Origin of the sequence: Oceanobacillus jordanicus (genome assembly GCF_022095695.1) — a bacterium.
GTDB lineage: Bacteria > Bacillota > Bacilli > Bacillales > Amphibacillaceae > Oceanobacillus_B > Oceanobacillus_B jordanicus.
Window position 1 is genome coordinate 57,672 of sequence record NZ_JAIFZM010000010.1, and the last position, 109,177, is coordinate 166,848.

Sequence of the window (109,177 nt, forward strand, 5' to 3'; positions counted from 1 at the left end):
CTTCAGTTAGTGATTACTATATCACTTTAAATAAGACATGTATCTGTCATATTTAAAATGATTAGTCCCACCTTTTGTAAAAATATAAAGGCTCGGGGAATCAAACACCATAAACTCACCGTATCTTCCTTTTATTATTTTGTTATAGAATACGCATATAAAAAGTAACTCGCAAAGCATAGTTTGCGAGCTACTCGTATATACATACTCGATATTTACCCTTGGCTGATTAAGTCCAACGGAAGGTCAATTTTGTTAATAAGAAAATCGCGACGCTGATGATGAGTAAGACGATAACATTTCCATAAATCGGCAAAGCAGCGTCAAGATCAAGTAAGACTTGGTGAAAGAGCTCTGTTAAGTATGTGAATGGAATATAATAAGAAATTGTCTTAAACACGTCTGGAAGGATGTGCAGTGGTAACATGGCACCACTAAGCATGATAAGTGGCATCATTCCAAAACTTAACACTCCTGATGCTAGTTCTGTCTTATTGAATATTCCTCCTAAAAGGAATCCAAATGTTAGAATCATAACCAATCCTATTAGGCCAATCAATATGAACGGAATGATGTTTCCTAAACTAATCAGTCCCATAAAAAAACCTAAAATAGTAAAAATAAAGATCTGCATAAACCCTAAAATTAACCGAACTATAATTTGCGAAAAGATAAAAGTAATCTCGTTAAGCGGGGTTGTTCGTAGTGTTTTTAATATCCCTTTCTGTCTCATTTCAATTAAAGGAACTGAAGTACCCAAAAACCCAACAGACAAAAGAGCAAAAATTAAAATGCCTGGAAATAAGTATTCTATAAAAGACAATCCTAACTCTTCAGAGGGGTCTATTACCGTACTCATACCACCGAACATGGCTAAAAAGAAAAACGGGAACAATAAGGTGAAAAAGAAGATTTTTGGTTCCCGAAAGATCTCTTTAAGTCCAGTTATAACTAAGTATTTCAAGGCTATTTTATCAATCACCATATTAATCAATCTCCCCTCGTAATGACGAGCCGGTTAGATGAAGGAATACATCCTCTAAAGTGTCGTTCATTATTTTTCTATTATTCATGATAATTTCTTTTGGCGTACCTGAAGCGACTATCTTTTTATTATGTAGGATAGAAACCCGGTCGCAGATTTTCTCTGCTTCTTCCATGTTATGTGTCGATAATAATATTGCATTATGATCTGTCTTCTCTTTTTGTAACACCTTCCAAATTAATTGTTTTACTTGCGGGTCTATCCCTGTTGTTGGTTCATCTAAAATGATAAAGGAAGGATCCCCAATTAAGGAAAGCGCCACTAATAATCTTTGTTTTTGCCCTGTAGATAAGCTCTTCACCCGCTTATTCTTAATTCTTTCTAAATCTAATACATTCATAATCTCACTATAAGCTAAAGGGTCTCCATAAAAGCTAGAAAATAACTGCATGGTTTCTTCAATTGATAACCTAGGGAATAAGTTAGCTTCTTGTGGTTGTATCCCTACTTGTCTCATTATCTCGTCTCTATTACTTAAAATATCAAGTCCTCCAACTTTGATGGTTCCTTGATTAAAAGGTCTTAATCCGACCACACATTCAATTAGAGTTGTTTTCCCAATGCCATTTCTCCCTAAGATACCGTGAATCTCCCCTGGATTGACGGTGAGGGATAACTGATCTAAGACAATATTATCTGCATAATTCTTTGTTAAATTATCCACAATCAAGGAGGGTTCACTCGGCAAAACTTCTTCTTTTGAAACAATACTCATATTTATAATCCTCCAACATTATTATATTTCGGGAATACCATACGATCTCAATCCCTAAACAACCCTCCCCCTGATTGTTTAGTTTATACGTGTAATAATATTAAAAACTTGGAAGCATTCTCAAAGGTTGGTAGGATGTTCTAAGTTGAATAAAAGTGGAAGTTTGGTAGACATGAAGCAATAAAGTAGTACATAACAAATAGTTAATATTTTAACGTAACTACAAGTTCAATACCGCTATTATATTGTAAATTTTCAAACGTTTAAACCCTATAGTTTATTTTAATTACAAGAAGCTCTTCTTTCTCTCGATCAAAACGTGTATTAGTATTTAATATATGTACGTTTTGACAGTATGATAATTAAAGTTAATATATAATTAAAAAGGAGATCATTTATGGGCTACATAATGGAATTAAGAAAGTTAGTGGGAAGTCGTCCTCTTATAATGGTTGGGGCGTGTGTCATATTACTCAATAATGAAAAAGAAATACTTTTACAACTTCGAAATGATAATAAGTGCTGGGGATTAGCAGGTGGCTCAATAGAGTTAGGCGAAACTTTAGAACAAGTTGCCAAGAGGGAATTATTTGAAGAGACAGGATTGGTTGCAAAAAGATTAGAGTTATTCCAGGTGTACTCAGGAGAAGAATTCTACTATAAGTACCCTCATGGTGATGAGGTATATAATGTCGTATCTGTCTATATATGCAGTGAGTTTGAAGGTGAATTAAGGCGTGGAGTAAATGAAGTTCAAGCATTAAAGTTTTTTAAGTTAGAACGAACTTCCTTAAAATATTAGCCCACCTGATGTGCCTATAATAAATGAATATATTAGTAGTGCCTATTAAGCTAATGAGTGTTGGAGATAAAATGATGATACTGAACTTAATGGGGGAATTATGATTTTAATTATATTTGGACTCTTACTATCTTTTCTTACCGTTATATTGCTATTGATTTTATGTACAAGAATAATCGTTTCTTTAATTAAAAAGAAACCTTTTCCTAAAAGATTACTGATTGCAACGTTGTCTGGGATTGTTCTGGTTACTTCAATCTATCTATATGAAACGTACTTTTTTACATTCAGTGATATTGATAGAGAATCGACTCAAAAAGGTCCTGGACCATTACTATCACCCACTGGCGCATACACGGCTAATGCTTATTATGATTTATATGGTGGTGCAGCAGGCGGTGTTAATCTAATGGTGAAAATTACAAACAACAATGAGAAAAATAAAATGCAAACTGTTTATTATAGTGATGCAAAAAGCAATATTTCTATAGAATGGCTTGATGAAGATACACTGAACATACTAAATGACAACCCTAATTATCCAAATTCAAATAGAAGTATCGAATTAGAAATCGGTAAAGAAATTTATCATGATAATGGTTTAGCTTGTAAAAGTTTGTTAATGAAAGACGAATATGAGACCTGCTACCAAAACGAATAACTTATTGAACAAACGTGGCTGGGACATAACATCCCAGCCTTTTTAAAACACGAACGATAATAAACTAACTGCTTAATTACCGCTTCGGAAAATACTCCACTTTAAGTGGGCACGGCCTTAGTCTCGGGCCAACAGGATGTTGGTCACGAAGGCGTTGCCACAGGACGTGGCGATCTTAGCCTTTGATCCTTCTCTATCTTGCGGGGTCTTCGGACTCGTGCTGTTCCCACTAGAGTCTCCGCATTTTTCCTTCGCTAAAGTGTAATCCAGATACCAAACAATAAGGGGGGGATCCGTGGGTATTCGAATATTTTCTGTAATACGCCGTTTGAACGTCCATTTTTTTCTTGTTTAATTTTCTTATGTCCCATCCTCTTCGTAATGTGCTATTAAGATCTCGCAAGTTTATTCTTTCGAGTTCAGTTTCTTTCTGTTTACTATAATTGGTGGTTGCTCCATCCAACTATTGTCAATCATAAGGTTCGCTCCATCTTCTACATATAATGAAACGTCCATTAAACATTTTGCGTATAGTACCCCAATATCTTTTCTTCCGTTTAATGATAAACCATTAGCATACTCTCTTATCTTCATCGAAAACATGTCAATTTTATGAGCGACCATTAGCTTATCAGAAAATGGAGGTATGGTAGATGCTGTTACCATGTGGTCTAGGTAAGTAGGTGAAGGTAAGTTATCATCATGAAGTTTCTTTGATAGTAATTCAACATGTTTTTTATTAATAGTTTTTCCACGATCCAAATATTTTTTCACTCTTTTATCTTGCGCGCCTTGGCTAAATCCAATAATAAGTGCTTTACTTGTGATGTCATTGTTAATGTTGTCAAATAAATGTGCAACTTCTAGCCCATGAAGTGGCCTTATATCTCCTATATAACCATTTAGAAAGCTTTGGTCATGAAGAAACTCAGCCTCTTTCGGGTTCGGTACTTTAGGTGCATTCATTAGCTTCCCTTTTGATTGCAAAATATCATTTGTTTTACTCATCAATTTAACCGTGTCACTTAGGCTTTCAACAAAAAAGTCTTTTATATCCTTTCTAGTTACAATAGCAATCGCAGCAGTATAAATGCTCATCCCGGCTTTTCCGGTATACTGTAAATAATACAGGTAGAATTCATCACTAAAAAGTCTCGGTGCCTTTAAGTTTACGTCTTCTTCAGAAAAACCTACTGGTACAGGAAAACCCTCTTTTTTAAAGAGGCCTTCTATTTTTTTTACAAACATTTCAGCTAAGCTGAATGCATATTCTAATACCTTTTTAACTTCCTTATCTTCTACATTCTTCAAATAAAAACGAAGCACACATTTTGCCATTGTATTCCCAGTATATGTCGCCCAAAGTTTTCCCATTTCTGCTGAAGTTAAATTTGAGATACCTGTATTCATAACAAAAATTCTCCAATCAATATATCCTTTTCATATATTGTGAGCTATTTAGTAAATAACATGTACTACCAAGAAAAAACTCTTTTGAAAGAATTAATGATGATGGAGGTTTGCACATCTATTAAGGTTCTGCTAGTCATGACAAAAAAATCAGCTTTCTCTACAGCAAATTATAAAAACCATACTTAAATCATGTTTTAGTCCTTCTTGCGTTTTAATATGATTTCAAAGAAGGAAGCTATGCCATAACCTTTTGTACCTGGAGCGAAAATTTGGACTAACTCCCATCCTTCCTTTTCGTGCTCGTGGATAATTGTATGATAGTCTTCTTTGGGTTCTAGTTTAAAGCTAGATAGATCAACTTTGATAAATTTGTGTTCGTACATAATAGCGGCCTCCAAAAGTTTGTTATAAATACTAATTAAACATAGTAGGCGATTTCCCTTCTTAATTGTTAAGAGAAATAATTAGAGTTCTTATAACACTTCTAGCCATTCCATTGAAATACCACTTAATTATCCGTCAATAAGACAATATCCTTTATTATGTCATCTTTCTTCACAGGTTTATCAAAGATCGCCATATCATAAAGCGCTCGTATCTTGTTTTTTTCATCAAGTAAATACATGGTGGTGGAATGATATAGTACCGTATCATCCTCTATCTCATATTGCATTTGAAACTCATTCGCAATTTGCTTTGTTTTTTCTGGAGTTCCTCTCAACCACTTCCACCCCTTCGTATCTGCCTGAAACCCTGTCGCATAGTCGGTGATTACTTCCGGAAGGTCATTATCTGGATCTAGCGTAATACTGACAAGCTCCACTTCACTGCCAAATAACTCTTCTTCTTTTAACATTGTTTGTAATTCTCGAAAATCCACCATCGTTAATGGGCAAATGTCTGGGCAATCCGTAAAGAAAAAAGCTACTAATTTCACTTTCCCATTCGTTGATTCAAAAATATCCCCATGCACGTCATCTAATTCAAAAGCGTTTACTTGATCAAGGATAGGCAATCCATCATTATTTGGCCATAACCAGTAAACGAGGAAAAAACCAGCTATAACGAAACAAAGGAGGAGAAGTTTACCTTTTTTCTTCATATTTCATCACCTTCCAAACACCCCTTACTGGCGAGGTCATACAGCCAGTAAGGGCGAGACTAATGGCTACGTGACAATGATCATATTTCATTTTTGCTCTTATTTCTCAACTCGAGGAGATGGTCTTTTAAAGAACTGTGAACGCGAATAATTCCCCACATTCCTTGTTCGATATCCCAGCGAATGTTACCAGAGCGATACATGTAATCTCCTGGATAGTTATATAAACTACCAGCACCATAATGCAGAGGTAAGTCCACTGCATGCCCTGTAACAATCTCCCCTTCGATGGATCTTACCTCGGAAGAAATATCTTTATCATCATTATTCCAATAGTGTCCATGAATATGGAATGTATGGGAACGTCGGCGTTCGGATGGGTTTACTAATCGTATTGTTATTGGATCACCTGGATACGCTTCAAACAACGGGGTAGAAGGATCGCCAAACACCTTTGAACTGAATAAATCCTTAAGCTCCGCATGCTTTTGTAATCGGTTGATTAATCGTTCTGTACGATAATTGAATCCTCTTGAACCATTATCATACGTGTCTATCAATTCCTCAATTTCTTCTGCATCTACTCCACCTAATATGCCATCTACTGGGTCAATAATTAGGTTTCCTTTTCGATTAACCAGTCGTGCTCCATCATACATAACAAGGACAAACTCCCTTGTATCTGGTAAAAAAGGATTTCTTAAGACAACATTAGCACCCGTTTCTACTTCTTCTCCTGTAAAAGGATCTAGATAGATCGTTCCTTTCGGCTCCGCTATAAAGGCACCGAACGTACCAAGGGAGCGGTGATTTCGAATATCCGCCATATCCCATAATCCACATGCACCAACCGCGTTGTTTACATACCATTTGTAGGTGATGACATCGCCAGGTGCTACTGTTTGATCAGGATTGAAGCCAACTGTCTCTCCTGCTGAAGTTTTTACATCATAATCAAGAAGCTGAGCATGTAACGAGATTCGGAGAGATGGCGGATAAAATGCCTGCTCTTTAACAGGTGGGTATTTCCAAATCCCGTTTGGATACGGAAATTTATCTCGCTCCAGTCGAGACGTTAGATTTATTTCTACCACATCACCTTGGTTGGCACGAATAATAAGCGGCTCTGGATTTTTACCATTTAAAATTTCTTCTACATCCTCTTCAAGGGCAAATACAATCCCAAAAGGATCTCGCTCACCCCAGTTACTATAAATAATTGGGGTATGAAAGGCGACGATATTAAAGGTTTTTACCGGAGCATCTACAGGACCTGGAGAAGTAACGACCTCAGCCTTTGCTGGAGGCTTTCCTGTCGGTTCCGGAAGGGCCTTCGTGCGTTTGGGCGGAGGATTCTGATCTGGCAATGGAATAAGAAAATCCACTTCTTCATCAAATGCCCGTATTAATCCCCATAAGCCGTTCCATAAATCTTCTTCCGTTTCAAATGTCCACAGGTAGTCTCCCGCCCGTGGCACATACATTTGTAATGTAAAGGATTCAGAAATACTAATGTGCTGCTGGTCTCTTACCTTTGTTTCAGAATCAGGATATTCTGCCTTCCAGCGTAATCCATGTATGTTAAAACTATGTGATTCCTCTTGAGATCCTTGTAATAGCCTTATCCGAATAGGATCCCCCTCATAACTTTGTAAAATAGGAGTAATCGGATCACCATTTACAAACGAACTAAAGGAATAGGCTGGATCATTGTCCTTTCCTAAGCGGAATTGGAGCGGTTCGTTTTTATAATTGACCCCAAACAAACCTGGATCATCCTGGGAACTAGGAAATTCTGGTGGTTGAAGAGGACAGCCATCTTTATCAAAAAGCAAGGAGAAATCGTGTACCATCAAGGTCATATCACGGTAATCCGGAATAAGCGGTTGCGTAACCGTAATTTGCGCACCATGATCCACTACTTCCCCTGTCTTGGAATCCAAGAAAGAGCTAAACCGTGGATGCACAACCCCTGTACCAAAGACACCATGCTGTTGATGAAAATTGGCAAATAAATGATCATGAAAAAACCAAGCTTTTAACTCCACATCGGCGAAATATTCGTATCGGATTGTTTCCCCTGATAGAACGCTAGAATCATAGTTCCAGCCTACATTTGACCCATCTGATACAAGCACATCAAATTTCACAAAATGCACATGAAAGGATGCTTCATATGCTCTTGTTACAAGCTGGAATGCGTTTCCAGCTGCCACTTCAGGAAGACAATTCGTAAAGTTAATCCGCACACAGCTGTTTGCTGTCATATGAAGGACTAGTGGTTCCGGTTCCTTTTTCCCGCTTAAAACATCTCCCCTATCCTCATCTAATACATATATCCTCCCAATTGGATCATTCCATCCTTGACGATTATAGACAATAGGTAGTTGAATAAGGGAAACATTAAACTCCTGCACGACTGGGTTCTCCGCAACGGCACAGGCGTCTGCAAACACCGCACCAGGTCGTGGTTTTCCCACCGCTGCATTTCTTTCCAACTGTGTCATATCACGTCCGCCGACAATCCCAAGCGGTGGCCGCGGTGCTTTACAGCCAAGCTTTCCAGGAATAAAGTTAGGAAAACCAGGTTTCTCTTTTGTTGGCTTAGGTGGGCATGGACGGTCTGGCAATGGCTGTAATTGCGCGATCGGTTCCCCATTTGGATAACATTGGCTTCCATCCTGAAGTGTATCAAAAATGCGGTTCAATCCCCACATCCCTACACCGAAGTGAGGATAGAGGTGACAGTGAATGATGACATCCCCAAACGCACCTTGAAGAGAGCCTAATCCATAATGGGGTTGGATGGTATACCAGGATTGAGGACTTACCGCTTGTGCATCCAATATTTCTGATTCTGTATTTTTCGGGTCTTTTGGCCATTGATGAACATGATAATGAAAGGCATGCGTTTCTTTGACACCTGCATGAACAAGCCTGATTTTAACAGGGTCTCCACGATATCCTCGCAAAATTGGTGTGGCAGGATCACCAAACACCCAAGAATCATGGTGAACCTCCTCCCCTTCACAATCAGGGCAAACCACTCCTTCTTCCAATAAGCGAGCTCGGTTTTCCATCGGCTCATAGCGATAGTTTATCGCATGCGTTGATTCCCGCTCTTGGTTAGTCATGGGATCTAACGGCCGATTCCCTGTGACATCCTTCGTGGGCATTTCATCATGAAAAATAAAAGCGTACTCTCGGACTGATGGCAAAAATGGATGATGTACATCTGCATACACACCACTATTTAAAGGGCCACCTGTCACTGGATCGGTCCACCAAGACCCACGTGGTTGAACAAATAAGCACCCAAACATCCCATTAATATTGGTTCCCTCATCACTACTATCTGGATCACCTAAATCGGAAAACATATAAACACCTTCGTGATTGACGTTTAGTGAATAAAGAATCTTCTCTCCTGTTTCTGCCAGAGAACTTGGGTTTAAGCCAACATTGGCACCATCGGAATTGAGAACATTATAATCCGCTTCTTGAAAATGCATCCCTGTTGCATAGTGGATTTGATTTTCAAATAAAACCTCTACCTCATCCCCGACATTCGCTCTAATACAAAGGGGTTCCACCAAGCTGACTGGGGTGAATGGATTTTTTCGTACTAATTCCTTCACTTTCTCTTCGTTTTCTTTTAAGACATACATTATCCCATCACGGTTGTAATCACCAAAATTATTTAGGACAATTCGAATCGATATCGCAACAACATGATAATGGCGCTTCATATCTTCCCCCCTTGGTGACTTAGAAATCATCCCTTAATTCAGGAATTCTTGGTTGCCCCTTTTGTTGGATATAGAAGACTTCGATCTGATGGATGTGAATATACCACTGCCGATTTTCTAGTTCCGAAATGGTCGTGACTTTCACATCAACCACAGCCTGGTCCTCAATAACCTCCACTAGTTTTCCAATAAAGATATAGGGAAAAGATGGCGTCATAATGAATATGTTTTTACCAATTCCCTCTATAAACTCCTCGATAAGAGCTTGATCATGAATGATATTGACAGTAGGGTACTCCCACTCTGTATTAGCCTTTTCTTGACTCATTACTATCCCCCCTTTTACGAAAGTGGAAGCCTTGCATTACAATCAAAGTCAGGTGTGAAATGCGCAATTTTTTCTAAAGGAATACTTAATGGGGTAGGAAAATTAAAGAATGGGGCATTCACCATTTTTATATTTACTGGGAAAAGTGTAAGCTGCCCTTGCTGAACATCCGTAATTTCGCCACAAAACACAGGGCGAAAGGTTTGACCAAATAAATTTAACTGATCTGATTCTGTCACAAGCAGAATACTTTCTCCTTTTAGGGCTAATAATTCTCTAAAAAAACGATCATCTACTTCTATTTCTTCTTCCATAACTGGCTTCTTTTCCTTTACCATGAAACTCCCCTCCTTTTACGTTGCATCCCTTTTATTATTGTAAAAGTGCTTAAAACCATTTGTAACCAGGCTCAACAAACGAATTGTTTCAATGTATTTTATTTCTTGAAAATCAATTTTCTCTTTTTTCCCCAGCAGTGTGATCGTTAATTTTTCTTCCGATCTGGAAATCTTCCCAAGTCTTTTTACATTCTCATCAAACCAAATATTCACCCACGTGTCTTTCCACGTATCTAAATTTGTCTGTAACGTCTCTTCAAAAAATTGCTGTTTCAAATTATCCCGTTTTGAAACGGTCTCCCCAAATTGCCGTAAGAGCTTTGTACGCAAATTATTGTCATAGAGATAATGCTGATGTGCATTCGAATAAGTAGGAATCCCGTAGACAATGTTAGCTGATTCGATAACTGAATAAGGAATCCACACACGCTCTTTTAAATTGGTGATCATGACAAAATCCCGCCCAACCGTACTCACCTTTCCCTCCTTGTAATGGGATTCCGTACCAACCGTAAAATAAACCTCTACCTGTTGATTCCGTTTGGATTTAAAAAACTTTCGGAGCGTTAACAGCTTTCCTCGTTTTTTATTGTGCTGTGTTAGATGGAGTGTGTTCGCTCTGTCCATATATTCCATTAGTAAGCGTGTCTCTTCTGTCGTCGTAAATGTAGTAGGTGAAGTGAGTCCCTCCCCCCTCCGTTGATTCAGTTCATTAATCGAATCTTTCTTTCTAGCTTCCTGTTTTCTTTGTTCAAGTAAGTTCTCTGTATATTCGTTTAAGTGGATTTTCCTTTTTATAAGCTTCTTATCCTGGTGGTTTTCGATTCCGTTCCCCTCCTTTCAACGCCTCTCATTCATACTCGTAAGGAGTAAAATAACAAACCAAACGTGGAAATAACCAAGCCTGTGCCAAATAAACTAAACAGCATCATGTGCTGCTCCACATCAATAAAATAGGCAGCCGGTAACCCACATAATGCCGGATTCTCCACCACAGCCCCAAACATTGTTCCCATAATCGCCCCAAGGCTGCCTTGAGAGAAGCCCGCTAATAATGACTGAAATCGGGTGAGTGCTCCATATAGGATCCCGATACCGCCACCAACCATTGTAGAAATTATAGCTAACGTACCGAGATTGAAAGGAAACATAAAAAAAAGCATCATAGCAAGATTGAAGGAGAGAATGCCACTACCAACCATCGCCATGACCATCCCGAATCTGTCCGTAAACAATTTCCTTTTTTTATACATCACGACATAAAAGAGAAGGCCAATCACACCATTTAAACAAAACAGGACGAAAAGGAATTGGGATATATTCACAAGTGCGTCTCCTTTCTTATGTATTTTTAGCGGAAAGGAAAACGAGTACAAGAGAAAACAGGAAAACGACCTCAATGAATAGTAGAAAGAGGACACTGTTATTGGCCGCTGCTCCCACCATCGGTGCCATCATCCCCATCATTAAACCATTGATATATCCTGTTAAAAGCGTTTGGTAGTCAAATAACGCACCAAAAATAGCCCCAATAAGCATTCCTATAACGGCGGTAATCATGGTAACGATGACGAATTTTAAGGGAAATTGATAAATGAGTAGGACACCTGTGGCAATGGCACCAAATCCTCCTACCAACATGGAGATATTCATCCCTAGTTGAAAGCCGATGATTTTCCGGATTTTATAAAGGTATAAATAAAGTATTACGATCAGGACAAGGTTCCCATATAATAAAAATCCTAAATTCCCCATTATCACTGGTTTTCTCCCCCAAACTTCCCATTTATCCCGGAATAACTGTCCGTAAGACTCCCACTTAAATCATGAAGTGAAACCGTGATGTTTAGGTGAGAGTAAACGGACGCTAACACCCCGATTTGTTCAACTAACAATCAGTGTGAAGAACAAAGCCCCCACCAAATGAAGTGTCACTTTATAATTGCTATGTTTTTAGAGGCTTGGTCTATTACCAGCAATCAAATCTTTACAATGAATCAATTTAGACTTCTGCCCAACAACAAAATCAACTAATACCCATACACTAGGTGTATGCACAGAAGTAAAGGGGGTTGGTGACAATTCCAACTTATAATAAGGTACATCCTACTGCTAAAGATATGAAGGACCATAAAGTTTGGGATGATGTAGAATGCTTAGAATCCGAATTCTTCCATGAAAAAAAAGCCTTTAACTGTCCAGAAGTCGTTCCTGCAGGAGTGGAGGAAGACTTTTGTTTGCCAAAAGACTGCCCAGAACGGCTTCCACAAAAGAAATATCCATCAGCCAATACTGCTTTTCCTCCTAAAGAATTTGAGGAGATTAGGGAGTGCATTGAAAGGGCGAATGAACTTCTTCTCGCACTTGCTGTGGGGGGAGATGAGGAAGAGGCTGGTGAGGAGGCCGATGAACCGAATGCAAGAGCGCTCCAACAAAGCCTTCGCACGTTACGTGAGCTCTTTGTAACCGTACATTTCAGCTATAAAGGGAAGACGGAAAAGATATCAGGTTGTTTTATTGATGCTGGATTAGATTTTATTATTATCGAAAATGCGGATACAGGAAACATTTCCATTATTCCTACCACAAGGATTCTATCTATTCAGTACGAGAAGCAAGAAGATGCTACTGTTCATGAGCAAGAGCTACTTACAATTAATCCTTGTTTAAGACGAAACTTGACGTTTCATTTCGGAGAAACGGTTACGAAGAGCCCTTTTTTAATCAATTTATTTTTTGGTTTAAATTTGAGCATGTTCTTGGAAAGTTATATGGGGTATTACTGTTATGTAAAAACGGATATTGATAAATATGAATTGGATGGAACGTTAGAGATGGTGAAGGAAAACTTTATGTCGATTAGTAAGTATGAGGAAAAGTTTGGGATAGATTTTGATGTTGTTTGTGTGATTGAGTTGGAGGAATAAATATTAATAAATAGTAAAAAAATAGTATGTTATATAATCACCGTTCCGGAAATACACTTGGCTACTGCTTATATACCGCTACGGAAAATACTGCACTTTCCGTGGGCACGGCCTCAGTCTCCTCATAAGCAAAGATCGCTTCTTCCGGGGCCTTCGGACTCGTGCTGTTCCCACTGGAGTCTTCGCATTTTCCTTCGCTAAAAGGTGTCTTAATATCAAAAACGGCAAAAAATGCCGGGTAAGTTCGAATTTTCATCCTAGATAATTCGCTCAATTGCCCGGCCTTTTTAATGTTACTATTCTTTTGTTGTCGCTCCACTTATATATTTGCTCAATTAGATTCTCCTGATAGTTCTAGAACTACTTTACATCCTTTGTGGCGGAATAATTTGTAAGGGAGTCCGTCGGTTAATCCTGCTAAGCGTAGATAAATTCGCCCATCGCAATATGGGATGACGGGGTCTTTGATGTTGTCTTTCTTGAGTCGGCAATGGCAATTTTGATGTTGCCGATGACAATCGGAGCAGCGTCGTTTGTGTTTTTTGTTATCGCATGTTTTCTCAAGGTCCACATTGTCTAGGCACTTGTTTCGACAATGTGGGTCTACCCACTTAATATTCGTAATCCATTTTGTTAACACTCTAATCGTTGTATTGTCACTTTGCAGCAAATCTACATAATCCGTGCCAATCCTAGAGATTATTCCTTCTTGTTCATAGACATAGATCGTAGTGTCATTATGCATCGTATTCATACTCGCCCTCCTTTACAGACTTAATGTAAAGTATGAAGAGCACGGGTTTCTTGTTCATTAGGATACTTTTCTAACGTAAAAGGATTGGAGTCATTAAAGTCTCTATCCTTAACTATTCCTGATTGTTTGTTATGTCCTAAAAGAGTCCGCCAATTATGTCGTAAAGTTTGATACAAGTTAGGACGGTAAATAATAATGCACTAAGCGAAAGAACAATATTTGAAAGTTTGCCACTTCTAAACGGTTTGTCAATTTGCCTAGAATTTAAGAGATAAATAAGTGTTATAGCTAAAAACGGCATAAATAGTGCACCTAGAAATCCATAAAGGATGATTAATGCAACAGGTTTACCGAAAAGATGTAATACTATCGGTGGGAAAGTTAACCAAAAAAGATAAAACTTATAGGACTTTGTTTTGCTAATATCATCTTGTTTCACTCCTGTATGTCGAGTGGTTCGGATGAAATCAGCAAACAAATAAGAAACACCATTCCACACCCCTAAAATCGATGTAAAGGAAGCAGCCCAAAAGCCAATTAGGAAGAAATATTGTGCGGTAGGACTTAGCACTTCCCCAAGCCTACTAGAAAAAACAACAAGTGCCTCTTCTCCACTAATGATATCTCCCGTGCCAAAAATAATTGCTGTTCCAAGAACCATAATTCCCAGAGCAAAGATACTTGTTATAATATACGCACTTAAGGAATCCCAGCGCATAATTTTGATATGGCGTTTCTCCGACCAATTTTTTTCTTTTAGCCAATAACCATAACTTGCCATGGTAATCGATCCACCAACACCTCCAATTAATCCTAGTGAATAGATGATGGTGTCATCATTCATGACTGGTACAATTGTATTTAAATGTGGAAGCAGATCAGGTAATACGAAAATCATGGAACCAATAACGGTGATAAACATGACCGCAACTAGTGCTGTAATGACCTTCTCAAAGAATCCATACTTTCCAGTAAGAACTAACGCATAACAAATGACACCATTAATAACAGCCCACCATGTTAAGCTAATTTGTGGAAAGAGAGCATATGCAGCTAATGCACAAGATGCTGTCCCTGCAGCTCCATAAACAAATCCCCAAATAACCGAATAAATGCCGAAGTACCCTGTAGTCCATTTCCCAATGCCTCGCCAGCCCTCGAGGATTGTATTCCCACTTGCTAGTGTGTAACGCCCCACACCTTCCCCAATGGCAAACTTCACGATAACCCCTAATACAATAGCCCATAAAAAGGCGAGACCATATTCCGCTCCAGATACCAATGCAGTCGCTAAATCACCAGCTCCTACACCAGTAGCAGCTACGATAAGGCCAGGACCAATGAACTTCCATTTTGTTGTATCTTGTTTATCAGAAAATGCTCCTACCTCTTTGCTTTCTACCTTTTCTTGCATAAAGTACCCCCCTGACTCTATCTAGCCTTTTTAAAGCTTTATTTATAATTTTCGTAATATTATATTATCACAGGGTATTTAAAGCTGTATACGGATTCTATAGTAATTAGGACAATGGGTTCAGATGCAAAAGCAAAGTCTAAAATAGTAGGGTCTTCTACCTCACAAACGATTGGTATATTGGCATGTTACAGCACCTATTCCACCGCATTTTCAAGTCTAATTGTGATGCTCATCCCGTTAGGCTTTGCGATATTGTGTTTGGGACAGTCTGTCTTATTGGACAGAAAGTAGGGAAACGAACATGACAACTATGATTGAAGATTTAGTGAAACGCTAACGCCTGCTCAGTCCCTGTTATTAATTGGCCGAATTTAGGTGTTCTATGGAGTTAAAAAAAAAGGGATTTATCTGGTTCAGTCGGAGCAGCTTAGCTCTCGGAGGGTGAGCATGCAGGTATTCAGGGTACGATTACGAGTGTGCAGTATCAGGGGAAAGAGATTCAAAATGCGGTAGAGGATGAGGAGGCAGAGTGGGCTTGTGTATACGGGTTATGGAGAGGTTTCGATTGGGAGAGGAGGTTATTGTGGAGGTAAAGGTTGGTGTTGGGGGTGGGAAGTTAGAGGCTGTTTATCTTTAATTATATTTTATACTTTAGGATGCTTGGAGTTTGACTTTGGTGGCGTCTTTTTGTTTTGAGAATCGTTCAATACCGCTTAGGACAAGAAATGATGAACCATATATACTCCACCGGTGAGAAACCACCTATATTAGAATAAAAAAGACAGGAAATTAAATAACCTGTCTTATGCAAGGGGAGATTCTTCTATTGAAAAACCGATGTTAGAAGTAGGATAGGCCTCGAAATCCCTAATAGGTGGTATCGAGGCTATATTAAAAACATTTATTCGGGAGTGTAAACTAAACTGTGTAAGTGAGAGAGCGTACGGCTCTTACTGCGCAGTTTAGTTTTTTATTGGTAAAATAAAAATATACGAATGGGAGGTTGTTCTATTGGCTAAATCAAAGCGAGATCAGAAATCAGTTGAATTAGCGAATCAAATTCTAGAAAACTACCAACCAGAGACTGTAGAAGACATGCAGAACGCACTTGATATATTTGGTCCCATGTTTGAATCGATGTTAAAGGGTGAAATGAATAACCATTTAAGTTATGACTCGAATGATAAAAAAGAAAAAAATACAGCGAACCGAAGAAATGGTTATGGGAAGAAAAACCTTAAGACAAGTTCCGGGGAAGTAGATATTCAGGTGCCACGTGATCGGGATGGGTCCTTCGAACCTAAGCTTATCCCTAAACGTAAAAAAGACGTCTCCGCAATAGAAAATAAAGTGATTTCTATGTATGCCAGAGGATTGTCTCAACGAGACATTTCGTCAACGATCGAAGATATTTATGGATTTTCTGTATCGCACGAAATGGTTTCTGATATTACGGAACAGGTTCTCCCCGAACTGGAAGAATGGCAGACTCGCCCACTAAGTAACTGTTATGCGTTTGTATTTGTGGACTGCATGTATACAACCATTCGCAATCAATATGAAGCAAAGAAATATGCTGTCTATACCATCTTAGGATACACCATCGAAGGTAGAAAAGAAGTACTCGGTCTATGGCTAAATGAGACAGAAAGCAAACACAAATGGATGCAGATCTTCGATGAAATCAAAGCAAGAGGGGTCGAAGACATTTTCTTTATTTCCATGGATGGTGTGAGTGGTCTAGAAGAAGGCTCACGAGCTATCTTCCCTGAGGTTGTCGTTCAACGATGCATTGTTCATTTATCCGTAATTCTATTAAATACGTTCCAAGCAAGAATTATAAAGACTTCACAAAAGCTTTAAGAAGGTCTATAGTGCACCAAGTCTTAAGGCATGTATTAGCGCCTTTGAATCCTTTCAACAACAGTGGGCAGCCTATCCAGGAGCTACGGATGTATGGGTAAGGAATTTTAGTCATGTCGATCAACTCTTTGACTACATAGTGCCATTCGTAAAGTTATGTACACAACAAATGCAGTAAAGAGTATACACTCAAGCTTCAGGAAAGTAACCAAAAAAGGAGCATTCCCCAACGAGAACGCTCTGTTAAAAGTGTTATATTTGCGCATAAAAGAACTCGAGACAAAGTGGGAAGGCGGCCATATCCAAAACTGGCCCCTCGTTATGAACCAACTCCTCCACGAAAATCTAAAAGAAAGGGCTCTAAAATACATAGAGTAAGTCTGTACTTACACACTTTATTTGACAAGCCCGGAGTGTTGGGGAATAGGTAATTATTTCCACAAATTACTCCTCATATTAATTGATCAACTCCACTTAATTCTTCTGGCCCCTTTACCGAACGAATACTGTTTACCAATTGGTTGAGGAAAATGATGTTCCACTCCCTTTCTAAATCACCTCATCCAGGTCATAATTTGTGATTTATTAGGTTTCCAAACTTCTACATGATCTGTCGATTTGTATAATCCTCTGATAACTTCATTTCAATTACATTTCGTTTCACTTCTTCTGAGTAAACATATTGCTTTTCTCCCATGAGAAAAGCACCTCCACTGTCGTTTTAATTTATATACGACGGAGGGGGGCTTTTTCCTCTGTCTTATTCAGTTAAATCTCTCCACTTTGCATTAATTATTTGTGGGTGTTTTACTTTTACTTTTACTTTTACTTTTATATAATATACATTCATGCTAATAAGTAAAGTAACCCTAGATATCTTTGTGTATTTTCACTTAGTTGTTTTGGTCACATTCTTTTTCCACTTTTTCATGTAATGGATTAGAATGCTGTTCAGTCTCCTTTATAAGGAGATCAACTTTGTTTGAGAGATCGCTTAAATCCTGCTTAAGATCTGCGAATCCACCATCCATCTTCTCTCTTAAATTTCTTATTGAATGTAAAATTTTTTCCGACATCTCTAACGCCCCTTACTTCCACCAAAAATAGATTTTAATTCTATATACGTTGTTCAACTTACACTGCTATTAAATTTATTTACTAAATACTCTCTTCAAAGAAATCAATATCTAATTTCTTCGTAACAAATACCTCTTCATTTGTTACCCCAACATCATACTTAAACATCAGATCAGTCAATTGTTGGCCATCAATTAAAATAACTCGTTTATCAATTAAACTGGCATACTCATAAGCGTGCTTAGAAAATTTTGCTGTGGTTATAAAGATACCTTTTGAGGCCTGTTTACCAACAAGACTACCAACAAATGTTTGAATATCAGGTCTTGAAACTGTAGAATCCTTTTTCCATCTTTTGGCTTGTAAATATATCATCTCTAAACCTAATACATCTTCTTTGATAATGCCATCAATGCCTTCATCCCCGGATTTCCCCATAGCTTCCCCTGCATCTTTTACAGAACCACCATAGCCCATAGCAACAATTAAACGAACAATTAACCGCTCGAAAAAGGCAGGTGTGCATTCTAAAATTTTATCTAGTAGATCATCCTGTAGGTCTTTTTTGAGAATGTCATAATTCTCAGCAATAAGTTCTAATGGTGTCTGCTGTTCCTCACTCGTATTAGTTGGTCGTTTTGTTGCTTTTTCACTTGTTTTATTAACGAATTGATTAAAACTATCATAGCGTGCTAAAAACTTCTTATTAATATAGCTTACACTCGGGTCTTTCAAGATATTTAACCCCTCATTAGTAATGGTAAATACCGCTCTTCTAACTACTTTTATAAGACCAGCCTTATTTAAATAAGTTCTTGTCCAGCCAATTCTATTCACCAACACAGTTTGTTTTCCGCTTGGTAGAGTTTCTTCAATTTCGTCATCCGTTAGTTGAAAATGATTCGCAAGTTCCTTATATAAATCCTGTAGCCGATGTTCTTTTCCATCTCCCAAAATTTGAAGAAATGGGTACATAAAATCTTGAAAACCTGGAACAGTCATATTACCAGTTCACTCCTATCTCGTTTGAGAAATTATATTATGTCTCGCCTTCTTTTATAAAGATCTATCATTTAACTATCCTCACCTTATCATCTACTCTTAAATACCTAATACAACTTTCATCCATAGGTGATAGACCAATACACTTAAAGACACCCACAAATCTGTATCGATTAAACCCTAGATTATCTTTGTATTTAGCAAAAACCGCTCTTTTACGATCTAATTTAATCTCTTCAGTATATGTACTTTTTCTATTTTCCACTATCCCAACATCTACATGCGATTCATCAATGTAGCTCCAATCTTCTGCCAGAAAGTTAAGCCAACCACCTGCTATTGATTTGGTATTTCCATTTTTAGTTATAGATAGTTTGGGGCACCACAGCCACATATTGTCTATCACTCTGAAAAAACTCCGTTGATATCTTTTAGAATTCTTACCAAAGACAGTATTTGCAATGTCTTTTATATCACTAAATGCAATACTGTCATAGACTGATAAATATTCTTCCTGTTTCAATTGTGATAATTCTTCTTCATATGTATTCCATTTTAATGGAGTATTTGAAGCCCTATCTTTAATAATGGAGACAACCTCATTAATTCTATCTTCAATTTCTTCAATAGATTTAGTCGCATCAATTCTAAGGCATAGAAAATCACTGATAGATTCCTCGCTTATAGCAGATATAATATCATCCATTCTCAGTTTATCTGCTTCCTGATTATCTTGATGGTATGCTTCATCTACTTCTACTTCAATATGTAATTGGGGAAAATACAGATCCATTAAAGCATGCTTTCCGTTCTTACGTTTAATGTACTGCTGACTAACAGGCTTGATGTTTAAATTGTTCAGTTTATGCCAGATTGCAGTTAAAATATAATTCTCGTAATCCTTTCTTTTTGTACGAGAAAAGGTTTTAACTAGATAATCACGTTTATTCATTACTTATCACCCTTAATTATTTTCCTAATTAAATTAGCCATAATATTTACGCCCTTTTGTTTATTTTAAACTTTGTATGGAACTTTGGCTTTCATTCTATCATAAATGCATTTTCAATCGTTTTCATTTAAATCCTATACATAATATTCAAAAGGGAATCTTTTTTGATAATCGCCTTCTTAAATCTTGGACCCTCTAATAATAATTCTCAACTAATTGGGCTGGGGGCATATCTAGGTCACCTTCTATTATTGCGTTCTACTTTCCTTTATTGAACATTTATAAACAGTATCTCCAAAAGACCGAATGTCTTTGAGATAATCGTATCCTTCCGTGGAACCATAACGGTTAAACATTCTTACCGCTACTACGTTTTCATCTGGGATGACGAGCAGAGCTACATTTGTGTAACCGAGTAATTGATAGGAACCTTTTGGAACTATATCGCCTATTTGGTTAAAGGTATGGTTTGTGTCCTTTACGAACCATAAAAATCCGTTTTTGTGAATAGGTAGGCTTGGGTCAGGAGTCTGTATAGATGTTGCCATTTGAATAATTTCTCTAGGAATAATCTGTTTTCCTCCCCATTTCCCTTCTGTTAAATGAAGGTAGCCCCACATGGCAAGCTCTTTTGCAGAGACATACATATTCATCCCGGAACCATCTACTACATCCGTCTCGGTCCAGAAGATGTTATCTGTATCTCTAATAGCGTTTGCAATTTTTGAATGAGGCTGGCTCATCTTAACCCATTCTGTCGATTGAAAACCGACCGGATCAATGACATGCTCTTTTACAATATCAGCAACAGACTGCCCCGTTGTTTTTTTGATAATACTTGTCAGCAACTCAATACTGGGACCTCTATATGCCCATGATTCTCCAGGTTTATATTCACTTACTAATTTACCATCAGCTATTATAAGTCCATGTGTGTGGGTTAATAAGTGACGAATGGTTACTCCTTCATATGCGGCTAAATAGGAGTCTTCTATCTGCTTTAACATCTCGAGCATGCTTAGCATTCGATTGTTTGCCAAAATATGATTCTGTTACAACTTTATCGTTATGAATGATAAATAGAGCCACGCCACTGGAACCCAACTTTTCAGCACTTTCTTTTACATGAGTATATACATCTTCAAACAAGTTTGAGACATCATCTTTTAGTAGCAATTTATTCACTCTCCTATAATATTTAAAAATGCCCCCAATATGATTGGAGGCACTGTGCAACATTACTGTTTTTAACCATTAAGGACACCAACACAAGTTATCTCACTTATGTCACCTGTTTAATTATTGAAAGTGTAGCACACCCTATAATTTCAGCAATATTTTGTTAATAAACCAAATACCACTTATAATCGCATGCTTTATTATTGCATCCGTTAGCTTAACATTGGTAAAACATTTATTACAGGTTCTTCATAAGGGTGAACCCTTTTAATTAACCCTTTAACTTCTACAATGTTACTCATTAAACACTTGAATTCCATTTTACATTCAGTCCCAAAGGAAATTTCACCTTTACTACCATTAAAAGGATTTGCTTCTTCTAAAGGTCTCCAGTATCCTTTTACCACAGAATATGAAACAACATTATCGTAAGCTCCCACAGTTAAAACGCCAATATCATTTAGCTGATTCCTTAACTCCACTATATATTCTTCTGGTAACAGCACTTCTACTTTTACAAATTCAAACTCCATTTAATCCCTCTATTTCGTTTTAATATTTCATTAAAGCATCCATTACTTTAACTAAAACATCCTAAATAATTCCTAATTCCTTTTGAATCTTATGCTTGTAATCAATATAACTCTGGTCAAAAGCTGGATTTTCAGTTTCACATTTGCTCATTTTATAATCCCATTGCTTTATTTCATAACTGAAGATACCATTTTTAACAGTAGGGTCATTGTCAGCAAATCTAATAACCTCTTCTTCCGTTTCTGCATCGATAACTATTGCTCCTCCAGTTGAACCACCAAATGGTCCAGCTAAAACTATATTTCCTTTATTATATTCAGTTTGAACATAAATAGCGTGTTCAGGCATGAACGGTTGATTATGTAACGCAACACCATCTCTCCACTTCTTTGATGGAGTTAACAATATTAGGTATCTCATATGTATTCCTCCTTTAATTAATTTATAGGTTTTTTTCTGAATTTATTACATTATACTGCTTTTTAAGGCCATTGCGTGTTTAATCATCTTAAACTAATGCACTCTTTTATTAAAAAACTAAAGTTAAAACCCTCACCGTCCTGTCTATTTTCATTCATCTACTGTTTTCTTTTCTAATTCAATGATTGGCTAGTAACTTCTCTCACTCATCAAATGATAATTTCTTATTAATATGTTTTAAATTATCAGGGACTTCAATGTAACACATCAGTTCTAAACTATTACCGTCTGGGTCAAGAAAATAAACTGACGCGTTTCCTTGGTTTGACCTTATAAATGGTTCCGTAGTAGTTCTGTTACCAAAAGGAACAGCCTCAATGTCTAAGGAATCAAGCCACTCTAGAGATATTTTTAAATTTTCATAAGAAACTCGAAAACCTATGTGCCTTAATGATGGATGATAAGGAGTTTGATACTCACTACCTTCCCACAATCCTAACCAACTTTTTCCTTCTTCCAACCTGAAAAACGCTGTTTTATCATCGCCTCAAACAAACTTTAATCCTAATTTCCGATAAAAAAACCTCATGAGAGTTATCTTATTGCAAAGTGATGAGAAAAAGTTAGGATAATGCTCCTACTCTGAAAATAAAACATAACTCCACCTACAACAAGCAATACACTGGCGATCATTAACAGATCATACGTATTGGTTAATATATTTGGTAATTCGTTATCTTCATCCTTTTCTTGATCATTGTCAGAGTCCTATACTGCTACCTGCTTATATGTTATTACTTCTTTTAGCAGACTCATACATAGCAAACTAACTGACGTATTGATAATTTACATCCGACTTCCTTCTCTCTACTTCTATTATACTACGAATAATAAGGTGTTAATAGACTACATTTTCCATGTTTCTTGATCTATACTGTTATATACAAATTCAAAAAAGGGGTGTATCAATATGAATGACAAAAAAGCTGTCTTAGATAATGGTCCTTTCTTTCATGGTACTAAAGCAGAACTAAATATTGGAGATCTATTGGAACCGCAATACGTATCAAATTATCAAGACAAAAAATCGAACTTTATTTATTTCACTGCTACATTAGATGCTGCTAAATGGGGAGCTGAATTAGCAACATCCAAGTCAAAAGAAAGAATTTACGTAGTAGAACCTTTAGGTGAATTTGAAAACGACCCAAACGTAACGGATAAAAGATTCCCGGGAAATCCAACACGTTCTTATAGATCTAAATCGCCTTTGAAAATAGTAGCTGAATTAGGTTCTTGGAATAGACATTCTGACGAAGAAGTAAATCATATGCTTACATCCTTAAAAAAATTACGAGAACAAGGCAAAGCTGTCATATTCGATTGATCCACTACCAAAGGCTATTATCTAAATGGAATAGTGTCTGGAAAATGCAATTTACAATGTTAAACCAATTACACATAGAAAAAACGGTCCCTTATAACAACGAGGAACCGTTTTTCAATTTGGTAATCTGTACAGCCCACTATTACCAAATAATCATCTGACTTTTAATTTATTCCTGACTTGAATGTGCCCATTTCCCTGTCCAACTACTCCCCCAAAGAACGAATCACAGAACAAGTACAAATTATCCCCTTGAAGAAATTATCTACATTAAGATTTTCATTTGGTGAATGGTTTGCTTCATCAGAATTTGCATATGGAACGATAACAGAAGGTACACCTAGTATTTGGGTCCAGACATAATCTGGTAAACTCCCACCTAGGCTAGGCTGTAAAACTGGTTCTTCATGGTAGGCTTCCTTGACTGCCTCCTTAACAACCTTTACGACTTCCAGATCCGGAGACGTCCGAGATGGTTTCATTGAACCATGACTTACCACTAATACTCCAGGTGCATGTTTATGAACATGTTTAATAAATTTTTCTAAAATATCATCTGGGTCTTGATCAATTACTAATCGCATATCCATTTTGACCATAGCAGTAGAAGGTATAATCGTTTTTGCGCCTTCTCCACCATAACCACTATGAAAACCTGCGATATTTAAAGTTGGTTCAAGGGTTAGTTTTCGGTAATATTCCTCACGTGTCATATCAAAACATTTATATCCGATTTGATTAGCGACTTGTTCAGCATCATAAGGTAACGTGGATATCAATTCTTCCTCGTTTGCAGTAGGTTTTTGCAAGTCATCATAAAAACCTTCTATTAATATATTCCCATCATCATCCTTCATAGTTCCTAGAAGATCAACAAGCTGCCAAGCTGGATTTGGTGCAATATTTCCTTTGTTACCAGAATGATTATCCCAATCTGAGCCTTTTGCATTTAGTTCTACATAGAGCATACCTCTAACACCGAGTAAAACAAATGGCGCCCCGCTTTCATGCATTGGTCCATCTGATGTATACACTAAATCTGCTTTTAATAAATCGCGATGCTCAGAGACAAATTTAGCTATATTCGGGCTCCCACTTTCTTCTTCTCCTTCAAATACGAATTTAATATTTATGGGAAGATCCCCTATAACTTCTTGGTAGCTTTTTACTGCCAGAATTTGCGCCATGAGCTGTCCTTTATTGTCCCCTACCCCACGGCAATATATCTTCCCGTTTCTTATCGTTGGTTCAAAGGGTGGTGAATTCCACTCATCAATCGGGTCAGCAGGTTGCACATCATAATGGCCGTATATGAGTAACGTAAAATCATTATCTTCCTTCATCATTTCACCATAAACGACCGGATGACCATCTGTCTCAATTAATCTACTATCCATTCCGATATCTTCTAACATTTTAAGTAGCATGGCACTTGTTTCTTCCATCCCAATATTCTGCGCACTGATACTTTTCTGACGTAACAAAGTAAATAATGTCTCCAAGTATTCCTCTTTATTTTTCTCCACAAATTCCTTTATCTGGTCTAAACTCATCATGTATCCTCCTCGACTAATTGTTTATAGCACCAAGAACTCCATTTGTTGAGGCCATGGCAATGATGACACATCCCCACATATGTTTATAGGCTGTGACCATGTCATCACATGTGAAACTAATACGAGTTGGTGTGAGCATTTGCACAGATGGTAATGTTGAAGTCATTTGTGCCTGTTGCGGGCCTTTAAATTCAATTTCAAACGTAATAGGGCCTTCTAAAACGAAAGGCTGGTAGTGTTCTATGTCTTCTACTGCGACTTGTACATTTCTTTCAATCTCTTGTTGCACGACATCAGGATGTATTAATTCAGCAGCTAATCTGTTTCTAGCATATTTGGTTACAACAGACTGTACTAGGGGTAAGGTTTCTTTTACTTCTTTTACATAAATATCATCCCCACTAATAAAAATAGAAGGAACTTGAAACTTCCCGGCAACCATTGCATTGAGTTCTGTTTCTCCAACAATTTTGCCATTTACATTAAATTCTTTTACACAAACTCCCGCTAACGTATGGGAAATAACTGCATTGGAATCACTCTCTCTACCATGATGTCCAACAAAAATAATTCCATCAAACGAATCGTCCAATCCTTCTAACTGGGCCATTACTCGATTGTTCCCAGACACCAATCGCGCTCTTGTGTCTAAATCTTCTATTATTATATTAGACATATTTCCATGCCCATCTGCTACGACTACTTCTGTTGCACCGCCATTAAAAGCTCCTCTTATAGCCGCATTTACTTCTTCAGTCATTAATATTCGAAAACGTTGATACTCTCCACTTGTTACAAGCTGTTGAATGGTAGCAACACCAGCAATTCCTTCAATATCGGCTGAAATAAATAGTTTCATTATATACATCCCTTTCTTATATTCAAAAGTATATGTAATAGCTTATAAAACTGCTCTCAAGAAATAAGTACTTGGCAAATAGCTAATTACCATTTACCAAGTACTATTATCTTCATTTAACATATAAGAGAGTTAAGATCTCTTGGGTAATACGTTAGCATTTCAATACCATTTTCAGTAATTAACACCGTATCAGAATGCCTAAAACCACCAAGTCCCTTCACATAAATACCAGGTTCAACAGTTACCACCATACCTGGTTCCATTACGGTATGATCACCTAGATCAAAGAAAGGTGCTTCATGACCAAGTAAACCAATATTATGCCCAGTATGATGTTGGGTTAAATGTGTAATACCTTCTTCTTTAAAGTACTGTTGCACTTTTTCTTCTACGGAAGAATATGTAGCCCCAGGTTTAATAGCAGAAAAGGCAACATCCTGTGCTTCATACATCTGGTTAAAGTATTTTTCTTGATCCTTAGAAACTTCTTCCACAAACATGGTTCTTTCTAATTCACTATGATAGCCAAACACATCTGCAGCAGCCCCTGTGACGAGCGTATCACCCTTAGACATAATCACGTTTTGTGTGACAGCGTGTGGAAATGCAGATTCAGGTCCAATCTGTCCGCGGAATATCGCATAAGCTGTTCGGCCATGCGGTTTATAGTTTGGTCCTAATGTTTCAATCATTGCCATTGTAGCCTCTGTGGAAGCTTTACTCGTAATCTCAATTTCACTTAAACCAGCTTTCGTATATTTTTGAAGAAGACGGTGTGCTAGATTCCCCCACCGACAAGATTCTTTAATTAGTTCGATTTCGTTGGCTGACTTAACAAAACGTAATTTCTCAATAATTCCTTTTAAAGATACAAACTCTTTAACCTCGAGAAATTGATCAACTGAAGGCCCACTATATCCCATAGGAGAACCATATCCTAATGAATCATAGCCAATTGTCTTTCCTTCAAACCCAAATTTCTGTAGTACCTCTTTTAAATATTCCATCGGATGTTTAATGCCAGGATACTCAGGATAAGAATGCACATGATCAATTACCGCATATTCCTCTGCATGGGTATGCTCCAATGCAGGAACAAATAGATGTACCTTATGGTCAGGATCTACTAATACTCCCATCGGGCGTTCCGTTGAATGAAAATGGAAACCTGTTAAATAAAAAATGTCCGTTACAGCAAATATAATCGCCCCATCACAGTTTTCCTCAGATAGTTTGTTGAAAAATTTCTGCTGTCTTTCCTTGAACTCGCTTTTAGGAATGGTTAATAGCATATTCTTTCTCCTCCTTATTTTCTGAATCTGTATATAAATGACAATTTGCCTTATGGCCATTCGAAAACTCTTTAGACACTGGCTCAACCTTACGACAAATATCCATCGCAAATGGACATCTTGTATGAAATGAGCATCCAGAAGGTGGGTTAGCTGGACTTGGTACATCACCAGTTAAAATGATCCGTTCCTTCTCTTCATCTGGATGAGAAATCGGCACAGCAGAGATTAACGCTTGCGTATAGGGATGCCTTGGATTTGCAAATAACTCTTCTGTATCAGCAACCTCAACAATTTTACCAAGATACATTACGGCAACCCGGTCTGTCATGTGTTCAATTACGCTTAAGTCATGTGAAATGAATAGATAAGTTAAACCAAACTCTTCCTGCAAATCTAGCATAAGGTTTATAACTTGAGATTGAACGGATACATCTAAGGCTGAAACAGGCTCATCGGCAATAATAAAATCAGGTTGCAAAATGACAGCACGAGCAATTCCAATACGTTGTCTCTGACCACCTGAAAACTCATGAGGGTAGCGGTCTAAATGCTCTTCCGACAGACCAACTATCTTTAACATGTTGTTTATTTTCTCAAGCCGCTCTTCTCTCGGAAACTTATTATGAACTCGTAATGGCTCCATTAAAATTTGACGGATGGTTTTCTTAGGATTTAATGAAGCATAAGGATCTTGAAACACCATTTGCATCCTATTTCGTAAAGCTCGCATTTGATTATATGGTAGTTTTTCGATGTTTTTACCCTTAAAGACTATTTGGCCATCTGTAGGATCAGTCAAGCGGAGGATTGTTCTTCCTGTTGTAGACTTTCCACAACCCGATTCACCAACAAGGGCAAACGTTTCTCCTTCTCTTACTGAAAAACTTATATCATCTACTGCACGCACATTGATTTTTTCTTTGAACATGCCTTGGGAAATTTCAAAGTATTTTTTTAGATTTTTGATTTCTAACAATGTTTTTGCTTCCATTTAAGACACCTCATCCTTGTTAGAATCTTGTAGCCAACATTTGCTCATATGATTCCCTGTATGCTGGACAGGTGGCGTCTCCTCAAAGCATTTTGAAAAAGCAAAAGGACATCGATTCGCAAAAATACATCCCTTCGTAATTTCGTTTGGTTTCGGTACTTGACCCTTAATGGAATACAATCGATTTTTACGTGTGTTTTTAGATGGTAACGATTCAATTAATCCTCGTGTATAAGGATGCAAAGGATTATCGAATAACTCTTTTACTTCTGCTACTTCTACTATTTCACCAGCATACATCACAACGACACGATCACACATTTCTGCAACCACGCCTAGGTCATGGGTAATAAGTAAAAGACTCATGTCATGTTGCTTTTTAATATCTTTCATCAGTTTTAAAATTTGGGCTTGAATGGTTACATCCAAAGCTGTCGTTGGTTCATCAGCTATCATTAATTTTGGTTGGCCTAAAAGAGCCAAAGAGATCATGACACGTTGCCTCATTCCACCTGAAAGCTGATGTGGGTACTCGTGAATAATTTGCTCTGCACGTGGGATCCCAACTTGAGTTAAAACAGCAATTATTGCAGTTTCTATCTCTTTCTTAGACATCTTTTTATGCTGTTTTAATGGCTCGCTTAGTTGTTCCCCAATTGTAAATACGGGATTTAGTGATGTCATCGGTTCTTGAAAAATCATTGAAATATCATTACCTCTAAGTTTGCGGAAATGCTTTTCTTTTAGATTCGTTAAATCCTTTCCATCAAATACGATCTCACCAGAGATAATTTCACTTGTTTTTTCTGGCAACAGTCCCATTACAGCCAAAGAAGTAACACTTTTTCCACTTCCAGATTCACCAACAACGCCCAATGTTTCCCCTTTTTTTATGGAAAAGTCAACACCACGGATTGGTTGAACTGTTTTCTTACCAGTCTTAAACTGTATTTTTAAATCTTTCACTTTAAGGATCGTATCGGACATATAAATCCCCTCCCATCATTCTCCTTTTAATTCAGGATCTAATGTATCGCGTAACCAGTCCCCAAATAAATTAACTCCAAGTGCCGTAATTACAATTGCTAATCCAGGAAAAGTGATTAACCACCAGGAACTAAAGATATAATCCTTTCCTTCATTCAGCATGTTCCCCCATGCTGGTGTAGGGGGGGCTACTCCAAAACCAAGGAAACTAATTGAAGCTTCTGCAATAATATAGGTACCAATCTGTAAGGAGGCAAGAATGATAATTGGCGTAAATAGATTAGGTACAATATGTTTAATAAGAATTTCAAACCGACTAACGCCAGTCGCAATACATGCGGTAATAAACTCTTTTTCCCGTAATGCAAGAACTTCACTTCGAATGACACGGGCGAAAATCACCCAGCCACCAACTGCTAATGAAATAATAATATTTCTCAAACCTGCTCCAATAATTGCATTGATTACAAGTACTAATAGGATAAATGGGAAACTTAACGTCACGTCAACAATCCGCATTAAAATGATATCAATCCATCCTCGAAAAAAACCTGCAATAATTCCAATTATGGTACCAATTAACCCTGCAATTAGAGCTGTTGCTAAACCAATAATGACGGATACCCTAGCCCCCAAGATAATTCGGGAGAAAATGTCTCTTCCAAGTTGATCGGTCCCTAATAAATGGCCTTCTGTCATTGGCGGAAGTAGTTTTTTACTAAACTCTGCAAAATAGGGATCAAAAGGTGTAATCCATTGCCCAATCAAACTTATTACAATCAAAGTCATTATAATGATAAAGCCAATTAACCCAGTCCAGCTTCTTGATAAATTTGAAAAAAAGGTTGCAATAGCCGATTTCCTCTTTGGTTTCACACGATTTTCTAAAGCTTGTTCGTTCTGTGGAAGGCTTGATGACATGTTTTTCACCTACTTCACTCGTATTTGCGGGTTTACATATGCGTATAGTACATCTGCAATGAAGTTAACCAATGCGTAGATTAAGGCAATAATAAATACCCCAGCAAGAACTATTGGAAAATCTCTGTTCATAAGAGATTGCATTAATAATCTACCTACACCTGGCCAAGAGAAGACTACCTCTGTAATAACAGCTCCGCCCAGTAACACACCTAAATCTAAAGCAACTAATGTAATGATTGGAATTAACGAGTTTCGTAAAGCGTATCTCATAATTAATCGAAATGTTGGAACACCGGAAGCTTTACTCGTTCGAATGTAATCTTTTCGTAGAACGTCTAGCATTGCAGATCTTGTAAATCGTGTGAATCTAGCAACACTGTATGCAGCCAATGTTAAAGTTGGAAGAATCAAATGGATCGCTGTTCCTCCACCTCCCGAAGGTAGTATTTTTAATTGGGCAGCAAAGAAATAGATTAGGATTAATCCCAACCAGAAACTTGGGATCGCCTGTCCCACTATAGTAAGTGCTACACCAACTTTATCGAAAACGGTATTTCTTTTATAGGCAGATAAGACACCTAATGGAATAGCGATAATTAAAGCGATTAATAACGCAGATATAGCCAGTTGGAAAGTTGCTGGTATTCTACTTAGTACAATTCCCAAAGCATCTTCTTGACTTCGCAGTGATTCTCCAAAATCTCCTTGAACGGCATGAAACATGAAGTCCCCATATTGCACAATAAGTGGTCGGTTATAACCCAGTAGTTCCTTATATTCTTCTATCTGGTCCTTTGGCGCATCTGGTGGGAGAAATAAAGTCGTTGGATCACCTGATATTCTAATTAAGAAGAAAACAACCGTTAGTGCCAACAAAACTACCACTATTACTTGGAAGAACCTTTTAATTATAAAGTCCAACATAGTGCAGCCCTCTCTCTGTGAAAAAGTTCCATTGTAAGAGGAGAGGTATACCCCCTCCTCTTACTTTTTATTTCCAGGACATTTCAAACACTTGCATTTTCTCATCAACTCTAGGTTCGAAATTTAAATCTTCTTTAATTGCATATAAGTCGGCTTGTTGCCAAAGTGGAACCCAAGCCGACTGTTCTACTAAATCATGCTGCAATTCAGCGTATCCTTCAAATCGATCTTCTTCATTAAAGATTGCATTTGTTTCTTGGATTTTAGCTTCAATTTTTTCATCATAGAAACTACTGTATGGAGCACCTTCTGTGAATAAGTTTTCAATTGTTGATTGTGGATCAAATGCAGGTCCCCAACCAAGGATATACATATCTCCCATTTCACGATTTTGTATTTTTTCTAAATGGTTTCCCCATTCATTTACTTTTACATCTACTTGAACCCCAATTTTTTGTAGCTGAGAAGCAATGCCTTGTGCTACTTGTGAATCCATTGGGTAACGTCCATTTGGTGTATCAAGTGTTAATGTTAACTCTTCTGGGTCATATCCAGCCTCTTCTAAAAGCTCAACCGCTTTATCAGGATCGTAGCCATAGTCATCTGTTTCTACATAACTACTATTGATAACCGCTAATGGACCAGTCATTTTCGTACCATAGCCATTTAAAATCGATTCCAATAATTCATCAACATTTACTGCATAATTTAATGCCTTTCTTACATTCACGTCTTGTAATGGACCATCATGGAAAGTATTCAAAGCTAAGTAATTAATACGCGCAGATGATACTTCTCCAATTTTAGCGTTATCTGTGTTTTTTATTTCAGCTACAGAGTCAACTGGAATATTTTTAAAGAAATCAATTTCTCCACCTAAGAATGCAGACATTCTAGAACTGAATTCTGGAATATAACGAAATTCCACTTCTTTAATTGCTGGCTCACCTTGCCAGTAATCTTCATTAGCTTCTAATTTCAAGAAGTTGTCCCTAGACCATTCAACAAATTTATAAGCACCAGTTCCAACTGGTTCCTTCGCTGCAACATCAGTACCAACTTCCTCTACATATCCGGGTTCCATAATAAGTAAATCCTCTGTTATACGCTGAACTAAACTAGGAAATGGAACAGAAGTCTTTATCTCTACTTCCGTTGGAGAAAGAACCTTGACCTCTTCCACGTTTGCCCATCTTGAACGATAGAATGACTGGTTAGCCTCATCTAAGATATAATCAATACTAAATTTTACTGACTCTGCATTAAAATCTGCACCGTTATGGAATTTCACCCCTTCTTTAAGCGTAAGTCGCCATGTTAACTCATCAACATTTTCCCAATCCGTTGCTAAACTTGGGATGTATTCACCCGTTTGTCCATCTCGCTCAATTAGAGAATCATAGATATTACGGATTTGTGTATCTGTAGTATAGTTTACATCTAAGTTTGCAATTAATGTTCCAGCATCTGCTTCAAACCCAATAACAAGACTATCCTTTGCTTTTTGGTCATTGTTCCCATCACTCGAAGGTTCATCCTGTCCACTTGTTCCTTCTGTACACCCTGCAAAAATGAAAAGCATGCTCATAGCAAAAAACATTATTAAAAATCTTTTCAAAATAACCACCCTTTTCTTTTAGTTTTGTGTAAGTATTTTTTCTATTTTATTCATAGATGAAATTAGTTCACTCAATTCCACTTCACTGATGTTTTTGACCATGTTTTCAACATTTAAATTAGCTTTTGACATTAACTCATCTAAATCTTCCTTTCCTGCTTGCGTAATTTCAAGATACTGCTTTCTACGATCTTCCTTAGAAGGCACCCTACTAATAACTTGGTTCTCCTCAAACTTTTTAATAATTCTACTGATATATCCTTTATCAAATAAAAAATACTCAGATAGATGGGAGGCTGTACAATCCGGAAATGAATGTATTTCAAATAATATCAATGCTTCTGTTGCTGAATACGAGCTTTCATCTGTATATAAATTAAAAAGACCCATCATTCGAATATAAAACCTATTAAATTTTTTAATTTCTCCAATATGCTTTTTCATATTTTCAGTAAATTCCCTCTCTTTATAATTTAAAATTAATTCTAATAATTTTTGTTGCTAAAGTCAACCTTTTTATTTAAAAAATATTCAGTTTAATTTATAATTATGTAAAAGTTGAATGCATACTATTTTTCTACTATTAGGAGGGATTCAAGTGGGGGTAACGAGAGACTTATTTATTCATTTATCTCAGAACAAATTGCTAAACACCAGTGCAAAACGTTGGGGATTAAAACTAGGGGCTAGATCAGTTGTCGCAGGTACTACTGTTAAGGAAATGATTAAGAGTGTATTAGATTTAAATGCATTAGGAATATCTTGTACCGTAGATAATCTGGGAGAGTTTGTTTATGAAAAAGAGGAAGCAATCGAGGCTAAAACTCAAATTTTAAAGGTAATTGAAGCAATTTACGAACATGATGCGAAAGCTCATATTTCTTTAAAACCTACACAAATTGGACTAGATATTGATTATGATTTTTGCTTAACAAACCTAACTGAAATCGTGGAAGCAGCAAGCAAGCACAATATTTTTATTAACGTAGATATGGAAGATCATGCCCACTTACAACAAACTTTTGATTTAATTAATACAGTAAAACAAAAATATAATAATATTGGTACCGTCATCCAAGCTTATCTCTTCCGCGCAGAAGATGATATTAAAGATTTTAAAGAATCTCGTTTAAGGATTGTGAAAGGTGCTTATAAAGAATCTGAAAAAGTTGCATTCCAGAATAAGAAAGAGATTGACCAAAACTACCTTCATTTAATAGAATATCATTTACTTCATGGAAGATTTACTTCTATAGCAACCCATAACCATCATGTTATTAACCATGTGAAACAATTTGTAAAAGAAAATAACATTGCAATGGATAAGTTTGAATTTCAAATGCTTTATGGGTTTAGAAAAGATATGCAACTTCAATTAGCAAAAGAAGGGTATAATTTTTGCACATATGTTCCTTTTGGAAGTGATTGGTATGGATACTTTATGAGACGACTTGCAGAGCGTCCGCAAAATCTAAATCTAGTAGCGAATCAAGTTTTTAACAAGAGAGTTAACACTATAATTGGGGTTTGTGTAGGTGCACTTCTTTTGGGAGGACTACTCAAGAAAACAAAAGGGTAATGTTCGCAAAAAAAAGATTCCAACTATCGTTAATGATAACTGGAATCTTTTTAATTTTATTCAGGTGTCAGGTTTATACCCATATTACATATGCGAACTTATAAGAAGAATTGAAAAAAAGAGAGGTACATATACTGTCCTTTGTCTCATTACGCCTTCTTAATATATATACGGAATGAACTTCTTCGTCGTCTGCTCATACTTTTCAAAATCACTGCCGTATTTCCCCCTTAAGTATCGATCATGCTCCGGAATATTAAAGAAAATAAACATGAAGAATAGAAAGATGGGTATCAGTCCTGCCCATGCATTTCTTGTCAGCAATGCAAAACCGCATACCCACACGAAATCCCCGAAATAATTGATATGGATGGCATACCTGAATAATCCCCCGGTATAGAGTTTTCCTTTATTCTGGCTATCCCTTTTCCAGTGATTTCTTAACACCTCAGACAATGTATTAATTACTGAACCGGCAAGAAATATAAATACAGCAATTCCGTCTATCCAATCCAAGGGCTGGTCATTAGTTCCTCCTAAAAGGGAAAAACCAATATAATAGAGAGCGAAGGCAAAAGAGACACTTACTGTTTCTCGCCATGTAATCCCTCGTTTCAACAAATAAACAACCATAAAACTCATCCTTAAAAAGACGACCAGACAAAAACCGTACAGTAGCACTCTTCTCTGAAAATCACCTTCGGGTAAATGCAAGAATTCATTACCGGCTAAAAAGAGAAACCAGTAGACAAGGACAAGGAAAACACACTCATATGCAATAATCACTAATCGCTGTGGCCAAGATTTGTTCGCTGAACCGTACATGGCAAACCACCCCTTTTCTAAATCAATTAGACGCAGATAAACTATGTCCCAGTCCGACTGTTTGGTCAATTTTATAGCGGATACTACCACTTTTTACCTTATTATCTCCTTCTGAATTTCCGAACCAACAACAATAGGTGAAAATATAAATTAGATGCAGCAAATCCGAATAATGAGAAGTAACTAACTTCAACTAGATATATACTATCGGAAAATATTATAAGATAAATAAATCCGACTAGTATTCCAGCCAAAGAGTACAAACCTAACTGAATAAAGTAAAGTTTCCATTTTGAATTTCTGTCAACATTACCGACTAACTTATCAATTAATATCGAAACAAGTATTCCTACAAGAAAATAAACTGGAGCCGTGTAAATAATTACAAAAATACTTGTTTCAAAAAAGCCAAAATAATAAACATTTGGTTCCCGTTGTGAACTAGGAACATAGAACGTCCAAGAATAAATTATAGAGAACAAAATAGTAGATAGTAATGCTGTTAGGACTCTTCTCATTGTCATACCCCCTTACTTATTAGTTGGTAGCAAGAGTAATTACTATTTTACTATTCACTTACTAAAGCACCGATAGCTGTATTAAGATAATCTACCTATTAAGTTATAAGGATTTACCTCCCAAGTTTCATAAGGTATGAAACTTGTAGCATTTAAACAATCGATTGTGCGGGATTTCATATGTGGACGAGTTATGTATTGGTCTATATTTTCCTCTGTAAGCTTTATAAATCTAGCCTCTTTAATTTCTTCAGGTTGAACTTTTATGTCTCCCGTAACATATTTTGCTTTAAACACAACAGACAATAGATGTTTTGTGGCATTGTAATACAAACCTGTTACTCCCAAAAGCGAGATAACTATTCCCGTTTCTTCTAATATTTCTCTACATACTGCTTTATCAAGAGGTTCTCCTTCTTCAACCTGTCCTCCTGGAGCTTCCCAAGTATCAGACCGTAAATGTGTCTTAACTAAGAGAATTTCTCCTTTTTCGTTAGTAACATTAGCAGAAACCGCAATTATATGTTTTGGTGCAGTATCCATTACATATCCTCCTTGAACGTGTTCATATGAAAATTTACTATCATCACTTAAGCTTTAGATCTTTTTATATTTGAGTAACTTTATTCCATTAGCGCATCCCCCAATAAACCCCGTAATAATGAATAGATATGCTATAAATAAAGGAGTTGAAGAAAGCGACTCAGAGAATAATCGATATAGCCCCACTACAGTAATAAAAGCACTTCCTATTAGCCCAAAAACTGTTTTACTGTTCATGTTGAATTCCTCCTTACAATACAATTAATCCATTTTGCTAATCAATTATACATTCTGCAGTTAAATCATGCTGATCATAGTCGCCAGTCTTCCTAACATCCAGTAAACGGTATTAGTTCTGTAAAAGATCCTTAAATCCCTTTATTCACTAACCTGCAGTTTAATTAAGTAAATATATTTAGTTCAATACTAACATAATATTCCAAAATCACTTTTAAATTTTTCATAAGAAAAGGAGATCAATAAATGATCCCCTGTTTAAAAATCAAGCGCTATACAGTTGCTTGTTCACCCAATGATTATGCGTTCCCACAAATATATAAAGAAAACGCCTATATGTATACAGACGTTTTCCCTTTTTGAAGCCTTTATTTAGACCTTATCTCAATAGATATTCTCCGCTTCTTCTCCATTCAACACTAGACGGAATGAAATGTCAGCTTTTAGTGAATCTGAAACAGCACAATACTTCTGCTTCCCTAAATTAATAGCTCTCCATACCTTTTTAGCATCAATATCACCGTCAACCGTAAAGGTGACAGCAATGGCAGTAAATCCTTTAGGTAAGTCTTCTTTTCGAGTTCCATCTGTTTCGATCTCGATATTTGTAATTGCATCAAGATGCGGTTTTAGTATCATGGTTACATCAATGCCGATGCAGCCTGCAACGGATGCGAGCAACATTTCAGTAGGCGTTACACCTTTTCCTTCGCCACCATACAATTCCGTAGCGTCCATGTTGAGTTCATATCCAGAATCGCCTACTGCTGTAAAAGCTCGTTGACCATTCCATTTTGTTTGTATCTTCATTGCTGAACATTCCCTTCTTGGATTAAATAATCGGCCTACATTTTATTTAAAAACTTTCTCGCTCTCTCTGTTTTGGGTTGGTTGAAAAATGAATCCGGAGTACCTTGTTCCACAACCACTCCTTCATCCATAAAAATGACACGATCAGCCACCTCACGCGCAAATTCCATTTCATGCGTCACGATAACCATCGTCATTCCCTCTTTAGCAAGTTCCTTTATAACTGCTAACACCTCGCCAACCAATTCAGGGTCTAATGCAGATGTAGGTTCATCAAACAACATCACTTCTGGTTCAACGGCTAATGCACGCGCAATCGCCACCCGCTGCTGTTGACCCCCAGATAATCGCGATGGATATACATCTCTTTTTTCAGACAGGCCGACTCTTTCTAGTAAGGCTTCACCCTTTTTAGTGGCTTTTTCCTTTGACCATTTCCTAACCGTTAGCAAGGCTTCAATCACATTCCCCAATACGGTTTTATGTGGATATAGGTTGAACTGCTGAAAAACCATCCCACTATGCAAACGGATCTGACGGTATGCATTTAATTGCTTTTTCTTACTATCTTCCGTGTTCACGGTAGATCCAGCTACTTCAATCTCACCACTTGCCATGTCTTCTAATCCGTTCAAACATCTTAAAAGGGTACTTTTCCCTGAACCACTTGGACCTAGAATCGTGATAACTTCGCCGTTTTCCACTTCTAAATTAATGTCCTTTAGTACTTCTAGTTTTTCAAAACGCTTCGATAAATGTTTTATTGTTATCATATATACAACCCCAACTTATACATAAATGGATAGCTTCTTTTCCCATCTTTCTAATAAGAAAGAAAAGCCTGTACTCATGATCCAATACATGAGTGCAATCGAAAGATAAAACGGCATGTAAACATAGTACTGCGCAATTAAGAGTTGTGCAGATCGCAATAATTCCGTAACGGTAATGACAGAAACGAGAGATGTTTCCTTTAACATGCCAATGAACGTATTACCCGCCGGTGGAATTGCGATTCGTATTGCTTGTGGAAAGATAATACGTCGCATCGTTTGTACCGGCGTTAGGCCAGACGCATAGGCAGCTTCCATCTGTCCTTTTGGAATAGATTGCAGTGCACCACGTAAGGTTTCTGAAAGGTATGCCCCAATGCTTATACTAAGGGCAATAATTGCTGCCGGTAATGGCTGCAGCCTAATTCCAAAATCCACAAGGCCATAATAAACAATAATAATCTGAACCAAGGTCGGGGTCCCCCGAATAATGGATACATACGCTCTAGCAATCCACCTAATTGGAGGAGCCCCTTTTAGTCTTGCAACCGCAACGATCGCAGCTATTATGGAGCCAAATAACATGGAAATAACTGTGATTAGAAGTGTATAGTATGCTCCTTGGAACAAAAATGGCAAATGATCAATGACAATATCCATTTTTAAAATTCCTTTCTCTTACGCTTGAGGCTCTTCCCCAAACCATTTTACAAAGATTTCATTATACGTTCCATCTTCTTTCATCTCGGCTAAAATACGATTTAATTCCTCTATAAGCTCTTCATTCCCTTTACGCGTCGCAATTCCAGCTTGGTCTGATTTAATTGGCTCCCCGACAGCTTTAATTTTAAAACCGTTTTGCTCTACAACTGGAGTTATAGCGTAAATATTATTTATTGTCGCATCAATACGCCCTGTATCAAGATCCTTTAGTGTTGTAACCACATCATCATAGGTCATAATAGTAAAGTCTCCAACCTCAGGCATAAGTTCTGTTCTTAAATAGGTTTCATCGTTTGTCCCTAAGCCAACTCCGATGTTTTTCCCCTTGAAATCTTCCACTGACGTAATGGAATCATTATCTTCTTTCACAATAACTTTAACTTGATTGGTGATATAAGGATCTGAGAAGTCCATTTGTTCTTTTCTTTCATCTGTAATGGTCATTTGACTAATAACCACATCAAATTTTTCAGATTGTAACCCTGCAATCATTCCGGAAAATTCTTGTGCAACAAATTCAACGTCTACACCTAAACGATTGGCAACCTCTTTGGCAATATCCGCATCGAATCCGTCCATTTCCTGGTCTTCATTAATGAAGTTATAAGGCTTATAGGTACCCATCAAACCTACTTTTATTTGGCCCTCTTCTTTAATTTGATCTAGTAATGATGATCCTTCAGTACTCGACCCTTGTGACTCTTCACCCTCTTGTTTATCTGAATCTGATCCACAAGCCGTTAGCATAACAGCAAACACTGCAAGCAATATACCTAGTAAAATCGATTTTTTCTTCATCATAATTAACCACCCTTTTTAAAATTAAATTCCTAGTAACCCAAAAAATTCAAATTGAACGACATCCTTGGCTAGTTGGTTTGCACTTTGACTTTGTAATTTAGAATAACCTTGTTGTGGGTTAAATAACCATCTCTCCAACATTCCTTCTAAAAGACTTACCAAAAGTGCAGACTGTACCATTGGATCCTTTTGTGGCAGAATACCTAGTTCAGCTGCTCTTTCAATATTTTTTTGAAAAGCGACCTCAAGCTTTAGCCTTGTTTCAAGGATGGCAGATTGGACAGAATCCTCTGTTTCCATCCCTTTTAAAAGAAGCCGCATGAAATATTTATTTTGTTGAGAAAAAACAAAGAAGTCCTCAAATAATGTTTCTGATGCTTGTACCACTTCTTGGACCGTTACTTTCGAGTCCCTATATCCTTGTGAAACGACGGCAATCAAATCGGCTTCCTTATTATGTATGATTTCTAAAGCTATCGCCTCTTTACTTTTAAAGTACCAATAGAAAGTACCTTGTGCGACACCAGCAGCTTTCACAATATCCGATACTTTTGTCTTATGATAGCCATAATCAGAAAACTGTTTTAAGGCAACCTCTAAGATTTGCTCTCTTCTTTCAAAACCTTGATCTTGTGTAGTAATATAATCCACCTCCTCTTGATTGATCAGTCAGTCGAGTAGTGTTATTTTAGCTATGATTCTTTTTTAAGTCAATAAATTTGATCAGAATAGTCGGGTTTGATTTTAGAGGGTTTTTGGGGGGATATTTGGCTGTGAATAAGCGGGCTAACTCAAATAATCTTAAACGCTACTGCTGTCTTCAATAACTATTAAGACATCTCTTTTTTAGTAATCTGATTTATAATTTGTACGATACTTGGATTTGAATCGGGCAAAGAAAGGAAATAAAAGCGATGGAACGCCAATTAAAAATAAAGCAGCCAAAGAATAATAACCAAATGACGTATATGATAACTTATCAATTAAAAATATAATGAAGATAAATATTGGCAGTTCTAATATCAACAATACGGTTTTTGAAGAAGTTTCTAAAACATGTTCTGTGTTACATTCTTTGCATATGACAGGTTGCTTTTTGATATGGGCTTTGAAAATTTGTTTCCATTTAAAACTCGTAAAACATCTCTCACACTTTTGCACATCAGACTCCCTCTCTTATTTAATCCTTCCTTGATAAAAAACCGTTAGTCTACGTTACAATTCTGACATCGTTAAAAGATTAAATTCATTAGAGATATTGAGCCATATATGATAGCCCCACAAGCGATGATAAATAATCCAACCATTACAAACCCATAAGCAAATCCTTTCCCCATAGAAAACAAATCTAAAAACATATTTTTGAAAGTATCAAGAACCTTAGACATAACTCTCCCCTCCCCTATCTAAATAAATAATTTCAATTTATTGAAGAAAACTGCTCCGTTACTTCAATATCTGTTAACTAAATACTAACATAATATTCCAAGTATGAAATCTAGAAAGAAAAGAAAAAAGTACGAATAATATTTTGAAATTTCTTAATCTATAGTTTGGTTTGTGCTATACTTTTCTATAAACGAACAGGGAGGTTCTTGTCCAATGGTAAAAAAGGAATCAGAGAAAATCTTAAATTATTTTAATAACTTTTAGAATAAACATGTAGATTTTCTCTTTCATGGGTATGAAAAAATAGAAAAGAGGAAAATAACATGTTAAATAAATTAAGTGATACGATTTATTATTTATCTAATCAAGATGATAAAGAACGACCAACATTAGGACTGGTATGTGGTGATCAATTTAGCCTTATAATAGATGCTGGTAATTCTCCTCAGCATGCTCAGGATTTTTTACTAGAAATCGAGACTCTAAACGTACCACCAGTTAAATATGTTGTTATTACCCATGCACATTGGGATCACTTCCTAGGAATGAATGAATTTAACGCTACTGTTATCGTTAATAGGAAAACGAACGAATTGATAAAAGAATGGCAAGGTTTTTCCTATGACGATCGTTCATTACAAAAGTATGTGACTGTTAATCAGATGAGTCCTATATGTATGGAGATTTTACAAACTGATATGCCAAACAGGGAACGTTTCAAGTTAAAATCACCAGATGTAATATTTGAAAACACATTAACGATTGATTTAGGTAATAAAGTTTGCATACTTGAAAGAATCAAAAGTACTCATACAGATGACGCTACAATCATTTATATTCCGGATGAAAAGGTTGTTTTTTTAGGGGATTGTGCATATGGTACAACCACTAACTCTTTATTTCATTACAAGCAATCACTGTTATCTCCTATGATCAAAGACATTCAAAAATATGATGCGGAAATGTTCATACTTGGTCATGAGTCCATCTGTGATTTAAATGAAATGAATGTATATTGGGAAGAGTTAACAGCAGCAAGTCAAGCAGTAAAGTCCACTTCAGTAGAAAAAGCGATGGAGTCCTTTAAGGAAGAAAATAATAGGGAACCTAATGATAATGAACTTTTTTTCATAAAAGCTTTTGTTAATGACCATATTATTCAGTCAGACTAATTCTATAGAATACAGCAATCAAATATGAACAATAGCCACCTCGTTAAGAATAAATTGAGGTGGCTTTTAATTAGTATACTTTGAATGTTTTTGAGTACAGAATAAATTCTCCCTGCTTCTTTTTATATGCCCTAACGCCGTTTTTAGGTCACTTTCTTTTATCGTTTAAACTACTAATCAAATAATGACTTCATAAGTTAATCTCGATTCACTGAACTAAAGCACTCTTAGTTAAAAATAGTCATTTCCCAATCTTCTAGAGGTCCCCAAGTAATTGATGGCTTTCCATTTAAAGATTTCATCGAGCCTACATATACGTTTTCCGTAAATCCCCTAAAATCAATGTAATGTTTAACTATTTCCTTTGTGGTGGCTGAAACATTTTGATTTACAATTTCTTTAAATTTAACCCATTTTAAAGAACCTTCATCACTTTCGATTAAAGTAGAATTTTTCGATACAGTTCCAAAGAACACATATTGTATTCGTATTTCTTGATTCTCTTTTGTTCTAAGTACAACATAATAAAACTATAAAAGCTAAACTCATTTTAATAATTAATTCTACTATTTATTATCAATTTCCTTCTTTTACTAAACTGCTGTTAAAAAAGAACACAACTTCTTAATCAAAGATATTTACAATGCATCCCTTTAATTTCACGTAAAATTGACTCGAAATATTTGTCCTTTTTTTAAATATAATGAAGGGACATTTCTCTTATTTGATAAGCATAAGAACTTCGCCATTTTTTACTAGTGTTTTAAATTAACATTCGTGCTATAATAATTAAGCGATGAGCTGATTTGTGTAAGACGAGGAATGCAATACATGTGAATGTGAACACATAATTCTTCGCCACAAATATACGTAGAAGACGCCTGTATTTTATACAGGCGTTTTTTCTTTTGGAAATAGCGATACGGTTCTTTAAAGTGAGCATAAGAAAGCTCATCTGGCAGATGAATTGAACCATGTGTGAGAAGGGATAGAGTACTGTACAGTCGACCAGATTACTTTTTCAAGCAATCTCTGTCCACAGTACTCAATATTTATAGCAGTGCGTCAGCTATTTTCTGATCCAAGACGGGTTTAAAACCTACTTTTTACAAAGTCTTTCGACAGTAGTTTTACCTTTAACTGTGACATAGATTCACCCTCATGGGTATTGCCCTACAAGATCTTACTTAAAAAAGATTGGGTTCTAGGATTTTGAGGATTATCAAAAATCTGTGTTGGCTCTCCCTCTTCCATAATAATTCCTTCATCCATGAATAACACACGATCTCCAACTTCCTTAGCAAAGCCCATTTCATGAGTGACAACGACCATTGTCATGCCTTCTTCAGCTAAATCCTTCATTACTTCGAGAACATCCCCTACTAATTCAGGGTCAAGAGCAGAGGTAGGCTCATCAAACAGCATAACTTTCGGATTCATCGCAAGCGACCTTGCAATAGCCACGCGTTGTTTCTGCCCACCGGAAAGACTGTCCGGATAATCATCCGCTTTATCAGATAATCCTACTTTTTCAAGTAGTTTAAGGCCAACATCTTTGGCTTCATTTACAGAAAGACCTTTTACCTTAATTGGGCCGAGTGTAATATTATCTAAAACTGTTTTATGTGGGAACAGATTAAAGTGCTGGAACACCATTCCAACCTGGGAACGAACATCATTAATATTGACTGATGGATCAGTTAACTTGTCACCATTGATCCTAACTTCACCTGCGGTTATTTCTTCCAGTAGATTGAGGCATCTGAGAAACGTACTTTTACCAGATCCAGATGGCCCAATCACGCATACCACTTCACTCTCATCAACTGTTGCATCAATTCCTTTTAATACCTCTAAATCACCAAACGATTTGTGCAAGTCTTTTACTGTAATCATTTATACATCCAACTTCCTTTCTAATCTGTTCAAATACAGTGCGGTTGGAATAGTGATACATAAGTAAAGTAAACAAACCATGACTAATGTTTCAAATATTTCGAACGTCGTGTTGTAATACTCTTTTGCCATAAACACCACATCGTGTACAACAATTACAGAAAACACGGACGTGTCTTTTAAGCTAATAATAAATTGGTTTCCAAGAGGTGGAATCATTCGTTTAAATGCCTGTGGCCAAATAATGTATCGCATGGTCTGCTTTTCGGTTAATCCCATAGATCGTCCTGCTTCATGCTGACCTTTATCAATGGAATAAACGGCTCCACGAACAATTTCTGCAATATATGCCCCGGCGTTAACTGCAATTGCAATAACACCTGCAGTAAAAGAACTTATATTTAAGCCAATTAAATCTTCGGAAACACCGTAGTAAAGAAATAAAGCTTGCGCTAGAATTGGCGTACCACGTACAACTTCTACGTACACCGACCAGAACCCTCGGATGAATTTGTTTTTAGAGAGTTTTCCCAAACCTGCTAATGATCCTATAATCATTCCTAAAAATAGACCTATAACTGTAATACTTAGTGTTATTTTCAAACCATCTATTAAGAAAGGCAAACTTTTAATATATGCTGTATCCATAATCGTATAGATCATTCTATTATCTCTCTCCTTAATAAAATGGCGTAACAAGTAACTACTTGTTACGCCTCATTTGTATTCTGCTTCGTTGCTATTCGGTTTCAGGTGGCTGTGTACCAAACCACTTCTCATAAATCTCTGCATATGTTCCATTTTCCTTAATTGCTGCTAAACCTTCATTTACTGGATCAACTAGATCTGATCCTTTAGGTAATGCTATACCATATGGTTGACCTTCCATAACGTCTCCCACTGTTTTTAATTTATCAGAAGCATTTTCACTGATATAGTATTGGACGTTTGGCAGATCATATAAAACTGCATCAAGACGTCCTCTTTCCAAATCCATGTAGGCAGTAACAATCTCAGGGTATGCTTCAACCTCAGCATCTGTATTATCTTTTAAGTAGTCATTACTGGTAGAACCTTGACGTGCCCCAACTGTTAAACCATTCACATCATCAATGGATTCAATATCTGAATCAACAGGTACTGCAAGAATTAAACCGGAATCATAGTATTTATCCGAGAAATCGATGAATTCTTTGCGTTCTTCCGTAATAGAGATACCAGCGATACCAATATCATTTTTGGAAGTTCTCATGGAAGCTAGCAATCCATCAAATTCCATTGTTTCAAATTCAACATTAAAGCCGGATTCTTCAGCGATAGCTTCGATTAACTCAATGTCAAAGCCTTCCATTTCACCTGTATCAGGGTTTTTATACTCAAATGGCTGGAAGTTGGAATCTGTTGCGACAGTGTACGTCTCTCCGTCTCCATCACCGCTGGCTTCATCTGTTCCGCAAGCCGCAATCAATCCAATAAAAATTATTGCAGTAAATAATAGTATTAGTTTATTTTTCAATTAATGTCTCCCCCTTTTCCATATATTCAATCTTCTCACATTATTCTAACTTTTTGAATTTTCGTTTAAATGCATTTTCAGCTTTAAGTCATCATTTACTTACCTCTCCTGTATTTAACAGGCTATTTTTAAAAATATCTGATAAATACCCTCTAATACTTCCAAATGCACGAAATTTGGAAGCTTTTTTTGATTTATGTAAAGGATTATTACATAAAAAGACCGACAATTATCACAGACCAATAGTCTCACTTTTAGGGTAGATACGGATTTATCAGATGAACTACTTACTATCCATTTTTTATCATAACTGCAATAGACGCAGCTGTAACCCACCATTAGGGGTAGCGTCAGGAAAATGCGGATTTACAACGCTAAGCCCATTTTCAAGACGATTCCCCCAGTTTTAACAACGTTAAGAAAGTTTCAATGGTCTTAAAGAATCTAACGAGACCATTTTCTCCGAATTAAAATGGTATTCTCCAAGTAAATTAATATGTTCCCAACCTAGAGGTGACATATGGTGCAATAATTCTTCATTAAACCTACCTGACCGTTTTTGATATTCAACTGCCTTTGATAGATGTAAAGTATTCCAGATACTGATGGCATTGATAATTATGTTTAAGGCACTGGCCCTTTGCAATTGATGCTGTATGGTTCGTTCCCTAAGCTCGCCTTGTTTTCCGAAGAAAATAGCTCTTGCCAGTCCATTCATGGCTTCTCCTTTATTCAATCCTTTTTGTATTTTTCTTCTTAATGATTCATCCGAAATATAATTCAAAATAAAGATCGTTTTTTCTATTCGGCCCATCTCACGTAAGGCTGTAGCCAAGCTGTTTTGTCTTGAATAAGAACCTAATTTCCCCATAATAAGGGATGCTGAAACTGTTCCTTCCCTTATAGAATGAGCTAATCGCAAAACATCCTCATAATTCTCTTTAATGACCTTTGTATTTATTTGTCCACGTAAAATGACTTCTAATTTTGGATACTCACTTGCCTTATCTATTGTAAATAATTTCGAGTCTGATAAATCTCGTATTCTTGGAGCAAATTTAAATCCTAATAAATGGGTCAGTCCGAATATTTGGTCTGTGTAACCAGCCGTGTCTGTATAATGCTCTACTATATTTAGATCCGTCTCATGGTGCAACAAACCATCCAAAACATGAATCGCATCCCTTGAATTAGTATGAATAATCTTTGTGTAATTAAGAAGAAAATTGATCACTTGTAAAACGATAGATGGTGGCTCCTTTTCCAGTTCCATAATGTGGGTTTGCATCTGCATGTAGCGATGAAACGCCTATCTGCATTCTCATACCATCGGACGAGGATGTTGTACCGTTTCCCCAATAGGAGGACAATTGCAATTTGTGATGAAAATTTACTAATACGGCTTGGGCTTTATTCATTGCATCTTCATACATGCGCCATTGTGATACATTGGCCAATTGCTTATATGTAAGTCCGGGTGTTGCTTCAGCCATTTTGCTTAAACCAATATTCATTCCCATTCCTAAAAGAGCAGCCATAATAATAATTGTTTCTTCTTTATCCGGTTTTCGATTATTGGAAGCATGAATAAATTGCTCATGAAATCCTGTTATATAAGCAATATCCATCAGTAAATCGGTTAATTTTATTCTTGGTAGCATCTGATACAGGCTTGCACTAAATTTTTTTGCTTCTTCTGGAACATCTTTTTCTAAGCGTGCAATTGACAGCTTTCCTTTTTCAAGAGAAACCCCGTCTAACTTGTTGGAATTGGTATCTAACCACTTTAACCTTTTGTTAAGGCTGCTGGTTCTCTCCGTCATATAATCCTCGAATGATAAACTAACTGATAATCTTGTATTCTCCTTCGTTTGATTCCATGTATCTTCTGAAAACAAATATTCTTCAAAGTCTCTATATTGTCTGCTGCCAACAATGGAAACATCTCCTGCCCTAACATGCTCCCGAAGTTCTATTAAAACAGCCATTTCATAGTAATGACGATTGATTGTTGTACCATCATCCTCGTATAAATGCTTTTTCCAACGTTTTGAAATAAAATCCACAGGTGAGTCATCAGGCACTTTTCGCTTTCCGGATTCGTTCATTCCACGAATAATCTCAACAGCTTGTAAAAGTGGCTCATTTGCTTTTGTAGAATGAAATTCCAATACCCTTAATAGCGTTGGCGTATATTTTTAAAATCGTTTTTGCAGTAAGTCTAAATAATCATAGTCGGCAGGACGTGCAAGCTCCTGAGCTTCTTCGACCGAAGAGACAAAAGAATTCCATTCGATAACGGATTCTAAAACCTCAAAAACGTCTAATTTTTCCTTTTTTGCTTTGATTAAAGCTTGTCCGATGTTCGTAAAGTGTATAACTTTCTCATTCAGCTTTTTACCGTTTTGTTTCTGAATTTCCTCTTGAGCCTTACGGCCTTTTGATAACAGACTAAGTATTTGTCTATCATGAATTTCAAAAGCTTTATCCGTTAACTCTTGAGTAAGATGTAATAAATAGACGGTTAATATCGAATATCGCTTATTTTCTTGAAAGTCACGGAATGCATATGGCTCATATCTTGAGCCTAAGCGAGATAGTTGTAACAGGCGATTGCGATGCAAATGACTAATTTGTACCGTTTCTAATTCCATTCCTCGTATGTATTCGAGTCGTTCTATTACTTTTAGAAATGTTTCGGGTGAAGGATGACCCGGTGGTTCCTTTAACCAACCCAATATCGTTTTATTGGATTCGGATGGATGCTGCGAAGTAATGATCTCTTCAAGATTTCCTTTTTGTTCATTTGTAAGAGATTGACTAACAGTATTAAACAGTTTCTTTTCAGCCATTGCCCTTGCCTCCCACACCATTCTTTCAAGTGTAGTAATAGCAGGCAGTATGATTTTGTTTTTTCTTAGAAAATCTATACATTCATGTAGTAGATGTATGGCATCGCCATTTTCAAAAGCTAATTGATGAAGATGCTTAAATGCTATTCGATATTCTCTTAGAGTAAAAGTTACAAAGTCGTATTCACTTCGAAGTTCTTTCAAATGATCCCAAAGTGTATTTTCTCTTTGAGGATAAAGACTAATCGAAGATGGAGTGGCACCGATTTGTTTCGACATATAATGTATGACTGATTCCGGGATGCTTTTGATATGAGTGTATGGCCAACCGGGATACCGAAGAACAGCTAATTGAACAGCAAACCCTAAACGGTTTTCTTCTCTCCTTCGCTTATTAACTATTTCTAAATCCCGTTTGGAAAAAGTGAAGTAGGTCCCCAATATCCATTCATCTTCAGGGATTTGCATAAAATCCTGCCTCTGTTCCAGTGTAAGCAATTCTCTACCTCTCGCAATTTTCATTCAGTATCATCCCATTTCCATAATTATTCAGTTAATTAGTTCAATTATATATCAATAGAGTGTACTCTATTGATACAAGTGTGGTAGACTGATAAAATCATAGTTAAGAGCGTCTCATAAGACTTGTCTCAAAAACGAGGTGATATTTTGCGGAAAATCGGTTATATACGTGTTAGTTCGACCAGCCAAAATCCTTCAAGGCAATTTGAGCAGCTAAATGAAATTGGAATGGATATTATATACGAAGAAAAAGTTTCTGGAGCAACAAAGGATCGCGAGCAACTTCAAAAAATGTTAGAGGATCTACAGGAAGATGACATCATTTATGTTACAGACTTAACTCGAATTACTCGTAGCACACAAGACCTATTTGAATTAATCGATAACATACGGGAAAAAAAAGCAAGCTTAAAATCACTAAAAGATACATGGCTACATTTATCAGAAGATAATCCATACAGCCAATTCTTAATTACAGTAATGGCTGGTGTTAACCAATTAGAGCGAGATCTTATTCGTATGCGACAACGTGAAGGGATTGAGTTGGCTAAGAAAGAAGGAAAGTTTAAAGGTCGGTTAAAGAAGTATCATAAAATCACGCAGGAATGAATTATGCAGTTAAGCTATATAAAGAAGGAAATATGACTGTAAATCAAATTTGCGAAATTACAAATGTGTCTAGAGCTTCATTATATAGAAAGCTATCAGAAGAGAACAAATAGTCCTTCCTTACCCCATATTCCAGAAAAGGGCCATATAGTTGAATAAACAACTTTTTGTCACGTGATTTTTGATTCCATCACGAGTGATTTCTTAAAAGTTAACAACTATTTTTTGAATGAGCTGCATTTTTCAACGGAAGGATGAGGCTTCTAACCGTTAAAAGTAAACATCTTTATTTGTACTGAACATTAGAAATGAAAAAATAGAAGGAACTAGGTTATTTTTTCTATTGTCTAAAGGATTATTCAGCTTGTGGTGCATATACTGAATTGGTCCTTTATATAGGGTAGTAAATAAGATATCTAATCCTATATTCCTCAAAACATAAACTTTTAATTTAGGGGGAGATTAGTATTGCAAACAGCAAACAATGGTTAGTATTCCATTCCCTCTAGTTATCTTAACCTTTGTTGTATTAAATCTTGAGACAAGTACGTTTTCACGTTAATTATATATAAAGAATGTAATGGTGTGGTAATAAAAAAGCTTTAAATAACAAACAATACAGATTATAGAAAGGAGATGTATCATAATGAATAAAAATGACCTTCAAGAATGTATAACTGAATGCGAAAGCGCATTATCACATTTAAATAATGCTATGAGCAAGGCCCACACTGGGTCTAAAGAAAGAATGCAACATGCTGTAAAAGATTTAGAAGAATGTATTTCGGAGTGCCGTAGCTTATTATAAGCATACTGAAAAACCCTTATTAAAATATCAAGACCTATTTGGGAAAAGCTAGGAAAATAAAGGGAAACACATAGTCATTTATAATATGTGTTTCCCTTTATTTATTTTTAATTCAAGTTATAGCTATTTACTAAAGGTATTTTGGGAAAGTAAATTACGTTTTATAAAGGCAATGAAGTACGGACGAGGACTGAAGTAAATAAGTAAAGAACATACAACATGGACTGTTAATCAAAAACATTAAGCTAATCCTGTCACGTTACAAGCTCTATGTAGCATATAAAATTAAAAGCACGCCGATGTTTAAAATCAAACTACAAACAAGTGCCTATTTTCGTAGGTTAAATAATTGCATAAAAAGGGATTTAAAACAGGGGCTGTTTAAAAACGTAGGTATAAAAAGGTCAGATAATGGAAAAGAAACTCAACGAAGGGATAAAAGTCTATACTTTTTGTCTCGTCACTTATTCAATATAACAAGAAATACCTCCTTCTTGCACGTTAGGCAAATGTCCGGCATATAATTAAGAATCCACAACCGCCCATTCACACCAATGATGCAAATCGTGTGTGTGAATGGACCCTGCAATGTTTTGGTTTATGTATATGTTAGCATCAATTGGAAATAATGAGATGTGGCCAGTTATGGCCATCCCTTCTGAAGGAGTCCCTATATAAAGGGACTCTTTTCTTGTGGCAAAAAGCTTATAAGAATACTTGTTTTGCATGACATTCGTTGACTCGAAAGGTATTTTAATGTTTTAAGAATTAATTGGTAATACTAAAGATAAGGTGGTGAAAAAGATGGCTGAAGCAGTCGAAAGAAAAAATGATACCTCTGCCTTATGGATGGGGTGGATTGGTATTGTGGCGGGGGTTATCTCCTTTTTTGCATTTCCACTTATATTAGGGGCTATTGCTATTATTCTTGGGATTATTACGGCGTGTAGTAAAGCAAAAGCTTGGTGTTAGTCTAATAATTGGACACAGAGAGTGGAGATTTTTATACTGATAATAATAATTTCTGGGAGTGTCCAAAATGGTACAACATTATGATAAGGAATTGAAGTTATATGCAGTCAAAATGGTTGTGGAAGATGGGAAAAAAATTGCGGAGGTAGCTCGGGAGCTGGATCTGGTTCCACAAACTGTCCAGAAATGGGTAGTTAAATATAAGGAAGAACTGGAGGGGGATTTTGTAGGTAGTGGAAACCGGTCCCCGAAGGACAAGGAAGAATATGAAAAGGATAAGCGAATTCATGCCCTGGAGGAAGAAGTTGCAATCTTAAAAAAGGCAAAGGGCATCTTCGCCAAAAACAGAAGTAGTTTACGACTTTATAGAGCTTCTTAATAATGGAAGGATCCTTTTCATAGTTGTCGTATAATCCCATAAGGAGTATTCTTCCATTCTTTTTTGGATGTTCGTCAACTATCATACTAGGAGGTGCTTTTTTTCATGTAACCCTTGGGTGCCCACGGTTAATAATTTTGAAATTCAGTCGCTGTACTTAGAAGAACTCTCATTTTTCAAGAAGATGGAGTTCTTCTTTTTTATGAGGCTGGAACAAAAGTGTTTTTATCACATAAAATCCGAACATGTTTGTCGAAAATAACCCGCTTCGAAAATATATTCTGCTGAGTTTGTGTTTTGACATTTAGCACTTATATCCCAGCCCCTGCTTCCGATTACACTTCGAATTAAGGGAACATTTTTTATAAAAGAAAACCAAATTTGCAACTAGACACATACACATTTTCACTTCTCTGCATATAATGCTATGGGCTTCGAGAAAAAGGAGTGTTAACAATGAATGAAAAATGGAACCTTAGTGATCCGTATGTTTATCAAGCTTTAACAGAATTTCAGAATAAGTCACTTGCCGTTCAAACGACACACGGCTCTGTACGAGGTGTATTAAGAAAGGTAATGCCAGATCATATTGTCATCCACATGGGAGGATCACCATTTTATGTTCGTACAGCTCAAATAATTTGGTTTCAGCAGTTAAAGGGTGAATAAGCCAAGCATTCTCCATCATATGATGATAATGGTTATTATTTACGGATGGAGGCGTAAAAATCATGATGAAACGTGTGAATAAAATCGCCATTGAACTACCCATTCCAGAACATGGCGATATGAATGCTGCAGCAGCTGTTCAGGAATTAATGGGAGGCAAATTCGGTGAAATGTCCACCTTAAACAATTACATGTTCCAATCCTTTAATTTCCGTGGTAAAAAAAAGCTAAAGCCCTTTTATGATTTAATCGCAAGTATTACAGCGGAGGAATTTGGTCATGTTGAACTAGTAGCTAATGCTATTAATCTACTTTCTATTGGCAATACTATACCTGGCGACCCTGACACCGCCCCACTGCAAAATGGAAAGGATGCACGTTATTCAACGCATTTTACCACCACTGCTCAAACAGCTTATCCAGGAGATGGGATGGGTAGACCGTGGAATGGATCTTATGTAAATAACAGTGGTACACTCGTTGAAGATCTTCTCGCCAATTATTTATTAGAAATCGGTGCTAGAAATCATAAAATGCGTGTTTACGAAATGACAACCCATCCAACCGCCTTAGAAATGATTGGTTACCTACTCGTTCGCGGAGGGACGCACGTCATTGCATATGCGAAAGCAATCGAAGTAGCAACAGGGGTAGAAGTAGGTAAGATGCTACCTGTTCCAAGTTTGGATAATAATCAATTTGACTACGCAAGGAAGTTCATGGATCGAGGATTATTTAATGTGTTGTATACATGGGGAGAACCAGAATATCGGGACATCAACCAAATATGGAAAGGGGAAAACCCAGAAACGGGTGAGCCACTGCACGTAATTGATGGGATGCCTAAAGGTGCGGCTGTACCTGATTTACCAGAACTTCCAGAACAATTTGCACCAGGGATTGATCGTGATGACTACCATCGAATTTTAAAACGCTTAAAAACTAATATGTGATCCTCAAAAAAAAGAGTCTTTAGGATTAGATTCCAATGACTCTTTTTCTACTAACGAAGCATGCATAACCTTATATAAGGTAAAATAGCACAGCAATTTTCACAAGTCGGCAACTAATATTGAGGTTACGGCACTTCGCAAAATGCTAGCATCGGGAACCCCGCCATCAAGGTGGAAATACCCCTGACTCATCATTCTCTTCCAATGTAAAATCAGGGGCAACAAATGGTTTGTATACGAAATTTGCTCCATTTAAAAGAAAAATCTCAAATACTTCAAACCAACTGTAACGTTGTAATACACGTATTATCATTTTCAAATGAAGAAATCTCTGACTTCACTTCTTTCCCATCATTTGCAATTGTAATACGATACGTTTTATCTCGAGGAAGCCATAAGTCAATAAATCCATTAGACTCGGACTTTATTTTTTCATCTACTATCACGTTACCTTCTAGATCTTCAATGTATACATCAAATTCTTCATTTACCATTTCTCCTTGGCAGCCAGTTAAGCTATGAATAGCACATGGATGGGTTTCCTCCATATAAGGAGCGATGGAAACAAAAAACTCATCTTCCGGTAAATCATACGTTTGCTGACTTCCATCTCGATCTGTCACAATCAGTTCCTGTGATGTAATGGAAGCAGATTGATCTTCGGCTTTACCAATGCTGTAATCATGCACCAAGTCCTTAATATCTTTTGATCCATCATCTTTTGGTGTCATGTTACTATCGTTTACTGCAAACAAATATCCTACTAATACAACCAATGCAAACCCAATCACCACAAAAATTTTTCTACTCATCTTAACTACAGACCTCTCCTTCTTTATCAGATCCTCTTATCTCGTTCAACAACTCAAACTTTAACATAAATTACCATGTAAAGCGCTCACTATTCCTTCACATACTTCAAAGGAAGTTTGTTATCGATTAATGCATTTATTTGTTTAAGGACTCTATAATCTCCTGTAAGCTCATATCCGCCATTGAGTTTAACTTTAAATGGAAATTTTCGAATGGTAGCGATTCTGTAACTGGGTTTGGAATAATAACAGTAGGTAGTTCCGCTTCCAATGCAGCAATTAAACCGTTTAAGGAGTCTTCAAAAACGATTGCCTCATCCGGTTTAACCTCAAGTATTTCTAACGTTTTCAGAAACAGATCCGGCGCTGGCTTCACATGTTCCACCATATCCTGTGTAATGAGATAATCAAAATAGGAAATCAAATTTAAATTGGCCAATTGGGTAGTCACCCACTTCTTAGTAGAGCTTGTTGCTAAAGCAATTGTCAGTCCTGCCTCACGCGCATCCGCAAGATAGGATCCCACACCTTCTCGTGCTTTTGCTTCCTTAACCAATTGTGCATGTAATGTTCCTGCATATTCACGAACCTTATTCGCATCCAGTTGATCACCAATCTCTTTTTCTAAATATGTAAATAACGCTGTGTCATTTGAACCGACACATTTCGCAAAGACTTCAAGTGTTAAATCAAATTGAAATTGCTCATTTAAAACTTCTTTATATGAATGATACCAAACTGTCTCTGTATCTAATATTAATCCATCGAAATCAAAGATCACTGCTTTAATCATATTCCGCCTCCGTTAGGTTATCTTTTAAACCATTGTCCTTAGTAAAACCGTTTATTTAGTTACGATCCGCCGTTCTAATACGCTTTCCATCAAATCCCAAGCCTCATGACAGCTAGCTTCTGTAATAAAAGGCTCAAATCCGAAGTTCAAATACATATTAACAGCCTGATAACTCGTTGTTTTACGATGTAAGATAAGCTCTTTCATGATGCTGTGCTAAAACCTTCAAAGCTTCACTAAGTAAAGGCTTCGAGAGCTTCTTCCCTTGATATTCAGGAACGACACCCACCCAATGGATTCTGCCCAGAATTTCCCCATCACCTTTTAAATCTCCATACCATGCTGTCGTTGTTGCAAGAAATTATGCTCCTATAAGTATTTTTTCCTGAGTATAAACTAAGTCTTAAAATTAAAATAAGAAAACCCGACTATTAATTGTGAAATCTTATGAAAATAGGTTGTGGAAATAGTAAATTAGTTCAAATAAGGAAAAATTGTATCAATTGCTTTTTGTACCTTTTTACTATTTCGTTCATATAGTGCCTTTGACTCCTCATTTTCTGTTGCTAAAGCAAATAATTCTAGATCGGCCTGACATTTTTTCATGGTAGCGAAGAGTAGTGGTTTTTCTGTTGGTTCTGGGACAGCAATTTTGTCATCATATAAATCGACGGTTAACTGACCATCATTATCTGCTTGACCTAAAAAGACATTTTCAATACTAACATTCAGTTTAGTAAGTTCTGTTTCAAGCCAATTTGTGTTTAGAGATAGATTTGCCAAAGGCTCCAGTAGTACTTTTCCATCCATAATGATGGTTTGGGGTTCTTTTTTTGGTGCTAATTTAAATCCTAGATCCTTTGCAGTTAGTGGAAGATTTTCTCTCTTTGGTAGTATACTTAAAGTTCCGGATGGTTCCAATACTGCAAATTCCACATCCGATGCTAGAAAAACATTATTATCTCGAAGTTTTTCAAGCAAATCATCCGTGGAATAACCTTTCTTTTTTAAATTATCCTCCATGATTTTCCCATCCTGAATAAAAACCGTACTCTTCCCCTGTGCGAAATTTCGAAAGGATTTACTTTTTAATGAAATAAATTCGACTCCATAAGGTACGATAAACCAAATAAACATGGCAATTAATGCATAGGCAAAGTTACTCGTTGGATCTACCGTATGAATTGTTACAATCCCACCTAATACGACACCAGAAATAGCATCAAAAATATTTAATTGTGATAATTGTTTTGTTCCAAGCCACTTAATCATGAAAAACAAAATAGCTATTAACGCTAATGATCTTATAATAATATTAACCCATTCCGGCATTCGTATCAGTTCCTTCCATGAGTACTTTATTTGTACTGTGGTTCTTCTATTGAAAGTTGTATAACCTGGTTTTGTAAATCATCTTTAACTTCTGAAATAAGTTGTTGTACCTGTTCAATTGCTTCTCTTGATTCCTTAGCAGTTGTTTTATTTGCTAGTGTTTGAAGACTTGCTTCTATATTTTTAATAGAGGAAAAGCATCCTTTTACTTGTGCTCCTACTGTCATATAATTTATCTCCTTATCCTTTGGGTTTAAAAATGAGTGCGCCAATTACCCCAAAAATAATAGCTGCAGAAATTCCTGAACTGGTAACTTCAAACATACCTGTTACAACACCAATGAGTCCATGCTTTTTAGCCTCAGCCATTGCCCCGTGGACCAAGGAATTACCAAAGCTTGTTATTGGAACCGTAGCACCAGCTCCTGCAAAATCAATTAATGGTTCATATAAACCAAATCCATCCAAGATTGCTCCCGATATAACCAATATAGAAAGTGTGTGTGCAGGAGTAAGTTTGAAGACATCAAACATAATTTGTCCGATAACACAAATAAGTCCACCGATAATAAATGCCCAGAAGAATATCATGGTTGATCACTTCCCGATTCTATGGAGACTGCATGTGCAATACATGGAATAGGATCTTTTTGTTGTACACTCATTGGCGAATGTAGGGAACCTGTTGCAACTACAAGGATGCGATTAAGCTTCCCTTGTTTTATTAAGTTCAAAAAATGACCATAGGTGACGATTGCAGAACAAGCAGGCCCGCTTGCTCCGGCTAGAACTGGTTGTCCTCCTCTGTAGATAGTTAATCCGCAATCAACATAGTTATCTTCCGTAATCTTCACATTATGTTTTTTAAATAAATCCAATGAAACTTCCCTACCTATATGTCCTAAATCTCCAGTTATGATAAGATCATAATAGGAAGGTTCTAAATCTCTTTCTTTAAGGTGGGTTTCAATGGTGTCTACTGCTGCAGCAGCCATCGCACCCCCCATATTAAAAGGATCAGTTAGCCCCATGTCTACAATCTTACCAATTGTAGCGGAAGTGACGATTGGTCCGTTGCCTTCTTTTGCAATTAAAGCACATCCAGCACCGGTAACCGTCCATTGGGCAGTAGGAGGTTTTTGACCACCATATTCTGTTGGATAACGAAATTGTTTTTCTGCGGCGGCATTATGGCTAGATGTACCACTTAATATATAATTTGCACCGTCCCCATTTATAATCGAAGCAGATAATGCTAAGCTTTCCATGGAAGTTGAACAAGCGCTGAATAAACCAAGGTAGGGAAGACCCATTGTTTTTGCCGCAAAGCTTGTTGGTGTGATTTGATTGATTAAATCCCCACTTATAAAAAATTGTACTTGTTCTTTTTCTATGCTGCTTTTTTTGATCGCGAGTTGACAGGCTTCTTCCATCATCATTTGTTGTGCTTTTTCAAAAGAAGCTTGTTTTAACCACATATCATCATGTAAAATATCAAAATCATTTGATATTTTACCCTGTGCTTCAAAAGGACCACCAACTGTACCGGTCGTCAATATGACTGGTGTGTTTTCGAAAGCCCATGTTTGGTGTCCAACTAGCATTATAAGCCACCCCATTGAATTAAGATTGTTTTTATAAATGCAACGATAAATGAAGAGAATACCCCATAAACAATTACAGGTCCAGCTAACGTGAGCATATTCGTACCAACACCTAGAATGAAACCTTCCGTTCGATGCTCGATTGCAGCTGAAATGACAGCATTTCCGAAACCTGTAACAGGAACAGCAGAACCAGCCCCTGCAAATTGTCCAATTCGGTCATAAACACCAAATCCGGTTAACAGCATAGTTATAAAAATTAATGTTGCTACGGTAGGATTTCCAGCAGTTTGCTCCGTAAAATTAAAATTATAGATATAAATAGTGGTAACAATTTGACCGATTAGGCAGATAAGTCCACCTATTAAAAAAGCTTTGAGGCAGTTTTTTAGAATCGGACTTTTTACTTCTCTTTGTGATTGAAATGCTTGATATTCTTGTGCATCAGGTGGTAGGTTTTTCTTTTTCTTATCCGCCATTTAAATTCTCACTCATTTCGTTAAGTTTTTTCTTTAACTAATTTGGTAATTCGTTTAATTTCCTTTTCTAATTTTTTCTTTTTGATGGAACCGGACTGTATTTTTTCTTCCAGTTTCTCAAGCTCCAGTAATATTTTCTTATCCGTTGAAAATTCAACTTTTATATCTTTAAATTGCTCCTTCATTTCTTTTGTAAGTTCTTTTCTAATATCTGCCAATCTAAATCGTTTACTATGCTCAATATCAATCGCAATTACAAGTGTTTCTAGTGTATTGACAGCATTAATAGCTGTTATTTCTTCATGATTACTTAAAATTTCTTTAGCTTGATTAGAAGCGGATTGATCAATTGAGTTATTTGAAGAAATCTTTGTCAATTCAATGGAATTTTCCTGATTTCTTGATGGTTCCCCTGTTAAATCATTAGCGCAACCTATTAAGAAAAGAAATACGGAAAATGTCATAATAAGTTTATACCCGTACATAGTTCTCACTCATTTCTATTTTTTAAAGGTATGTAAGAGGTTGGAAAAACCAACCTCTTGTCAACTACTGCTTATATTGTGGTTCTTCTTGTTCTATTTGTTGCATTCTAGGCTCGACAGTCTGTAATATGGACATGGTTTGTTGGGCTGCATTTTGGTACATTTGTTTAGCTTGTTTGTTTTCTGTTTCAAGTGCAAATTGTTCAAAACTAGCTTGGGCACCCTTTAGTCCTGCGATTGTTTGTTGAACCTGAGTTGCTACAGTCATAAAATCCCTCCTCTTAGATTGTGCACTAAGTTAGTATTTAATATTGGATTTAAATATACCTTTTATTTATTACCAATTCTTTCCAAATTGTGGAATGCCTAACCTTTTGTCCAACGTATATGAAATAATTACTCATAATTTTATCTTATTATTTATTTATATATCCAATTATCCTAACTAACTGTGGGAAAAACCGAAAAATAGTTACCAGTATATTTTTAGTGGATTAATAAAAACTATCAATACTTCTAAAAAATTCTTTAGGGGCTAATAATTCTTACAACAAATTGAAAGGAGTGATAATTTATTATGAATAATAACGGTCGAGGTATTATGACTTCTTTAATCACCATGAGTGCAGCTGGTGCTGCTATTTATGGAATTACAAGGGGAGTACAAAACGGAACATTCCAGCGTCTACCTCAAAGCATTTCTAATGCAATGAATAATCCAACAGTTCAGCAAATGACGAAGCCATTACAGAATATGACAAACAATTTGCAGGATGAAACGAATGATATACAGCAACAAAGGGGAATCAGAATATTTTAGGGAAAATTACACTTCAACCTCCATCTGCTTTTTAATTGGTTGATTTCCTAGTCAAATCCCTCCTCACCATGAGAAGGGATTTTTTATTTGATGGTTTAATTAAGGATAGAAGGTAAATGGGCATAAGAGCTACTTGTTTAAATAACCTGTAATACCAATTATGGATGGATGTGGAACACTTCAAAACCCAATTTATTACAGCCTTTATGGTTGTAATGCCAATTAACCCCTTGATTTCAACGGAATCATACAATCGTATATGTTTCGCAATGAAACTATAAAGTCAACAGTCGAAAATAGCGACTTACATTTATAATAGCTTACTGCTGTTTCCGAGCTTCAGTAATTTAGCCATATTTGGAAAAAAAAGGAGCATAAAAAAACACATAGTAATCTATGAGTTAGAACATAATGTAAGCATATCTGAGAGAGAGGAAGATTGTATGATTAGTTTAAAAAACCCCGTTGAAAGCATTTTAGGGGTGGATGTAAGAATTAAACGACCAATAGCTGAGATTGAAAAAATGGATAAAGGCTTTTCCAGACCTATTATACATAGGCAAATACACGGTGATGAAGTATACGTACCATTAAACCTTTGGTCCAGATAAAAAATTACTAAAAAATAAAGTTACTAAAAATATAATAAAGACTACTCGCATTATTATAGTAAAATCAAGTTAAACTACAGACATTATAAATAACAGGACTGGAGGTACTATATGGATAAAAAGAAAAGAAAGATACGAACAGACAATACGGTTGTTGCTCCAGGAATGGATCCTGAAGATTCTTATGGAGAAAGGGCAACCAAGTTTGAAATTGAAAAAGGTGAATCTACTACTGTTACAAGGGTTACGTACGATGAATATGACCCAAGTGACAGATAATCGAAAATCAACTACTAAAGTGAAGGCTGAACGTGAGTTTATTCTTCACTTCTGAACTTTAAGAAAAGAATCCTAAATCTATTGGTATCTTATAATGATATTAGGCACATTCAAATAAATAACTAGTCAATTTTGGTAAAAAATACAAAAGTATCCTTTGAAATATGTTTTAATTGTTAGTAACGACAAAAACAAAAAAACATAACAAAGGATACCGATACTATGATACAGAACTTCTTTAGTAAATACAAAGATATTTTAATCGAGAGCGTCCACAAGTTAACAGGCTCAGATAAACGCATTGCACTAGCCAAGACAGCGGAAGATCTTGGAAATGGTGGTCAATCCATTGTAAACACCAAAGTTAATCAGCTTGGTTATCAACTCAAAAAGGTAAATAAAACGCAACCACTAAAGAAGATAGAAGAAACGGATGACATCTTTGAAAATCTCAAAAAGGTGCATACTGAATACCACGATAAAAGCAATGTTGTGCGACTGTCTATTCATACCAAGGACAGGGTGAAAATTGGCCCCTTTTCCCGAGGCGGCAAAAGTAGGGTTAATACTCAAGCAGCTGATCATGATTTCGGTACTGAGTTTTTGACCCCATTTGGCATTTAGGACATTGATCATCTTGAGCTGGTATTTACAGAAACAAAGGTGACAGCCGATTTTATGATTGATGCCATCGAGCAATATTGGCTCAAGCAAAACTTTCAAAACGATATAGATACACTGATAATGCGGACAAACGGGCCTGAAAATAGTAGTCGCAGAACGCAATTCATGAAAAGGATCATCGAATTTGCGGCGAGGTACGCTGTAAGTCATACTGGCTTATTATCCACCTTATCATAGCAAATACAATCCGGTAGAACGAGCTTGGGGAGTGTTGGAGCAGCATTGGAACGGTGACATTCTTGATTCGCAGGAAGCTGTTTTGGGATTTGCCCAAGGCATGACCTGGAAGGGAAACAATCACTGCGTGACACTGGTGGAAGAAATCTATGAAACAGGTAAAAAAGTAGAAAAGAAGGTTATGGAAGAGGACGAGAAAATGATAGATCGGGCAAAAGGCACCGGAAAGTGGTTTGTGGAGATAAATCCTCAAAACTGTACAGGAGCATTGGAAATGGGAATAAAAGTATAAAAATGTGCGTGGGGGGAAGGGGGAGCTATACCCTTTTTGGCAAAAACAATCATTTTTACTGTTATCTGTATCCTTTTTGGGGGAACGAGCAGTAAATTACGTATTCAATTTTCATTAAAGTCCCTATTTTATATAAATTGACTTATTATTATTTTTAATGTGCCTAAATCATTTGCTATTTTCCATTTAATAATTGGGCAAAACCAGGTAATGCAATACTCCATAGCAATTTTTCCATTCACACATAAAAATGTGCGTTTGCGAGGAATTTATGATCAAACTTTATTTTAAACCTACATCATGACTTTATTTTTTTAATTATTTCTGTTTTGTCCTTCCCCCATCTCATTTTCTCCATGATTCTGCTATTCGGAAGGTTCTTCGGATGGATCTGGCTCTTGTTCATCACCTGTGGTGCCACAACCAAACAGTAAACCAGTAGATAGAGTTACTACAAGCGTACTAACTAGTAATTTCCTTAATTTCATCTTATTCACCTAACTTAACTTAAGCTCTTTATATAAATTATTAATTTTGAATGAGCACATCAGGAAAAGCAATCATAAACTAGGGAAATAGGCGGGGAAGGGGCTATTCTCCTTCCCCATATATATTTTATTGTTGTTTATACTGAGGTTCTTCCTGCTCTATATCATGGAGCCGAGGTGTAAGACTGTCGACAATCATTTGTGTCTGTTGAGCAGCGTTTTGATAAAGTTGTTTTGCTTCTTTATTCTCGGTTCCAAGTGCGAAGGTTTCTAAGCTTGCTTGGGCGCTTTTTAAGCCAGCTAATGTTTGTTTTACTTGACTTCCTACTGTCATATTGAAATCCTCCTTGATGAGATTGAATTACAAGTATAGGTTGAAGATAAAGTATTCTTTTTATGTATTCTAATATTTTACATATTGCAGGCTTTGGGATTTCAGATAAAGAAAAAAAGCCGTTTTTCAGCTGTTTTTGAAGCCTCCTTCTCCCGTATCGGTTGTTAATAAATAGTCATGCTCACGAATGGCTACATAAAAAATATTGCTTTGATCGGAATATCCGGCTTGTGTCAGCTCTTTTTTTAACCACTTTTCGTCTTTGTTAATAATTTTCAAATTGTCATGCTGAATTTTTCCCTCGAGAATAACTGTTATTGGAAGTCCTTGGTCTGCTGTATCTATTTTTAATTGCTTAGGGGTAACAGGGGCGGCTTCCTGTTTCGGAAGTACACTAATCTCGCCGCTTGGTTCTATAATGGCATAGTCAATATGCGTTACATCCGAGTATCCTTTTTCCCGGATATATGATAACAATCCAGCTAATGTGATATGAGATCGCTTTAAGTTGTCTCTAATAAGTTTTCCATGTTTGATTACAATTGTTGGTTTCCAATGAAAAGCTTATTTAACCGGTTGACAAGTGTAAGTTTGGAAAAGGTAATATGAACCAGACCAATAACAATGATTGTTGTAATTGTATGGGTAATATTCTTTGCGACCAGCGAGCTGACAGCAAGTGTAACAACAAAAAACATCCCCGCTAAATCGTGAGCCGTTAATTGAGCAAAGGCTGATTTTCCCATAACTCGGATAATGATAATGGTTATAATATATAATAAAATAGCTTTTCCTATATGGGGTCTCACCAACATTTCGCGTAAAACATACGCTAAGCAAAATTTAACAAGGAAATTTATGTTTTTCATACTTTAAGAAATTAAAATACTTTCAGAAACTTAGTATTGTGATAGTTATTGAACATTTTAAAAAGGAGTAATCTCCAACAAATCCTCTATCTATACGGGTGTTCAGCAACTCCTAATTTTCTGAACAAACTTTTAACGTATGTTTTTAGCTTTTTGTTGGTAGTACCCCAAAAAAGCATACTGTCCTATAAATTATCTTGAATTCAAGTCTTATAAAAACGGGGGCTTTTCTACAATAACGGGGAGTCCCTGCTCCTATAGGTATTACAATAGAAATAATTTTTAGACAGTCAGAAGGTGGATTAAAAGATAAGTTATAGTCAAAGCGACCTTCAATTTAAACGGCTATATTTTAATGCTGACTTGGAGAAACAGTCGGTCCTCCTGAACCAATTACAGGGGGACTCTTACACAAAATGTATCTAATAAAAACAACAAAAGGTAAATATGCGATAAAATTATTGAATCCAGAAATAATTAAAAGACCAGATGCAATGACGAACTATATAAACTCTGAAAAATTGCAAACCTTGTTTCCAACAATATACCGGCACTCTCAGCAAATATTATTAACGGTAAATATGTTAATGAAATAAAAATAACCAGTTCTATATAGTGGCTGTAATCAGAAGGGTGATTGGCCAGATTATGGATACTGAAACCACTTTTCCTATTATCGGAGTGGTAGTGGAATTAATCAATTCTAACGAAACGATCGTTGACTCCGCGATTACAGACGAAAAAGAATTATTCCGGCTCGAAGATGTGTCGGGCGTTTTTAATGATGACTCCAGGACTCAGTTCAGTATTTATTGTCATTAATTAAGGCCTATATCTTGATATCAAATCTTCCGGATAATAAGAGGGGTTTTTTCATACAATATTTCGGAGGTGAAAAAATGACGAGAATAAAATACACAAGTACCGACGTTGCCTTAATGGCAAGAATGATGAGAGCGGAAGCCGTAGGAGAAGGGAAACAAGGAATGTTGTATGTCGGAAATGTAATTGTTAATCGTGGCGTAGCGGATTGTTTAGATTTTAGAGATGTAAGAACAATTCGCCAAGTTATTTTTCAAGTACAAGGAGGAAATTATTCTTTTGAAGCTGTCCAAAAAGGAAATGTATTCTATCAAAGAGCGAGATCAGTTGAAAAAAGATTAGCAAAAAAGAATTTGGAATTTTGGAGGCAGCACCCGGCGAAATATTCTCTTTGGTATTTCAATCCAGACGGTCCATGTCCTCCAACATGGTACGGTCAGCCTTTTGCTGGTCAATATAAAAATCATTGTTATTATGAACCAGCAGCTGGAACATGTGCCAGTGTTTATTAAGTTATTATGTTTATCCAAGTATACAAGTTTATGAAATATTGTAATTAAACCACAGGAGATTATCGGTATAGATCGAAATGAAATAAAAAAGTTGAGGCTATGGAGAGAAGAGGAATTTTAGTTTTGGGTTAGATTTGAAGGTGAATATGGAAATGGTCGGACCTGTAAGAAAGGTTACTGAATAAAGCTTATAAGCCCGTTTTAGTCATTTAGGCGGTGTCAAAACTAAATGTTTATAATACAACGCTTAAAATTTGTCTGAGAGGGTGCGTGTTTCATGTCTGGTTATGAAAGTTCTTATAGAAATACAGAATTTATTCAGTCATCTAATGGAGAGATTATCAGCAAACGTTGCCGTGACTTTCATAACTTTAAAGAAGGTCTTGCAGGAAAACACGGTAAGTGCCGATGGTGTAGGAATGAAATAAATAAAAAGTATTTTCAAGATAATAGAGAATAGTTGAATCAATGTAACAGTCGCTATTACTTGGAACACAAAGAAAAAGCTGCAGAATATCATAAACGTCACTATACTGAGAATAAAGAGAGGTTATCCCTTAGAAAAAAGAAATACTAACCAGGATAAAAAAAGCCAGAAATGAATAAGTAAAGTACACAAAAAAAGCGTCCCAGAAAAATTTATTCCCAGGACGTCATTTAGGAAGTAATTCCTGTTTCAATTATTTCTACGTCAATTTTCACGTCTACGGGAACGGTAGGATAAACATCTTCCCATTTTTTCAAATCAAAATGTTCCCTGCGATTCTTCAGATCATTACCCAAACCCAGGGGGTCGATTTTTAATTCCTGGAACCGCTCGATCATTTCGATACATTGAGCTTGTAACGATTTCTCAAAATCCTTTTCCATACTTTTAATTACGGGTCCATTCAGCATTAAATTGATGTTTTGCACTTCATTTATAAATCCTTTAATTTTAATATCCAGCAGGAACTTAGGATGTTCTATCCCATCTATGACATGATAAGTCACTCTGGAACCGATGTTCTCCAAAACTATATGTTCTTCCTTGTATTTGATTCCTTTTGTTCCTCTATTAAAATCTTGTTTCATAATTTTAAAATTGAATGCTTCCGAATAAGGTAAACTGTGGACCATCTTTGCCCCATCGAAAAAAGCGATTCCATCTATTTCAACTTGACTGTCTGTTCTTTTAATGAGCGGGAGAAAGGGATCCATGCCGTCAGCATAATAAGCATATAAAAACTTATGCAAATTTGTTTCAGGAAAGTTACTTTGATTTATATTTTGTTTAATCAAGCCGGTTATATATTTAGAGGTTGTTTCACTTTCACTGTACTTAGCCTCAATAAGTCCTTGTGTCTCACCTTTTACGACACTGAGTAAAATATTTCGGCCGATTATAGGGTCCCTCCCTAAGAAATCGATCATATTTTTCAGCCCATTCTTAGCAAGCTCTTCATTGAATAAAGAAAGCTCTAACTTACCAATAGATATCGGTTTAGATAACTTTCTTTGAATATTTTCATGGGCCTCTTTCACAGAGTGATCAACAGCAGACTGAAATTTTTCAGTAGGTGTTCCACTAGATTCACCCCTTCCGTATTGTGGAACAGCTACTGTAGCTTTCAACCGATCTTCGTCCACAAAATCATACCCTGCGACCCGTATGATAGCCCGATCTTCTACACTATATGTTTCGGCACAACCAGTGAGGAACATGATGCCAATTATCACCATTACACTAATATTATTTTTCAATTTGTATCCCTCACTTTATCTCTTGCCTTTTTAAAAAGAAAGAGGACAGGAATATACATTAAGACATAAAATCCTATCATATTTGCAATGTCATTCAGTTCCTTGATTTGTTGGCGCTCGTCCAACATGATTGTAGCCACATAAAGAATGAGACAATAAATCCCCACCATATAGGTTTGCCTTATATTAAACATTCTTTTTGGGATACGGCTTGCCGCCCACAAGGCGAGACATATGTTTGGTATGACTACAAACAGCCAAAGGGCTATACCGATGAACTCAAAACGTTCAACAAAAGGAAATTCTACAATTTTCCAAAGCGATATTGTTGCCCAATTCACTTGATCCAATTGTTTTTCACTGAAATAAATGAAAGCTATGATAGCACTGATCACATAGATGATAGTGGTAAAAAAAACGCCATAGTGCGCCCATTTCTTTGACTGCTCGGGGTTTTTGATAAAAGGATAAAAGACCAATAATAACTCAAACCCCAGAAAGCCTAAAATGCTCGTTTTAGCTGAACTAAGCAGCTCGACTAAGGTATGGTCGATAATTGGAAATACATTATTGATATCTCCAGCTTGAATAGGAAAAAATTTGAGCCATAGAAGGGGCAGTGCCAACAGGACACTGATCAGACATAGACCGGTGATCAAACGGAAGCCTCCAGCTACCAAATAATAGATCAACAACAGGAGAGCCAATGTGAAAAACCATACGTTTAATTGAGGAAAAACCCATGTTTGGATGACCTCAATAAAGGTTCTAAGCACCGTTAATGTCAATAGCAGTACATATAAACTGAAAATAATGCTTAAAAATCCACCGATATATTTGCCAAACGTCTCTTCATGTATAGATACGATATCACCTTTGCTGTTCTGAAGAATGTTATAAACTATCCAAAGCAGCAGATGAATAGCTGCCCCTGCAATCAAAAGACTGATCCAGGCATCATAACCAGCGTCTCTGGCAATATACGTTTCAAAACTAAGTATTCCTACCCCGAGTTGCATAGCATGAATCAGGAAGAAAACAAAAAACGGGGTAACCAATAGGTTTTCAGGAACATGAAGATCGATCTTGGATTGCCTCTTTTTATTCATCGATATCCCTCTTCTTATTGGCATCAGACGGTTGTAACCGCTCTGATTTTAATGGTCGTGTCTGTATAGGCCGTTGTGTTTGTTTATTGAATGGCAAACGAATGAATGCATCCTTCAAATCTGTGAATCTTAATGGATAAATCGGTGCAAAAAATGGTGTACCTATCGATTGTAGCTTTATTAAATGACCGATAAAGAGTGCCATCACCATGGAAACACCAATCAATCCCCATAATTGCGCCCCAATAATGAATGGGAATCGAACCAGGCGTATCGTGTTACTGATTTGATAGACCGGTGTAGTAAATGACGCCAAAGCGCTTAATGCTACGATGATTAACAATACATTACTCGTAAGCCCTGCGTCTACGGCGGCGGTTCCAATAACGATACCACCGACGATACCAATTGTTTGGCCGATTTTTGTAGGCAGTCGTGCCCCGGCTTCTCTAAGTAACTCGATGGTGAGCTCTAAAATAATCACTTCGAGTATTGGTGGGAATGGAATATCAGCCCTTGAAGATATGATGGTAGCTAATAATTCTTCTGGAATCATCTCATGGTGATGTGTGAGTATAGCTACATAAAGTGATGTACTTAAAACAGAAAACAATACAGCGAACAATCGGATTAACCGAAAAACTGTAGCCAAATGCCACGGCATAAAGTAGTCATCTGAAGCAGAGAAAAATTCAACAATAGTCGTTGGGCATGTTAGTGCATGAGGAGAACCGTCCACAAGTATGGCTATTTTCCCTTCCACGAGAGCCTCTGTCATTCTGTCTGGCCGTTCTGTATCTAATAATTGAGGAAATGGAGAATTGGAGTTGTCTGCAATCATTTGCGCGATATAAGAGCTATCAATCATTTGATCATAATCAATTTCTTTCAAGCGCTGCATCACTGTATTTATATTTATCTCATTAGCTATCCCGTCTATATAAACCACTGCAACACGGGTGTTTGTCAGTTTACCTATGGATAATTCTTTTACTGTAAGCTCAGGTAATGGAACACGCTTACGTATTAAATTCATGTTCTTATCCAAGGACTCGACAAATGCCTCTTTCGGTCCGACGACACTGAATTCTATTTCAGGAATGCTTACCTTTCGACCTACCTTTGTACTTGCTGGTATAAGAAGTACCTGATTGTCATTCTCTGTCATCTGTATAACGACATAACCTTGTAAAACTTTCTCTTTTATTTTCTCTGCTTGGTCTGTAATAGAAATGTTTTCAACAGTAATGGCTTCTTTTATTTTCTCCAGAGAGTGTAAATCAGCGTTTTTTAAGCCTGGTAAAATAGATTCATTTAATATTTTGGGATCAGCCATAGTTTTGAGATAAGAAATGACACAAGGGGTTGGCCCTGTATGATGATAGACCAAAAAGTCCTTTGATTCTTTCAATTTTTTATAAAGGGTTTGTATTGTGCCTGCTTTATTAAGTTGTTGGTTTCTTCCCCTTCTTTCCCATTTTCCCATATGAAATCTCCTTGTAGAGGACTGTTTTCTGTCTTCATTCTTGCCACATGAATTATAAGTTATACCCTTATAGGGCAAGATAGTTTTAGAGTTTTATAAATAAAAATGGAGGAGAAAAGAATATATGTTAGTGGCATACTTGAGCCCCTTGATTATTTTAGTATTATTTTTCCTGTCTACTTTCTTTCTAGTTGAACTGGCTGCAAAGCTCTTTCTATACGCTTGCTTGACCTGTCTTGTGTTTCTCCCTATCATACTGGTGTATATAGAGGAAGTAAAAGAAAACAATAAATAGGCTAGTAAGAACAAAATCGCTAACGCGATTAACTACCCGCCCAGATGAGGGCTATTTATCTGGGCCGTTTCCTTTTCAATTATTGTGCCTTGCCTTTTTTCAATAGCAAAGACATTGCTTTGCAAAAACGGCTCTATTCTACCCATTCATTAATGTTAGCTTGATGGGAATGGGGGAGTGTCAGGAAAATGCGGATTTGCGACGTTATGGAAATTCTAATATTAAAAAGCCTAATTTCTCAGCATAAAAATTGAGAAATTAGGCTTTTTTCGTTGTTACATTAAAGCGTCCGATTATGGAAGACCCAAGAGTAACAAACACTCTATCAGACAAATTCTTAACACCCATTCTATGGGAAACGTTCAATTTTGTTTTAAACAGTGAATCTCTTTTATATCCACATAATATTCACCAAGAATTATTTGGGACTTATATGTATCCCTTCGCTCTCTCGCCAATCTGCGTAGAGTATACGCTTTACATTATCATATCCATTGGTAGTTAATTGGTTATCTAACCACTGTTGATCAAATCCGAGTTCATGTAAATTATCCCATAAAATTTCCCCATCTATAATTAACGATGTTGGGAGGTCTACTGGACTTTCTGGAAGGGATCTTGCTTATCTGGTTTTTGATACTTGGATTGTAATAATATACTTATTTGTCCATTAGCTTCCAATATACCGTATTTGACTTCGCGAACTGAAAAAACATTATTTTGACGGAGTATACTCAATACTTGATTTACATCCAATTTGTTTTTCTTAAGTAACTTTCGATCCATGACTCCATCCCGAATGATGATGTTAGGATCGCCTAATAAGAGAGAACGTGTCGATTTATTTTTTAGAGTCAAAAACTCTATTCCCAACATAAGAAGCGTCCACAATCCGATGGCATATAAAAAATGAAAAATCCCTACCTTATCTTCATAAATGGTATTTCCTAAAAAATCTCCAAGTACTAACACAAAAACTAAGTGAAACGGGGTTAACTGATAGATGGATGTTCTGCCTGTTACGATAATGATAAAAAATAAAGTGGCAAAACCAACGATGGCTTTGATCGTCAGTAAACCAATATTAACTTCTTCCAAAGTTTTTTCCTCCAATTTAAATTTTACTTAGTTGTAAGATCTTGAGCTTGAGATAATAGGCTAGTTTTAGTATTAAAGCTCGAGTTACAATTCCAACAATGATGTATAGAGCTTATCTTCTAATAAACGTATTTCCTTAAGATTTTCAAATATATTATTTATTGATATCACCCCTATATTTAAATTAAAAGGAACAGCTATTTTTGAATTCATACTCTTTAAGCAGCCTTTTTGTTATTCCGTTTTATACATTTAACTTATAATAAAGGAGAAAACACACGTGCACTTTGTTCAATCATGCGCTGAGTTATGGAGCGCTGCACCAGATCGTCGACCTTCACCGGCAATGAATCACTAAGATCACGCTCGAATTGACTAGTAAGTTCTTTAACAACATCATCACTGTAAATGACTTCACACGTCTCATAATTCAGCCGGAAGCTTCTCATATCCCAGTTTGCAGCACCAGCAACTGCGATCTCATCATCTATGCCATTTGTTTCGCATGGAGCATGCCTTTATCGTATTCGTAAATTTGAAGACCTGCCTCTATCAATTCTCCATAATAAGTTCGTTTGGCAGAGTCGACGATTTTATTTGCTACATGTCGGGGGACGAGTAACCTTATGCGTACACCTCTTGCCACGGTTGTCTTTATCGCCATCAGGATGTCTTCATCTGGAATAAAGAACGGGGTGGTTATATCAACGGTCTGGTTCGCTTGACTTAGGCAAATGAAGTAGGTCGTTCGAACGATTGGCGTAGGAAGACCTGGATTACCTTCCAACGTCTGACATGAACCAGACCAATAACAATGATTGCTGTAATTGTCGGTTTGATTTTGTTCCTGTCATCTTCTCTGTCAAAATTTCATTATAATTATATTTTTCTAATAAATCCAATTGTCGTGCTAACTCTTATTTGAACTTTGACTGTAAGATTGTCATAAAACTTTTCTGTACTACATTTTTTATCTCCAATTCCTGACACCTTCCCGTTTATCAATAAATCCTCTAATTCTTTTTTAAAAGGGAAATTTTGAAAATGATACAAATAGGCCCCTACTTTTTGGTGATTAAGGACCTTAATATTGTTGTTAAGTTAAAATGTTCGTATAAAAAAGTGGAAGAAGAAGATAATATTAAAAGTAAAAAACCAATAGAAAGGACGATGAAAATGAATCTAAAGTGGTTAAGACTATTAACAGCAGTTTTTCTATCTACTATCATGTTATTGGGGTGTAATAATGTAGAAGAGGATAATGATCCACCACCACCTGAAGTGGATGTAGATCCTGATACAGAAGAACCAATTGAAGATCCTGAAGATGCAAATGACCCAAATAATATAGATGAAAATAAAGATGATGAAGCTGATTTAGTCCCTGATGCAGAAGAACCCATTGAAGATCCTAAAGATATAAACGATCCAGATAATATAGATGAATAAATATTAATAGACAGCAATAAGGCACACCGTTTGATTTTGACGGTGTGCCTTATTGCTCCAAATTTAACTGTTATGATAACTCAATTGTTGTTTTTGAACAATAGTACAAAAATACATTTAAACATTTCAACTCTACTAGTTTTTCCTTTATAAGAATGGATCATATCAACCATTTTTAAAACATTTCATTAATTTCCCAAGATTCGACCGTTAAATAAGCGGTCTGTGCCAATTAAATAGGTTATTGCAGCAACTTCCTGCAATGCATGGACATATGAAGTATCTTTTGCTTCTTCTAATCCATATTTTATAAAAGGGGCAATAATATTTAATACTTGATTCAAATGAGGATATAAAGGTTGTTTGATTTGTTGCTCTGCCCAAATTTCAGACTCAGGATAATTGCTGAGACTGGGTGGAATATTGAGGGTGATAATTAGACATGTGATTATGATATTGATGCATTTTTTAACTCCCTTTCTTTTGAGTATATTCAGTTTTATCTTATGTTCCTCACTTTTCCTAGGAATAGAGACATTGCCTACATATCCTAGTTTGAAGAAAAAGAAATAAAGAAAATAAGAAATAGTAAACTTAATGACTTTTTGCTTACTTATTTATCATTAACTTTTTACTTTTAATAATGTAATACGAAACCTCTTTTTTTACTTTTCCACCTATTCCCATTGTAAAAATTCCTGGGACTAAACTAATAAAAAACTATGTCAAAAACCGATTTAATACCCCTATAACCAGAGTCCAAAATGTTGAAAGCGAAAAAAATGTTCTTCAAATAAATAGCATGCCATGGATGAAACCATAAAGAATCACTTAAGAAATTATCCTTCCGTTTTTCTTATTAAACACAATGAAAAAACTGAGAGTCATTATATTAAGAAAGAAGTAACCGTCAAATTCAAGGTTCACCCAACAACGCAAGATTTAGAACGGATGACAAGTGAGATAAATGGTAAAATTATTAAAGATCTGAATTCTACGATTGCTTTTCATTCCAAAATCAATTATGCAACAATAAAAATGTAGTCTTGATTTCTGCAGCGTGGCAGGACTTGCTGGCCTTTTGCTTTCTGCAAACCCTAATTTAACTAACAGAGAAGTAATAGACATTATTAAGAATTCTGCATATGATTTAGGAATCCCTGGAAATGATAGCGATTTCGGCAATGGCTTAATTGATGTAAAGAATGCACTGGAAGCAGCCCTAAATGAATAATCTGAAATACTCCCCCTATTGACCCCATGTCAGGATAAAAGGCAATGAACCTTTATAAAAGTTACCTTTTGTAGTTAAAAACACCTTGAAATTTTTGAATTCTTTAACTAAGGCGATATGAAATTTAAAAGCTATGGACTGGTTACCATAGCTTTTTGCGATCTTATTGTATTGGAGGATTATGCGGAAACTGGGACATGTACCCTGTAAACTGCTGTGCCGCCTGTTGAAGTTTTTGTGGCTGTTCCGCTTCAAGCGAATACCATCCCTTTTGAAACATCAGATTATACAGTTCACGCTGCAAATTCTTCGTTTCGTCAAAAATCGCGTGAATGTCCTGATATAGCCAAGCGTGGCTTGCCTCATTCATTGCCGTAGAATAAGATGCCGTAATGTACTTTTCATACGAAAGCATATCGTTTAGGAAGTCACGTTCATTCATCTCAGGTGTTTTTGGTATAGGTGTTTCTGGATTTTGAATCTTGTTTTGATTGTTATTCATTTTGTATGTCCCCCTTATTGATTCTTCATTTGGTTCACATTTTGCTCCAAATGCTGCAAAATACGCTGATAATGTCTTTCGTGCATCATGCATGCCTTTTCAAGGGCTACTACGACCTGTTGATCTTGGCACTGGTCTGCTGCAAAATGTGCCTTTTTGAGTCCTAAAAGGTTCCACGATAGCATGTCCTTTAAGTAATTAAAATCTTTTCCTGTAAGCACTTGTGGTGGCTCTTGAAAGACCGGCGGCTGACTTTGAGATTGATTCGGTTGTTGCTGTTGCATGAACAGTTCCTCCTTATTACTTCATTTACCACTTTAGCTTTTCAAATTTATAAAAAACTATACCTTACCAGATGGTAATTTAGTCTCTAGTTAGGACAGTGCCCAGATCATTACGCCTTTCGTGATGTCAGAACTTACCCAACCTTAATTCTCTATTTTTTCGTTCTTAATATCTTATAAAAGTTCTTATAAAGGTAGTCCATAATATATAACAGACAATCCCTTCATATTCCATACGTATACTGGTTACATAGTTTGTACATGCTAAGAGAAAAAAGCTAGGGAGGAATTTTAGATGGAGTGGATTTTTTATCTATACCTTTTAAATACGGTCTTTATCTTATTCATAGCAATTTGGGAAGTTCGTCGGCCAGCCAAAGCTTTGAATTGGATAGTAATCGTCCTTGTTTTGCCTGTCATTGGTTTCTTACTATATCTTAGCATATCAAATCCCAAGCTTATTCATCGTAAAAGATTGACCTCTTCTCATAATGAGTCTGAGAAGTTACCTGATACATATAGTGATTCAGCATCGATAATCGCCGATGCTTTAAGGTATTTTACTTTAGGCGGGCTACAAGTCGGCAAAGTCCAAGTACTAAACAATGGAATAGTAAAATATGAACAACTCATCGAATCTCTACAAAAAGCCCAAAAAACCATTGATCTGGAATATTACATCTATCGGAATGACCAAATAGGTAATCGCATCACAGAACTGCTGATCGAAAAAGCAGTAAACGGAGTGCGGGTTCGTTTTATTAGAGATGGTTGGGGGAGTAAAAAATTTCCGCGTCAAAAAATCCTGCAGATGGTGGAAGCAGGGATAGAATGCCGGACAATATTTCCTTTACGCTTTCCCTGGATTTTATCCAATTGGAATTATCGGGATCACTGTAAGATTGTCACGGTCGACGGAAAGAAAGCTTTTACTGGTGGCATGAACGTAGGATATGAATATACAGGATTAAATCCTGACATTGGCTTCTGGCGGGATACTCATTTACAAATAACAGGAGAAGCATCAGTCGATTTGCAGACTGTCTTTGACGTTCATTGGAATATTGCTGTGCCGGAACGGATAAAATCGAAAACAAATCGGAAAACAAAATCTGAGGTAACGAAAATCAATCCAATCGGAAGAGTAGATTTTTCCAGATGGTCAGCCGAATTGGGGTCAGAGTTGAGCACCATAGATGGTAAAGAGATGGACATATACCCAAAGACCGGGACATTGCAAAAAGCGTACATCCATACGTTGGAAGGAAACCCTGGAATTCCTACCCCAGTTATTCGTCAAGCTTACTTTATATGTATAACACAGGCGACCAAGACTATTGATATAACAACACCCTACTTTGTACCAGAAACAGATATTATCATGGCATTAAAGACAGCTGTGGCTCGTGGTGTACGCGTAAGATTACTTGTTCCTCGCCATATTGATCAAAAAATCGTGGGCTTTGCAAGTCGTACTTATTACGGGGAACTTATAGAAGCTGGGGTCCAGATCTACCAGTACAATAAAGGAATGTTACATGCGAAACTGATGATCATTGATGAGGAAATTGCAGAAGTAGGCGCAGCAAACTATGATATGAGAAGTTTTCGCCTGAATTATGAGGTGTGTCAAGTCGTGTACAGTGCTGATGTGGCAAGTGAACTCACAGAGCAGTTCGAGAGGGATCTTACTGATTCTGTACCATTAAGAATGGAAGACTTACTGCAACGATCCCTGACCGAGCGCATTGTTGAACAGGGTGCTCGCTTGCTTTCTCCATTATTATAAGTTGATGTATCCTGTTTTTATTGTTCTATCTTAAATCTTGATTTAATAAATTTTTGTTTTAAAAAATATTTCTTATTTACGATGGAAATTCATTACTAAAAAACGGTAATACTAAAAAGGCAGCTCAAAGAGTTTGAATTCAAAAATATCTGTTACCTTTTAATTTAAATATAGGGGTGATATCAATAAATAATATATTTGAAAATCTTAAGGAAATACGTTTATTAGAATATAAGCTCTATCATTTAGAATTAAATGGTTGGCTAAAAAATGAGTTTTTAACTTGGGAATGGTGGATTCTAGTAGTTTTTTTTATTGTGCCTTGGGTTATATGGGCTAAACTTGTTAACCGAGACATTATTTTAGAAATTTTGTTATTTGGTACCGTAATTATTTTGACAACAACCTTACTAGATGTAGTTGGTGCACAATATAGTCTTTGGGATTACCCCATTGCATTCCTACCTATTATTCCTAGGGCTTTTCCTTTTGATTTTTCAATGGTACCTGTAGCTTACATGTTGTTATATCAATATTTTAGAACATGGAAATCTTTTATTTTAGCCCAGATCATTATGGCACTAACATATGCCTTTATAGGTGAACCATTTTGCGAGTGGGTCAAACTTGTTAATTATTTAGAGTGGAGATACAGATATTCATTCATATATTACATCATTGTTGGAATTGTAACTCGAGCTTTAATACTAAAACTAGCCTTTTTATCTAAACCTCAAGATCTTACAACTAAGTAAAATTTAAATTGGAGGAAAAAACTTTGGAAGAAGTTAATATTGGTTTACTGACGATCAAAGTCATCGTTGGTTTTGCCACTTTATTTTTTATCATTATCATAACAGGCAGAACATCCATCTATCAGTTAACCCCGTTTCACTTAGTTTTTGTGTTAGTACTTGGAGATTTTTTAGGAAATACCATTTATGAAGATAAGGTAGGGATTTTTCATTTTTTATATGCCATCGGATTGTGGACGTTCCTTATGTTGGGAATAGAGTTTATGACTCTAAAAAATAAATCGACACGTTCTCTCTTATTAGGCAATCCTAACATAATCATTCGAGATGGTGTTATGGACAGAAAGTTACTTACAAAGAACAAATTGGATGTAAATCAAGTATTGAGTATACTCCGTCAAAATAATGTCTTTTCAGTTCGTGAAGTCAAATACGGTATATTGGAAGCTAATGGGCAATTAAGTTTATTATTAAAATCCAAGTATCAAAAACCAGACAAGCAAGATCTCAATCTTCCAGAAAGTCCAGTAGACCTCCCAACATCGTTAATTATAGATGGGGAAATTTTATGGGATAATTTACATGAACTCGGATTTGATCAACAGTGGTTAGATAACCAATTAACTACCAATGGATATGATAATGTAAATCGTATACTCTACGCAGATTGGCGAGAGAGTGAAGGCATACATGTAAGTCCTAAATAAAATTTGTTAGGATCAGAGCATATCAATTTTCTTGGTGAATATAAACTTTAGTCTTCAACAATCGGGCGCTTTAATGAAGTAACTAAAGCCTAATTTTTCACTTATAACACCGAGAAATTAGACTTTTTATATTTTGATTTCCTTAACGTTGTAAATCCGCATTTTCCTGACGCTACCCCATTAAAAAAAGCTGTTGGAATCATTTACAACTATCCTTTTCCAACTTACCTTGATCAAATCCTCCAATCCCCAGAATTTCAACTTCCAAATACAGCGATGATAGGGTATTTGGGCATTTCTAAGCGCATGAGAACAATATACCTCCAAATGTTAGCGCTTACCCTGACTATTTCGGCTATATACACCCGACTTGTGTTCAAACCCTTGAAGTATAAAACGTACGTGTTACGCTAATTAACGGTTAAGAAATCGTAAATAGGAGCGTATTGAATTTGAATAATAAACGAATCGCATTTTTAGGTGCAGGTAACATGGCAGAAGCAATTATCTCAGGATTTATACAATCAGGAAAATTATCAACAGAGCAAATCGTCGTTACAAACCGAAACAACCAAGAGCGTTTGAACGAATTAAAGGACAAGTATGACATAAAAGCAGTTACAAAAGACCAGTTGGACTATACAACGATTGATATTTTTATTTTAGCAATGAAACCAAAAGATATAGATGGTGTCATTGAGGAACTACGCCAGAAGATCACTGCAGATCAGCTACTTATTTCTGTATTGGCTGGTATCTCTACTACCTATATGGAAGAAAACTTAAACGATCTTCAGCAAGTTATCCGTGTCATGCCGAATACATCCAGCATGATTCAGGAATCAGCAACTGCTGTTTCCCCCGGTAAATATGTGGATATGAATCAGGTACTGTTAGTTAAGGAACTAATGAAATGTATTGGTGAAGCATATATCCTTGATGAAGATAAGATGGACATTTATACAGGAATCGCTGGTAGTGGACCCGCTTACTTTTATAACTTAATGGAACATGTAGAAGAAGTTGGCCATCAGGCAGGACTTGATCGCGAATTGGTACGCGAAATCGGTGCCCAGACCCTTTATGGTGCAGCAAAGATGATCATGGAACAAGAAGAGACCCCGAAAGAACTGAGAGAAAATATTACATCCCCTAATGGAACAACAGCGGCCGGACTGGATGCTTTAAATGAGCATGGTGGTGGAATGGCCATTATCGAAGCAATTAAAAGTGCAGCCTCCCGCTCAAAAGCATTAAGCAAAAAACCAGAGAAAAAATTAGCCCTGCAAAAATAAACATTAAGTGGGCTGGTATACCCCCACCCATACTTGAGGTGGTGTACTGCCAGTTACATAAACCCAGTACTAAAACGCAGTTAACAAAATGAAATGAAAAATAATAGGAGTGGTGGAGTGACACCTGGTATAGACATGAAACGTATCGTAATCAAAATTGGAAGTAGTTCATTGACAAGTATGAACGGAGAAGTAAGCCGTAGAAAACTGGAAAAATTAGTCGAAGAAGTTGTTCGTTTAAAGGATGATGGCCACCAAGTATTGCTTGTTTCTTCTGGAGCAGTAGCAGCTGGATATCGTAAGCTAGGCTGTCTTACCCGCCCGGATTCTTTATCAGAAAGACAAGCTGCCGCATCCATTGGACAGGGGGTATTAATCGAAACGTATTCGGATCTCTTTATTTCCCACGGCTATGTGGCTTCACAAATTTTAATCACTCGCAGTGATTTCTCTGATGAGAACCGTTATAACAATGCAAGAAACACGATAAATGTTTTACTGGAACGGGGCATCGTTCCAATCGTAAATGAAAATGACACGATTACGATGGATTTCCTAAAGTTCGGTGACAATGATACACTCTCAGCAAAAGTAGCTGGTCTAGTTGATGCGGATCAATTAATCATCCTTTCTGATATTGACGGACTGTATGATAGTGATCCACGTAAAAATGAAGACGCAAAGCTTCTTACTAAAGTAAATGAAATCACCCCTGAGATCGAAGCAGCGGCTGGTGAACCTGGTAGCTCCGTCGGTACAGGTGGAATGAAGTCAAAAATCGAGGCCGTTAAGATAGCGATGGCATCCGGTATTTCTTCCTTTTTAGGAAAATCCAGCACCAACGGCATCGTCTATGATGCTGTTTATAATAATGCAGTCGGCACATACTTTGAACCACAAGAAGACATGGAAGAACTCAATCAAAAAAAGCAGTGGATTGCGTTTAACTCGGGACCAGAAGGCGAAGTTACCATTAAACCATCCGCCAAAGAAGCAATTCTTGAGAACCATACCAGCTTGGAACCTTCAGCTGTCTACAGCGTCAACGGTCGGTTTAAAAAAGGCGCGGTTGTAAAGATATTTGATGCAACTGGCGAGGAAATTGGCCTTGGTGTGGTGAATTACTCTTCCAAAGCACTGGATCAATTAATAAATAAGGTTGACGTCGATTTGGAAAAATACGAAAAAGCAGCCATTGAAAGTGAACAGCTCGTTTGTCACCTGGATACATCCGTGCTCACAACTGTATAAACATTTTAGGAGGAATATAATGACAGTCATAAACAAAGTGAACATCGAAGAACAAGCCATTCAAGCCAAGAAAGCAGCTAAGACCTTATCTTTGCTAAAAACCGAAGAAAAAAACGCAGCACTACTTACTTTGGCCGATGTACTAGACACAGAATATGAAAGTATCTTAACTGCCAATAAAGCAGATTTGGAAAAAGGAAGCAACAAAGGCTACGACGCGGCATACATGGATCGTTTGACGCTTACCAAAGAACGTGTCAAAGAGTTCGCCCAAGGATTACGTGACGTAGCGAAGCTTGAAGATCCAACTGGTATAGTGGATTCCGATTGGACACTGGACAATCGGTTAAATGTTCAAAAGGTAACCGTTCCTCTCGGGGTCATCGGTATGATTTATGAAGCGCGTCCCAATGTAACGGTTGATGCGACTGGATTAGCGTTAAAATCCGGAAACGCGATTGTGCTGAAGGGTGGTTCATCTGCGATTACATCCAATAAGCAGATCGTCGAAGTGATGCATCGTGGATTGGAAAAAACAAAAATACCAAAAGAAGCCGTACAATTCATTGATAGTACCGATCGGGAAGCAACACAGCAGTTATTCACGATGAAGCAGCACATCGATGTACTTATACCTCGTGGTGGTGGCTCGTTGATTCAAGCGGTCGTCAACAATGCAACCGTTCCTGTTTTGGAAACGGGTGTGGGAAATTGTCATCTTTACATTGACGCAGAAGCGGATGTGGAAAAAGCTTTAGCCATTCTTGTCAATGCGAAAACAGATCGTCCCGCTGTTTGTAACGCTGTCGAAACTGCCATCATTCATGAAGATTGGCTGGAAACAAATAAGGATGCTTTAATCCAGGCTTTTAACGAAAATAACATCAACGTTCATGGTGACGAGGCTGCTGTACAGGTTTTTCCTGGCTCTGTTCTGGCAGGAGAAGATGACTGGGCGAATGAATATTTAAGCACAGACATTGCTGTCAAAACGGTAAACCATCTGGATAATGCTATTGACCACATTGATACCTATGGAACCAAGCACTCAGAAGCAATTATTACGGAAAATGGTCAAACTGCTGAGACATTCATGAAACTAGTTGATGCAGCTGCATTGTACCACAATGCTTCCACTCGTTTTACCGATGGAGGCGCACTTGGCTTTGGTGCTGAAATAGGAATTTCCACACAAAAGCTGCACGCACGTGGCCCAATGGGATTACCTGCTTTAACAACGATTAAATATATGATGAACGGGAATGGACAGATTAGATGAATATAAAGTGAAACTGCAATCAGTGGGGGTTTTCATTCTTCCCCCACTGATTGTTAGTTGAACGAATCAGGGTGTTAGCGTCCGTTTACTTTTAGACCGTTTAACCTTTCCCCTTAGTTACTACAGGAAAGATAAGCTCACAGCGAAAAGAGGAGGGACAGTCTCCATGTAAGTTCATTTACTGGGGCCTGCCCCTTCACTTCAATAAAATTCACTTCACATGTTCCGCTTCCCATTCCTCCATAAATGCTTGTAGAGATCTATTAACATCTTCCTCACTTGGCACACTGCTCAATATTTCAACTTGGGTATATGCTTTTCCACCTTTCATGACGAGGTCGATCTCTTTTGTATGTTTAATATTATCTAATGGGTTCTTGTTTAAGATGACGAGGTCCGCGATTTTCCCTTCTTGGATTGTTCCAATATCATCTAGATTAATAGACTTAGCTGCATTTACTGTGGCTGCTTGTATAGCCTCTACTTCAGTAAAGCCGATTTCCACAAAAATTTCTAGTTCCCGATGCAAAGCCATTCCTGGGTACGTATATAGTAAGGCTGGTGTATCAGTACCAGCAACTACTGTTCCGCCCATATCATAATAAGTTTTTGCAATAGCTTTCGTTAAGTTGTTTACGACAGCATTACTCTCTTTTATAACCGCATCAAGTTCTTCATGGCTTTTCCAGTATTCTACAGGATGCTTTCTATTTTCAATAGATTTAATCACTTTATTTTTAGGCGACCAGATAGCTGGATAACGCATAGCTTGATCAAAAAGAACCATGGTCGGGCATAGTTTTACGTTGTGTTTAAGGATTTTCGCACAAAGCTCCTCGATTTTTACTTGATCTGGTTCTTCCCAATTAATATGACTCCACGCGTTTTGATCTACCATTGGGTTCCAACCTTTGTACATTTCTTGTGCAAATCCAGATGTATGTTCAAGCCAAGTAACACCCGCTTTCGCTGCATCTAAAGCCGTTAAATCCTTGGAATTGATTAAGTCACAAGCAACTTCCATGTTGTACTTCTCGGCCTCATCGGCAGCTGCTTCCATGACATCTTTTTTGATCCATCCATATAGTTTTACAAATTTAGCTCCTACCTCTACTTGCCTTCGAACTTCTTTTCTAGCTTCCTCAGGATCGTCTGTTACGAAATTACCATAGCTAGTTGGTCCCCATTGTCCAGGTGTTCCATCAATCATTCTATCTGAAGCATATACTCTTGGTGTTGGTGCATCTGTAGGCTTTTGAATTAAGTTATTAAGTAAGAGGACATTACCTGCCGTATTGCGTACTGTCGTTACACCTGATGCAACAAAATGGGGTGCGAATCCCTCATTAATATGACAATGCATATCGATTAAGCCTGGCATAATATATTTACCTTTGGCATCAATCGTCTCTATTCCCCTAGGTAATGCTTCATCGTGTCTTATGATGCTTTTGATTTTATCCCCTTCTACTTCAATTGACCCGATAAAAGAGACTTTATTCGTCACATCAATAATCGTTCCATTTTTAAGTAATAATTTTTCCATTTCTATTTCCCCCTATATTAAATGTTCTGATTTTATTGTATATTGATTAAAACGACTGGTTTGCAAAATTATCATATAGTGGAATTTTCGTCTCTGGGAGGGGAATTGAAATAGTAGTAGAATACGGAAAAACAATTAGAATGATTCGAAAACAAAAAGGGATAACTTTAAAAAGATTAGCAGATGGCGTCTGTTCTGTTTCTTTTCTATCCAAGTTTGAACGGGGAGATTCTGATATAACCCTCGGCCTCATGACAAAAATATTAGAAAAGCTCATGATGAACTTTGAAGAGTTTTTTTACATTCATCATGATTTTCAGCCCGATAAGATAGAGCAATTTTTTAAAGCAACAGGGACAGCCTACCTGAATAGAGATGCAAATGAACTAAGGCGATTAAAAAGCGATTAACTAAAGAAGGGCAAACAATATGGTGTAGAAACCTACCATTTTAATGCCCTATTGATCGAGGTATATGAAAGTATTGTAGGGAATCAGTATATCAGTGAAGAAGTGCAGGAAAATAATATTCGCCTTCTTGCTGATTACTTATTTCGCGTGGAGGTATGGGGGTATTATGAATTAATGCTTTATAATGGAACACTATTATTACTCGAGCCAGATATGGTCATAACGCTATCCAGAACTGCTTATGAAAAAAGTACTCGTTTTAAAGGCTACCTGAAGATCCACGATGCGATAACAGCTGTGCTTTTTAATACGATTATCTATTTACTTGGATCTGTGAATCGATTTCATGAAGCATTTACATATCAAAAGGAATTTAATGAGTTTATGTCGTATCTGGAGGAGGTCGCCATTCCAGAAAGCAACTTAGTGGATAGAGTCCATTTATTGCAGTTAAAAGGCGCTTATGAAATCCGGACTGGTAATAAAGAAGAAGGTATTATAAAAATGGAGAAAGCAATTCAATTATTAAGGGAACTGAATTCTACAAAGCTGGCGAATAATATAGAGCAATATCTCCTGCTGATTGAGTAGTAACGAGCAACTACCAATTTAGCCAAGTTGTGTACTAGATTTCCTTTAATACTACTATTTTTAGGCACTTTAATAAATTTAAAAGCCCTTCTTAGCAAAGGGCTTTTTTAGTTGCATTGAATATTAAATCTCTCGCTACACTATTGGCAGGATGACATGTGATGGATATTCTTTTTGATGAAATAGACTTTGGGTTGCTTTTCTCATTTCTTCTGATTCTAATGTTGTTTTTCCGGTATTAGGATTCACATCATAGCGCGGGAAATCACTGGAAGCTATCTCAACTCGAATGGAGTGTCCTGGTAAGAATACATTGCTTGTTGCACATAAATCTATTTCATAACGGATTATGTCACCATTCAAACTTTCTTGTTCCCTTTTCCCACTTCGATATTTGGCGCGGATAATACCATCTGCTAAATTATAAGCAGTTCCATCAGGGAAAACATCGATTAACTTTGCTGTGAAATCAGTATCTAGAGCATCGGTAGACGCCCATAGAATAACTTTTGCTGTGCCAGTTACTTCTACTTCCTGTTCCAATTCTTCAGACGTGTAGACGACAACATCTTCTCGTTCTTCTATTTTTCGTTGATCACGTGGCCCAGCGTTTCTACCGTTATAAAATAGCGTTCCACCACCATTAGTTGGTACTGGGCTTGTTGGATCATGAATAAACTGATCTTTTTGCTCATCGCCAGGAAGGGTAGTATTTAAGCTGCCAGACTTGAGATTTGCTTCTCCATCACTATGAAAATAGAAATTGGTGGATGTAGCACGCTGCAAGGGCCAGGACTTTTCAGAGCGCCATTGATTTATCCCCATAACAAAAATTTTAACAGGGTCTTCATCATCTATTCGAACCTCATTCTCTTCTTTCAACCACTGGTTAAACCAATTAATATGCAACGATGTGAGGTCATCTTTACCATCAATAGAGTCGCCTGAACTATTTACGCCAAAAGAACGTTCTCCTAAGTCAGTACCAGTCATTCCATGTCCCCATGGACCGATGATTAACTTTTGATTTTGACTATATGCTTGCATCTGTTCATAATTCAATAGCGTTTGATTTAAAAAATTATCATACCAACCAGCAAGATGATAGGCTGGAATATCCATTAAATCAGAATACCTCTTTACATCCCTATACTCAATGGCTTTAATATTATATTCTTGTTGAATATATTTCTGGTAAATATCTTGTAGCATGGGATGCTTCATGACTGCTGGTAATTCTTTAATCGGAGTAAATGTATGCCATTTTTCAATCTGATTTAGGTCGTTGGCTAACTCCTCCATCGCTTTTGCAAAATCTTTTGGACTTAGCTTTCGTTTTAAATAATCAGGCGCTAACGAATCGAGCATCCATGTTTCTGCTGCAGCTAAAGAGAGTATGCCGTTTTCCTCAAAGGCATCCTTAAAAATGTTTCCTGTCATTGCGGGGAAAATTGCTTTTAGAGCAGGGGGCTGTTCTACCATTGCATACAATTGTGTGAATGCATAATAAGACAGGCCAAACATACCTACTTTACCATTGGAATAGGGTAAGCTCGCTGCCCACTCAACGGTGTCATAGCCATCTTTCACCTCTTGAACGAAGGGTTCAAATTCTCCTTCTGATGCAAAACGACCACGCACGTCTTGGATTATAACGATGTAACCTTCCATTGCGGTTCGAATGGGATCAATCCAACGATGTGAAAAGTTAGGAAGATTTTTATTGTAAGGTAAGCGAGTTAAAAGTACTGGATAGTTTCCATTTGCTTGTGGACGATAAATATTTGCATAGAGTATCACTCCATCTCTTAACTTACAAGGAACTTCTCGGTCGACGATTACTTGATTTATGTCTGACATATTTACCTTCCTTTCGAATAAGATGAAATTTACCATACACTTGATTAAGAGAGTAGAAACAAACAAGGTCTGTGCTGACTCAGTCAACACAGACGCTCCATTATTTGCCTAACATTTCATTTACTTTATCTTGATTATTGTCAATCCACTCTTGCGCTACTTCTCTGGCAGGTACGTCTTCTTCCTCAATTTTAACAATCATTTCTTCCACATCATCAAGTGGGATACTCCAATTACTTAAGAATTCGTATGCATCAGGCGCTGTTTCTTGTAGTTCTTTGTTCGTAATCACTTTAACAGTAGCTGTTTCAAAGAAACCTTTGTCGTCTTCAATTACTTTAATGTCTAACTTATTAAACATTGTGTGTGGGCGCCAGCCATAGAAAACAACTGGTTCTTCATTTTCCAATTTACGCATAGCTTGTGCAAGCATACCACCTTCAGATGAATTGACTTGCTCCATATCCAGCCCATATCCTTCAATCAAGTCATCAATGATGCCAGTTACACTTGCTCCTTCTTCTATTCCATACAATTCATTATTAAACTGATCTTCCATACCTACGATGTCCTCAACTGAATTCACATCTTCCATATAACTCGGAACGACTAAACCAGCATCAGCATCTGTATAACTAACTGCTGTTTCTTCAATTTTGTCACCATACTTTTCGATATATACGTCATGGACTGGGAACCATCCATCCATGAATACATCGATATCACCACGTGATAGTCCAATATAGGTGCTTCCAGCATCTGCTTGTGTTTGTTCTACGTTATAACCCATATCTTCCAATAAAATTTGAGCTATTTCAGTAGGAGGTACAGTGCTTGTCCATGGCGTTACACCTAATGTGATTGTTTGCTGTTCATCAGCACCTGTCTGATTTTCACTATCTTCGTTTTGTTGGGAACAACCAACGACAAACATTACGAATAATGCACTAATCATACCTAGTAATACCTTTTTCATAATAACTCTCCTTTTAGTTTTCTGTTTTCTTGATACGTCGAATATTAGATTTAGTTTATAATTTATTCCCTACTCCTTGTGTGATGCGGTCAAGTATAATGGCAATTACAACGATGGCTAAACCGCCAGTTAATCCTAGTCCTACGTTAACTGTCGAAATTCCGGACAATACTACCGAACCAAGTCCTGGAGCCCCAATCATGGAGGCCACAACCGCCATAGATAATGCCAACATAATTGTTTGATTTATACCAGCCATAATAGTTGGTATAGCAAGTGGTAATTGAACTTTAAATAGTAATTGTTTTGATGTTGTACCAAATGCTTTTGATGCTTCAACTACTTCTTCAGGCACTTGTAAAATCCCCAACCGAGTCATACGCACAGCTGGTGGAGCCGCAAATACGAATGTTGCTATTACAGCTGGGACACCACCAAGCCCAAATAATAGAATCGATGGAATTAAATAAACGAAAATAGGTAGTGTTTGCATAAAGTCCAATATTGGACGGACAATTTTATCTATGAGGCTACTTTTTGCACTTGCTATGCCAACAGGAACTCCAAAAATAACGGATATAATTGTCGAGACAATTACAATGGCAACAGTTTGCATTGTTTCAGCCCATAAATCAACAGAACCGATATATAGACAACCTATTAACGTAAATAATGCGATACCTCTTCCAGCAAGTTTCCAAGCTAATAATATGAGGACGACTGCGATAATTTCAGGAGGGATAGAAGTGATGAGATTCGTAACACCGTCTATAAAGGAACTAAGTGCAGTACTAATACTATCAAAGAAACCACTCATGACTGGCAGTAACCAACCATTAACAAAATTGTTTGTCCATTCTTCTAAGGGTAAGTCGATATAGTTCATATAGATTCCACCTCGTCTTTCTCTTTCCCTAGCACTAAGCCTGACAATATGGAAACGCGTGACACAATACCCAGTAGCTTTCCATCTTCAACAATGACTATCGGATACTTTACATTAGCAGCAATACCGATTAAATCATTTAATGGTGTATCTGGCGAAGTAGTATAAACATCCTCTGTTATAAGCATTTCTTCCATAGAGATATTGTTTTGATAAGCTTTAACTGCATCATCGATGGTTAAGAGGCCCTTAAAATTCTTTTCTTTATCTGTAACAAAGATACTAGAAACACTTGCTTCTTCCATTTTTCTTACAGCTAAACGAGGGCCGTCCTTGTACGATAACAATACTTCTGGTTTTTTCATTACATGGGACGCTTCAAGGACTTTGGAACGGTCTACATCTTTTACAAAGTTGGAGACATAATCATCTGCTGGATTTTCTAAAATCTCTTCTGATGTTCCTATTTGTACTATTTTTCCGTCCTTCATTATTGCAATGCGATCTCCAAGCTTTAGAGCCTCATCTAAATCATGGGTAATAAATAACACTGTTTTCCCCAATTTGTTCTGGATCTTTAAGAGTTCGTCTTGCATTTCTTTACGAATAATTGGATCTAGCGCACTAAATGCCTCATCCATCAATAGAATATCCGTATCATTTGCAAGTGCACGAGCTATGCCAACGCGTTGCTGCATTCCTCCACTTAATTCACTTGGATAGCTATCTTCATATCCCTTTAGCCCAACATCCTCAATTGTTTCTAGTGCTATTTTTTCCCGTTTTTCTCTTTCAATTCCTTGGATTTCTAAGCCAAAAGCGACATTGTTCATAATTGTTTTATGTGGTAGTAACCCAAATTTTTGGAAGACCATACCTAATTTTTTACGTCTCGTTTCAATTAGAGTATGTTTATCCATTTTGGTAATGTCTTCCCCATCGATTAAAACTTCCCCATCTGTGGGTTCAATCAACCGATTGACTAATCTTATTAATGTTGATTTACCACTTCCAGAAAGGCCCATAATAACGAAAATTTCTCCAGGTTTTACTGCAAACGATGCTTGGTTAACACCAACTGTCATTCCAGTTTTTTTAAGAATTCCATTTTTTTGTTCTCCATTTTTCAAACGTTTTAGGCCTTGCTGTGGATGAGAGCCAAAGATTTTCGTTAAATGATTCACTTCAATCTTATTCATCTACATTCTCCTATTCTTTTAGAGATACTTTTTGGAAAAGCACCGCTTTAACTTTTTCGCTTAATACCTATCGTTCTACCCACTTGCTTCGGTGCTTTTAGTTGCTTATCCTTGTTCCACATTACTTCTATACTATTTGCTACAGGAGCAGGAAAGGGAGCAGGTCTTTCTTGATCCGTATTGATCCCCATTAACATTTGTTCACTTGTTGCAATTGCTTCGTTCATTTCATTTTTCATTGTGAAAATTACGTGTAGTCGTTTGGGGTCGACGTCTAAAAGCTGTATAGTCACGTTTAGTTGCTCATTTTGATGTGCTTCTTGCAAATAACACAAATGTGTTTCTAAGGTAAAAATCGTATAACTAAAATAATTACGTGACGCTTCATCTAGTCCAATATTAGCCATAAATGCATCAACAGCTAAACTAAATACTTTCGCATATGCTGCATCATTCATATGGCCGTTATAATCTACCCATTCTTGATGTACAACGGTTTGATAATGAAAGGGTTGTTGCTCTGCCATGGTTTAAAATCCTCCCAGACTGTTAAATCGTTTGTTCAAAAAGATGGATAAAGGAAGAGAACATTCCAGATTGCTGCTTTTCAAAGTTACAACCAGTAATTCGCCTACCATTTTAACCATCTATTAAATTTTGGATTGAGGCCAATAATCCTCGACTAAGTCTAATAGTTTCACTAGAAACTCATTTCGTTTATCTTCTAATTCGGAGATGGGTACATCACCTGCATGACTTTCACAGCCTTCGATAACTTTTTCTTTTAATTCATCCGTTAGTTCAGGTGCTTCTAGTTTTGTCCATGGCTTTTTAAGTGCTGGACCAAACTGTTCTAGCATATGTCGCATGCCTTGATCTCCGCCTGCTAGATGGAAAGTTAAGAATGGTCCCATTTGAGCCCAACGAAGCCCTGCACCATAAATAATTGCTGCATCAATTTCTTCTGTAGTAGCAATTCCGTCATTTACAAGGTGTAGCGCTTCACGCCATAATGCTTCCATTAAACGATCAGCTACGTGCCCTTCAATTTCTTTGTTAATTACGAGTGGTTTCATTTCAATAGATTGATAGAAAGCTTTTGCTCTTTCCATTAACGCAGTGTCCGTTTCTTCTCCCCCAACTAGCTCAACAAGAGGCAAAAGATAAACCGGATTGAAAGGATGAGCAACAATTACCCGCCCTGGATACTGCAAACCTTGTTGTAATGTTGTTGCCATAATTCCTGAAGTACTAGACCCAATGATGGCATCAGGCTTAGCATGTTGATCAATACTAGTTAAAACACTTTTCTTGATATCTTCACGTTCAGGTACATTCTCTTGGATAACTGCAGCATTTTGAACCGCTTCTTCAATTGTCGGAACGAATGTCAATCGTTTTTGTGAAGCCCCTTCTGCCAACCCAAGCTTTTCCAAAGACGGCCAAACTTGCTGAATGACTTGTCGAGTACGTTCTTCTGCTCCTTCTGCTGGATCAAAAGCAATGACATCTAGCCCTTGAGCTAAAAATCGGCCGATCCACCCATTACCAATTACGCCTGTACCAATGACTGCTACTGTTGTTGACTGACTCATATGTTTTCGCCTCCGTATGGGTTTCTCAATCCGAATTGTATTCTAGCTTCTTGAGGTGTCATGACTTCGATATCATTACTGTTTAACATGTTTACTGCTTTCTCAACAAGTTGATCATTTCGAGCAAGCACACCTTTTGATAAATATAAATTGTCCTCTAAACCAACGCGTACATTTCCACCTAACTGTGCGGTTTGTTCAAGAATTGGCAACTGCATCCGTCCAATACCAAATGCTGACCAGTGGGCATTTGCAGGTAGACGATTCTTCATGTACATCATTGTCTCTTCATCTGCATCCATTCCCCAAGGAATTCCCATACAGAATTGGTACATTGGATCACCGTCGATTAATCCCTCATTCACTAGTTGCTGGGCAAAACGAAGGTGCCCTGTGTCAAAGCACTCTAATTCAGGTTTGACTCCACTTTGTTGAATAAGTGCCGCTTGTTCTCTTAACCAATCAGTCGGGCTCATATAAATCATATTGCCGAAATTTACTGAACCACAGTCAAGGGTGCACATTTCTGGAAGCAACTCACCTACAGGCTGATGACGTTCCGCTGGGGTTTGCATATCGGTTCCATTTCCACCAGCTGCTGGTGTATTTAAACTGGGTATGAAATCTCCGCCTCCCCCAGAAGTAATATTAATAATAACGTCTGTTTCAGACTCACGAATCCGATCAACTATTTCACGATAATGATCAACGTTATGGCTTATTCCACCTGTTTCTGGATTACGAGCGTGAACATGGGCTACAGTTGCTCCCGCTTTTGCTGATTCTATTGCTGCTTCTGCAATTTCTTTTGGTGTTACAGGTACATGAGGGCTTTTTGAAGTTGTATCCCCTGCACCCGTAACAGCAGCTGTTAGTAATGCTTTTTTCAATCTGCTTCCTCCTCTTCTTTACTGCTCAATTAAACTTTTTAGTATTAATCGATAACTGTTACAATGTGTACCATCCGGACGGTTTGTTTATCACAGTTATAAACTATACCATCCAGACGGTTTGTTTTCAACCCTCTCTAAAATTAGAAAGGTGTTTCATTTGCTCTTTTTAATTTAAAGCAACCATTAAACTAGTCAGTAGAAGGGATTGTTTATTTTTCGATAAACTTGTAAAAAAACAAAAACACCTCTATAAAGTGGTGTTTTGTTCAACATTTATTCTACCAATTTTATTCGTTTGCCCATTCTCTTAGCTTTTCGTAGACAGCTTTTTTCTTGTCTTTTTCAATATGATAAATATCGAAGAGTTCGGATAACCAAATCCCATCAGTAGCCAGTCTTATGATAGTAGCTTTAATGGGATCTATACCATCGTCCTCAATTTTATATTGCCAATCTGAATAGAGTTCACGAATAGGATCCAATGAATTAGAACTGACTGCTTTCGCTGCAAGTAATCCATAATGCATATCCTTGTTTTGGTAAGCTTGATTAAACGTTACATCAACATATGCACGGACCCATTTACCTTTATCTACTGGATCTGATTCCGCATTATTACTTATTTTCTCTCTATAGTTATTCGCTAGATGTTCTACCATCCCTTGCACAAGTGCTTCTTTCGACGGGTAGTGATAGAGAAGGCCACCTTTGCTGATTCCAGCTTCCTTCGCAGTGGCATCGAGTGTTAAATTAAAGATACCTTTTTCACTTACAACTTTCGAGGCAGCATGAAGAATATCCACTTTTCTAGAAATTTTGCCCATTGAAGATCTCCTCTTTATTTTTATTTATGCTATTTAACATACCATCTGGACGGTACACTTTCAATCTTTTTTAGAATGGGAGTAACAAGTTGATTTTACAGGTTTTGGGCTAAAAATCCCAATAAATCAAGCAAACACCCCAATTATTTAAGGTGAAAATTGATTAACTTTTATACAGATTGCATGTTTTTAGAGTGGGTGGAGTGGTTAGAACCAGAGGGCCATTCATCATATTACATACTAACTTTATACTTTATCGGCACCTGTATTCCTTTTGGTAAACCATATAACTTAGGGGATGTGGATTCCCGTTCCTCTACCAATTCGCGACAAGAGCTGACTAAACATTATCGTTATGTTCTAAATTTCTTCATTCTATTCATTTCCCTGAACTAACATAAAACACCTTACCTTACAAGCCAAAAAGGTAGAACAACTAAAAATGTCGCTCTACCTTTACCTTAGAAGATTTGTGTGGTGAAAGTTCCACCCCAATGGAGGGACCACCGCTCATACCTATGTAACAAATCCACTACAAATTAATAGTAGATTACTATTTTCTTCATTGGGGATTGTCGAAAAAATCAGTACCGTTACCAAAATCCCCCCTATTACATACTGTTATTAGTTTCATTACCTTCAATCGTCGCTACTGACAGCAAGGGCGACTTTGTACTGCTCGACTTTTCTAAAGGTTCGAAGCCCCATCCACATTATAAAGTAAACGAGAATGATGATACTGAGAAAAGGGAACAAGCGTAAATAATAGGAAAGTGTAAACGTGACAAGGGAACCTATTAGCATTAAGACCGAATTTAAGGGCTGGAATATCGCCATTAGTAACGTTTGTTTTATATATTGAAAAAGCTTAAGTTCATAGTGAACAAAGACAGGAAAGAAATATAGTAACATGGTTAGAAACAGTAAGCTCAACATAATAAAACAGGCATACCAGATGAAGTATACGATTCCTTCTTGAGATTGAAAGAAGTGAAAATCAAAATAAATCAGTAATCCTATTGAAGAAAAAAACAAGCCTAAAATATTTGATTTAACAAACTCTGTTTTATATGTTTGCCAAAAGGATTTAAATATAGGAATTTCTTTTTCACCAATCAACCATTTTCTTACTACTGAAAACATCGCGATAGTGGCAGGGAAAATGCCTAAAATGAGGAGACCTAAACAAGTGAAAATTATCCATAACAAGTTTAAATAGAATAGGTTTGCAAACTGCTTACATAGTGATAAAAGCTTCTCCACCCAGCCTTCCATTTTTCACCCTCCAGTTTTATTATTTTTGTATGGCTTCCGTTTTTCCAATCTGCTGTTCTTTTCCTTGCTTAGGTTTCAACCAGAGAAAAGCGATACATAATAGCGATACTCCAGTTGCTAGCTGATACATGTATGCTATGTTGACATAATCTACAATCCAACCTGCTAGGATATTTCCAATTAATCCACCTAAGCCGAGTGCAATTGCCCAGTAAATGGTCTGCCCAGTTGCCCGATATTTTTTTGGGGTTATGACATCTACATAGGCTACCGCAACAAAGTATTGAACACTATAAGAAAAGCTTAATAGTATTTGAGACCAGATTAACACTTGAAGGTTGTCACTAACTCCCAAAACTAACCAGCGTAAAGCATATATAAGCGCGACCCCTGATAAGAGTATAGGATAGGAATAACGGATCATTAATCTCTTTGACACTGCAAAAAAGGGTACTTCTAAGATGGATTTTATTAATAAGGCAAAGCCAATAATCGTTATGGTTGCTCCTAAGTTTTGTAAGTATATAGAATAGAAAGAATTGTTGGCGTGTACAGTAAGATGTAAGAAGAAACTAAATAATAGTAGCATGATAAACGGACGGTTTTTAAATAATCCCATTGCTTCTTTAAATTTGAAATGTTTTTTTCCACTCTTATTAGCCGGTAATTTTAAAGCAAGTAGTAACGCAAATACAATTAAACTACTATGCAGGAAAAACATTAGCTGTAAACCAAAAAAGTCTAACATTTTCCCAATGGTAAGGACCCCAACCGCATAACCAATAGAACCCCACAACCTAATTTTGCCAAAGTCATTCCTGTCTGTGAGTAAAGACATCGCTGTCACATCAGCAATTGGAGGGATGGCACTATGAAAGAAAAAGTAAATAATATTAAGTATTAGTAGATGTGTAAACGAGAAAGTGAATGGGAAAAATAGAGCTGTTGCAGCAGAACATAAAATTAAAATCATTAAGGTGATTTTCGTAGAATTCCAATAGTCTGTTAGCATGCCCCATAATGGTTGGGCAATAATCATGACCAACGGACCAACCGCGAATAAAACACCGATTTGGCTAGGAGTAAGGCCATGATCAACATAAAATAAGTTTAGAAACTGAAAGGCACCTGTCCCTAGGGAAAAACAAAAATAAAATAATTTTAGAATACCATAACTCATATACTTATTTTCCTTCCACCATAATATCTAGTGCAAAAGACCATGAATTTCTCATGATCTTTTGCACTTAACATTATTTATATTTTTACCTCCTCCAAGCTAATTTCTGTTCCCTTTTCACTAGATTCATAAATTCCGCACAGAATCTTCATTATCTCGACACCGTCTTCTACTGGGCTTAACGTCTGTTTATCCCCTTTTACACTAGCAATAAAATGGTCAATCTCATTTTGAAATGCTTGTGTGAAATCAAAGGTAGCGCTGTCAGTTTGTGGTACGGCATTTAAAATTGTATTATGCTTTTCTGTTATTAAGTTAAGCTCTGGTTCTAGCTCTGCTCCCCCTTTTTCTCCGTAGAGATTAACAGCGACTTTGTCTTCCTTTGCATGGAGCGTGAAGCTTACATCGACTAGTAGTGATGCGCCATTTTCAAAGCGGATAACTGCATTTGCTAAATCTTCTACCGTATTCTTGCTCGGGTCATAATCAGCCGCCTTATAAAAGGATAGGTTCTGGACGTTGGAACGATTTCCTAACTTAGAATACGTGTTTCCGCTAACTGACTTCACCTTTGGCCGCCCCATTAAGTACCAGCAAACGTCTATAATGTGAACCCCTAAGTCAATAAGTGGTCCTCCACCAGAGCGTTCCTTATCTGCAAACCATCCACCTGGATTGCCTAACCTCCGCAAGCAAGACGCTTTTGCGTAATAGATCTCACCCAATTCATTCGAGTCAATAAAGTTTTTTATAATTGCAGTATTGGTAGCATAACGACGTACAAAGCCAACCTGCAACACTTTACCACTCTGTTTCACAGCTTGTTCTACGAGTAAAGCCTCCTCAACAGTTTTACACAATGGCTTTTCAACAAGCACGTGTTTACCTGCATGTAGAGCAGCAATCGCTATCTCTGCATGCGTGTTATTCCATGTACAAATGCTTACCGCTTCGATATTTTCATCAGCTAACAGTTCGTTATAATCGTAATAAACCTGTGAAGCGTGATATTTCTTTGCTTTGTCCTGTGCTCTTTGTTCATTTAAATCACAAATCGCATAAATTTCTGCCTCTTTACTACTAGCATAGGATTGTAAGTGACTTTCAGAAATCGACCCAGCTCCAATTACGCCCACTTTTAATGTCATGCTTTATCCTCTCCTTTTTAAATTTCATTCCAAATACGACGTACATTGTCCAAGCTTATTTTACAAGCGTGCTTACATTCTTCCATTCCTTCAAATTCCACAGATAAATAGCCATCATAGCCTGAGTTCTTCACAACTCCTATTACTTCCCTCATATTAATATCACCATGTCCAATAATGGCACCTCTCAAGTAATTACCTGAAATCGTCTCCAACCATCCTTCTCCTGGATGAGTTGATCGAAGGTAAAAGTCCTTAATATGTACCATCGAGGAATAAGAGATATTTTTCTTTACCGCAGATACAGAATCTTCATCTGCACACATAAAGTTCCCTACATCTAACGTTGTTTTAAAATTCGGTCGATCAACATGATTAATTAAAGATTGCACCCGATCACTCGCCTGAACATAATACCCGTGATTTTCAATACTAGTGGTAATCCCATATTGTGCTGCATAATCAGCAATTTCACGACAGGCTCTAACAAGCTTTGGTAGATCTGACTCAAACTGTTGGATTGAGGTTTCCCTGATTGGTCTCCAAGCAACATCATGACGCATCAGTTTTACGCCAAGTTGATTTGCAATATCAACTTCGTTTTTGACACGCTCGATTTCAGCTTGAAATTTCGCTTCGGTTTCCGTAATGAAATTGGCACCAATAGCATAATTCGATATATCTAAACCAACCTCTCTCGCTTTTTCTCTAATCTCCGAAACTAATCCGCCATCCTCTAGTGTGAAACCAAGATTCGGAACAATCTCAATATGCTCCCCACCTTGTTCCGCTACCCATTCCATCACATCCAAGATCGACATTTCGCCCGCCTTCATTGCGGAATACAAACTATAAGAACTTATACCAAGTTTCATTGCTTACTCCTCCTCAAGGATATCGGCTTAGGCTTAGAACGAGACCTTCCTTAGCCTAAGCCATATGAAATTATTGATTAGCTGACCATTTTTCGGCTCGTTTTTGGAGATCATCCAAGTACGATTGAATATCAGGAGCATTGCCGTTATGTGCTTTACTGATAAATCCATTGACAGCAGGCGCCATTTCACTTCCAAAGAATGGATTGGCTTCATCCATTAAAGTTGCAGATGTAACTTCAGCAATCTCAGCTGCTTTTTTCATATAAATATCATCATCCGTAACGAAATCTGCATCAGCTAGTGTTGGTGTATAGGTAAAGTTTTCATAGTTATGCTTTTGTGCTTCATAACCTGTTAAAAACTTTAATACCTCCCATGAAGCTTCTACATCTTGTGCATCTTTTGCCATAACAAATGGATCTGTTGCTACCCAACCTTCGCCATTTGGACCTAGGTTTAAAACAGGTACAAATCGCTCAAGCAGACTGCTATCTCCAGTAGATTTAATTTCACCCATTGTACTTGCGCCCGTTCCATCTAAATAAATGGCGATATTATTACTTTCCAAACCAAAATTCTCATTTCCTAGCGTATTTAAGAAGTCTGATGGTGGATATTGAGAAGCCTCCACCAGCCATTCAAATGTCTCAACCATTTCCGGTGAATTTAAATTCCATTCAATATTCTTTGGATCATCTAGTGTACCTTCTCCACCAGTTACTCCAAAAGCGTGCGTTAATGCTACGAAAGTAGAAAGGTTTAGAGATTTTCCATCCCACCATACTCCATAATTCTGTTCACCGGTCTCAGGATTTTTCCCTGTCATTTGCTTTGCTTTTTCTAGTATTTCTTCTGGGGTTGGATTTTCAGAAAGGTATTCTACCCCCCATTGGTCAAATAGTTCTTTATCATAGACCGTTACACGACGACCCAAAATAGCCGGTATACCAAAGTGAGCTGATTTATCAGGAGATTTAGTACTATAGGAGTTTTCCCAGACTCCTTCTAGATAAATACTAGAGTCAAAGTCAGCATCTCCTTCAATTAATTCATCTAATTCCTTTAACAATCCTTGTTGATACCATTGCGTTGCAAAGGCTCCTCCTGTATATAGCACATCAGCATCGCCTGACTGCAGCATTGCTGTTTGTTTAGCTTGAGCATTCTCCCACGGTACTTGCGTTAGGCTTACTTTTATATTAGGATATCTTGGTTGAAATTCTTCTTTTATAAAGGTTTCTAGCCCTTTATTTTCTACACCTGTTATTGGGTCAATTCCATCCTCTAGTTGAAAACCGGCTAAAGCAACCCTAACATCTCCTTCCATTTCGGAAACAACTTCAATATCACTTTTTTCATCATCGGTACTACCTGACTCAGCAGAACATGCCATTAGTGCAAACATAGACAAAATCACCAAAAACAGAACAAGCTTCTTTCTCATTAAATTCACTCCCCTTATTTAATTTTCGTCCTGCATTTCTACTAAAATCCCCGTTATCTATAACGACTAGACCTTCTTTTCACCCCCTTTAATTCTGAAAGGTTGGGATCACTGTTTCATTCCTGACAACGCGATACTTTCCACTATATAGCGTTGTAAGAATAAGTAGGTAACAATAACTGGTAGTAAACTCACCGTTGTTGCTGCCATGATAACGGAGGGTAGCGGTAGATCTTTGTTATACGAAAACATGGCTAATCCAAGCTGTATTGTATATTTATCCGGGGTTTGTAATGCCAATAGCGGCCATAGTAAATCATTCCAAACGGCTAAAAACTGTAAGATAACCATTGTAGCCAGAATCGGAATACAAAGTGGTAAGTAAATTTTTAAAAATACAAGAAATTCATTTGCCCCATCGATAATTCCTGCTTCCCTTAACGTATTTGGTAGTTGATCAATAAACGATTTTGCTAGAAAGGTTCCAAAGGCGAAGTTAAGTGCAGGTAAGTAAAAAGCCCAATACGTATCTAATAGGTTTATTTTGTCAAAAAGTAGATATTGAGGAATCATGGTCATTTCAAACGGAATCATCATGGTACTAAGTGCAAGTACCAAAACAATAGAAGAACCCTTAAATTTTAATTTTGAGATGGCATAGCCTGAGAATAGCGCGGAAGTTAAACTTATAATAATGACCCCTAAAGAAATAATTAATGAGTTAACTATATATTTGAGCATCGGAATGTTCGTAAATGCCAATGTATAGGTTCTAAGCGAGAACTCTTCCGGCCAAAACCTCGGTGGAAACGGAATGTTTAATCTTGCTTGCCAGTCAAAACTCGTTAAAACCATCCATAGAAATGGAACAATCATAATAAGAGACCCTAGAAGAAGAACGATTATTAAAAGGATATTTCCCATCCTATTAGTCTTTTTCATCGATCTCGTTTTTGCATTTTTTTCTTTACCTTGACTCAGAACAGGATTTAGTGGTGTCGGCTTCATCGTATTCCTCCCTCTTAATCAAAATTGCTCTTTCTATTCGTAACGAGCAAAATAATGGTTAACGTTAAAATAAACATGAACAAAATATACGAAGCAGCGGTTGCTATACCCATCTGAGAAGATAGAAATGCATTTCTATAAATGTATAAGACAGCTGTCATCAGCGACCCTGCTGGATTCCCTGCTGTACCACCAATCAACCATACATCCGTAAAACGTTTCATCGCATTAATTGTACCTATAATGACCATGAAAATGATAATGGGACGAAGATAAGGAATTGTAATGTAAAGCCATTTTTTAAACCAATTTGCTCCATCAATCTCAGCAGCTTCATATAAATCCCTTGGCACACTTGTAAGCGCTGCAATAAAAATGATTGTGTTATAGCCTAACATCCCCCATAAAGTCATTAAAACGATACTAAATCTAGAGTAGCTTGGATCTGTAAACCAGCCAACCGGCTCAATACCAACTAAACCAATCACGTAGTTTAATAGTCCTTCGCTTCCTGGGTTAAATAGAAAAGTAAATAAAATACTCGTAGCTACTAATGAAACAACATTTGGTAGAAAATAGACCGCTTTAAAAAAATTCCTCCACCTTAATCCGGTAACATTATGAATTAAACTCGCTAGGATAAAAGATAGGGATATGCCTAAGACCACCGCTATTATTCCCATATAAAAAGTGTTATAAATTGATTCCCAAAACATCTTATCTGATGCTACATATTGATAATTGCTTAACCCAACCCATTCCCCCGCAGAAGAGCTTGCTGACTTTTTAAAACTCATAATTAATGCAGCAACCATTGGATAGATGGCGAACCCCATAATTCCAATTAAGAGAGGAGCTGTAAACAAGTATCCTGCCAAATCTCGTGAATTAAAAAACTTCTTTTTCGGACGCGCTTTTTTCTGTCTAATAGGAACTTCAGTTTTTAACGGCATGATCTCACTCCTATTACTATGATTTTCAAAAACTAGTAATTATCCCCTCATAAACTTACTCTATTTAGCGTCACAACTTGGTTGGTGTCAGCAGATTGATAAGCAGCCTGTACAACCTCCAGCGTTCTCAAACCATCTTCACCTGTTATAGAAGGTGAAGACCCTTCTTTTAAACACGAAATAAAGTCATGGATGAGGCCTTGATCCATATCTGAGGACCATGGTAATTGCTGGACCTTTTTGTTCGTGTCATCATACAATAGAGCATGCTGTTTAAATACATCTATTGATAAATTCCCTTTTGCCCCTATTATTTCAAGTGTTACATCTCCCCAAGTAGGAAAGGTATTTGGTCGTGACCAACTCGGATCGATTGAAACAATAACACCAGATTCTAGTTTTAAGGTAACAATTCCGCAATCCTCAACATCTACCTCATGAAACCTAGTATCTAACTCCGCGTAGATAGTGCTTACTTCATCTTTTAACATCCAGCGAATAATATCCATAAGATGTACGATATGATCTATCGCCGCCCCGCCACCTGATAGCTCCTTATCAATAAACCATCCTCCTGGCATTTGACCATGATTTGTTCCGTTTATGGCCAAGACTTCTCCTAATTCATTTGATTGAATCATATGTTTTACTTTTTGAATAACAGGTGAAAAGCGAACCGGATAGGCAACCTGTAAGCGAACACCTTTTTCTTTGCACACAGCAATTATCTCTTTAGCATCTTCTATCTCCGTTGCAATTGGTTTTTCACATAAAATATGTTTCTTCTCATGCGCCGCTGCAAAAATATGCTCCTTGTGTTTAACATTTTCGGAACAAATAACTACTGCTTCTATGTCTGTTTGAAGAAAGACGTGGAGGTCAGAGTAATACTGACATGTATACTTTTCTGCCATGTCGGAGCCTCTGGAAACATCCTCGTCCCAAATGGCCGTTAACTCCACGTCTGGATGTTCAGATAGGTAGTGTGCATAGGCTTGTGCATGCATATGAGCAAAGCTTATTATGCCTATTTTCATCGTGTCACCTTCCTTTCCACGAGGTTAACCGGTTGTCCTGTAGCTGCTGATTGAATAGCAGCCTCTGCAACTTCAACTGCCTGTATTGCTTCTTCAGCAGTTACAATAGGTATGTTCCCCTCTAAAATACATCCTTTAAAGTGTTCCAATTGCCTTAGAATAGGAGAATCCTCCACTATATTGTTGGATAAATACGTAGGCTTTGTTGATGTCTCCCAATTTGTAAACCTTATCGGTTGATTTTCCATACTATTACTTACGATTAACCCATTTTCCCCAGCGATCTCAAAGGAGGTTTCCAATCTTGTTTTTGCCCATGATAGCTCCACATGAGCAATGGTTCCGTGTTTCATTTTTAACGTTACCAGCGCATAAGAAAGCTTTCTTCCATCCTCAAGCTCTCGTTTCACATGCTGAGCCATAACTCGCTCTACATCGCCAAACGTCCAGATTAACCAGTCAAAATCATGGATTCCTAAATCTAGCAGGATTCCACCACTCTTACTATCATCTTCATACCAGGAATCCTTTCCATATGGATATGCGGTACCTCTAGATAGGCGGACCACACCAGGATTCCCTATCACCCCATGCTTCACCTGATTATGCGCATGTACATATTCGGCATCAAAGCGCAACGTTTGCCCTACATATAATTGAACGTTTTGCTGTTCACAAATATCCAAGATAGCTCTCGACTCTTCTCCATTCATTCCTAAAGGCTTTTCACAGATAACGTGTTTACCTGCCTCTGCTACCTGCTTGACATAGGGATAGTGAAGATAAGTTGGTAGGCATATATCTACTACATCCACTTCTACCTGATTAAATAAGTCTTTTAAGCTTGTAAAAACCTTTGCGTTAAAATCAGATCCCAAGGTATGAAGCTTGTTAGTATCACGACCTACTAGCCCAACAACTTCACACTTATCAAGGCACGACCATGCTTCTAAATGCCTTTGGCCCATTTTCCCTAACCCTATAACTGCTATTCTTAACATTGTGTCACCTCAATTCAGATAATTATTTTTAAATTAATCCATCAGGGTAAAGCTATCTCTGTATTCATTTCGATTGGTTGAGCCTTTTCCTGAGATTGATTAGCTGCAAGCGTAACAGCGAGCGTTTCCAGTCCATTTTTATAGGAAGACAGTAGTAGATCAGGGTTCTTAGTACGTATCGCTTCTATAAATGCTTTATCCTGCTCTTCATAGAAATCGACCTTAGATTTATAGGTAACAGTTGCTTCTTTATCAACAATCGTTACATTTACACCATCAAGTACAACACGGAAGTCTTTACCTAGTATTTCTAGACCCATTCGGTGATCTGGCTGTGTAAAGGAGCAATCAAGATGCCCCACCGCCCCTGATTTAAAGGTTAGGTTAACGGAAGTCACATCAGGAATGTCGATGTTCGGAATATCTTCTAATACTTGAAGACTCATGTTTGCATACACTTTTTCAATATCTCCAGCTAAGTAGCGGATTAAATCCAAGGTGTGGGTTGCTTGCTCTACTAATTGTCCTCCTGATTTCTCCATTTCTCGATACCACGGCGTTTGTACAAAGGAACTCAGATAGTGACCACGGACCATAGCAATCTTTTTATTCGCTAGATATTCTTTCGCTTTTGCAACCGTATCAAGATACCTTAGACAATAACCAGTTGCACAGATTACATTAGATTCATTAATAACTTCATATTTTTCTCTGACGGTATCCATATCCAACCCAATTGGTTTTTCTACCATTAGATGAATTCCTCGCTGAACGGCTTTTTCTTCGATATCAGCATGGGCAAAAGGAGGTACACAAATGAAAAGAGCATCCATATCTACCGTGTCTAACATGTCATCTATATCCGTATATGAATTCGCCTCGTATTCGTTTCCCACCCGAATCGCATTCTCTTGCACAATGTCACAGACCGCAACAATCTCCGCTTTTTCCATTTGATTTATATTCTTTAAGTGTATAGCTGCAATCCCACCCACTCCGACAAATCCAACCTTAACCTTCTCCATCTACTCAACTCCTTTTTTATTGCTTAACTTTACTACCTGTATTCATTATGATATCCATATGCCTTGCCGTATCTTCAGCTAGTGTTCTTGGGCCGATTGCAAAAGCGCTAAGTTCGGCAGTCAATGTATCATCATAGCCAATTTCCTCTAATGCCTTATAAACCTCCTGCCAATTAACATCTCCCGCTAATAAAGGTAAGAAACCTTTTATATTACCAACGTCTGTACTAAAATCTTTCACATGGATTTTTCGAATTCGATTAGCTAATGTTCGTATCCACTGCTCAGGGAATCCAAACTGTAAGACGTTTCCTACATCAAAGTAAACACCAACATAATCTGAATTTAACTCATCAATATACTTAGCCATCTCTAATGGAGATAGGAGAAATTTGTTCCATACATTTTCAATACCAATATGCACACCTTTTTCCTCTGCAAGTGGGATAACCTTTTTTAGTTCTTCCTGACTACGGTTATAGCAATTCTCATATGAAGTATCATTCGTAACCGCACCTGGCACGACTAATACCGTGTCCATTCCCATAACAGCAGCTAATTCAATTTGTTTCTCAATGACTTGCCTACCCTGTTCGCGTACACCTTCACTTGCTGAAGAGAGTGGCGTTTGCCATAGTAAACTTGTAGAAATACTTCGTAATTGCAAATTATAAGCTGAAGCTAGTTGGAGAATTGTTTCTGCTTCACTAGCTGTTGTGTCTACCGTCAGTCCAACACCTCCAGCAGAATTAAGATTCAATTCCACAGCATCAAACCCTGCATCACGGCTAAACTCAAATACTTTTTCGAGTGGTGTCCCTTCTGGATAGCACCACTGGTTAATACCTTTTAACATTCAATAACCTCCTAATTTATAATTTACAAAATCCTAACCTTTAACGACCTCCTCTGTGTGCGTTAACTTAAATTGAAATTTATCTTGTAAAAGAACAGAGGCTGCCCCAATCATTTCGAATTCTTTTCCTAAAGACGACGGTTGAATTTGGAGATCTTCATATAAAATAGTAAGGGCACGCTCTTTAACAAACTGATTGACCTTTTGTAATAGGAGTGGGTTATTTGTAGTAATCTCACCACCAAAGATAATAATTTGTGGATTGAACAAATGAACTAGATTGACTAGACCTATAGCTAAATAGGTAGACATTTCTTCCAACACATTAATAGCTAGTTCATCTCCTTTATTTAATGCATCAACAAAATTTAGTTCAGTAAGTTGGCTAATATCTCCATGAACTAGCTCGGTCATGATGGTTTGCTTCCCCCTAGCGATAGAGGACAATATTCTAGAGTAAACAGCTGGCCAACACACATAATTTTCGATGCACCCTATATTGCCGCAATCACACTTTATTCCCTCATTGCTTATATTGGTATGACCAAACTCTCCTGCACCGCCATTATGACCTCTGTTAATTGTGCCATTTACAATAATTCCAGCACCTAACCCCTCCCCTATTGTGATATAAATCATATTTTCATAATGATTGAACAACCCAAAATGCTTTTCTGCTAAAATATAGGCGTTTGTATCATTATCAAGCCAAGTCTTTATATTAAATTTTTGCTCGATCAGTTCCTTTAGAGGAATATTTTCAAATTTTAACTTCGGGTTATATCGAATCACACCATTTTTCGAGTCCACGATCCCTTGGGTAATAACGGAAACCCCAACACATAAATCTAAAGGCTTATTGATTATGTTTATAAAGTATTCGATTAACTCCAGTAAATAAGAGATTACCTGTTCACCAGTATGTCCCCTAGTTGAATAAACCTCCTTGCAACGAATCCTTGCTTCTAGATTCATCTCTGCAATCGTTATCTTAGAGTTTGAGATGGAGATTCCAATTATGTAATGATTATCCGGAGAGAATTGAAGTAAAATTGGTTTCCTTCCCCCATTAGACACCCCCGTTCCTCTCTCGCTCACTAATCTATCCTGAATTAAATCATTTACTGCCGTAGTAACTGTGGTTGGACTTAAATTACTTCTTTTAGCGATCTCACTCCTAGATAAAGGTCCATCTTTTCGAATCATGTCCAAGATAATAGAACGGTTTAATTCCTGTATTAACTTAAGATCTCCTGTTCTCCGCAAGCTATCACCTTCCATTCATGTATTAAATTCAGCTTTGTTTTTCCAATGATTTTATTAAGTTTGTAAGAAAATGGGTAATTACTGGAATTATATAGTAGATGTCGTATCAGTGAATTAAAAACAGGTTGAATCCTTAATGTGATGTTCTTTCTTTTTCCATTGCCTTTACTAATAAATCGTTACAATTTTCAAAAAAATAGAGGCGCACTACTTCCTTTTGAACATTCTCTAAACTACAATTAACAGTTATTAGAACGTATCATAATGTGATTTCGAATACTGTTTCGTTCGTAATTGGCTATGATGTTTGGTGTTTAATTAAATCAATTAGGTAGGATGAAATATTAATTCATAGGTGGGAGTTAGTAGGCATGTGGCTTGTTTTGCAGTTGGTTAGTTTATCATCTAATTAAGACTTTCTTAATGTTAGTTAAGCATAAATTATTATGTAAGCGCTGTCAATATGAAAAGTAAGAAAATTTTATCAATTATTTTTTATTTATATATCTTTTACCTGGGTAATCACCAATGACATCAATTCCACCTGAAAGTTCTTATTGTAAATAAGCTATAGATGGCTATTCCATTTTAACATGTATATCATGACGACCCGTTTTATACTTTCCCCTTACTTTCTCTTCATCTGTAGGGAAGATTAAAAGCGCCCCCTTAATCAAGGTAGAGCGCTCTTATTTTAACCTCTATTTAATACCTACCAAGTATATATCGTATTGCTTAAAGTGAGACATCAAATGATAAAAAGCCAGGCAGTTGTTGTTCATGCTTGTCGAGCATAATATGTTCCGGCTTAATCCCCTGCTCATGTAGTACTTTAATGTTATCCATAAGAAACTCATCACTACCGACAACGTAGAAGAGTCCATCCTTATCGGCAGCAAGTTTTTCAACTTCCAAATAGTAGTCTTGACGATTATCGACAAACTGTGATGTGAACTTCTTCTCAGGTGCGGATTTAAAAACGTTAGTGAATAAGAAATCTTTTGATGAATCAATGTTCAAGGAATGTATTTGGTTGACGTTGTCAGCACGTTCTACATACTCAAGCACAAGCGGTCTGAAAGTTGCCAGGCCAACGCCTGATGACAGCAAGTAAACATTTTTGTTTTCTCTCTTAAGTGGTACATTCGAATGTGTTTTAAATATGGCAACCTCATTGCCGACTTCAAGATTTCTTAAAATTGTTTTAAACTCGGAGCATTGCTCTCTTATGCGTGTGGTAATACCAATGGATTTTTCGTTTGGTAAAGTAGAAATTGACATATGGCGAATCAGGCTACGGTTCGGTTTATCCCCGGCATTAAATCCTTCAAAAGCAAAGTGGGTGTGAGAGCCTTCTTCCCATGTAAAGTTTTCCGGACAGTCAAGCAGATACGTTTTAACCTCCGGTGTTTCTTCAATAATCTTATTTATTTTAGTCCAGTATATTTGCATTATATATTCTCCTCACTCAATTAGATAAACCCTTACTTTCTACTATACAATAATTGATAACAATTCTCAATTAAACGGATTATTTTTTTCTGATAATTTACATGCATTAATCTTCATTTTTCATGAGACACTTTACCAAGTTAGAAACAATGGAGGATGTTAACAGAGAGATCATCCAGATGACTTCACAAAGGTTCGAGTTCTATAAGATGAAAGAATTAATGGCCGCAGATACTCCTTCACTTCCTTTCACTTTCCCTTATCCCCTGAACCAATTACAGATTACGCAGCATTAACTTCAAATAACTTAGAGTATCTAATGTTAGATGCTTAGAATTAGATTTAGATAAAGAAATTAGTGAATATTATCAGGGGTTCTTAATAGAGTGTCAGAATAAAGATTTTAGTAATTTGATCGAGGTTCATAAAAATCTATTACTTGAATACTCAACACCAGAAGACGAACTAGCAAGTAAGTATCTTGATGTATATGGTTTTTGTTTAGCAACGGAAGAAGAGGAAAAAAAATATAACTTAGACATTATGGTCTTGATTCTTAATACAAATAGAAAAAAGGAGAACTATAATCTATAGTCCTCCTTTATCATCATCCTTCTTTATTGTTAAGACTATAATAGTCTAAGAAGGCATTCTCTTCCTCTGCTGTGGCCAAACGATAATCGTCTATTTCTTTAAATTCCCTTCCGTTAGTGAAAAAGGTGTATTCTTGAAAAAGCTTCTTATGTACTACCACTACTCTACTGTAGTCTCCTACTTTCCATTCCTCTAGGAAACTTAGATAATAATTTTCTTTATCTCTATCTAGTACTAATTTCTTAACGTATTCTTCCACGTACTCTATATTTTCAACAGTTAAAGTTCTGTAATACGGAGCTAAGTCGAATCCCAAACTGCTAAGGTAAGCCGGCGTAAAGTCTTTGTCGTTTCCTCCTAATAGACTCTTTAGCTGTTGGGAATCTACTTTTTGAGAAGTCATCTGAATTATTTCTTTATTAACATCGTCTAAATTTGATAGATACTCAAACCTTTCCCTCCCGGCTTTTTCCGGTCCCGAAAGCACTTGATTTGATCCCTCAATATAATTAAATTTCACAAAAGTATATGAACCTATACAAAATATTAATATACCTATCATTGATAAGATGATTTTCTTTATGAGGGCTTTGTTCATTGTATTTTCCTCTCAAATCCATTTACTTCCATTATATCATGCTGAAAAAATCATTTAAAACAATCATTTATATATTTTTTCGTATTTACCCTATAAAAAGACAATAAAAAAGACTTTCAACATAAATGTTGAAAGTCTAATATAGTACCGGTGGTCGGGGTCGAACCGACACTCCCGTGAAGGAACGGGATTTTGAGTCCCGCGCGTCTGCCAATTCCGCCACACCGGCATGTGTATAAATGGAGGCGGTAACCGGATTTGAACCGGTGATAAAGGTTTTGCAGACCTCTGCCTTACCACTTGGCTATACCGCCATAAAAGTAATGGAGCGGAAGACGGGATTCGAACCCGCGACCCCCACCTTGGCAAGGTGATGTTCTACCACTGAACTACTTCCGCATATTGGCTGGGCTACCAGGATTCGAACCTGGGATACACGGGATCAAAACCCGATGCCTTACCGCTTGGCTATAGCCCATTAAATTAAAATGGGGCGATCGATGGGGATCGAACCCACGAGTGCCGGAGCCACAATCCGGTGCGTTAACCACTTCGCCACGACCGCCATACATAGAAATGGCAGGGGTAGTAGGAATCGAACCCACATCAAAGGTTTTGGAGACCTTCGTTTTACCATTAAACTATACCCCTACTAAACTTATTGAATTAAATGGTGGAGGGGGGCAGATTCGAACTGCCGAACCCTGAGGGAGCGGATTTACAGTCCGCCGCGTTTAGCCACTTCGCTACCCCTCCATATATAAATGTTTAAATAAAAAAATGGTGGCTCGGGACGGAATCGAACCGCCGACACAGGGATTTTCAGTCCCTTGCTCTACCGACTGAGCTACCGAGCCATTTAGTTTTTAAGACTTACTAGATAAAGTGGCGGTCCGGACGGGACTCGAACCCGCGACCTCCTGCGTGACAGGCAGGCATTCTAACCAACTGAACTACCGGACCACTATTTAATTAAGTAAAATTTGGTTGCGGGAGCAGGATTTGAACCTGCGACCTTTGGGTTATGAGCCCAACGAGCTACCAGACTGCTCCATCCCGCGATATGATTGAAATTGTTTATGGTGGAGGATGCAGGGCTCGAACCTGCGACCCCCTGCTTGTAAGGCAGGTGCTCTCCCAGCTGAGCTAATCCTCCAGCATAAGTTAAAAGTTGGTGACCCGTACGGGATTCGAACCCGTGTTACCGCCGTGAAAGGGCGGTGTCTTAACCGCTTGACCAACGGGCCAGATAATTTATTATAATAGTGGCGGAGAGCGAGGGATTCGAACCCTCGAGGCCGCGGTAACGGCCTACACGATTTCCAATCGTGCTCCTTCGGCCACTCGGACAGCTCTCCAATGGCTCCACAGGTAGGATTCGAACCTACGACCGATCGGTTAACAGCCGATAGCTCTACCACTGAGCTACTGTGGAATGGAATATGCCTGGCGGCGTCCTACTCTTGCAGGGGCAAAGCCCCAACTACCATCGGCGCTGGAGAACTTAACTTCTGTGTTCGGCATGAGAACAGGTGTGACCTCTCCGCTATTGCTACCAGACCATAAAACATGTCTTTAAAATAGTGACAACCATTATTATAATTGTTTTTGAGAAAAAATCAAGTATAAAATCAAATTTATGTAG

General features: G+C 37.1%; 112 protein-coding genes, 14 tRNA genes, 1 rRNA gene and 9 pseudogenes. 30 read left to right on the plus strand and 106 right to left on the minus strand.

Annotated features, from left to right (window positions below):
* Positions 1-229: 229 nt before the first annotated feature.
* Both K3T81_RS12590 and K3T81_RS12595 read right to left on the minus strand, forming a co-directional pair.
* The gene (locus K3T81_RS12590; protein ID WP_238020408.1) at positions 230-985 is read right to left on the minus strand and encodes an ABC transporter permease; all 756 of its coding nucleotides are present in this window, start codon (positions 983-985) and stop codon (positions 230-232) included.
* Position 986: 1 nt separating this feature from the next.
* Positions 987-1,760: an ABC transporter ATP-binding protein gene (locus K3T81_RS12595; protein ID WP_238020409.1), complete on the minus strand. Its 774-nt coding sequence runs from the start codon at positions 1,758-1,760 to the stop codon at positions 987-989.
* Positions 1,761-2,157: 397 nt separating this feature from the next.
* Here K3T81_RS12595 and K3T81_RS12600 point away from each other — a divergent pair.
* Both K3T81_RS12600 and K3T81_RS12605 read left to right on the plus strand, forming a co-directional pair.
* Positions 2,158-2,611 (plus strand): annotated as a pseudogene (locus K3T81_RS12600) (NUDIX hydrolase).
* A 51-nt stretch (positions 2,612-2,662) separates the two neighbouring features.
* Positions 2,663-3,223 (plus strand): DUF5412 family protein, encoded by a 561-nt coding sequence (locus K3T81_RS12605; RefSeq protein ID WP_238020410.1) that lies wholly within the window; start codon positions 2,663-2,665, stop codon positions 3,221-3,223.
* A 405-nt stretch (positions 3,224-3,628) separates the two neighbouring features.
* On the opposite strand, the gene K3T81_RS12610 is transcribed toward K3T81_RS12605, so the two are convergent.
* From K3T81_RS12610 to K3T81_RS12650, 9 genes are all read right to left on the minus strand, one after another.
* Positions 3,629-4,633, minus strand: a complete 1,005-nt coding sequence (locus tag K3T81_RS12610) for a DUF3231 family protein (protein ID WP_238020411.1) — start codon at positions 4,631-4,633, stop codon at positions 3,629-3,631.
* Between the two features lie 197 nt (positions 4,634-4,830).
* Positions 4,831-5,019, minus strand: coding sequence for a DUF4177 domain-containing protein (locus K3T81_RS12615; RefSeq protein ID WP_106896069.1), 189 nt, complete (start codon positions 5,017-5,019; stop codon positions 4,831-4,833).
* A 125-nt stretch (positions 5,020-5,144) separates the two neighbouring features.
* Positions 5,145-5,738 carry an SCO family protein gene (locus K3T81_RS12620; protein ID WP_238020412.1) on the minus strand — a complete coding sequence of 198 codons (594 nt, stop codon included), beginning with the start codon at positions 5,736-5,738 and terminating at the stop codon, positions 5,145-5,147.
* Positions 5,739-5,818: 80 nt separating this feature from the next.
* Positions 5,819-9,487, minus strand: a complete 3,669-nt coding sequence (locus K3T81_RS12625) for a cupredoxin domain-containing protein (RefSeq protein WP_238020413.1) — start codon at positions 9,485-9,487, stop codon at positions 5,819-5,821.
* Between the two features lie 19 nt (positions 9,488-9,506).
* Positions 9,507-9,815 carry a hypothetical protein gene (locus tag K3T81_RS12630; protein ID WP_106896066.1) on the minus strand — a complete coding sequence of 103 codons (309 nt, stop codon included), beginning with the start codon at positions 9,813-9,815 and terminating at the stop codon, positions 9,507-9,509.
* A 14-nt stretch (positions 9,816-9,829) separates the two neighbouring features.
* Positions 9,830-10,153, minus strand: coding sequence for a hypothetical protein (locus K3T81_RS12635; RefSeq protein WP_238020414.1), 324 nt, complete (start codon positions 10,151-10,153; stop codon positions 9,830-9,832).
* Between the two features lie 15 nt (positions 10,154-10,168).
* Complete coding sequence (locus K3T81_RS12640) at positions 10,169-10,630, minus strand: hypothetical protein (RefSeq protein WP_238020415.1); 462 nt, start codon at positions 10,628-10,630, stop codon at positions 10,169-10,171.
* 377 nt (positions 10,631-11,007) lie between these two features.
* Positions 11,008-11,478 (minus strand): hypothetical protein, encoded by a 471-nt coding sequence (locus tag K3T81_RS12645; RefSeq protein ID WP_238020416.1) that lies wholly within the window; start codon positions 11,476-11,478, stop codon positions 11,008-11,010.
* 16 nt (positions 11,479-11,494) lie between these two features.
* Positions 11,495-11,908: a hypothetical protein gene (locus K3T81_RS12650; protein WP_238020417.1), complete on the minus strand. Its 414-nt coding sequence runs from the start codon at positions 11,906-11,908 to the stop codon at positions 11,495-11,497.
* A gap of 320 nt (positions 11,909-12,228) precedes the next feature.
* On the opposite strand from K3T81_RS12650, the gene K3T81_RS12655 reads away from it, so the two are divergent.
* Complete coding sequence (locus tag K3T81_RS12655; protein WP_238020418.1) at positions 12,229-13,080, plus strand: hypothetical protein; 852 nt, start codon at positions 12,229-12,231, stop codon at positions 13,078-13,080.
* A 61-nt stretch (positions 13,081-13,141) separates the two neighbouring features.
* Here K3T81_RS12655 and K3T81_RS12660 read toward each other — a convergent pair whose 3' ends face one another.
* The 3 genes from K3T81_RS12660 to K3T81_RS12670 all read right to left on the minus strand — a co-directional run bounded on the left by K3T81_RS12660 (position 13,142) and on the right by K3T81_RS12670 (position 15,248).
* Positions 13,142-13,399, minus strand: coding sequence for a hypothetical protein (locus K3T81_RS12660; protein ID WP_238020419.1), 258 nt, complete (start codon positions 13,397-13,399; stop codon positions 13,142-13,144).
* Positions 13,400-13,497: 98 nt separating this feature from the next.
* The gene (locus tag K3T81_RS12665; protein ID WP_238020420.1) at positions 13,498-13,653 is read right to left on the minus strand and encodes a hypothetical protein; all 156 of its coding nucleotides are present in this window, start codon (positions 13,651-13,653) and stop codon (positions 13,498-13,500) included.
* 317 nt (positions 13,654-13,970) lie between these two features.
* A complete protein-coding gene (locus tag K3T81_RS12670) occupies positions 13,971-15,248 on the minus strand; it encodes an Nramp family divalent metal transporter (protein WP_238020421.1) in 1,278 nt (425 codons plus the stop codon).
* 1,014 nt (positions 15,249-16,262) lie between these two features.
* On the opposite strand from K3T81_RS12670, the gene K3T81_RS12675 reads away from it, so the two are divergent.
* Both K3T81_RS12675 and K3T81_RS19675 read left to right on the plus strand, forming a co-directional pair.
* Positions 16,263-17,114 carry an IS256 family transposase gene (locus K3T81_RS12675; RefSeq protein WP_420830831.1) on the plus strand — a complete coding sequence of 284 codons (852 nt, stop codon included), beginning with the start codon at positions 16,263-16,265 and terminating at the stop codon, positions 17,112-17,114.
* 144 nt (positions 17,115-17,258) lie between these two features.
* The gene (locus tag K3T81_RS19675; RefSeq protein WP_420830834.1) at positions 17,259-17,492 is read left to right on the plus strand and encodes a transposase; all 234 of its coding nucleotides are present in this window, start codon (positions 17,259-17,261) and stop codon (positions 17,490-17,492) included.
* A gap of 515 nt (positions 17,493-18,007) precedes the next feature.
* On the opposite strand, the gene K3T81_RS12680 is transcribed toward K3T81_RS19675, so the two are convergent.
* The 8 genes and pseudogenes from K3T81_RS12680 to K3T81_RS12715 form a co-directional block, all read right to left on the minus strand.
* The gene (locus K3T81_RS12680; RefSeq protein ID WP_238020422.1) at positions 18,008-18,190 is read right to left on the minus strand and encodes a hypothetical protein; all 183 of its coding nucleotides are present in this window, start codon (positions 18,188-18,190) and stop codon (positions 18,008-18,010) included.
* Between the two features lie 82 nt (positions 18,191-18,272).
* Positions 18,273-19,193: a restriction endonuclease gene (locus K3T81_RS12685; protein WP_238020423.1), complete on the minus strand. Its 921-nt coding sequence runs from the start codon at positions 19,191-19,193 to the stop codon at positions 18,273-18,275.
* 67 nt (positions 19,194-19,260) lie between these two features.
* Complete coding sequence (locus tag K3T81_RS12690; protein WP_238020424.1) at positions 19,261-20,145, minus strand: AbaSI family restriction endonuclease; 885 nt, start codon at positions 20,143-20,145, stop codon at positions 19,261-19,263.
* 248 nt (positions 20,146-20,393) lie between these two features.
* Entirely contained in the window at positions 20,394-21,152 is a 759-nt protein-coding gene (locus K3T81_RS12695; RefSeq protein ID WP_238020425.1) for a serine hydrolase domain-containing protein, read from the minus strand.
* Positions 21,112-21,321, minus strand: coding sequence for a hypothetical protein (locus tag K3T81_RS12700; protein WP_238020426.1), 210 nt, complete (start codon positions 21,319-21,321; stop codon positions 21,112-21,114). Before K3T81_RS12700 ends, K3T81_RS12695 begins: the two co-directional genes overlap by 41 nt.
* A gap of 215 nt (positions 21,322-21,536) precedes the next feature.
* Positions 21,537-21,857, minus strand: coding sequence for a YqfO family protein (locus K3T81_RS12705; protein ID WP_238020427.1), 321 nt, complete (start codon positions 21,855-21,857; stop codon positions 21,537-21,539).
* A 61-nt stretch (positions 21,858-21,918) separates the two neighbouring features.
* Positions 21,919-22,278 carry a YciI family protein gene (locus K3T81_RS12710; protein ID WP_238020428.1) on the minus strand — a complete coding sequence of 120 codons (360 nt, stop codon included), beginning with the start codon at positions 22,276-22,278 and terminating at the stop codon, positions 21,919-21,921.
* A gap of 202 nt (positions 22,279-22,480) precedes the next feature.
* Positions 22,481-22,867: pseudogene (locus tag K3T81_RS12715) on the minus strand (VOC family protein).
* A 381-nt stretch (positions 22,868-23,248) separates the two neighbouring features.
* Between K3T81_RS12715 and arr the strand changes: the two are divergent.
* Positions 23,249-23,665, plus strand: coding sequence for an NAD(+)--rifampin ADP-ribosyltransferase (arr, locus tag K3T81_RS12720; protein WP_238020429.1), 417 nt, complete (start codon positions 23,249-23,251; stop codon positions 23,663-23,665).
* Between the two features lie 206 nt (positions 23,666-23,871).
* On the opposite strand, the gene K3T81_RS12725 is transcribed toward arr, so the two are convergent.
* The 9 genes from K3T81_RS12725 to K3T81_RS12765 form a co-directional block, all read right to left on the minus strand.
* Positions 23,872-25,218, minus strand: coding sequence for a M20/M25/M40 family metallo-hydrolase (locus K3T81_RS12725; protein WP_238020430.1), 1,347 nt, complete (start codon positions 25,216-25,218; stop codon positions 23,872-23,874).
* Between the two features lie 16 nt (positions 25,219-25,234).
* The gene (locus K3T81_RS12730; protein ID WP_238020431.1) at positions 25,235-26,080 is read right to left on the minus strand and encodes a M55 family metallopeptidase; all 846 of its coding nucleotides are present in this window, start codon (positions 26,078-26,080) and stop codon (positions 25,235-25,237) included.
* 116 nt (positions 26,081-26,196) lie between these two features.
* Positions 26,197-27,375, minus strand: coding sequence for a M24 family metallopeptidase (locus K3T81_RS12735; RefSeq protein WP_238020432.1), 1,179 nt, complete (start codon positions 27,373-27,375; stop codon positions 26,197-26,199).
* Positions 27,356-28,369 carry an ABC transporter ATP-binding protein gene (locus K3T81_RS12740; RefSeq protein ID WP_238020433.1) on the minus strand — a complete coding sequence of 338 codons (1,014 nt, stop codon included), beginning with the start codon at positions 28,367-28,369 and terminating at the stop codon, positions 27,356-27,358. Before K3T81_RS12740 ends, K3T81_RS12735 begins: the two co-directional genes overlap by 20 nt.
* Positions 28,370-29,356 carry an ABC transporter ATP-binding protein gene (locus tag K3T81_RS12745; RefSeq protein ID WP_238020434.1) on the minus strand — a complete coding sequence of 329 codons (987 nt, stop codon included), beginning with the start codon at positions 29,354-29,356 and terminating at the stop codon, positions 28,370-28,372. It abuts the gene before it with no gap.
* Between the two features lie 15 nt (positions 29,357-29,371).
* Positions 29,372-30,277, minus strand: coding sequence for an ABC transporter permease (locus tag K3T81_RS12750; RefSeq protein ID WP_238020435.1), 906 nt, complete (start codon positions 30,275-30,277; stop codon positions 29,372-29,374).
* A gap of 9 nt (positions 30,278-30,286) precedes the next feature.
* On the minus strand, positions 30,287-31,204 hold the full coding sequence (locus K3T81_RS12755; RefSeq protein WP_238020436.1) for an ABC transporter permease: 918 nt from the start codon (positions 31,202-31,204) through the stop codon (positions 30,287-30,289).
* A gap of 67 nt (positions 31,205-31,271) precedes the next feature.
* Positions 31,272-32,822: an ABC transporter substrate-binding protein gene (locus tag K3T81_RS12760; RefSeq protein WP_238020437.1), complete on the minus strand. Its 1,551-nt coding sequence runs from the start codon at positions 32,820-32,822 to the stop codon at positions 31,272-31,274.
* 18 nt (positions 32,823-32,840) lie between these two features.
* Entirely contained in the window at positions 32,841-33,266 is a 426-nt protein-coding gene (locus tag K3T81_RS12765; RefSeq protein ID WP_238020438.1) for a MarR family winged helix-turn-helix transcriptional regulator, read from the minus strand.
* A 154-nt stretch (positions 33,267-33,420) separates the two neighbouring features.
* Here K3T81_RS12765 and K3T81_RS12770 point away from each other — a divergent pair, with 154 nt between their 5' ends.
* Complete coding sequence (locus K3T81_RS12770) at positions 33,421-34,401, plus strand: proline dehydrogenase family protein (RefSeq protein ID WP_238020439.1); 981 nt, start codon at positions 33,421-33,423, stop codon at positions 34,399-34,401.
* Positions 34,402-34,560: 159 nt separating this feature from the next.
* Here K3T81_RS12770 and K3T81_RS12775 read toward each other — a convergent pair whose 3' ends face one another.
* From K3T81_RS12775 to K3T81_RS12820, 11 genes are all read right to left on the minus strand, one after another.
* A complete protein-coding gene (locus K3T81_RS12775) occupies positions 34,561-35,226 on the minus strand; it encodes a DUF1295 domain-containing protein (protein ID WP_238020440.1) in 666 nt (221 codons plus the stop codon).
* A 101-nt stretch (positions 35,227-35,327) separates the two neighbouring features.
* The gene (locus K3T81_RS12780; protein ID WP_238020441.1) at positions 35,328-35,744 is read right to left on the minus strand and encodes a hypothetical protein; all 417 of its coding nucleotides are present in this window, start codon (positions 35,742-35,744) and stop codon (positions 35,328-35,330) included.
* A gap of 81 nt (positions 35,745-35,825) precedes the next feature.
* Positions 35,826-36,287 carry an NUDIX hydrolase gene (locus K3T81_RS12785; protein WP_058950986.1) on the minus strand — a complete coding sequence of 154 codons (462 nt, stop codon included), beginning with the start codon at positions 36,285-36,287 and terminating at the stop codon, positions 35,826-35,828.
* Positions 36,288-36,341: 54 nt separating this feature from the next.
* Positions 36,342-36,524 (minus strand): hypothetical protein, encoded by a 183-nt coding sequence (locus K3T81_RS12790; protein WP_238020442.1) that lies wholly within the window; start codon positions 36,522-36,524, stop codon positions 36,342-36,344.
* 384 nt (positions 36,525-36,908) lie between these two features.
* Complete coding sequence (locus K3T81_RS12795; RefSeq protein WP_238020443.1) at positions 36,909-37,334, minus strand: OsmC family protein; 426 nt, start codon at positions 37,332-37,334, stop codon at positions 36,909-36,911.
* A gap of 35 nt (positions 37,335-37,369) precedes the next feature.
* On the minus strand, positions 37,370-38,107 hold the full coding sequence (locus tag K3T81_RS12800; RefSeq protein ID WP_238020444.1) for an amino acid ABC transporter ATP-binding protein: 738 nt from the start codon (positions 38,105-38,107) through the stop codon (positions 37,370-37,372).
* A gap of 15 nt (positions 38,108-38,122) precedes the next feature.
* Positions 38,123-38,767, minus strand: a complete 645-nt coding sequence (locus tag K3T81_RS12805; RefSeq protein ID WP_036574520.1) for an amino acid ABC transporter permease — start codon at positions 38,765-38,767, stop codon at positions 38,123-38,125.
* Positions 38,768-38,785: 18 nt separating this feature from the next.
* Positions 38,786-39,634, minus strand: a complete 849-nt coding sequence (locus tag K3T81_RS12810; protein WP_420830835.1) for a substrate-binding periplasmic protein — start codon at positions 39,632-39,634, stop codon at positions 38,786-38,788.
* A gap of 18 nt (positions 39,635-39,652) precedes the next feature.
* Positions 39,653-40,282 (minus strand): TetR/AcrR family transcriptional regulator, encoded by a 630-nt coding sequence (locus tag K3T81_RS12815; protein WP_238020446.1) that lies wholly within the window; start codon positions 40,280-40,282, stop codon positions 39,653-39,655.
* 195 nt (positions 40,283-40,477) lie between these two features.
* Positions 40,478-40,792, minus strand: coding sequence for a TIGR04104 family putative zinc finger protein (locus tag K3T81_RS19680; RefSeq protein ID WP_420830833.1), 315 nt, complete (start codon positions 40,790-40,792; stop codon positions 40,478-40,480).
* A gap of 71 nt (positions 40,793-40,863) precedes the next feature.
* Positions 40,864-41,019 carry a hypothetical protein gene (locus K3T81_RS12820; protein ID WP_238020447.1) on the minus strand — a complete coding sequence of 52 codons (156 nt, stop codon included), beginning with the start codon at positions 41,017-41,019 and terminating at the stop codon, positions 40,864-40,866.
* Positions 41,020-41,343: 324 nt separating this feature from the next.
* On the opposite strand from K3T81_RS12820, the gene K3T81_RS12825 reads away from it, so the two are divergent.
* Complete coding sequence (locus tag K3T81_RS12825) at positions 41,344-42,192, plus strand: MBL fold metallo-hydrolase (protein WP_238020448.1); 849 nt, start codon at positions 41,344-41,346, stop codon at positions 42,190-42,192.
* Positions 42,193-43,365: 1,173 nt separating this feature from the next.
* Here K3T81_RS12825 and K3T81_RS12830 read toward each other — a convergent pair.
* The 4 genes and pseudogenes from K3T81_RS12830 to K3T81_RS12845 all read right to left on the minus strand — a co-directional run bounded on the left by K3T81_RS12830 (position 43,366) and on the right by K3T81_RS12845 (position 48,978).
* Positions 43,366-44,088: an amino acid ABC transporter ATP-binding protein gene (locus K3T81_RS12830; RefSeq protein WP_238020449.1), complete on the minus strand. Its 723-nt coding sequence runs from the start codon at positions 44,086-44,088 to the stop codon at positions 43,366-43,368.
* The gene (locus K3T81_RS12835; protein ID WP_036574530.1) at positions 44,089-44,751 is read right to left on the minus strand and encodes an amino acid ABC transporter permease; all 663 of its coding nucleotides are present in this window, start codon (positions 44,749-44,751) and stop codon (positions 44,089-44,091) included. It lies immediately after the preceding gene.
* A gap of 76 nt (positions 44,752-44,827) precedes the next feature.
* Positions 44,828-45,604 carry a transporter substrate-binding domain-containing protein gene (locus K3T81_RS12840; RefSeq protein WP_238020450.1) on the minus strand — a complete coding sequence of 259 codons (777 nt, stop codon included), beginning with the start codon at positions 45,602-45,604 and terminating at the stop codon, positions 44,828-44,830.
* A 415-nt stretch (positions 45,605-46,019) separates the two neighbouring features.
* Positions 46,020-48,978 (minus strand): annotated as a pseudogene (locus K3T81_RS12845) (Tn3 family transposase).
* 147 nt (positions 48,979-49,125) lie between these two features.
* On the opposite strand from K3T81_RS12845, the pseudogene K3T81_RS12850 reads away from it, so the two are divergent.
* The 6 genes and pseudogenes from K3T81_RS12850 (at position 49,126) to K3T81_RS12875 (ending at position 53,368) form a co-directional block, all read left to right on the plus strand.
* Positions 49,126-49,700: pseudogene (locus K3T81_RS12850) on the plus strand (recombinase family protein).
* A gap of 533 nt (positions 49,701-50,233) precedes the next feature.
* On the plus strand, positions 50,234-50,395 hold the full coding sequence (locus K3T81_RS12855) for a hypothetical protein (protein WP_238020451.1): 162 nt from the start codon (positions 50,234-50,236) through the stop codon (positions 50,393-50,395).
* An 804-nt stretch (positions 50,396-51,199) separates the two neighbouring features.
* Positions 51,200-51,367, plus strand: a complete 168-nt coding sequence (locus K3T81_RS12860) for a hypothetical protein (protein WP_238020452.1) — start codon at positions 51,200-51,202, stop codon at positions 51,365-51,367.
* Between the two features lie 67 nt (positions 51,368-51,434).
* Positions 51,435-51,738 (plus strand): annotated as a pseudogene (locus tag K3T81_RS12865) (transposase); the annotation flags it as partial.
* Between the two features lie 464 nt (positions 51,739-52,202).
* Positions 52,203-52,415 (plus strand): YuzF family protein, encoded by a 213-nt coding sequence (locus tag K3T81_RS12870; protein WP_238020454.1) that lies wholly within the window; start codon positions 52,203-52,205, stop codon positions 52,413-52,415.
* 62 nt (positions 52,416-52,477) lie between these two features.
* Positions 52,478-53,368, plus strand: coding sequence for a manganese catalase family protein (locus K3T81_RS12875; protein ID WP_238020455.1), 891 nt, complete (start codon positions 52,478-52,480; stop codon positions 53,366-53,368).
* A gap of 275 nt (positions 53,369-53,643) precedes the next feature.
* Here K3T81_RS12875 and K3T81_RS12880 read toward each other — a convergent pair whose 3' ends face one another.
* The 9 genes from K3T81_RS12880 to K3T81_RS12920 all read right to left on the minus strand — a co-directional run bounded on the left by K3T81_RS12880 (position 53,644) and on the right by K3T81_RS12920 (position 59,141).
* Positions 53,644-54,180, minus strand: a complete 537-nt coding sequence (locus K3T81_RS12880) for a CueP family metal-binding protein (protein WP_249226153.1) — start codon at positions 54,178-54,180, stop codon at positions 53,644-53,646.
* Between the two features lie 136 nt (positions 54,181-54,316).
* Positions 54,317-54,973 carry an HAD family hydrolase gene (locus K3T81_RS12885; RefSeq protein WP_238020456.1) on the minus strand — a complete coding sequence of 219 codons (657 nt, stop codon included), beginning with the start codon at positions 54,971-54,973 and terminating at the stop codon, positions 54,317-54,319.
* Positions 54,974-55,447: 474 nt separating this feature from the next.
* Entirely contained in the window at positions 55,448-56,305 is an 858-nt protein-coding gene (locus tag K3T81_RS12890; RefSeq protein WP_238020457.1) for a DUF421 domain-containing protein, read from the minus strand.
* Positions 56,306-56,331: 26 nt separating this feature from the next.
* Positions 56,332-56,532 (minus strand): DUF1657 domain-containing protein, encoded by a 201-nt coding sequence (locus tag K3T81_RS12895; RefSeq protein ID WP_238020458.1) that lies wholly within the window; start codon positions 56,530-56,532, stop codon positions 56,332-56,334.
* A gap of 13 nt (positions 56,533-56,545) precedes the next feature.
* On the minus strand, positions 56,546-56,896 hold the full coding sequence (gene spoVAE / locus K3T81_RS12900) for a stage V sporulation protein AE (RefSeq protein ID WP_238020459.1): 351 nt from the start codon (positions 56,894-56,896) through the stop codon (positions 56,546-56,548).
* Positions 56,893-57,909: a stage V sporulation protein AD gene (gene spoVAD, locus K3T81_RS12905; RefSeq protein WP_238020460.1), complete on the minus strand. Its 1,017-nt coding sequence runs from the start codon at positions 57,907-57,909 to the stop codon at positions 56,893-56,895. Before spoVAD ends, spoVAE begins: the two co-directional genes overlap by 4 nt.
* Positions 57,909-58,388 (minus strand): stage V sporulation protein AC, encoded by a 480-nt coding sequence (gene spoVAC / locus K3T81_RS12910; RefSeq protein ID WP_238020461.1) that lies wholly within the window; start codon positions 58,386-58,388, stop codon positions 57,909-57,911. Before spoVAC ends, spoVAD begins: the two co-directional genes overlap by 1 nt.
* 20 nt (positions 58,389-58,408) lie before the next feature.
* Complete coding sequence (locus tag K3T81_RS12915; protein ID WP_238020462.1) at positions 58,409-58,873, minus strand: hypothetical protein; 465 nt, start codon at positions 58,871-58,873, stop codon at positions 58,409-58,411.
* 64 nt (positions 58,874-58,937) lie between these two features.
* Positions 58,938-59,141 carry a DUF1657 domain-containing protein gene (locus K3T81_RS12920; RefSeq protein ID WP_238020463.1) on the minus strand — a complete coding sequence of 68 codons (204 nt, stop codon included), beginning with the start codon at positions 59,139-59,141 and terminating at the stop codon, positions 58,938-58,940.
* 309 nt (positions 59,142-59,450) lie between these two features.
* On the opposite strand from K3T81_RS12920, the gene K3T81_RS12925 reads away from it, so the two are divergent.
* From K3T81_RS12925 to K3T81_RS12940, 4 genes and pseudogenes are all read left to right on the plus strand, one after another.
* A complete protein-coding gene (locus K3T81_RS12925; RefSeq protein ID WP_238020464.1) occupies positions 59,451-59,693 on the plus strand; it encodes a hypothetical protein in 243 nt (80 codons plus the stop codon).
* A 443-nt stretch (positions 59,694-60,136) separates the two neighbouring features.
* Positions 60,137-60,304 (plus strand): hypothetical protein, encoded by a 168-nt coding sequence (locus K3T81_RS12930; RefSeq protein WP_238020465.1) that lies wholly within the window; start codon positions 60,137-60,139, stop codon positions 60,302-60,304.
* Positions 60,305-60,415: 111 nt separating this feature from the next.
* Positions 60,416-60,583 (plus strand): hypothetical protein, encoded by a 168-nt coding sequence (locus K3T81_RS12935; RefSeq protein ID WP_191967603.1) that lies wholly within the window; start codon positions 60,416-60,418, stop codon positions 60,581-60,583.
* A gap of 222 nt (positions 60,584-60,805) precedes the next feature.
* Positions 60,806-61,736: pseudogene (locus K3T81_RS12940) on the plus strand (ISAzo13-like element transposase-related protein).
* Between the two features lie 365 nt (positions 61,737-62,101).
* Here K3T81_RS12940 and K3T81_RS19505 read toward each other — a convergent pair.
* The 4 genes from K3T81_RS19505 to K3T81_RS12955 all read right to left on the minus strand — a co-directional run bounded on the left by K3T81_RS19505 (position 62,102) and on the right by K3T81_RS12955 (position 63,367).
* Positions 62,102-62,224 carry a hypothetical protein gene (locus K3T81_RS19505; RefSeq protein WP_275949836.1) on the minus strand — a complete coding sequence of 41 codons (123 nt, stop codon included), beginning with the start codon at positions 62,222-62,224 and terminating at the stop codon, positions 62,102-62,104.
* A 127-nt stretch (positions 62,225-62,351) separates the two neighbouring features.
* Positions 62,352-62,558: a DUF1657 domain-containing protein gene (locus K3T81_RS12945; protein WP_158324284.1), complete on the minus strand. Its 207-nt coding sequence runs from the start codon at positions 62,556-62,558 to the stop codon at positions 62,352-62,354.
* Positions 62,559-62,684: 126 nt separating this feature from the next.
* Positions 62,685-63,101, minus strand: a complete 417-nt coding sequence (locus tag K3T81_RS12950; protein ID WP_338044651.1) for a DUF421 domain-containing protein — start codon at positions 63,099-63,101, stop codon at positions 62,685-62,687.
* A complete protein-coding gene (locus tag K3T81_RS12955) occupies positions 63,095-63,367 on the minus strand; it encodes a hypothetical protein (RefSeq protein WP_238020466.1) in 273 nt (90 codons plus the stop codon). The genes K3T81_RS12950 and K3T81_RS12955 overlap by 7 nt, the downstream gene beginning before the upstream one ends.
* A gap of 959 nt (positions 63,368-64,326) precedes the next feature.
* On the opposite strand from K3T81_RS12955, the gene K3T81_RS12960 reads away from it, so the two are divergent.
* Positions 64,327-64,761, plus strand: a complete 435-nt coding sequence (locus tag K3T81_RS12960; protein ID WP_060681674.1) for a cell wall hydrolase — start codon at positions 64,327-64,329, stop codon at positions 64,759-64,761.
* Positions 64,762-65,038: 277 nt separating this feature from the next.
* Complete coding sequence (locus K3T81_RS12965) at positions 65,039-65,221, plus strand: hypothetical protein (RefSeq protein ID WP_238020467.1); 183 nt, start codon at positions 65,039-65,041, stop codon at positions 65,219-65,221.
* Between the two features lie 197 nt (positions 65,222-65,418).
* Here K3T81_RS12965 and K3T81_RS12970 read toward each other — a convergent pair whose 3' ends face one another.
* From K3T81_RS12970 to K3T81_RS19685, 7 genes and pseudogenes are all read right to left on the minus strand, one after another.
* A complete protein-coding gene (locus tag K3T81_RS12970) occupies positions 65,419-66,504 on the minus strand; it encodes a Ger(x)C family spore germination protein (RefSeq protein ID WP_238020468.1) in 1,086 nt (361 codons plus the stop codon).
* Positions 66,501-67,613 carry a GerAB/ArcD/ProY family transporter gene (locus K3T81_RS12975; RefSeq protein WP_238020469.1) on the minus strand — a complete coding sequence of 371 codons (1,113 nt, stop codon included), beginning with the start codon at positions 67,611-67,613 and terminating at the stop codon, positions 66,501-66,503. The genes K3T81_RS12970 and K3T81_RS12975 overlap by 4 nt, the downstream gene beginning before the upstream one ends.
* Entirely contained in the window at positions 67,606-69,099 is a 1,494-nt protein-coding gene (locus tag K3T81_RS12980) for a spore germination protein (protein WP_238020470.1), read from the minus strand. The genes K3T81_RS12975 and K3T81_RS12980 overlap by 8 nt, the downstream gene beginning before the upstream one ends.
* A 713-nt stretch (positions 69,100-69,812) precedes the next feature.
* Positions 69,813-70,492 (minus strand): annotated as a pseudogene (locus tag K3T81_RS12985) (DUF421 domain-containing protein).
* A gap of 257 nt (positions 70,493-70,749) precedes the next feature.
* Positions 70,750-70,941, minus strand: a complete 192-nt coding sequence (locus K3T81_RS19510; RefSeq protein WP_275949837.1) for a phospholipase D-like domain-containing protein — start codon at positions 70,939-70,941, stop codon at positions 70,750-70,752.
* Between the two features lie 38 nt (positions 70,942-70,979).
* Positions 70,980-71,279, minus strand: coding sequence for a phospholipase D-like domain-containing protein (locus K3T81_RS19515; protein WP_275949838.1), 300 nt, complete (start codon positions 71,277-71,279; stop codon positions 70,980-70,982).
* Between the two features lie 43 nt (positions 71,280-71,322).
* A pseudogene (locus tag K3T81_RS19685) lies at positions 71,323-71,394 on the minus strand (recombinase family protein); the annotation flags it as partial.
* Positions 71,395-71,668: 274 nt separating this feature from the next.
* On the opposite strand from K3T81_RS19685, the gene K3T81_RS13000 reads away from it, so the two are divergent.
* Both K3T81_RS13000 and K3T81_RS13005 read left to right on the plus strand, forming a co-directional pair.
* On the plus strand, positions 71,669-71,941 hold the full coding sequence (locus tag K3T81_RS13000; protein WP_238020471.1) for a hypothetical protein: 273 nt from the start codon (positions 71,669-71,671) through the stop codon (positions 71,939-71,941).
* Between the two features lie 1,060 nt (positions 71,942-73,001).
* Positions 73,002-73,175 (plus strand): S8 family serine peptidase, encoded by a 174-nt coding sequence (locus K3T81_RS13005; RefSeq protein WP_238020472.1) that lies wholly within the window; start codon positions 73,002-73,004, stop codon positions 73,173-73,175.
* A 163-nt stretch (positions 73,176-73,338) separates the two neighbouring features.
* Here the strand turns inward: K3T81_RS13005 and K3T81_RS13010 are convergent, their stop codons facing one another.
* Both K3T81_RS13010 and K3T81_RS13015 read right to left on the minus strand, forming a co-directional pair.
* Positions 73,339-73,677: a spore coat protein gene (locus K3T81_RS13010; protein WP_238020473.1), complete on the minus strand. Its 339-nt coding sequence runs from the start codon at positions 73,675-73,677 to the stop codon at positions 73,339-73,341.
* 14 nt (positions 73,678-73,691) lie between these two features.
* Positions 73,692-73,961 carry a hypothetical protein gene (locus K3T81_RS13015; protein ID WP_060681666.1) on the minus strand — a complete coding sequence of 90 codons (270 nt, stop codon included), beginning with the start codon at positions 73,959-73,961 and terminating at the stop codon, positions 73,692-73,694.
* A gap of 295 nt (positions 73,962-74,256) precedes the next feature.
* Here K3T81_RS13015 and K3T81_RS13020 point away from each other — a divergent pair, with 295 nt between their 5' ends.
* The 6 genes from K3T81_RS13020 to K3T81_RS13045 all read left to right on the plus strand — a co-directional run bounded on the left by K3T81_RS13020 (position 74,257) and on the right by K3T81_RS13045 (position 81,037).
* Positions 74,257-75,750 carry a phospholipase D-like domain-containing protein gene (locus K3T81_RS13020; RefSeq protein ID WP_238020474.1) on the plus strand — a complete coding sequence of 498 codons (1,494 nt, stop codon included), beginning with the start codon at positions 74,257-74,259 and terminating at the stop codon, positions 75,748-75,750.
* A 176-nt stretch (positions 75,751-75,926) separates the two neighbouring features.
* Entirely contained in the window at positions 75,927-76,505 is a 579-nt protein-coding gene (locus K3T81_RS13025; RefSeq protein WP_238020475.1) for a CBO0543 family protein, read from the plus strand.
* Positions 76,506-76,528: 23 nt separating this feature from the next.
* Positions 76,529-77,212, plus strand: a complete 684-nt coding sequence (locus K3T81_RS13030) for a DUF421 domain-containing protein (protein ID WP_238020476.1) — start codon at positions 76,529-76,531, stop codon at positions 77,210-77,212.
* Between the two features lie 428 nt (positions 77,213-77,640).
* Positions 77,641-78,507, plus strand: coding sequence for a pyrroline-5-carboxylate reductase (gene proC, locus K3T81_RS13035; protein WP_338044652.1), 867 nt, complete (start codon positions 77,641-77,643; stop codon positions 78,505-78,507).
* A gap of 135 nt (positions 78,508-78,642) precedes the next feature.
* Positions 78,643-79,758, plus strand: a complete 1,116-nt coding sequence (gene proB / locus K3T81_RS13040) for a glutamate 5-kinase (protein ID WP_238020505.1) — start codon at positions 78,643-78,645, stop codon at positions 79,756-79,758.
* A 19-nt stretch (positions 79,759-79,777) separates the two neighbouring features.
* Complete coding sequence (locus tag K3T81_RS13045) at positions 79,778-81,037, plus strand: glutamate-5-semialdehyde dehydrogenase (protein WP_238020478.1); 1,260 nt, start codon at positions 79,778-79,780, stop codon at positions 81,035-81,037.
* Positions 81,038-81,248: 211 nt separating this feature from the next.
* Here K3T81_RS13045 and K3T81_RS13050 read toward each other — a convergent pair whose 3' ends face one another.
* Positions 81,249-82,583, minus strand: a complete 1,335-nt coding sequence (locus tag K3T81_RS13050; protein WP_238020479.1) for an amidohydrolase family protein — start codon at positions 82,581-82,583, stop codon at positions 81,249-81,251.
* A 140-nt stretch (positions 82,584-82,723) separates the two neighbouring features.
* On the opposite strand from K3T81_RS13050, the gene K3T81_RS13055 reads away from it, so the two are divergent.
* Positions 82,724-82,993, plus strand: coding sequence for a helix-turn-helix domain-containing protein (locus K3T81_RS13055; protein WP_238020480.1), 270 nt, complete (start codon positions 82,724-82,726; stop codon positions 82,991-82,993).
* Positions 82,994-83,011: 18 nt separating this feature from the next.
* Positions 83,012-83,584 (plus strand): annotated as a pseudogene (locus K3T81_RS13060) (Rgg family transcriptional regulator); the annotation flags it as partial.
* A gap of 135 nt (positions 83,585-83,719) precedes the next feature.
* Here K3T81_RS13060 and K3T81_RS13065 read toward each other — a convergent pair.
* The 37 genes from K3T81_RS13065 to rrf form a co-directional block, all read right to left on the minus strand.
* Entirely contained in the window at positions 83,720-85,444 is a 1,725-nt protein-coding gene (locus K3T81_RS13065; protein WP_238020482.1) for a CocE/NonD family hydrolase, read from the minus strand.
* 100 nt (positions 85,445-85,544) lie between these two features.
* Complete coding sequence (locus tag K3T81_RS13070) at positions 85,545-86,420, minus strand: glycine betaine ABC transporter substrate-binding protein (protein ID WP_238020483.1); 876 nt, start codon at positions 86,418-86,420, stop codon at positions 85,545-85,547.
* Between the two features lie 55 nt (positions 86,421-86,475).
* Positions 86,476-87,306, minus strand: coding sequence for an ABC transporter permease (locus tag K3T81_RS13075; protein ID WP_238020484.1), 831 nt, complete (start codon positions 87,304-87,306; stop codon positions 86,476-86,478).
* Positions 87,303-88,505 carry a quaternary amine ABC transporter ATP-binding protein gene (locus K3T81_RS13080; protein ID WP_238020485.1) on the minus strand — a complete coding sequence of 401 codons (1,203 nt, stop codon included), beginning with the start codon at positions 88,503-88,505 and terminating at the stop codon, positions 87,303-87,305. The genes K3T81_RS13075 and K3T81_RS13080 overlap by 4 nt, the downstream gene beginning before the upstream one ends.
* A 47-nt stretch (positions 88,506-88,552) precedes the next feature.
* The gene (locus K3T81_RS13085; protein ID WP_238020486.1) at positions 88,553-89,032 is read right to left on the minus strand and encodes a thioesterase family protein; all 480 of its coding nucleotides are present in this window, start codon (positions 89,030-89,032) and stop codon (positions 88,553-88,555) included.
* 123 nt (positions 89,033-89,155) lie between these two features.
* Positions 89,156-90,100, minus strand: a complete 945-nt coding sequence (locus K3T81_RS13090) for a 3-hydroxyacyl-CoA dehydrogenase NAD-binding domain-containing protein (RefSeq protein ID WP_238020487.1) — start codon at positions 90,098-90,100, stop codon at positions 89,156-89,158.
* Positions 90,097-90,990, minus strand: coding sequence for a beta-keto acid cleavage family enzyme (locus K3T81_RS13095; protein WP_238020488.1), 894 nt, complete (start codon positions 90,988-90,990; stop codon positions 90,097-90,099). The genes K3T81_RS13090 and K3T81_RS13095 overlap by 4 nt, the downstream gene beginning before the upstream one ends.
* A gap of 290 nt (positions 90,991-91,280) precedes the next feature.
* Positions 91,281-91,817, minus strand: a complete 537-nt coding sequence (locus K3T81_RS13100; protein WP_036574562.1) for a TetR/AcrR family transcriptional regulator — start codon at positions 91,815-91,817, stop codon at positions 91,281-91,283.
* Positions 91,818-92,456: 639 nt separating this feature from the next.
* The gene (locus tag K3T81_RS13105) at positions 92,457-93,092 is read right to left on the minus strand and encodes a YesL family protein (protein ID WP_238020489.1); all 636 of its coding nucleotides are present in this window, start codon (positions 93,090-93,092) and stop codon (positions 92,457-92,459) included.
* A 19-nt stretch (positions 93,093-93,111) separates the two neighbouring features.
* A complete protein-coding gene (locus K3T81_RS13110) occupies positions 93,112-94,272 on the minus strand; it encodes an MFS transporter (protein ID WP_238020490.1) in 1,161 nt (386 codons plus the stop codon).
* Between the two features lie 77 nt (positions 94,273-94,349).
* Positions 94,350-95,420: a Gfo/Idh/MocA family protein gene (locus K3T81_RS13115; RefSeq protein ID WP_238020491.1), complete on the minus strand. Its 1,071-nt coding sequence runs from the start codon at positions 95,418-95,420 to the stop codon at positions 94,350-94,352.
* A gap of 17 nt (positions 95,421-95,437) precedes the next feature.
* Positions 95,438-96,295, minus strand: a complete 858-nt coding sequence (locus tag K3T81_RS13120) for a sugar phosphate isomerase/epimerase family protein (protein ID WP_238020492.1) — start codon at positions 96,293-96,295, stop codon at positions 95,438-95,440.
* Between the two features lie 70 nt (positions 96,296-96,365).
* On the minus strand, positions 96,366-97,742 hold the full coding sequence (locus K3T81_RS13125; RefSeq protein ID WP_238020493.1) for an extracellular solute-binding protein: 1,377 nt from the start codon (positions 97,740-97,742) through the stop codon (positions 96,366-96,368).
* 108 nt (positions 97,743-97,850) lie between these two features.
* Positions 97,851-98,684 (minus strand): carbohydrate ABC transporter permease, encoded by an 834-nt coding sequence (locus K3T81_RS13130; protein ID WP_238020506.1) that lies wholly within the window; start codon positions 98,682-98,684, stop codon positions 97,851-97,853.
* An 80-nt stretch (positions 98,685-98,764) separates the two neighbouring features.
* Positions 98,765-99,703 carry a carbohydrate ABC transporter permease gene (locus K3T81_RS13135; protein ID WP_238020494.1) on the minus strand — a complete coding sequence of 313 codons (939 nt, stop codon included), beginning with the start codon at positions 99,701-99,703 and terminating at the stop codon, positions 98,765-98,767.
* A 47-nt stretch (positions 99,704-99,750) separates the two neighbouring features.
* Entirely contained in the window at positions 99,751-100,740 is a 990-nt protein-coding gene (locus K3T81_RS13140) for a Gfo/Idh/MocA family protein (protein WP_238020495.1), read from the minus strand.
* Positions 100,737-101,741 carry a Gfo/Idh/MocA family protein gene (locus tag K3T81_RS13145; RefSeq protein WP_238020496.1) on the minus strand — a complete coding sequence of 335 codons (1,005 nt, stop codon included), beginning with the start codon at positions 101,739-101,741 and terminating at the stop codon, positions 100,737-100,739. The genes K3T81_RS13140 and K3T81_RS13145 overlap by 4 nt, the downstream gene beginning before the upstream one ends.
* A gap of 41 nt (positions 101,742-101,782) precedes the next feature.
* Entirely contained in the window at positions 101,783-102,766 is a 984-nt protein-coding gene (locus K3T81_RS13150; RefSeq protein ID WP_238020497.1) for a Gfo/Idh/MocA family protein, read from the minus strand.
* A gap of 16 nt (positions 102,767-102,782) precedes the next feature.
* Positions 102,783-103,622: a sugar phosphate isomerase/epimerase family protein gene (locus K3T81_RS13155; RefSeq protein ID WP_238020498.1), complete on the minus strand. Its 840-nt coding sequence runs from the start codon at positions 103,620-103,622 to the stop codon at positions 102,783-102,785.
* 33 nt (positions 103,623-103,655) lie between these two features.
* The gene (locus tag K3T81_RS13160) at positions 103,656-104,888 is read right to left on the minus strand and encodes an ROK family transcriptional regulator (RefSeq protein ID WP_238020499.1); all 1,233 of its coding nucleotides are present in this window, start codon (positions 104,886-104,888) and stop codon (positions 103,656-103,658) included.
* A gap of 735 nt (positions 104,889-105,623) precedes the next feature.
* Complete coding sequence (locus K3T81_RS13165) at positions 105,624-106,340, minus strand: ferredoxin reductase domain-containing protein (protein WP_238020500.1); 717 nt, start codon at positions 106,338-106,340, stop codon at positions 105,624-105,626.
* A gap of 607 nt (positions 106,341-106,947) precedes the next feature.
* Positions 106,948-107,532: a DUF6241 domain-containing protein gene (locus K3T81_RS13170; protein ID WP_238020501.1), complete on the minus strand. Its 585-nt coding sequence runs from the start codon at positions 107,530-107,532 to the stop codon at positions 106,948-106,950.
* 145 nt (positions 107,533-107,677) lie between these two features.
* Positions 107,678-107,761, minus strand: a tRNA-Leu gene (locus K3T81_RS13175).
* Between the two features lie 11 nt (positions 107,762-107,772).
* Positions 107,773-107,846, minus strand: a tRNA-Cys gene (locus tag K3T81_RS13180).
* Between the two features lie 10 nt (positions 107,847-107,856).
* Positions 107,857-107,931, minus strand: a tRNA-Gly gene (locus K3T81_RS13185).
* Positions 107,932-107,935: 4 nt separating this feature from the next.
* A tRNA-Gln gene (locus tag K3T81_RS13190) sits at positions 107,936-108,010 on the minus strand.
* A gap of 11 nt (positions 108,011-108,021) precedes the next feature.
* Positions 108,022-108,097, minus strand: a tRNA-His gene (locus K3T81_RS13195).
* 12 nt (positions 108,098-108,109) lie between these two features.
* A tRNA-Trp gene (locus K3T81_RS13200) sits at positions 108,110-108,183 on the minus strand.
* Between the two features lie 20 nt (positions 108,184-108,203).
* Positions 108,204-108,288, minus strand: a tRNA-Tyr gene (locus K3T81_RS13205).
* A 25-nt stretch (positions 108,289-108,313) separates the two neighbouring features.
* Positions 108,314-108,389, minus strand: a tRNA-Phe gene (locus K3T81_RS13210).
* Positions 108,390-108,418: 29 nt separating this feature from the next.
* Positions 108,419-108,495, minus strand: a tRNA-Asp gene (locus tag K3T81_RS13215).
* Positions 108,496-108,516: 21 nt separating this feature from the next.
* A tRNA-Met gene (locus K3T81_RS13220) sits at positions 108,517-108,593 on the minus strand.
* Positions 108,594-108,612: 19 nt separating this feature from the next.
* Positions 108,613-108,688: transfer RNA gene (locus tag K3T81_RS13225), tRNA-Val, on the minus strand.
* 16 nt (positions 108,689-108,704) lie between these two features.
* A tRNA-Glu gene (locus K3T81_RS13230) sits at positions 108,705-108,779 on the minus strand.
* Between the two features lie 19 nt (positions 108,780-108,798).
* A tRNA-Ser gene (locus K3T81_RS13235) sits at positions 108,799-108,890 on the minus strand.
* A 2-nt stretch (positions 108,891-108,892) separates the two neighbouring features.
* Positions 108,893-108,967 (minus strand) — tRNA-Asn (locus tag K3T81_RS13240).
* A 9-nt stretch (positions 108,968-108,976) separates the two neighbouring features.
* Positions 108,977-109,092: ribosomal RNA gene (rrf, locus tag K3T81_RS13245) — 5S ribosomal RNA — on the minus strand.
* Positions 109,093-109,177: the final 85 nt, after the last annotated feature.

Excerpts from the sequence above, each read along its gene's own strand:
- K3T81_RS12590 (WP_238020408.1), bottom strand. The coding sequence starts at position 985 with ATGGTGATTGATAAAATAGCCTTGAAATACTTAGTTATAACTGGACTT.
- K3T81_RS12595 (WP_238020409.1), bottom strand. The coding sequence starts at position 1,760 with ATGAGTATTGTTTCAAAAGAAGAAGTTTTGCCGAGTGAACCCTCCTTG.
- K3T81_RS12605 (WP_238020410.1), top strand. The coding sequence starts at position 2,663 with ATGATTTTAATTATATTTGGACTCTTACTATCTTTTCTTACCGTTATA.
- K3T81_RS12610 (WP_238020411.1), bottom strand. The coding sequence starts at position 4,633 with ATGAATACAGGTATCTCAAATTTAACTTCAGCAGAAATGGGAAAACTT.
- K3T81_RS12615 (WP_106896069.1), bottom strand. The coding sequence starts at position 5,019 with ATGTACGAACACAAATTTATCAAAGTTGATCTATCTAGCTTTAAACTA.
- K3T81_RS12620 (WP_238020412.1), bottom strand. The coding sequence starts at position 5,738 with ATGAAGAAAAAAGGTAAACTTCTCCTCCTTTGTTTCGTTATAGCTGGT.
- K3T81_RS12625 (WP_238020413.1), bottom strand. The coding sequence starts at position 9,487 with ATGAAGCGCCATTATCATGTTGTTGCGATATCGATTCGAATTGTCCTA.
- K3T81_RS12630 (WP_106896066.1), bottom strand. The coding sequence starts at position 9,815 with ATGAGTCAAGAAAAGGCTAATACAGAGTGGGAGTACCCTACTGTCAAT.
- K3T81_RS12635 (WP_238020414.1), bottom strand. The coding sequence starts at position 10,153 with ATGGTAAAGGAAAAGAAGCCAGTTATGGAAGAAGAAATAGAAGTAGAT.
- K3T81_RS12650 (WP_238020417.1), bottom strand. The coding sequence starts at position 11,908 with ATGGGGAATTTAGGATTTTTATTATATGGGAACCTTGTCCTGATCGTA.
- K3T81_RS12665 (WP_238020420.1), bottom strand. The coding sequence starts at position 13,653 with ATGTGGACCTTGAGAAAACATGCGATAACAAAAAACACAAACGACGCT.
- K3T81_RS12670 (WP_238020421.1), bottom strand. The coding sequence starts at position 15,248 with ATGCAAGAAAAGGTAGAAAGCAAAGAGGTAGGAGCATTTTCTGATAAA.
- K3T81_RS12680 (WP_238020422.1), bottom strand. The coding sequence starts at position 18,190 with ATGTCGGAAAAAATTTTACATTCAATAAGAAATTTAAGAGAGAAGATG.
- K3T81_RS12685 (WP_238020423.1), bottom strand. The coding sequence starts at position 19,193 with ATGACTGTTCCAGGTTTTCAAGATTTTATGTACCCATTTCTTCAAATT.
- K3T81_RS12690 (WP_238020424.1), bottom strand. The coding sequence starts at position 20,145 with ATGAATAAACGTGATTATCTAGTTAAAACCTTTTCTCGTACAAAAAGA.
- K3T81_RS12695 (WP_238020425.1), bottom strand. The coding sequence starts at position 21,152 with ATGTTAAAGCAGATAGAAGACTCCTATTTAGCCGCATATGAAGGAGTA.
- K3T81_RS12705 (WP_238020427.1), bottom strand. The coding sequence starts at position 21,857 with ATGGAGTTTGAATTTGTAAAAGTAGAAGTGCTGTTACCAGAAGAATAT.
- K3T81_RS12710 (WP_238020428.1), bottom strand. The coding sequence starts at position 22,278 with ATGAGATACCTAATATTGTTAACTCCATCAAAGAAGTGGAGAGATGGT.
- arr (WP_238020429.1), top strand. The coding sequence starts at position 23,249 with ATGAATGACAAAAAAGCTGTCTTAGATAATGGTCCTTTCTTTCATGGT.
- K3T81_RS12725 (WP_238020430.1), bottom strand. The coding sequence starts at position 25,218 with ATGAGTTTAGACCAGATAAAGGAATTTGTGGAGAAAAATAAAGAGGAA.
- K3T81_RS12730 (WP_238020431.1), bottom strand. The coding sequence starts at position 26,080 with ATGAAACTATTTATTTCAGCCGATATTGAAGGAATTGCTGGTGTTGCT.
- K3T81_RS12735 (WP_238020432.1), bottom strand. The coding sequence starts at position 27,375 with ATGCTATTAACCATTCCTAAAAGCGAGTTCAAGGAAAGACAGCAGAAA.
- K3T81_RS12740 (WP_238020433.1), bottom strand. The coding sequence starts at position 28,369 with ATGGAAGCAAAAACATTGTTAGAAATCAAAAATCTAAAAAAATACTTT.
- K3T81_RS12745 (WP_238020434.1), bottom strand. The coding sequence starts at position 29,356 with ATGTCCGATACGATCCTTAAAGTGAAAGATTTAAAAATACAGTTTAAG.
- K3T81_RS12750 (WP_238020435.1), bottom strand. The coding sequence starts at position 30,277 with ATGTCATCAAGCCTTCCACAGAACGAACAAGCTTTAGAAAATCGTGTG.
- K3T81_RS12755 (WP_238020436.1), bottom strand. The coding sequence starts at position 31,204 with ATGTTGGACTTTATAATTAAAAGGTTCTTCCAAGTAATAGTGGTAGTT.
- K3T81_RS12765 (WP_238020438.1), bottom strand. The coding sequence starts at position 33,266 with ATGAAAAAGCATATTGGAGAAATTAAAAAATTTAATAGGTTTTATATT.
- K3T81_RS12775 (WP_238020440.1), bottom strand. The coding sequence starts at position 35,226 with ATGTACGGTTCAGCGAACAAATCTTGGCCACAGCGATTAGTGATTATT.
- K3T81_RS12780 (WP_238020441.1), bottom strand. The coding sequence starts at position 35,744 with ATGAGAAGAGTCCTAACAGCATTACTATCTACTATTTTGTTCTCTATA.
- K3T81_RS12785 (WP_058950986.1), bottom strand. The coding sequence starts at position 36,287 with ATGGATACTGCACCAAAACATATAATTGCGGTTTCTGCTAATGTTACT.
- K3T81_RS12790 (WP_238020442.1), bottom strand. The coding sequence starts at position 36,524 with ATGAACAGTAAAACAGTTTTTGGGCTAATAGGAAGTGCTTTTATTACT.
- K3T81_RS12795 (WP_238020443.1), bottom strand. The coding sequence starts at position 37,334 with ATGAAGATACAAACAAAATGGAATGGTCAACGAGCTTTTACAGCAGTA.
- K3T81_RS12800 (WP_238020444.1), bottom strand. The coding sequence starts at position 38,107 with ATGATAACAATAAAACATTTATCGAAGCGTTTTGAAAAACTAGAAGTA.
- K3T81_RS12805 (WP_036574520.1), bottom strand. The coding sequence starts at position 38,767 with ATGGATATTGTCATTGATCATTTGCCATTTTTGTTCCAAGGAGCATAC.
- K3T81_RS12820 (WP_238020447.1), bottom strand. The coding sequence starts at position 41,019 with ATGTCTAAGGTTCTTGATACTTTCAAAAATATGTTTTTAGATTTGTTT.
- K3T81_RS12825 (WP_238020448.1), top strand. The coding sequence starts at position 41,344 with ATGTTAAATAAATTAAGTGATACGATTTATTATTTATCTAATCAAGAT.
- K3T81_RS12830 (WP_238020449.1), bottom strand. The coding sequence starts at position 44,088 with ATGATTACAGTAAAAGACTTGCACAAATCGTTTGGTGATTTAGAGGTA.
- K3T81_RS12835 (WP_036574530.1), bottom strand. The coding sequence starts at position 44,751 with ATGATCTATACGATTATGGATACAGCATATATTAAAAGTTTGCCTTTC.
- K3T81_RS12855 (WP_238020451.1), top strand. The coding sequence starts at position 50,234 with ATGAATAAAAATGACCTTCAAGAATGTATAACTGAATGCGAAAGCGCA.
- K3T81_RS12860 (WP_238020452.1), top strand. The coding sequence starts at position 51,200 with ATGGCTGAAGCAGTCGAAAGAAAAAATGATACCTCTGCCTTATGGATG.
- K3T81_RS12870 (WP_238020454.1), top strand. The coding sequence starts at position 52,203 with ATGAATGAAAAATGGAACCTTAGTGATCCGTATGTTTATCAAGCTTTA.
- K3T81_RS12875 (WP_238020455.1), top strand. The coding sequence starts at position 52,478 with ATGATGAAACGTGTGAATAAAATCGCCATTGAACTACCCATTCCAGAA.
- K3T81_RS12880 (WP_249226153.1), bottom strand. The coding sequence starts at position 54,180 with ATGAGTAGAAAAATTTTTGTGGTGATTGGGTTTGCATTGGTTGTATTA.
- K3T81_RS12885 (WP_238020456.1), bottom strand. The coding sequence starts at position 54,973 with ATGATTAAAGCAGTGATCTTTGATTTCGATGGATTAATATTAGATACA.
- K3T81_RS12890 (WP_238020457.1), bottom strand. The coding sequence starts at position 56,305 with ATGCCGGAATGGGTTAATATTATTATAAGATCATTAGCGTTAATAGCT.
- K3T81_RS12895 (WP_238020458.1), bottom strand. The coding sequence starts at position 56,532 with ATGACAGTAGGAGCACAAGTAAAAGGATGCTTTTCCTCTATTAAAAAT.
- spoVAE (WP_238020459.1), bottom strand. The coding sequence starts at position 56,896 with ATGATATTCTTCTGGGCATTTATTATCGGTGGACTTATTTGTGTTATC.
- spoVAD (WP_238020460.1), bottom strand. The coding sequence starts at position 57,909 with ATGCTAGTTGGACACCAAACATGGGCTTTCGAAAACACACCAGTCATA.
- spoVAC (WP_238020461.1), bottom strand. The coding sequence starts at position 58,388 with ATGGCGGATAAGAAAAAGAAAAACCTACCACCTGATGCACAAGAATAT.
- K3T81_RS12915 (WP_238020462.1), bottom strand. The coding sequence starts at position 58,873 with ATGTACGGGTATAAACTTATTATGACATTTTCCGTATTTCTTTTCTTA.
- K3T81_RS12920 (WP_238020463.1), bottom strand. The coding sequence starts at position 59,141 with ATGACTGTAGCAACTCAGGTTCAACAAACAATCGCAGGACTAAAGGGT.
- K3T81_RS12925 (WP_238020464.1), top strand. The coding sequence starts at position 59,451 with ATGAATAATAACGGTCGAGGTATTATGACTTCTTTAATCACCATGAGT.
- K3T81_RS12930 (WP_238020465.1), top strand. The coding sequence starts at position 60,137 with ATGATTAGTTTAAAAAACCCCGTTGAAAGCATTTTAGGGGTGGATGTA.
- K3T81_RS12935 (WP_191967603.1), top strand. The coding sequence starts at position 60,416 with ATGGATAAAAAGAAAAGAAAGATACGAACAGACAATACGGTTGTTGCT.
- K3T81_RS19505 (WP_275949836.1), bottom strand. The coding sequence starts at position 62,224 with ATGAAATTAAGGAAATTACTAGTTAGTACGCTTGTAGTAACTCTATCT.
- K3T81_RS12945 (WP_158324284.1), bottom strand. The coding sequence starts at position 62,558 with ATGACAGTAGGAAGTCAAGTAAAACAAACATTAGCTGGCTTAAAAAGC.
- K3T81_RS12960 (WP_060681674.1), top strand. The coding sequence starts at position 64,327 with ATGACGAGAATAAAATACACAAGTACCGACGTTGCCTTAATGGCAAGA.
- K3T81_RS12965 (WP_238020467.1), top strand. The coding sequence starts at position 65,039 with ATGTCTGGTTATGAAAGTTCTTATAGAAATACAGAATTTATTCAGTCA.
- K3T81_RS12975 (WP_238020469.1), bottom strand. The coding sequence starts at position 67,613 with ATGAATAAAAAGAGGCAATCCAAGATCGATCTTCATGTTCCTGAAAAC.
- K3T81_RS12980 (WP_238020470.1), bottom strand. The coding sequence starts at position 69,099 with ATGGGAAAATGGGAAAGAAGGGGAAGAAACCAACAACTTAATAAAGCA.
- K3T81_RS19510 (WP_275949837.1), bottom strand. The coding sequence starts at position 70,941 with ATGAGAAGCTTCCGGCTGAATTATGAGACGTGTGAAGTCATTTACAGT.
- K3T81_RS13000 (WP_238020471.1), top strand. The coding sequence starts at position 71,669 with ATGAATCTAAAGTGGTTAAGACTATTAACAGCAGTTTTTCTATCTACT.
- K3T81_RS13010 (WP_238020473.1), bottom strand. The coding sequence starts at position 73,677 with ATGAATAACAATCAAAACAAGATTCAAAATCCAGAAACACCTATACCA.
- K3T81_RS13015 (WP_060681666.1), bottom strand. The coding sequence starts at position 73,961 with ATGCAACAGCAACAACCGAATCAATCTCAAAGTCAGCCGCCGGTCTTT.
- K3T81_RS13020 (WP_238020474.1), top strand. The coding sequence starts at position 74,257 with ATGGAGTGGATTTTTTATCTATACCTTTTAAATACGGTCTTTATCTTA.
- proB (WP_238020505.1), top strand. The coding sequence starts at position 78,643 with ATGAAACGTATCGTAATCAAAATTGGAAGTAGTTCATTGACAAGTATG.
- K3T81_RS13045 (WP_238020478.1), top strand. The coding sequence starts at position 79,778 with ATGACAGTCATAAACAAAGTGAACATCGAAGAACAAGCCATTCAAGCC.
- K3T81_RS13050 (WP_238020479.1), bottom strand. The coding sequence starts at position 82,583 with ATGGAAAAATTATTACTTAAAAATGGAACGATTATTGATGTGACGAAT.
- K3T81_RS13055 (WP_238020480.1), top strand. The coding sequence starts at position 82,724 with ATGATTCGAAAACAAAAAGGGATAACTTTAAAAAGATTAGCAGATGGC.
- K3T81_RS13065 (WP_238020482.1), bottom strand. The coding sequence starts at position 85,444 with ATGTCAGACATAAATCAAGTAATCGTCGACCGAGAAGTTCCTTGTAAG.
- K3T81_RS13070 (WP_238020483.1), bottom strand. The coding sequence starts at position 86,420 with ATGAAAAAGGTATTACTAGGTATGATTAGTGCATTATTCGTAATGTTT.
- K3T81_RS13075 (WP_238020484.1), bottom strand. The coding sequence starts at position 87,306 with ATGAACTATATCGACTTACCCTTAGAAGAATGGACAAACAATTTTGTT.
- K3T81_RS13080 (WP_238020485.1), bottom strand. The coding sequence starts at position 88,505 with ATGAATAAGATTGAAGTGAATCATTTAACGAAAATCTTTGGCTCTCAT.
- K3T81_RS13085 (WP_238020486.1), bottom strand. The coding sequence starts at position 89,032 with ATGGCAGAGCAACAACCCTTTCATTATCAAACCGTTGTACATCAAGAA.
- K3T81_RS13090 (WP_238020487.1), bottom strand. The coding sequence starts at position 90,100 with ATGAGTCAGTCAACAACAGTAGCAGTCATTGGTACAGGCGTAATTGGT.
- K3T81_RS13100 (WP_036574562.1), bottom strand. The coding sequence starts at position 91,817 with ATGGGCAAAATTTCTAGAAAAGTGGATATTCTTCATGCTGCCTCGAAA.
- K3T81_RS13105 (WP_238020489.1), bottom strand. The coding sequence starts at position 93,092 with ATGGAAGGCTGGGTGGAGAAGCTTTTATCACTATGTAAGCAGTTTGCA.
- K3T81_RS13110 (WP_238020490.1), bottom strand. The coding sequence starts at position 94,272 with ATGAGTTATGGTATTCTAAAATTATTTTATTTTTGTTTTTCCCTAGGG.
- K3T81_RS13115 (WP_238020491.1), bottom strand. The coding sequence starts at position 95,420 with ATGACATTAAAAGTGGGCGTAATTGGAGCTGGGTCGATTTCTGAAAGT.
- K3T81_RS13120 (WP_238020492.1), bottom strand. The coding sequence starts at position 96,295 with ATGAAACTTGGTATAAGTTCTTATAGTTTGTATTCCGCAATGAAGGCG.
- K3T81_RS13125 (WP_238020493.1), bottom strand. The coding sequence starts at position 97,742 with ATGAGAAAGAAGCTTGTTCTGTTTTTGGTGATTTTGTCTATGTTTGCA.
- K3T81_RS13130 (WP_238020506.1), bottom strand. The coding sequence starts at position 98,684 with ATGAAAAAGACTAATAGGATGGGAAATATCCTTTTAATAATCGTTCTT.
- K3T81_RS13135 (WP_238020494.1), bottom strand. The coding sequence starts at position 99,703 with ATGCCGTTAAAAACTGAAGTTCCTATTAGACAGAAAAAAGCGCGTCCG.
- K3T81_RS13140 (WP_238020495.1), bottom strand. The coding sequence starts at position 100,740 with ATGAAAATAGGCATAATAAGCTTTGCTCATATGCATGCACAAGCCTAT.
- K3T81_RS13145 (WP_238020496.1), bottom strand. The coding sequence starts at position 101,741 with ATGTTAAGAATAGCAGTTATAGGGTTAGGGAAAATGGGCCAAAGGCAT.
- K3T81_RS13150 (WP_238020497.1), bottom strand. The coding sequence starts at position 102,766 with ATGGAGAAGGTTAAGGTTGGATTTGTCGGAGTGGGTGGGATTGCAGCT.
- K3T81_RS13155 (WP_238020498.1), bottom strand. The coding sequence starts at position 103,622 with ATGTTAAAAGGTATTAACCAGTGGTGCTATCCAGAAGGGACACCACTC.
- K3T81_RS13165 (WP_238020500.1), bottom strand. The coding sequence starts at position 106,340 with ATGCAAATATACTGGACTAAAATAAATAAGATTATTGAAGAAACACCG.
- K3T81_RS13170 (WP_238020501.1), bottom strand. The coding sequence starts at position 107,532 with ATGAACAAAGCCCTCATAAAGAAAATCATCTTATCAATGATAGGTATA.